102 protein-coding genes, 7 tRNA genes, 1 riboswitch and 3 other annotated features (1 of these 113 running past the window's edge) are annotated in these 115343 nt (G+C 43.0%); of the genes, 101 read left to right on the top strand and 8 right to left on the bottom strand.

All coding sequences use genetic code 11. The features are described 5' to 3' along the window. Positions 1–329: 329 nt before the first annotated feature. The gene (locus OCV65_RS00005; protein ID WP_262580460.1) at positions 330–815 is read right to left on the bottom strand and encodes a transposase; all 486 of its coding nucleotides are present in this window, start codon (positions 813–815) and stop codon (positions 330–332) included. A 57-nt stretch (positions 816–872) separates the two neighbouring features. Between OCV65_RS00005 and OCV65_RS00010 the strand changes: the two genes are divergently transcribed. The 19 genes from OCV65_RS00010 (at position 873) to OCV65_RS00100 (ending at position 17596) form a co-directional block, all read left to right on the top strand. Continuing rightward, entirely contained in the window at positions 873–2315 is a 1443-nt protein-coding gene (locus OCV65_RS00010; protein WP_262580461.1) for an ISLre2 family transposase, read from the top strand. 352 nt (positions 2316–2667) lie between these two features. Next, the gene (locus OCV65_RS00015) at positions 2668–3414 is read left to right on the top strand and encodes a DeoR/GlpR family DNA-binding transcription regulator (protein ID WP_262580462.1); all 747 of its coding nucleotides are present in this window, start codon (positions 2668–2670) and stop codon (positions 3412–3414) included. Positions 3415–3483: 69 nt separating this feature from the next. Continuing rightward, a tRNA-Gly gene (locus OCV65_RS00020) sits at positions 3484–3556 on the top strand. Positions 3557–3595: 39 nt separating this feature from the next. Then, a tRNA-Gly gene (locus OCV65_RS00025) sits at positions 3596–3668 on the top strand. Positions 3669–3746: 78 nt separating this feature from the next. Further along, on the top strand, positions 3747–4469 hold the full coding sequence (locus OCV65_RS00030) for an MBL fold metallo-hydrolase (RefSeq protein ID WP_262580463.1): 723 nt from the start codon (positions 3747–3749) through the stop codon (positions 4467–4469). A gap of 30 nt (positions 4470–4499) precedes the next feature. After that, complete coding sequence (locus tag OCV65_RS00035) at positions 4500–5777, top strand: homoserine dehydrogenase (RefSeq protein ID WP_262580464.1); 1278 nt, start codon at positions 4500–4502, stop codon at positions 5775–5777. Beyond that, complete coding sequence (locus tag OCV65_RS00040) at positions 5758–7143, top strand: MATE family efflux transporter (RefSeq protein WP_262580465.1); 1386 nt, start codon at positions 5758–5760, stop codon at positions 7141–7143. The genes OCV65_RS00035 and OCV65_RS00040 overlap by 20 nt, the downstream gene beginning before the upstream one ends. Positions 7144–7170: 27 nt before the next feature. Beyond that, a riboswitch (THF riboswitch) is annotated at positions 7171–7274 on the top strand. A gap of 64 nt (positions 7275–7338) precedes the next feature. Next, the gene (locus OCV65_RS00045) at positions 7339–7899 is read left to right on the top strand and encodes a folate family ECF transporter S component (RefSeq protein WP_118451734.1); all 561 of its coding nucleotides are present in this window, start codon (positions 7339–7341) and stop codon (positions 7897–7899) included. A 123-nt stretch (positions 7900–8022) separates the two neighbouring features. Continuing rightward, on the top strand, positions 8023–8454 hold the full coding sequence (locus OCV65_RS00050; RefSeq protein WP_118383333.1) for a MarR family winged helix-turn-helix transcriptional regulator: 432 nt from the start codon (positions 8023–8025) through the stop codon (positions 8452–8454). A 212-nt stretch (positions 8455–8666) separates the two neighbouring features. Continuing rightward, a complete protein-coding gene (locus OCV65_RS00055; protein WP_118383334.1) occupies positions 8667–8954 on the top strand; it encodes a DUF2325 domain-containing protein in 288 nt (95 codons plus the stop codon). A 176-nt stretch (positions 8955–9130) separates the two neighbouring features. Beyond that, positions 9131–9979: a thymidylate synthase gene (gene thyA, locus OCV65_RS00060; RefSeq protein WP_262580466.1), complete on the top strand. Its 849-nt coding sequence runs from the start codon at positions 9131–9133 to the stop codon at positions 9977–9979. A gap of 37 nt (positions 9980–10016) precedes the next feature. After that, positions 10017–10505 (top strand): dihydrofolate reductase, encoded by a 489-nt coding sequence (locus tag OCV65_RS00065; RefSeq protein ID WP_262580467.1) that lies wholly within the window; start codon positions 10017–10019, stop codon positions 10503–10505. A gap of 5 nt (positions 10506–10510) precedes the next feature. After that, positions 10511–11716, top strand: coding sequence for a glycosyltransferase family 4 protein (locus OCV65_RS00070; protein ID WP_262580468.1), 1206 nt, complete (start codon positions 10511–10513; stop codon positions 11714–11716). An 84-nt stretch (positions 11717–11800) separates the two neighbouring features. Next, positions 11801–12070: a binding site (T-box leader), on the top strand. A 78-nt stretch (positions 12071–12148) separates the two neighbouring features. Next, on the top strand, positions 12149–13870 hold the full coding sequence (gene ilvB / locus OCV65_RS00075; protein ID WP_118383339.1) for a biosynthetic-type acetolactate synthase large subunit: 1722 nt from the start codon (positions 12149–12151) through the stop codon (positions 13868–13870). A 40-nt stretch (positions 13871–13910) separates the two neighbouring features. Beyond that, positions 13911–14423 (top strand): acetolactate synthase small subunit, encoded by a 513-nt coding sequence (gene ilvN / locus OCV65_RS00080; RefSeq protein ID WP_118383340.1) that lies wholly within the window; start codon positions 13911–13913, stop codon positions 14421–14423. 130 nt (positions 14424–14553) lie between these two features. Next, positions 14554–15579, top strand: coding sequence for a branched-chain amino acid aminotransferase (locus tag OCV65_RS00085; RefSeq protein WP_118383341.1), 1026 nt, complete (start codon positions 14554–14556; stop codon positions 15577–15579). A gap of 138 nt (positions 15580–15717) precedes the next feature. Beyond that, positions 15718–16095: a GntR family transcriptional regulator gene (locus OCV65_RS00090; protein WP_262580469.1), complete on the top strand. Its 378-nt coding sequence runs from the start codon at positions 15718–15720 to the stop codon at positions 16093–16095. Then, positions 16095–16937, top strand: a complete 843-nt coding sequence (locus OCV65_RS00095; RefSeq protein WP_262580470.1) for an ABC transporter ATP-binding protein — start codon at positions 16095–16097, stop codon at positions 16935–16937. Before OCV65_RS00090 ends, OCV65_RS00095 begins: the two co-directional genes overlap by 1 nt. A 2-nt stretch (positions 16938–16939) precedes the next feature. Next, positions 16940–17596, top strand: coding sequence for an ABC-2 transporter permease (locus OCV65_RS00100; RefSeq protein WP_262580472.1), 657 nt, complete (start codon positions 16940–16942; stop codon positions 17594–17596). A 41-nt stretch (positions 17597–17637) separates the two neighbouring features. Here OCV65_RS00100 and OCV65_RS00105 read toward each other — a convergent pair whose 3' ends face one another. Continuing rightward, positions 17638–18258 (bottom strand): TetR/AcrR family transcriptional regulator, encoded by a 621-nt coding sequence (locus OCV65_RS00105; RefSeq protein ID WP_262580474.1) that lies wholly within the window; start codon positions 18256–18258, stop codon positions 17638–17640. A 179-nt stretch (positions 18259–18437) separates the two neighbouring features. Here OCV65_RS00105 and OCV65_RS00110 point away from each other — a divergent pair, with 179 nt between their 5' ends. The 14 genes from OCV65_RS00110 to OCV65_RS00175 all read left to right on the top strand — a co-directional run bounded on the left by OCV65_RS00110 (position 18438) and on the right by OCV65_RS00175 (position 37005). Then, positions 18438–20579, top strand: a complete 2142-nt coding sequence (locus tag OCV65_RS00110; protein ID WP_262580476.1) for an efflux RND transporter permease subunit — start codon at positions 18438–18440, stop codon at positions 20577–20579. Between the two features lie 15 nt (positions 20580–20594). Then, positions 20595–22907 carry a YhgE/Pip domain-containing protein gene (locus OCV65_RS00115; RefSeq protein ID WP_262580477.1) on the top strand — a complete coding sequence of 771 codons (2313 nt, stop codon included), beginning with the start codon at positions 20595–20597 and terminating at the stop codon, positions 22905–22907. A 187-nt stretch (positions 22908–23094) separates the two neighbouring features. Beyond that, positions 23095–23424 carry a cupin domain-containing protein gene (locus OCV65_RS00120; protein WP_118451742.1) on the top strand — a complete coding sequence of 110 codons (330 nt, stop codon included), beginning with the start codon at positions 23095–23097 and terminating at the stop codon, positions 23422–23424. A gap of 59 nt (positions 23425–23483) precedes the next feature. Then, positions 23484–24251, top strand: coding sequence for a class I SAM-dependent DNA methyltransferase (locus OCV65_RS00125; protein WP_262580478.1), 768 nt, complete (start codon positions 23484–23486; stop codon positions 24249–24251). A gap of 61 nt (positions 24252–24312) precedes the next feature. After that, entirely contained in the window at positions 24313–25197 is an 885-nt protein-coding gene (gene hslO, locus OCV65_RS00130; protein ID WP_118383350.1) for an Hsp33 family molecular chaperone HslO, read from the top strand. 56 nt (positions 25198–25253) lie between these two features. Next, positions 25254–27170 carry an NAD(+) synthase gene (locus OCV65_RS00135; protein ID WP_262580479.1) on the top strand — a complete coding sequence of 639 codons (1917 nt, stop codon included), beginning with the start codon at positions 25254–25256 and terminating at the stop codon, positions 27168–27170. An 820-nt stretch (positions 27171–27990) separates the two neighbouring features. Then, complete coding sequence (locus OCV65_RS00140) at positions 27991–29589, top strand: type I restriction-modification system subunit M (protein WP_262580480.1); 1599 nt, start codon at positions 27991–27993, stop codon at positions 29587–29589. Between the two features lie 5 nt (positions 29590–29594). After that, the gene (locus OCV65_RS00145; RefSeq protein ID WP_262580481.1) at positions 29595–30776 is read left to right on the top strand and encodes a restriction endonuclease subunit S; all 1182 of its coding nucleotides are present in this window, start codon (positions 29595–29597) and stop codon (positions 30774–30776) included. 169 nt (positions 30777–30945) lie between these two features. After that, entirely contained in the window at positions 30946–31428 is a 483-nt protein-coding gene (locus OCV65_RS00150; RefSeq protein WP_262580482.1) for a DUF3990 domain-containing protein, read from the top strand. After that, the gene (locus tag OCV65_RS00155) at positions 31409–31858 is read left to right on the top strand and encodes a hypothetical protein (RefSeq protein ID WP_262580483.1); all 450 of its coding nucleotides are present in this window, start codon (positions 31409–31411) and stop codon (positions 31856–31858) included. The genes OCV65_RS00150 and OCV65_RS00155 overlap by 20 nt, the downstream gene beginning before the upstream one ends. A gap of 38 nt (positions 31859–31896) precedes the next feature. Further along, complete coding sequence (locus OCV65_RS00160; RefSeq protein ID WP_262580484.1) at positions 31897–32418, top strand: restriction endonuclease subunit S; 522 nt, start codon at positions 31897–31899, stop codon at positions 32416–32418. A gap of 45 nt (positions 32419–32463) precedes the next feature. Then, complete coding sequence (locus OCV65_RS00165; protein ID WP_262580485.1) at positions 32464–33051, top strand: restriction endonuclease subunit S; 588 nt, start codon at positions 32464–32466, stop codon at positions 33049–33051. Then, on the top strand, positions 33039–36011 hold the full coding sequence (locus OCV65_RS00170) for a type I restriction endonuclease subunit R (RefSeq protein WP_262580486.1): 2973 nt from the start codon (positions 33039–33041) through the stop codon (positions 36009–36011). Before OCV65_RS00165 ends, OCV65_RS00170 begins: the two co-directional genes overlap by 13 nt. Positions 36012–36078: 67 nt before the next feature. Continuing rightward, on the top strand, positions 36079–37005 hold the full coding sequence (locus OCV65_RS00175; protein WP_262580487.1) for a site-specific integrase: 927 nt from the start codon (positions 36079–36081) through the stop codon (positions 37003–37005). 269 nt (positions 37006–37274) lie between these two features. Here OCV65_RS00175 and OCV65_RS00180 read toward each other — a convergent pair whose 3' ends face one another. Beyond that, a complete protein-coding gene (locus OCV65_RS00180; RefSeq protein ID WP_262580488.1) occupies positions 37275–37964 on the bottom strand; it encodes a S1 RNA-binding domain-containing protein in 690 nt (229 codons plus the stop codon). 176 nt (positions 37965–38140) lie between these two features. On the opposite strand from OCV65_RS00180, the gene OCV65_RS00185 reads away from it, so the two are divergent. Further along, positions 38141–39790 (top strand): putative manganese-dependent inorganic diphosphatase, encoded by a 1650-nt coding sequence (locus tag OCV65_RS00185; protein WP_262580489.1) that lies wholly within the window; start codon positions 38141–38143, stop codon positions 39788–39790. Positions 39791–39810: 20 nt separating this feature from the next. Next, a complete protein-coding gene (locus OCV65_RS00190; RefSeq protein WP_118384059.1) occupies positions 39811–40410 on the top strand; it encodes a flavin reductase family protein in 600 nt (199 codons plus the stop codon). Positions 40411–40464: 54 nt separating this feature from the next. Here the strand turns inward: OCV65_RS00190 and OCV65_RS00195 are convergent, their stop codons facing one another. Beyond that, entirely contained in the window at positions 40465–41832 is a 1368-nt protein-coding gene (locus tag OCV65_RS00195) for an MATE family efflux transporter (protein WP_262580490.1), read from the bottom strand. Positions 41833–42120: 288 nt separating this feature from the next. Here OCV65_RS00195 and OCV65_RS00200 point away from each other — a divergent pair, with 288 nt between their 5' ends. From OCV65_RS00200 to OCV65_RS00285, 18 genes are all read left to right on the top strand, one after another. Next, on the top strand, positions 42121–42732 hold the full coding sequence (locus OCV65_RS00200; RefSeq protein ID WP_262580766.1) for a polysaccharide deacetylase family protein: 612 nt from the start codon (positions 42121–42123) through the stop codon (positions 42730–42732). 51 nt (positions 42733–42783) lie between these two features. Further along, a complete protein-coding gene (locus OCV65_RS00205; protein ID WP_262580491.1) occupies positions 42784–44100 on the top strand; it encodes a replication-associated recombination protein A in 1317 nt (438 codons plus the stop codon). A gap of 98 nt (positions 44101–44198) precedes the next feature. Beyond that, entirely contained in the window at positions 44199–45242 is a 1044-nt protein-coding gene (gene hrcA, locus OCV65_RS00210) for a heat-inducible transcriptional repressor HrcA (protein ID WP_262580492.1), read from the top strand. Between the two features lie 68 nt (positions 45243–45310). Beyond that, a complete protein-coding gene (gene grpE, locus OCV65_RS00215; protein ID WP_262580768.1) occupies positions 45311–45925 on the top strand; it encodes a nucleotide exchange factor GrpE in 615 nt (204 codons plus the stop codon). A 13-nt stretch (positions 45926–45938) separates the two neighbouring features. Beyond that, the gene (gene dnaK / locus OCV65_RS00220) at positions 45939–47816 is read left to right on the top strand and encodes a molecular chaperone DnaK (RefSeq protein WP_262580493.1); all 1878 of its coding nucleotides are present in this window, start codon (positions 45939–45941) and stop codon (positions 47814–47816) included. Between the two features lie 336 nt (positions 47817–48152). Next, positions 48153–49331 carry a molecular chaperone DnaJ gene (gene dnaJ, locus OCV65_RS00225; protein WP_262580494.1) on the top strand — a complete coding sequence of 393 codons (1179 nt, stop codon included), beginning with the start codon at positions 48153–48155 and terminating at the stop codon, positions 49329–49331. 23 nt (positions 49332–49354) lie between these two features. Next, on the top strand, positions 49355–50311 hold the full coding sequence (locus OCV65_RS00230; RefSeq protein WP_262580496.1) for an ornithine cyclodeaminase family protein: 957 nt from the start codon (positions 49355–49357) through the stop codon (positions 50309–50311). Further along, complete coding sequence (locus OCV65_RS00235; protein ID WP_118451751.1) at positions 50308–50685, top strand: Rid family detoxifying hydrolase; 378 nt, start codon at positions 50308–50310, stop codon at positions 50683–50685. Before OCV65_RS00230 ends, OCV65_RS00235 begins: the two co-directional genes overlap by 4 nt. 11 nt (positions 50686–50696) lie before the next feature. Then, entirely contained in the window at positions 50697–51527 is an 831-nt protein-coding gene (locus OCV65_RS00240; protein WP_262580497.1) for an Mrp/NBP35 family ATP-binding protein, read from the top strand. A gap of 210 nt (positions 51528–51737) precedes the next feature. After that, the gene (yedE, locus tag OCV65_RS00245) at positions 51738–52847 is read left to right on the top strand and encodes a YedE family putative selenium transporter (RefSeq protein ID WP_262580498.1); all 1110 of its coding nucleotides are present in this window, start codon (positions 51738–51740) and stop codon (positions 52845–52847) included. Between the two features lie 43 nt (positions 52848–52890). Further along, entirely contained in the window at positions 52891–53094 is a 204-nt protein-coding gene (locus tag OCV65_RS00250; RefSeq protein WP_262580499.1) for a sulfurtransferase TusA family protein, read from the top strand. A gap of 145 nt (positions 53095–53239) precedes the next feature. Next, positions 53240–53929, top strand: coding sequence for a response regulator transcription factor (locus OCV65_RS00255; protein ID WP_262580500.1), 690 nt, complete (start codon positions 53240–53242; stop codon positions 53927–53929). Continuing rightward, the gene (locus OCV65_RS00260; RefSeq protein ID WP_262580501.1) at positions 53929–54936 is read left to right on the top strand and encodes a sensor histidine kinase; all 1008 of its coding nucleotides are present in this window, start codon (positions 53929–53931) and stop codon (positions 54934–54936) included. The genes OCV65_RS00255 and OCV65_RS00260 overlap by 1 nt, the downstream gene beginning before the upstream one ends. 118 nt (positions 54937–55054) lie before the next feature. Next, positions 55055–55816 carry an ABC transporter ATP-binding protein gene (locus tag OCV65_RS00265; protein WP_262580502.1) on the top strand — a complete coding sequence of 254 codons (762 nt, stop codon included), beginning with the start codon at positions 55055–55057 and terminating at the stop codon, positions 55814–55816. Then, entirely contained in the window at positions 55816–57807 is a 1992-nt protein-coding gene (locus OCV65_RS00270) for an ABC transporter permease (RefSeq protein WP_262580503.1), read from the top strand. The genes OCV65_RS00265 and OCV65_RS00270 overlap by 1 nt, the downstream gene beginning before the upstream one ends. A gap of 137 nt (positions 57808–57944) precedes the next feature. Beyond that, positions 57945–59273 carry a putative DNA modification/repair radical SAM protein gene (locus tag OCV65_RS00275; RefSeq protein ID WP_262580504.1) on the top strand — a complete coding sequence of 443 codons (1329 nt, stop codon included), beginning with the start codon at positions 57945–57947 and terminating at the stop codon, positions 59271–59273. Then, entirely contained in the window at positions 59251–60021 is a 771-nt protein-coding gene (locus tag OCV65_RS00280) for a TIGR03915 family putative DNA repair protein (RefSeq protein WP_262580505.1), read from the top strand. The genes OCV65_RS00275 and OCV65_RS00280 overlap by 23 nt, the downstream gene beginning before the upstream one ends. Before the next feature lie 55 nt (positions 60022–60076). Next, on the top strand, positions 60077–62470 hold the full coding sequence (locus tag OCV65_RS00285) for an ATP-dependent DNA helicase (RefSeq protein ID WP_262580506.1): 2394 nt from the start codon (positions 60077–60079) through the stop codon (positions 62468–62470). Here OCV65_RS00285 and OCV65_RS00290 read toward each other — a convergent pair. Further along, positions 62437–63333, bottom strand: a complete 897-nt coding sequence (locus OCV65_RS00290) for a LysR family transcriptional regulator (protein WP_118451758.1) — start codon at positions 63331–63333, stop codon at positions 62437–62439. The two genes, OCV65_RS00285 and OCV65_RS00290, sit on opposite strands and share 34 nt — an antisense overlap. A 78-nt stretch (positions 63334–63411) precedes the next feature. On the opposite strand from OCV65_RS00290, the gene OCV65_RS00295 reads away from it, so the two are divergent. The 15 genes from OCV65_RS00295 to OCV65_RS00365 all read left to right on the top strand — a co-directional run bounded on the left by OCV65_RS00295 (position 63412) and on the right by OCV65_RS00365 (position 79851). Beyond that, positions 63412–64113, top strand: a complete 702-nt coding sequence (locus OCV65_RS00295) for a TIGR01906 family membrane protein (RefSeq protein ID WP_262580507.1) — start codon at positions 63412–63414, stop codon at positions 64111–64113. A gap of 140 nt (positions 64114–64253) precedes the next feature. Continuing rightward, positions 64254–68066 (top strand): phosphoribosylformylglycinamidine synthase, encoded by a 3813-nt coding sequence (locus tag OCV65_RS00300; RefSeq protein WP_262580508.1) that lies wholly within the window; start codon positions 64254–64256, stop codon positions 68064–68066. 293 nt (positions 68067–68359) lie between these two features. After that, positions 68360–69694, top strand: coding sequence for an NADP-specific glutamate dehydrogenase (gene gdhA, locus OCV65_RS00305; protein ID WP_262580509.1), 1335 nt, complete (start codon positions 68360–68362; stop codon positions 69692–69694). Between the two features lie 142 nt (positions 69695–69836). After that, positions 69837–71018 carry an acetate/propionate family kinase gene (locus tag OCV65_RS00310; protein WP_262580510.1) on the top strand — a complete coding sequence of 394 codons (1182 nt, stop codon included), beginning with the start codon at positions 69837–69839 and terminating at the stop codon, positions 71016–71018. 125 nt (positions 71019–71143) lie between these two features. Then, positions 71144–71216: transfer RNA gene (locus OCV65_RS00315), tRNA-Val, on the top strand. A 49-nt stretch (positions 71217–71265) separates the two neighbouring features. Beyond that, a tRNA-Met gene (locus OCV65_RS00320) sits at positions 71266–71339 on the top strand. A 164-nt stretch (positions 71340–71503) separates the two neighbouring features. Continuing rightward, positions 71504–72055 carry a 2-C-methyl-D-erythritol 2,4-cyclodiphosphate synthase gene (gene ispF / locus OCV65_RS00325; protein WP_262580511.1) on the top strand — a complete coding sequence of 184 codons (552 nt, stop codon included), beginning with the start codon at positions 71504–71506 and terminating at the stop codon, positions 72053–72055. Then, a complete protein-coding gene (locus tag OCV65_RS00330) occupies positions 72056–73078 on the top strand; it encodes a GNAT family N-acetyltransferase (protein WP_262580512.1) in 1023 nt (340 codons plus the stop codon). A gap of 116 nt (positions 73079–73194) precedes the next feature. Then, positions 73195–73908, top strand: coding sequence for a response regulator transcription factor (locus OCV65_RS00335; RefSeq protein WP_262580513.1), 714 nt, complete (start codon positions 73195–73197; stop codon positions 73906–73908). Beyond that, a complete protein-coding gene (locus OCV65_RS00340) occupies positions 73880–75424 on the top strand; it encodes a sensor histidine kinase (RefSeq protein ID WP_262580515.1) in 1545 nt (514 codons plus the stop codon). Before OCV65_RS00335 ends, OCV65_RS00340 begins: the two co-directional genes overlap by 29 nt. Before the next feature lie 15 nt (positions 75425–75439). Further along, positions 75440–75702: a binding site (T-box leader), on the top strand. Between the two features lie 200 nt (positions 75703–75902). Further along, positions 75903–76601 carry a serine O-acetyltransferase EpsC gene (gene epsC, locus OCV65_RS00345; protein ID WP_262580516.1) on the top strand — a complete coding sequence of 233 codons (699 nt, stop codon included), beginning with the start codon at positions 75903–75905 and terminating at the stop codon, positions 76599–76601. Beyond that, complete coding sequence (cysS, locus tag OCV65_RS00350; protein WP_262580518.1) at positions 76588–77994, top strand: cysteine--tRNA ligase; 1407 nt, start codon at positions 76588–76590, stop codon at positions 77992–77994. Before epsC ends, cysS begins: the two co-directional genes overlap by 14 nt. Continuing rightward, positions 77979–78434, top strand: coding sequence for a Mini-ribonuclease 3 (locus OCV65_RS00355; protein WP_118384083.1), 456 nt, complete (start codon positions 77979–77981; stop codon positions 78432–78434). The genes cysS and OCV65_RS00355 overlap by 16 nt, the downstream gene beginning before the upstream one ends. Continuing rightward, a complete protein-coding gene (gene rlmB / locus OCV65_RS00360; RefSeq protein WP_118451767.1) occupies positions 78431–79195 on the top strand; it encodes a 23S rRNA (guanosine(2251)-2'-O)-methyltransferase RlmB in 765 nt (254 codons plus the stop codon). Before OCV65_RS00355 ends, rlmB begins: the two co-directional genes overlap by 4 nt. Positions 79196–79239: 44 nt before the next feature. Continuing rightward, on the top strand, positions 79240–79851 hold the full coding sequence (locus tag OCV65_RS00365; RefSeq protein WP_262580519.1) for a sigma-70 family RNA polymerase sigma factor: 612 nt from the start codon (positions 79240–79242) through the stop codon (positions 79849–79851). Between the two features lie 25 nt (positions 79852–79876). Here OCV65_RS00365 and OCV65_RS00370 read toward each other — a convergent pair. Beyond that, positions 79877–79949, bottom strand: a tRNA-Thr gene (locus OCV65_RS00370). A 151-nt stretch (positions 79950–80100) separates the two neighbouring features. Between OCV65_RS00370 and OCV65_RS00375 the strand changes: the two genes are divergently transcribed. Together OCV65_RS00375 and pdxR are read left to right on the top strand one after the other, a co-directional pair. Then, the gene (locus OCV65_RS00375) at positions 80101–81771 is read left to right on the top strand and encodes a glutamine--tRNA ligase/YqeY domain fusion protein (protein WP_118384086.1); all 1671 of its coding nucleotides are present in this window, start codon (positions 80101–80103) and stop codon (positions 81769–81771) included. Positions 81772–81783: 12 nt separating this feature from the next. Next, on the top strand, positions 81784–83199 hold the full coding sequence (pdxR, locus tag OCV65_RS00380; protein ID WP_262580520.1) for a MocR-like pyridoxine biosynthesis transcription factor PdxR: 1416 nt from the start codon (positions 81784–81786) through the stop codon (positions 83197–83199). A 56-nt stretch (positions 83200–83255) separates the two neighbouring features. On the opposite strand, the gene OCV65_RS00385 is transcribed toward pdxR, so the two are convergent. Beyond that, a complete protein-coding gene (locus OCV65_RS00385) occupies positions 83256–83573 on the bottom strand; it encodes a hypothetical protein (RefSeq protein WP_262580521.1) in 318 nt (105 codons plus the stop codon). A 220-nt stretch (positions 83574–83793) separates the two neighbouring features. On the opposite strand from OCV65_RS00385, the gene cls reads away from it, so the two are divergent. The 29 genes from cls to OCV65_RS00530 all read left to right on the top strand — a co-directional run bounded on the left by cls (position 83794) and on the right by OCV65_RS00530 (position 112147). Next, positions 83794–85353, top strand: coding sequence for a cardiolipin synthase (gene cls / locus OCV65_RS00390; protein WP_262580522.1), 1560 nt, complete (start codon positions 83794–83796; stop codon positions 85351–85353). Positions 85354–85459: 106 nt separating this feature from the next. Beyond that, entirely contained in the window at positions 85460–86743 is a 1284-nt protein-coding gene (locus OCV65_RS00395; RefSeq protein ID WP_118451779.1) for an adenylosuccinate synthase, read from the top strand. Positions 86744–86805: 62 nt separating this feature from the next. Next, entirely contained in the window at positions 86806–87117 is a 312-nt protein-coding gene (locus OCV65_RS00400; RefSeq protein WP_262580523.1) for a DUF1540 domain-containing protein, read from the top strand. Between the two features lie 110 nt (positions 87118–87227). Continuing rightward, positions 87228–88598: an AI-2E family transporter gene (locus tag OCV65_RS00405; protein ID WP_262580525.1), complete on the top strand. Its 1371-nt coding sequence runs from the start codon at positions 87228–87230 to the stop codon at positions 88596–88598. A gap of 2 nt (positions 88599–88600) precedes the next feature. Beyond that, a complete protein-coding gene (metA, locus tag OCV65_RS00410) occupies positions 88601–89521 on the top strand; it encodes a homoserine O-acetyltransferase MetA (RefSeq protein WP_262580527.1) in 921 nt (306 codons plus the stop codon). A gap of 291 nt (positions 89522–89812) precedes the next feature. Continuing rightward, positions 89813–91084 carry a hypothetical protein gene (locus tag OCV65_RS13300; protein ID WP_317258733.1) on the top strand — a complete coding sequence of 424 codons (1272 nt, stop codon included), beginning with the start codon at positions 89813–89815 and terminating at the stop codon, positions 91082–91084. Positions 91085–91118: 34 nt separating this feature from the next. Further along, complete coding sequence (locus OCV65_RS00420) at positions 91119–92300, top strand: NADH:flavin oxidoreductase (RefSeq protein ID WP_262580528.1); 1182 nt, start codon at positions 91119–91121, stop codon at positions 92298–92300. Then, entirely contained in the window at positions 92297–93103 is an 807-nt protein-coding gene (locus tag OCV65_RS00425; protein ID WP_262580529.1) for an SDR family NAD(P)-dependent oxidoreductase, read from the top strand. The genes OCV65_RS00420 and OCV65_RS00425 overlap by 4 nt, the downstream gene beginning before the upstream one ends. Positions 93104–93212: 109 nt before the next feature. After that, positions 93213–93460: a binding site (T-box leader), on the top strand. A gap of 96 nt (positions 93461–93556) precedes the next feature. Further along, positions 93557–94579: an ABC transporter substrate-binding protein gene (locus tag OCV65_RS00430; RefSeq protein WP_262580530.1), complete on the top strand. Its 1023-nt coding sequence runs from the start codon at positions 93557–93559 to the stop codon at positions 94577–94579. A gap of 19 nt (positions 94580–94598) precedes the next feature. Beyond that, a complete protein-coding gene (locus OCV65_RS00435; RefSeq protein ID WP_262580531.1) occupies positions 94599–95486 on the top strand; it encodes an ABC transporter permease in 888 nt (295 codons plus the stop codon). Continuing rightward, positions 95473–96246 carry an ABC transporter ATP-binding protein gene (locus OCV65_RS00440; protein ID WP_262580532.1) on the top strand — a complete coding sequence of 258 codons (774 nt, stop codon included), beginning with the start codon at positions 95473–95475 and terminating at the stop codon, positions 96244–96246. The genes OCV65_RS00435 and OCV65_RS00440 overlap by 14 nt, the downstream gene beginning before the upstream one ends. A gap of 15 nt (positions 96247–96261) precedes the next feature. Continuing rightward, positions 96262–96780, top strand: coding sequence for a dUTP diphosphatase (locus tag OCV65_RS00445; protein ID WP_262580534.1), 519 nt, complete (start codon positions 96262–96264; stop codon positions 96778–96780). Positions 96781–96911: 131 nt separating this feature from the next. After that, positions 96912–98273 (top strand): spore germination protein, encoded by a 1362-nt coding sequence (locus tag OCV65_RS00450; RefSeq protein ID WP_262580535.1) that lies wholly within the window; start codon positions 96912–96914, stop codon positions 98271–98273. Between the two features lie 111 nt (positions 98274–98384). Further along, positions 98385–99248, top strand: coding sequence for a DegV family protein (locus tag OCV65_RS00455; protein ID WP_262580536.1), 864 nt, complete (start codon positions 98385–98387; stop codon positions 99246–99248). Positions 99249–99512: 264 nt separating this feature from the next. Continuing rightward, positions 99513–100007 (top strand): translation initiation factor IF-3, encoded by a 495-nt coding sequence (infC, locus tag OCV65_RS00460; protein ID WP_118451802.1) that lies wholly within the window; start codon positions 99513–99515, stop codon positions 100005–100007. A gap of 31 nt (positions 100008–100038) precedes the next feature. Continuing rightward, entirely contained in the window at positions 100039–100236 is a 198-nt protein-coding gene (gene rpmI, locus OCV65_RS00465; protein WP_004846382.1) for a 50S ribosomal protein L35, read from the top strand. Between the two features lie 32 nt (positions 100237–100268). After that, complete coding sequence (gene rplT / locus OCV65_RS00470; protein ID WP_118384226.1) at positions 100269–100625, top strand: 50S ribosomal protein L20; 357 nt, start codon at positions 100269–100271, stop codon at positions 100623–100625. A gap of 94 nt (positions 100626–100719) precedes the next feature. Then, positions 100720–100804 (top strand) — tRNA-Leu (locus OCV65_RS00475). Between the two features lie 113 nt (positions 100805–100917). After that, positions 100918–101002, top strand: a tRNA-Leu gene (locus OCV65_RS00480). A 351-nt stretch (positions 101003–101353) separates the two neighbouring features. Beyond that, entirely contained in the window at positions 101354–102313 is a 960-nt protein-coding gene (locus tag OCV65_RS00485) for a sugar-binding transcriptional regulator (RefSeq protein ID WP_262580537.1), read from the top strand. 1 nt (position 102314) lies between these two features. Then, a complete protein-coding gene (locus OCV65_RS00490) occupies positions 102315–103493 on the top strand; it encodes a sn-glycerol-1-phosphate dehydrogenase (RefSeq protein WP_118384228.1) in 1179 nt (392 codons plus the stop codon). A 10-nt stretch (positions 103494–103503) separates the two neighbouring features. Next, on the top strand, positions 103504–104298 hold the full coding sequence (locus tag OCV65_RS00495; RefSeq protein WP_262580538.1) for an HAD-IIA family hydrolase: 795 nt from the start codon (positions 103504–103506) through the stop codon (positions 104296–104298). Between the two features lie 40 nt (positions 104299–104338). Beyond that, entirely contained in the window at positions 104339–104776 is a 438-nt protein-coding gene (locus tag OCV65_RS00500) for an RpiB/LacA/LacB family sugar-phosphate isomerase (protein ID WP_262580539.1), read from the top strand. A gap of 134 nt (positions 104777–104910) precedes the next feature. Continuing rightward, positions 104911–105918, top strand: coding sequence for a deoxyguanosinetriphosphate triphosphohydrolase (locus OCV65_RS00505; RefSeq protein WP_262580540.1), 1008 nt, complete (start codon positions 104911–104913; stop codon positions 105916–105918). An 87-nt stretch (positions 105919–106005) separates the two neighbouring features. After that, complete coding sequence (gene dnaG, locus OCV65_RS00510) at positions 106006–107781, top strand: DNA primase (RefSeq protein WP_118451806.1); 1776 nt, start codon at positions 106006–106008, stop codon at positions 107779–107781. A 39-nt stretch (positions 107782–107820) separates the two neighbouring features. Continuing rightward, entirely contained in the window at positions 107821–108933 is a 1113-nt protein-coding gene (rpoD, locus tag OCV65_RS00515; RefSeq protein ID WP_118384232.1) for an RNA polymerase sigma factor RpoD, read from the top strand. 13 nt (positions 108934–108946) lie between these two features. Next, complete coding sequence (locus OCV65_RS00520; RefSeq protein WP_262580541.1) at positions 108947–109642, top strand: tRNA (adenine(22)-N(1))-methyltransferase; 696 nt, start codon at positions 108947–108949, stop codon at positions 109640–109642. Positions 109643–109673: 31 nt separating this feature from the next. Next, entirely contained in the window at positions 109674–110462 is a 789-nt protein-coding gene (locus OCV65_RS00525) for a Nif3-like dinuclear metal center hexameric protein (RefSeq protein WP_262580542.1), read from the top strand. A 20-nt stretch (positions 110463–110482) separates the two neighbouring features. Beyond that, on the top strand, positions 110483–112147 hold the full coding sequence (locus OCV65_RS00530) for a nucleoside kinase (protein WP_262580543.1): 1665 nt from the start codon (positions 110483–110485) through the stop codon (positions 112145–112147). 116 nt (positions 112148–112263) lie between these two features. Here the strand turns inward: OCV65_RS00530 and aroC are convergent, their stop codons facing one another. Beyond that, entirely contained in the window at positions 112264–113370 is a 1107-nt protein-coding gene (gene aroC / locus OCV65_RS00535; protein ID WP_262580550.1) for a chorismate synthase, read from the bottom strand. 179 nt (positions 113371–113549) lie between these two features. Between aroC and OCV65_RS00540 the strand changes: the two genes are divergently transcribed. Together OCV65_RS00540 and OCV65_RS00545 are read left to right on the top strand one after the other, a co-directional pair. Continuing rightward, on the top strand, positions 113550–114833 hold the full coding sequence (locus tag OCV65_RS00540; protein WP_262580551.1) for an L-cysteine desulfidase family protein: 1284 nt from the start codon (positions 113550–113552) through the stop codon (positions 114831–114833). 82 nt (positions 114834–114915) lie between these two features. Continuing rightward, positions 114916–115343, top strand: partial view of a L,D-transpeptidase family protein gene (locus tag OCV65_RS00545; RefSeq protein WP_262580552.1) — the beginning only. 1258 nt of this gene lie beyond the right edge of the window; 428 of the gene's 1686 nt are visible here — the first part of the coding sequence; it begins with the start codon at positions 114916–114918; its stop codon lies off the right edge, out of view.

The following is a 115343-nucleotide window of genomic DNA, read 5'->3' on the forward strand; positions in this document are numbered from 1 at the left end:
GAGCCATAAATCAGATAGTTGACGAAGAAAAAGGATTGTTATACACTTGGGAAAAATAAAGCGAATTCTATTCTATCTTAGGGTCTCTCTAATCTTTCCCAACTGACAGTAGGTTTACACCATCAGACTGATTGGTGTAAAGAAATTGTTAGTTGAATAAAGAAAATAAAAATGAGAGTAATCACTTTCTAAGGTATAATGGTTTCGACGAAAAAAACATATATCAAAGGAGGATTACTCTCATGGACATTGTAGCATTATTAGAAGTATTAGTAAAAGAGATTATTGCAGCTGAGGAAAAATTTTTGAAAAATCCAAAAGATTTTGGCTCAATCACAAATTTTGTGGGATTTCCGATTCCTCTCGTAGCTCTGTCGGCTCATATCGAATAGCTTCAGAAAGAAATATTCGTCATCAGGATATCCGTATCCCTGTCTGCGAAGAGTCTTGATTTTGTTGTTGATACCTTCAATCTTTGCAGCTGAGATATCATAAGTTGCGTGGGCGATAATGCCCTCAAAGTGGTTGCTAAGCAGACGCTCAAACCACAGGAAGTGTGGATTGCCCGTTGCCTTGCACATATCCATAATACTGATGATGTCTTCTGCCATAATGGCCTCATCTTTCCGAGAATAAGCCAGGTTAAGCTTTTCCTTGATCAGGTCCAGAGTAAATAGCAGCTGGTTCTCCTGAAGCAGTGCGTCATAGCGTTCCTCGTATCCTTCCTTACGGACAATACTGTCAGTTTTGAACAGACTGNATTGGTGTAAAGAAATTGTTAGTTGAATAAAGAAAATAAAAATGAGAGTAATCACTTTCTAAGGTATAATGGTTTCGACGAAAAAAACATATATCAAAGGAGGATTACTCTCATGGACATTGTAGCATTATTAGAAGTATTAGTAAAAGAGATTATTGCAGCTGAGGAAAAATTTTTGAAAAATCCAAAAGATTTTTATAGCCTGGAAACCTCGGTCAAGGCTTCCACAGAAAATTTTTCTGCCGGTTTTCTAAGTGCTGTTCTTTCCAGCATGAATGAAAGGCTGTGCAATGATGCCTGGCGAAAACTCAAGTACAATATATGCCGTCATGAAAAACGAACCCTAATAACCTCTGTTGGGGATGTGGTCTTTGACAGCACATACTTTCAAAGTCGAAATAGCGAGGGAAAGTATCATTATCTTTTGGAAGAGATGCTCGGTCTTGATGCACATGAGCGCTTCAGTGAAGCTGCAGAGACTGCAATACTGACAGAAGCAATAAAAACCAGTTATGAAGAAGCTTCAAAAGTCATACCTTCAAAATCAAAGATCACGAAAACGACAGTGATGAACAAAGTCCATGGGATTGCAGATGTGATACCTTTTCAGACTCCGGAGACAAAGAAAAAATGTAAATATCTTTTTGTTGAAGCAGATGAAGATCATATTGCCGAACAACACGGACGATGGTCGAAGGAGAATAAGGGGTTTATCAGCCGGCTGGCATATATTTATGAATATAAGCAGGAGAATCCGAAAGTAAAAGGACGAAAAGAACTGGTAAACACCTATTACTTCAGTGGATTGTATGAAGGAAGTAAAGGGGTTCGAGCGTTCTGGGAAGAAGTACAGAGTTACATAGAAGCAACCTATGATTCTGATGAATTACAACGAGTATTCATAAGTGGAGATGGAGCTGCATGGATTGATAGTGCAACAACGTATGTTGATCGTAGCTTGTATTGTGTGGATAAATTTCATATGACAAAATATATTAATGCAGCTGCAAACCAGATGCTGGATGAGGCAGAAGAAGCAAGAGCTAATCTGTACAAATTTATCTATAAAAAGCAGCGATCAAAATTTAAAAAGTATACAGAGGAAATGCTTGCATCAGCAAGCAATCCGGAACCGATATATGAACTGCAAAGTTATGCATTAGGAAACTGGAATGCAGTGATGCGAAGCTATCATAATAAACTGTTGACCGGATGTAGTGCGGAAGGGCATGTGAGTAGTGTTCTTTCTGACCGTCTGAGTTCCAGACCGATGGGATGGAGTCAGATCGGAGCGGATAGAATGAGCAAACTCAGATGCTATGAACGAAACTATGGACGGGAAAAGCTTATAGATCTCATCCGATATAGTCGCGAGCAGAGATCAATGAAGCGTAAGGGGACAGATAACATAGCCGTGGAGAAAGTGTCTATGCGGGAGATTATGACAGATCACTATGATCAGTCCAGATCCTATATTGATCGCCTTCAGGTAACAATCCCTGGATTGACAGCAAAAAAGATGGCAAGCATCAGAACCAATCTCAAACTACTTTGATCAAAAAAATGTGCAAGGCACACAAACAACCTTACCTGCTTGTTTAATCTCAAATCTGCCTTTGACTCTAGGTCAAGGATGCAGAGCACATGTCTTGTCCTTGACCTAGAGTCAAGGGCAGATAGAATAAAAACAGCAGTAAGGTTTAATAAGTGAGCCATAAATCAGATAGTTGACGAAGAAAAAGGATTGTTATACACTTGGGAAAAATAAAGCGAATTCTATTCTATCTTAGGGTCTCTCTAATCTTTCCCAACTGACAGTAGGTTTACACCATCCTAAGACTGATGTACTCTTGACTGGCAAATGTGAATGCGGTATGCTAATTACAGGACATGTAAGGAGAACGCGTATGCTTACAGAACAGAGATATGAACTGATATTACGGTTATTAGAAGATAAAAAAAGTATAACAGTAGCTGAGGTCCGGGATCTTCTCCGGACCTCAGAGTCTACCGTGCGAAGAGATATTACGGCACTGGATAAGGCTGGCAAGCTGACCAAGGTGTTCGGCGGAGCAGTGGCAAAGAATTATCAGACATTTACTCCGGCAGAGCCTACAGTGGCTCAGAAGCAGGATGTGAATCTGGAAGAGAAAAGACGGGTTGCCAAGTACGCAGCGTCTTTGATCGAACCGGGTGATTTTGTATATCTGGATGCCGGAACAACAACGGCGATGATGTTAGATTATCTGCTGGATGACAGTGTGACATACGTGACAGATGGTGTGGCGCATGCCCAGCGTCTGGTAAAGAAAGGCATGAAAGTTATCCTGCTCGGTGGTGAATTAAAAGCCAGCACCGAGGCAGTGATTGGAACGCAGGCAGTTCAGATGCTGATGAATTACCATTTTACGAAAGGCTTTTTCGGAACGAACGGCATTACCAAGAAGACGGGATTTACCACTCCGGATATCAATGAGGCGGCAGTGAAGAGTATGGCGATGGAGCAGTGCAAGGAATGTTACATCGTGACAGATGCATCTAAGTTTGATCTGATCAGTCCGGTAAGCTTCTCAACATTCTATGGTGGAACGATTCTGACTGACCAAATTGTAAGCGGCTATGAAGGCATGCAGCATATTGTAAAAGTTCCTTAAAAAAGTTGTTGACAAATCGCAAATGCCGTAGTAGAATAATTATTGTTCTGATGCGGAACAATTCAATATGCGACAGTGGCTCAGTTGGTAGAGTACAACCTTGCCAAGGTTGGGGTCGCGGGTTCGAACCCCGTCTGTCGCTCTTATAAAAGCAATTGTTTCCATCAGAACAACTGAATATGCGACAGTGGCTCAGTTGGTAGAGTACAACCTTGCCAAGGTTGGGGTCGCGGGTTCGAACCCCGTCTGTCGCTCTTGATAAAGAGATTTTCGATTTGCTTCGGAGATCTCTTATTTTTTGTACTGCAACAATTCAAGGAGAGGAGAACTGCATGGAGCTTCAGATTTATCATTCGGTAAATGAAGGTTTATACCTGTGGAATGGGACGAGTGGGCTGTTGATTGACGGACTGCATCGGGGAAGGAAAACAGGATTTTCTGATACATCGGAGCAGTATATTTGTATGATGCGTCAGGGAAGGAGCTTTTTTGCCAAACCTAATGACCTGCTTTTTACCCATATTCATGAGGATCATTATGATCAGGCGCTGGTGGATGAGTTTCAGCAAAGGTATCCGGGACGTATTGTCTATGCTCCGGGACTTGACAAAGATAATATTCAGCCAGTAGTATTAGAACATGGCATTGCCAGAATGCAGATTGAAGAATATGAGGTTTATGCATTTACTACGGTACATGACGGGAAGATTTATGAAGACGAACCGCATTGTTCATATCTGATCCGTTGGAAGAACCGCTGGATCTGGGTCAGTGGAGATGCAATCCTTGTACCAGAGCTTGTAGACGGAATACGAACATATACGGGGCAGGACAATGTCTGGAAAGCGTTTGTAATGGTCTATCAGATCAGCAGTGAAAGTGGAAAAGCTTTCCTGAAAAAAATTGCACCGGAACAGATCTGTCTGTACCATCTTCCTTATCCGGAGGATGACAGATATCATTTTTGTAATCTTGCAGAGCAGAAATGCAGGCAGTGCAAAGCAGAAGGGCTTCCGGTGAAGATGATCGCATCGGACAGCTTTATAGATAGTTAATACAGAGGATAAGATAAAAGGAGACAAGATATGAAGACAGTGAAAATTGGACTACTTGGACTTGGAACAGTAGGCGGAGGTGTCTACAAATTGATCGAGAGACAAAAGAGTGAGATGGTCAGCAAGACCGGAGCAGATGTGGAGATTGCTAAGATTCTGGTTCACAACCGGAATAAAAAGCGTGAAGGCATTGATGAAAGTTTGCTGACGGATCAGTGGAAAGACATTATAGAAGATAAAGAGATTGACATTGTAGTTGAAGTAATGGGCGGTATTGAACCCGCAAAGACGATCATCACAGAAGCGCTGAAAGCCGGCAAGAATGTAGTAACTGCTAATAAGGATCTGCTGGCAGTATGTGGTGAAGATCTGCTGGAGATTGCAGCAGCACATCATGTGGATCTGATGTTTGAGGCAGCAGTGGCTGGCGGAATCCCGATTATGCGTCCGCTTCGTCAGTGTCTGGCTGGTAATGAGATTACAGAGGTTACCGGTATTGTCAATGGTACGACGAACTATATTCTGACAAAAATGTTTGAGCTGGGGATGAGTTTTGAGGAAGCCCTTGCCAAAGCAACGGAGCTTGGTTATGCGGAAGCGGATCCGACAGCGGATATTGAAGGTCTGGATGCCGGACGTAAAGTGGCAATTATGGCTACTTCCGCATTTCACAGCAAGGTCGTATTTGATGATGTGCATATCGAGGGTATTACTAAAATTACAGCACAGGATATCAAGTATGCAAAAGAATTTGACAGTGTGATCAAGTTGATCGGTATTGCCCGTAATACGGAGAGTGGTATTGAGGCATGCGTATATCCGATGTTGCTTTCATCTGAGCATCCATTAGCATCTGTGCGCAATTCCTTTAATGCGGTATTTGTACATGGTGATGCAGTGGACGATGTTATGTTCTACGGTCGAGGTGCGGGAGAATTTCCGACAGCCAGTGCTGTGATGGGAGATATTATCGATGTGATCCGTGATATGGTAAATGGATGTACCGGACGTATCAGTAATACTTGCTACAGAGAACTCCCGGTGAAAAAGTGCAGAGATATCAGAAGCAAATTCTTCCTTCGTATGCAGGTGGAGAACCGTCCTGGCGTACTGGCTTCGATTGCAAGTGTATTTGGGGAGCATAAGGTCAGCATAAACAAGGTGGTCCAGAAGATTATTACAGATGGTATGGCAGAGGTCGTAATCGTTACGGATGCTGTTAAGGAATATCATATGCAGGATGCGCAGGAAGAACTCCTTCGCATGCCTATAGTGAAGGAGATCAGCAGTGTCATCAGAGAATATTAAACAGGGGAATCCTCTTGCGGAGGAAAAAATCGGGCGTCTGATCGCCCGGTTTGCTGTGCCGGCGATCATCAGTATGCTGGTCAGTTCGCTATATAATATTGTAGACCAGATCTTTATCGGACAGGGTGTAGGAATACTTGGCAATGCGGCGACCAATATTGCATTTCCGGTATCTATTATATGTACAGCTACGGCACTTCTGCTGGGAATCGGAAGTGCATCGAATTATAACCTGGAAGCAGGGGCGGGGAGAAATGAGCGTGCGGCAGAGATTGCAGGCAATGGACTTGCAATGCTGGTAATCTGTGGCGTGTCAATTGGTGCGATCGTACTGATTTTCTTGAATCCATTGCTACATCTGTTTGGTGTGACGAAAGAGATTTTGCCATATGCGCAGGATTATACAGGAATTACGGCAATTGGTATTCCGTTTCTGATTCTCACTACCGGAGGTAATCATCTGATCCGTGCGGACAGAAGTCCGACGTATTCTATGACCTGTATGTTAACAGGAGCAATCCTGAATACGATACTGGATCCGTTATTTATCTTTGTGTGTCACTGGGGCATCAAAGGTGCAGCGGCGGCGACAGTGATCGGTCAGGTGGTATCCGGATTGATGGTGATCTATTATTTTGCAAGAAAACGGAAGATGGAATTGAAGCGGAGTATGTTTTTACCCAAAGCGGGGTATCTGAAGATGATCGTATCGCTTGGTATGGCGTCCTGTATCAATCAGATTGCCATGGCGATTGTGCAGATTACCATGAATAATACTTTGCGGTATTATGGAGCGCAGTCCATGTATGGATCAGAGATTCCGCTTGCCTGCGTGGGCGTTATTTCCAAGGTGAATATGGTCTTTATGGCAATCGCAATCGGCATTTCCCAGGGGTGTCAGCCAATCTGGGGATTTAATTACGGAGCCCATAATTATGACAGGGTAAGGGAAGCTTATAAGAAGGCATTTGCCATCTGTATTGTGCTTGGCGTAGTGTTCTTTGGATGTTTTCAGTTGTTTCCAAGACAGATTGTCAGTATTTTCGGTTCGGGGAGCGAAGCGTATTTCCATTTTGCGGAACGGTATTTCCGAATTTTTATGTTTGTTACGTTCATGAATGGCATTCAACCGATGTCTTCAGGATTCTTTACATCCATCGGAAAATCGAAGCTTGGTATCGTAGTATCCCTGACCAGGCAGATCATTTTCCTGCTGCCATTGATTCTGATTTTTCCGTTATTCATGGGAATCGATGGAGTAATGTATGCGGGACCGATTGCGGACGGCGCAGCAGCTCTTGTAGCAATTATATTTGCAGAACGAGAAATGAAGGCTTTACAGCAGGGTAACGTTGTGCTAGAATGATACCCGAAACAAAATAAAATTAAGAAACGCAGAGTAGGAATATGCGCGTCAAGTGCCAGCCGGACGGGGAGTTGTCGGTAGGACGAAAAGTGAAAGAATCACTTGCGGTGCACATTCCGCATCCCGCTGCTACACATAACGGTAAATACCTGCTATGAGTAGTTTTACGGGCTACTGCAAAGGAGGTATTTTTTTATGAGCAATTTGACCAAATCATTTCGAGACTCCTTTCATGAGCTGAAAGACGTAAAGGCGTTGGCAACGACAGCAATGCTTCTTGCAATTGCTGTCGTGTTAGGGTTCTACACCCTTCAGGTGACGGATTTCATTAAGATTGGTTTTGCATTTATTGCAGATGAGATGACCGGCATGATGTTTGGACCTGTAGTCGGTGGACTGATGGGAGCCGCAGCGGATATCGTGAAATATCTGGTACGTCCGACGGGAGCATTTTTCCCTGGCTTTACCATCAGCGGAGCACTGAGTGGTGTGATCTACGGAGTGATTCTGTACAAGAAACCACTTAGCATTAAGCGAATCGCATTGGCGAATGGACTGGTAATGATCTTTGTAAATATCTGCCTGAATACATACTGGCTGACATTATTATACGGTCAGGCATTTATGGCAATTCTTCCGGCGCGCGTGATTAAGCAGATTGTATTATTCCCAATCTATGTGGCATTATTCTATGGTGTAAGTAAGATTATGGGAAAAGCGCATCTCTTTACTATGGTAAAAGGAGAACGTGCATAAAGTTTTTACAGATGCATAAAATTGCAGGTGTGAAGAATTCTGAAAGATGTTCTTGATTTTCAGAAAAAAATATAGCATACTATCTATAGGGTGTATAATTTTTAATTAAGAAAGGGTGATAGTATGCAGGAGAGATTACCTGTAGGCTTCCTTTTCAAGCAGATTAATACCGTATACGAGAAAGATATCAATAACCAGCTTAAGGGAATTGGAATTACATCTTCTCAGTGTGAGGTATTGGATTATCTGTTCCATTGTGATAAGGAAGAAGTGAATCAAAGAGACATTGAGAAAGCGTTGAACCTGAAGAATCCTACCGTGACCGGACTCTTACAGAGGCTGGATGAGAAGGGGTATGTACTGATCGTACCGAATGCTAAGGATAAGAGAAAGAAGAACGTGTATCTCACAGAAAAGGCATATGATATTCAGCGAAGAATGGAAGCAGACCGGAGACGGATCGATAAGAACCTGACACTGGGAATGACCAGAAGAGAAGTACAGGCACTTCAGAAGATGCTGAATCGCGTATTATATAATGTAAGTGATGTGTAATGACAAGAGGTTTTGTCCAAGAGGGCGAAGCCTCTTTTTTATGATGCCAGAGTCAAAAGGTCTAAATCCACATGAGCTTGCAAATTAATCAGGTTAAAGTACAGAAGTGAGAAAACACTATCATTAATCATATTGCAATACATGCATTCCTATGATAAACTTTTAAATGTAAATGAGAATCGATTTCAAAATAAAAGAATAGAGGTTGATATATGAGCGTTGTAATTATTGGTGGAAATGAATGTATGGAAAGACAGTATAAGAAGATCTGCGAAAAGCACAAATGTAAGGCAAAAGTATTTACCAGAATGAAAGGTAATCTGAAGACGCAGATTGGACAGCCGGATCTTGTGATACTGTTCACAGCAACCGCGGCGCACAAAATGGTAAAATGCGCGATCAAAGAAGCACAGCGTTCCGGATCAAGAATTGAGAGAATCCACAGCAGCAGTGCAAGTGCACTGGAAGGTGTGCTGGCAGAATGTGTAGCAGCTAATTAATTACTCCTTTGTGATAAATCATTATGAAAAGGACATATCCGCTTTTGGATGTGTTCTTTTTATGTTACAATAATTAAAATGTCAGTGGAAGTGTGCAGCACAAAGCGATCCGCAGGCATCATAGTTGGGGCTTTTGCCTCAAACGTTATATTAATATTCAAGGAGGACATAGATACATGAGTTATGCTGATAGAGTGTTTATAGATATGTGCCGTGACATTATTGACAACGGCACCAGTACGGAAGGTGAAAAGGTGCGTCCGGTGTGGGAGGATGGCACCAGTGCTTATACGGTTAAAAAGTTTGGAGTGGTGAACCGTTATGATCTGTCTAAGGAATTTCCGGCGCTGACACTTCGAAGAACTGCGATTAAGAGCTGTACGGATGAGATGCTCTGGATCTGGCAGCAGAAGTCGAACAATATCCATGATCTGCATTCGCATGTCTGGGACAGCTGGGCAGATGAGAATGGTTCTATTGGCAAAGCGTACGGATATCAGCTTGGTGTGAAGCATCAGTACAAGGAAGGTATGATGGATCAGGTTGACCGTGTAATCTATGATCTGAAGAATAATCCATACAGCCGTCGTATTATGACCAATATGTATGTACATCAGGATCTGCATGAGATGGCGCTCTATCCATGCGCTTACAGTATGACATTTAATGTAACCAAGGATAAAGACAGCGATAAGCTGACGCTGAATGCGGTGCTAAACCAGCGCTCCAGTGACGTGCTGACTGCCAATAACTGGAATGTATGCCAGTATGCGGTATTGGTGCATATGCTGGCGCAGGTATGTGATATGAAGGCTGGCGAACTGGTGCACATGATTGCTGATGCGCATATTTATGACAGACACATTCCGATGGTTGAGGAACTAATCAACAGAGAGCCGCTGCCGGCACCGAAGTTTTGGCTGAACCCGGAGATTAAAGACTTTTATCAGTTTACAAGGGATGATGTGGCATTGATCGATTATGAGACGCATGAACAGATCAAGAATATTCCGGTAGCAGTATAAGATGCAATATAGAATAGATAAGAAAGGATGACGAGAAATGAATTTGATCGTTGCAGTAGATAAGAACTGGGCAATTGGATATGGTAACAAGCTGTTGGTAAGCATTCCGCAGGACATGAAGTTTTTCCGTGAGACCACAAGCGGTAAAGTGGTTGTAATGGGAAGAAAGACTCTGGAAAGTTTCCCGGGAGGACAGCCGCTTAAGAAACGCACCAATATTGTAATGACTGGGAATTCAAATTATGAGGTGAAAGATGCAGTGGTAGTGCATGATATTGATTCCCTTCTGGAGGAATTAAAGCAGTATCCGGCAGAAGATGTTTACGTGATCGGCGGCGAGAGTGTGTATCGGGCCTTGCTTCCATATTGCGATAAGGCATATGTGACAAGGATCGATCATGCATATCTTGCAGATACTTATTTTCCAAATCTGGATGAAGATCCGGAATGGAAAATGACTAAAGTAAGCGATGAGCAGACCTATTTTGATCTGGAATATGTATTTACAATTTACGAACGGGTATAGAGAATATGAAGATTTTGACGATTACGGCACAGAAACCACATAGCACGGGTAGCGGTTTTTACCTTACAGAAATGGTAAAAGGTTTTGCAACTCTCGGACATGAGCAGGCGGTACTGGCAGGCGTATACAGGGAGGATACGGTGGATTTTCCGACCGGAACAGTGTTTTATCCGGTATATTTTAAAACAGAAGAACTCCCATTTCCTATTGCGGGAATGTCGGATGAGATGCCTTATGAAAGCACCATATATGGTCAGATGAACGAAGATATGTTGGAACGGTTCAAAGCTTCTTTTGCATCTTCAATTCGAAAGGCGGCAGAGGAGTTCCGACCGGATCTGGTGATTTGTCATCACCTGTATCTGGTAACATCCATTGCCAGAGAGGTGTTGCCGGAATGCCGGGTATGTGGATTCTGCCATAATACGGATCTCAGACAGATGAAAAAGATTCCACTGGAACGGGAATATATCCGAACACAGATTCCGAAACTGGATGCGGTCTATGCACTGCATGAGGAGCAGAAGAAAGAGATCATGGAGATATATCCGGTAGAGGAAACGAAGATTACAGTTGTGGGCAGTGGGTATAATGCATCCGTATTTCATAGGCTCAGTCAGCCAGAGGTTTCGGAAGAAAAGAACGACAAGCATTCATATCGCATTATTTATGTTGGTAAGATCGCAGAAAAGAAAGGCGTGGAAAGTCTGGTGCGAAGTCTTCAGTATTTGCATATGAATACAGACGAACTGGAAGTAGATCTGGTGGGAGGCACCGGCAATCATGAAGAGTATCAACGGATATTGAGGCTCGCGGAGGAATCCAGGTATCCTGTGCATTTGCTGGGAAGACTTTCGCAGGCTGATCTGGTAGCGTCTTATAATCGAAGTGATCTGTTTGTACTGGCATCCTACAGCGAAGGACTGCCGCTTACTATAATAGAAGCAATGGCGTGTGGCTGTAAGGTGATCGTAACGGATCTTCCGGGCATCCGTCCCTGGGTAAGTGCAAATGTGGAGAATGCTCCGATATTATATTTGGAGCCGCCGGAGATGGTGAATACCGATGATCCGGTTTCGGACAGCCTGGAAAAGTTTGAAAAACGACTGGCGCAGTTGATTGAAGAGAGCAGAAAGATGCCATATCAGGGAGTTCCGGATCTGAGTCGGATTTCATGGGAGAATATTTGTCGCAAGGTGCTGTGTTATTAATAAAACGAAGGTTGACAATACAGAGGGCATCGAGATATAATTATTTCAATAACAGTTCGGAGCGATTAAGGTTCTGAATCATTGATAAATGCTATGACAGGGAGGAGTACATAAGTAGCCAGAAGCCAAGAGAGAAGATGGGTGGTGCGAATCTTCAAGATGGACTTATGGAAGTAGCCCTTGAGCAGTGGATTGAACGCTGTCATAATTATAATAAGACGGTTAGTAGGTTTCAACGCAGTTCCAGCGTTATGGGGAGCGGTATCGGATGCCGGGGGCATTCTGTACTGACAGAGAGCAGAGATGATATCTCTGAAATTAGGTGGTAACACGGATAGTATATTCGCCCTAAGCGTTAGCTTAGGGCGTTTCTTTTTCGTAATATTTACCGGTTATGAGAGGCAGGATACAGAGACAAGGAGGTATACATATATGAGAAAAATCAGTGGAAATAAGCTGCTTGTAAAGGCACTGAGAGAAGAGGGTGTGGATACATTATTTGGATATCCGGGAGCCTGTACCATTGATATCAGTGATGAATTATATAAGCAGGATTACACGAAAGTGATTCTTCCAAGACAGGAGGTAGCACTGGTTCATGAGGCAGATGCTTATGCAAGATCGACAGGAAAGGTGGGCGTGTGTCTGGTGACCAGCGGACCGGGGGCAACGAATCTGGTGACAGGACTTGCTACCGCTTATTATGACAGTGTACCGTTGGTATGTTTTACCGGACAGGTATCAAGACCTTTGATCGGTAATGATGCATTTCAGGAAGTAGATATTGTTGGTATAACCAGAAGTATTACCAAGTATGGAGTCATGGTTAAGAATCGTGATGATCTGGGACGGATTATCAAAGAGGCATTTTACATTGCGAGATCCGGAAGACCTGGACCGGTTGTTATTGATCTTCCGAAGGATGTAATGGCTGAACTTGGTGATCCGGAATATCCGTCAGAAGTTAATATTCGCGGTTATAAGCCGAATACGATGGCGCATGTGGGACAGTTAAAACGTGCGATGAAGATGTTGAATAAAGCGAAACGCCCATTATTCCTGGTAGGTGGCGGTGTGAAGATTTCACATGCTTCCGAAGAATTTACGGAATTGGTGAATATTACCAATGTTCCGGTTGTTACAACGGTCATGGGAAGAGGTGCGATTCCGACAAATCATCCATTATATATAGGAAATCTTGGTATGCACGGTGCGTATGCCTGTAACATGGCGGTCAGTGAATGTGATCTGTTGTTTTCAATCGGAACCAGATTCAATGACCGAATTACCGGTAAGCTGCATTCTTTTGCGCCGAAAGCGCAGATCATTCATATTGATATTGACACAGCAGCAATTTCTAAGAACGTAAAAGTCGATGTACCGATCGTTGCAGATGCGAGAGATGCACTGACCAGAATGCTGGAATATGTAGAACCTTGTGAGACAAAACAGTGGATAGAGCAGATTGGGGCATGGAAGGAAGAACATCCGCTGGCTGCAAAAGAGAAGCCGATCATGACTCCGAAGGATATTATCGAGACTATTAACCGGGTATTTGATGAGCTGATTCTGGTAACGGATGTGGGACAGCATCAGATGTTTACAGCACAGTTTGCGGAGATTACAGAAAAGAAACAGCTCTTGATGTCCGGTGGACTTGGAACTATGGGATACGGTCTCCCAGGTGCTATTGGAGCAAAAATCGGTAATCCGGATACTCCGGTCGTATCCATTTCCGGAGACGGTGGTATGCAGATGAATATCCAGGAGTTAGCAACAGCTGTACTGGAAGAATTACCGATTATTTCCTGCATTTTCAATAATAATAATCTGGGCATGGTACGCCAGTGGCAGAAGTTATTCTATGGAAAGAGATATTCCATGACCTGTCTTCATTCCGGAGCAGCCTGCCGCGGTAAGTGCGGAGAGGTGGAATGCCCACCGTATACACCTGATTTTATCAGGCTGGCGGAGAGCTATGGTGCAAAGGGAATCCGTGTAACGAAGAAAGAGGATATTGAACCGGCGTTCCGCGAAGCAATGAAGAGTAAAAAGACACCATATATTATCGAATTTGAGATTGATCCGGAAGATCTGGTGTATCCGATGGTAGAGCCGGGCGGTACACTTCGCGACCTGATTATGGATTGCTAATGTATGACGGTAAATCAGTAGTGGAAGGGAGATAAACGGTATGACACATAATACAATGAAGAAAAGATGGATATCCCTGTTCGTAGAGAATCAGGCAGGTGTACTTTCCAAGATTTCCGGACTGTTTTCAGGTAAAGCCTATAACCTGGACAGTCTGACTGTAGGTACAACGGAAGACCCTACGGTATCGCGTATGACCATCGTGACCATTGCAGACGATGAGACTTATGAACAGATTAAAAAACAGCTCAATCGTATGATCGAAGTAATCAAGGTGATTGATTTTACAGACACATTCGTATGGATGAAAGAGATCATGTACGTCAAGGTGCGCAGATGTGACACTGCCGATAAGGCAGAATTGTTTCAGATCGCTGAGACTTTCAAGGGCAGAGTGGTAGACTATGGAAAAGACAGTGTATTGCTGGAATTTGTTCAGAGCTTTACGAAGAATGATGCAGTAGTGAATCTGATGAAAGAAGAGTTTAATAGTATCGAAGTCGTACGCGGTGGAAGTGTCGGAATCGAGTCTATCAGTATGATGGAGAAATAGTGTGGTGGCAGCTCTGAATAGCTGACCTGTTATAAATAAAACCGAGCGCACTCTTGAATTTTGCTATTAATGGTATTATAATGACTTTATTAAATGAAATGACTAGTTACAGAACGGAGGAATGATAATCATGGAAAAGAAGAATATTGACTGGTCTAATATTGGTTTTGGTTATGTGCAGACAGATAAGAGATATGTTGCAAATTATAAAGATGGAGCATGGGACAAAGGTGCTCTTACAGATGATCCTAACATTGTAATGAATGAATGTGCCGGTGTACTTCAGTACGCACAGACATGTTTTGAAGGTCTGAAGGCATATACGACAGAGGATGGACACATTGTTACATTCCGTCCGGATCTGAATGCTGAACGTCTGATGGATTCAGCAGCACGTCTTGAGATGCCGCAGCTTCCAAAAGAGCAGTTTATTGACGCTGTTGATCAGGTGGTTAAGGCTAATGCAGGATATGTACCACCGTATGGATCAGGAGCTACATTGTATATTCGTCCATATATGTTTGGTATTAACCCTGTTATCGGTGTGAAGCCGGCAGATGAGTATCAGTTCCGTATGTTCTGTACTCCGGTAGGTCCATACTTCAAGGGTGGCGCTAAGCCGATCACAATCAGAGTAAGTGATTTTGACCGTGCAGCACCGCATGGTACCGGACATGTTAAGGCCGGGCTTAACTATGCAATGAGCCTTCATGCTATCGTAGATGCACATCAGCAGGGATATGATGAGAATGTATACCTGGATGCTGCTACAAGAACTAAGATTGAAGAGACGGGAGGAGCTAATATTATCTTCGTAACAAAAGATAATAAAGTAGTTACACCGAAGTCTGATTCTATTCTTCCATCCATTACGAGACGTTCTCTGATGTATGTCGCAGAGCACTATCTTGGTTTGGAAGTAGAGCAGAGAGAAGTATATCTGGATGAAGTAAAAGACTTCGCAGAATGCGGACTGTGTGGTACAGCAGCAGTTATCTCACCGGTAGGCAAGATCGTAGATCACGGTAAAGAGATCTGTTTCCCAAGCGGTATGGAAGAGATGGGACCTGTTACCAAGAAGCTGTATGAGACACTGACAGGTATCCAGATGGGCAGAATCGAAGCTCCGGAAGGATGGATTCACAGAATTCTGTAAGATATATGAGTTGATTGCTAATAAGAAGAAAGTACAGAAATGTATTTTCTTCTTATTTTTTTCCTGAAAATAAACAGTATATAACAGTTGACAACAGTTGGTTACTGTTATATACTGTTTGTACAAGGAGGCGATACAGTGAAGTTGATTATAAATAATTCCTCCATGCAGCCTATTTATGAACAGATCGTTTCGCAGATCAAGGCAGAGATCATGAAGGGAGCACTGAAGGAAGATACAGCACTTCCATCAGTCCGTGCATTGGCGAGAGAACTGAAAGTCAGTGCGTTGACGGTGAAGAAAGCGTATGATGAACTGGAAGCAGAAGGCTTTGTCGTTACTGTTCATGGGAAAGGAAGCTATGTGTCCTGCGCAGGGCAGGAGATTATGCTGGAGGAACGACGCAAAGAAGTGGAGAGTGATCTGGAACAGGCAATTCGCAAGGGAAGAAGCTGTGGCATGAGTAACCGGGAGATTACGGAAGTATTTCAGATTATATTGGAGGATCAGGGATAATGATAGAGATTAGACAGTTGCAGAAGAATTATCAGGATTTTCACCTGGATTGCTCGTTGCGGGTGGAAGATGGCATGATCACCGGATTAGCAGGGAAAAATGGTGCAGGGAAGAGTACGACATTTAAAGCAATACTGGGATTAATCCGTGCAGATGGCGGTGAAGTAGAAGTGTTTGGAAAGAAAGCAGCGGATCTCAGAACGGAGGACCGGGAACAGATGGGCGTTGTCCTTTCGGATTCTGGAATCAGTGAATATCTGGCAGTGGAAGATTTGATACCGGTTATGAAGAATTTGTATACAAAGTTTGACGAGAAATCATTTCGTGAACGATGTGAGCGTTTTGATCTTCCATATCATAAAAAGATTAAGGAATTTTCGACCGGAATGAAGCGGAAGCTGCAGATTAATCTGGCACTTTCCCATGAAGCAAAATTATTGATTCTGGATGAACCGACAGCTGGGTTGGATGTGAGTGCCAGGGAAGAACTTCTGGATATGCTGCGCGAATATATGGAGCCAGGAGACCGTTCGATTCTGATCAGTTCTCATATTGCAACAGATCTGGAAGGATTCTGTGATGATATTTACCTGATCAATGATGGCAAGATTGTACTTCATGAAGACACGGATGTATTACTTGGTAAATATGGGGTATTGAAAGTGACGGAAGAACAATATTGGAAAATCGACCGGAAATATATCATTGCGGTCAGAAAGGAAGAATACGGATATCGATGCCTCACCAATGAAAAACAGTTTTATCTTGAGAATTATCCGGACATTGTTGTAGAAAAAAGTGGTATTGATGAATTGATTCTTATGGAAAAGAAGGAGAAATAGATATGAAAGCGATGCTGATTAAAGATTGGAAGTTAATGAAAGGGCAGAAGCAGTTTGTATTTATCTTATGTATATTTCTGGCTGTGTTTGGAGCAACCAGTAATAATCTCGGATTTCTGATTTCTTATATGACATTGATGGCTACGATATTTAGTATATCAACAATCAGCTATGATGAATATAATAATGGAATGGTATATTTATTAGCACTTCCGATCAGCCGCAGGAAATATGTAGAGGAGAAATACTTATTTTGTTTACTGACATCTTTGATAGTGTCAGCGGTGTCCCTGATTGTTACTCTGGGCATTGGAATTGTCCGGTCGACCAATGCAACACCAGAAGATCTGGTGCTCAGTGCGGCAGTAGCCCTGGGAATGGGTGCTTTGATATGTGGCTTTATGCTTCCAATACAACTCAAATTTGGACCGGAGAAAAGTCGAATCGCTATGGCAGTAATGGGAGCTGCAATTTTTGCAATCGCATATGTCATGGCGTGGATTGGTAAAAGAATGGGTACAGATATGGAAAATGTTCTTCAGAACTTTAACAATCTGTCAGAAGGGGTGGTAGCGGTCGGTGCAGTCGTGATATGTCTGGCAGTATTGCTGATATCAATATTTATCTCTGTTCATGTGATGGAAAAACGAGAATTTTAGATATGTTTGATCTAACAATGTACAACGAAAGAGGAAGCTGGTCAGGATACAGCTTCCTCTTTTGTTGTTATTCTGTGACTTTCAATAATCAATCGCACAGTTCGATAAAGGAAAGTCTTATATTCTTCAATTGGCAATGGTTCCTGATACAGAATAGAGTTGTATCCGGCAGAACCGGCAAGCTCAACAATGGTAAAGAGCATAACATCTACGTTGTCATAACTGTAATCATCCTCTTCCACCAGTTCTATAAATTCGTCATAAATCTCGCTGTTATCTGACTCTCCGGTGAGGAGGGTATTACGCAGAGCACCCATAACCAGATTCTTAGATATGAAGTTCATAAGTGGCAGATCCTTTACCAATGTATTGATAATGTGATCAATGATAAAGATCAGCTGATTCTCCAGACCATTTACCTGAGCTTCTCGCATGGATCTGCCTGCCTTTTGGAATAAATCGCTGGTCTTATGTGCTACTAATTTGTTCTTGATATCGTATTTGTCTTTAAAATACAGATAAAATGTACCCTTTGCCACGCCAGCCTGTCTGACGATATCAGAGATAGCAGTTGCATTGGTGCCCTTTGTGGTAAAGAGCTCATATGCCGTGTTCAAAAGGGCTTCTCTTTTTTGTTTTTTGTTCTCATCCACTTTTCCCATAACAAATTACCTCTTAACGATAATTATAACCAATCAGATTCGGATTGCAAGTGGTTTTGAATAAAAAATGACCAAAAGTCACATTTTTTCAAAGAAAGTATTGACTGATGGTCATTTTTGAGATATAGTGCTACTTGAATAAATGACTGATGGTCATAAAACGAAAGGAAGTCAGAGAAATGGTTAAAGTTGGGAAGAAAATTGTTAAGTACAGAGTCGTCATTCTGATTCTGTCTGTTCTCCTGCTTATCCCATCTGCAATGGGATATTTTGGAACAAGAATTAATTACGATGTACTTACCTATCTGCCTGAGAATATTGAGACGATGAAAGGGCAGGACATTATGGTTAATGACTTTGGAACAGGTGCCTTTTCCATGTTGATCGTGGATGGCATGGAAGATAAGGATGTTGCAAAGTTAAAAGAGAAGGTTGAGGATGTCGACCATGTAACAAAAGTATTGTGGTACGATTCCGTATCGGATATATCAATCCCAGAGAGCATGCTGCCAGATAAGTTCTATAAGGCATTTAATTCCGAGACAGGTACGATGATGGCAGTGTTCTTTGATGAATCCACATCAGCGGACAGTACGATGGATGCCATTACACAGATCCGCAAGATTGCGGGTAAGCAGTGCTTTATCAGTGGTATGTCAGCAATCGTTACAGATACCAGAGACTTAGCTGAGAAAGAGACACCGCTGTATGTATTGATTGCGGTTGTTCTGTCAATTATTGTCCTCAGTATTACAATGGATTCTTTTGTAATCCCGGTGTTATTCCTTTTGAGTATCGGAATGGCGATTGTGTATAACCTGGGAAGTAACTATTTCTTTGGAGAAATATCATATATTACAAAGGCACTTGCAGCGGTTTTGCAGTTGGGTGTTACGATGGATTATTCCATCTTCCTGATGCACAGTTATCAGGAACAGCAGGTGAGATATAATGGCGATAAAGAGCGTGCAATGGCACATGCTATTTCACAGACATTTTCATCTGTAATCGGTAGTTCCGTTACCACTATTGCAGGATTTTTCGCATTATGCTTTATGAGCTTTACTTTGGGAAAAGATATTGGTATTGTAATGGCAAAAGGCGTTGTACTTGGAGTGCTTGCATGTGTAACGATTCTTCCATCTATGATCCTGTGCTGTGACAAACTGATCGAGAAGACCAGCCATAAGCCGCTGATCCCGAACATTAACCGGCTGTCAGATAAGGTGACAAAGCACTATAAAGTATATGTATTATTATTCCTCATATTGTTATTCCCTGCTATTTATGGCAATAACCACACGGGCGTATACTACAATCTGGATGAGACACTGCCTAAGAATCTGCCGAGTATCGTTGCTAATGAGAAATTGAAAGACGACTACGATATGAACTCTACCCATATCCTTCTGGTAGACAGTTCTGTAGATTCAACAAGTGTTAATAAGATGCTGAAAGAGATTGATAAAGTTGACGGTGTAAAGTGGAGTCTCGGACTTGACAACATCGTTGGACCTGGTATCCCATCAGATATGATTCCAAGCAAACTGACCAGTATGCTGAAGACGGATAAATATCAGATGATCATGATCAACTCTGTATATAAGACAGCATCAGATGAAGTTAATAACCAGGTAGATGAGATCAATAAGATCGTAAAGAAATACGATAAGGGAGCACTGTTGGTAGGTGAGGCACCTTTGACGAAGGATCTGATCGATATTACAGATACAGACTTTAAGATGGTAAGTGCAGTATCTATTGGTGTGATTTTTGTGATTATCCTGTTGCTGTTTAAGTCCATCAGCCTTCCGATCATTCTGGTGGGTGTTATCGAATTCGCAATATTTGTAAATATGGGTATTCCTTATTACACAGGCACACAGCTTCCATTTGTAGCTTCTATTGTAATCGGTACCATTCAGCTGGGAGCAACCGTTGATTACGCGATTCTGATGACGACCAGATATCGCCGAGAGCGAAGCCGCGGCGCAAGCAAACATGATGCGATCACTACAGCACATAAGGTATCAGCACAGTCTATTATCGTCAGTGCGTTGAGTTTCTTCGCAGCAACATTTGGTGTAGGTATGTACTCTAACATTGATATGATCAGTTCATTGTGTGTATTGATGGCACGAGGCGCAATCATCAGTATGATCGTAGTAGTATTCATCTTGCCATCTATGTTCATGGTATTTGATAAAGTCATCGTAAAGACCAGTAAGGGATTTCTTCCACAGTCTGGCGATGATAATAAGAAGAATCAGAATAATAATGATAACAGTAATGATGCTCTTACAGATGGAGCACAGGCATAACAGGAGGTTACGGATATGAACAAGAAGAAAAATATGAGAAGAATGGCTGGAGCCATGGCAGTTGTAGTAGCTGCCGGTGCAGCTGGAACTTGTGGATATCAGAGAAGTGCGATTACTGCAAAGGCAGCTGAGGTAGATACTGAAAAGCTGGAAGAGGTAGCAGAAAACGCACTGTCCACCAAGAGTGATGATGCAGAAGAAACAGGAACAACAAAGGAAGAATCTGTATATGTAAAAGCCGATCCATCCGGTAAAGTAAAGAAGACAACCGTAACCGAATGGCTGAAGAATACAGGAAATGGTGAATTGTCAGATACTTCTGATCTGAGTGATATCAAGAATATCAAAGGTGATGAGGAATACAAAGAGTCTGGCGACGAACTGAGCTGGGAAGCAGTCGGCGATGACATTTACTATCAGGGAACTACAGACAAGGAACTCCCGGTAGGTGTAAAGATCAGCTACAAGCTGGATGGAAAAGACATCAGCGCCGAGGATCTGCAGGGCAAAGATGGTAAGGTAGAGATCCATATCAAGTACTCTAACACATCCAAGTCTACACAGGATGTAAATGGAGCAAGTGAGGAAGTATTTACACCATTTACCATGATCACAGCAATGTTGCTGCCAGCAGATCAGTACGAGAATGTACAGATCGACAATGGTAAAGTCATCTCTGATGCAGAACGTCAGATTGTAGTAGGATTGGGATTCCCGGGACTGAATGATAACCTGAAACTGGAAGACAGTGATCTGGAGCTTCCGGAAGAAGTAACGATTACAGCAGATGTTAAGAATGCAACGGTAGAGCCATCTATCACAGTCGCTACTACAGACTTCTTACAGGATCTGGATACAGATAATATTGATGATTTCAGCGACCTGAGCAATTCTATCGATGAGCTGAATGATGCAACGAATCAGCTGGTAGATGGATCGAAAGAAGCTGCAGATGGTGCAAGCCAGCTGGCAGACGGAGCCGGAACACTGAAGAGCGGTACAGCAGCACTTGCAACAGGTGCTAATACATTGGTAGCAAAAGTCCCAACACTGGTACAGGGCGTGACAGCATTGGATAATGGTGCAAGCGATATCCAGGGAGGTCTGAAGACATTACAGGCATCTGTAGATCATAAGAAAGATGTAACCAATCCGAAAGATCAGTCTGGACTGGTAGAAGGTGCAGCAGATTTGAGCACAGGTGTGAATGATTATACGAATAATGTAGCAGCGCTGAAAGCTGGAATGGAAGCAACTAGCGAGAAACAGCCGAAGTCATTGATGCAGGGTGGAAGTGAACTGGCAGCAGGCGCTTCAGGACTGGCTTCCGGTGTTCAGACATTAAGCAAAACATTGGAGACATTGGTTGATTATGCAGATAAGGCTAATACGAATGCTCAGGCAGCGGCAACAGATTCGAAGACACTTGCACAAACTGTAGCAGGACTTACTGCAACAGCAAATGTGGCAGATGTTAATCTTACCAAGACAGCAACGTTCGATGAAAGTGCATTGAGAACAGCATTGAGCGCTGCAGGAGTTCCAGATGAGAATCTTGACGCAGCAGTGAACGCTGTAAAGAATGCAGGAGCAACAGTTACTGTTACAAAAGATGATCTGAATGGAAAGGTTTCAGCATCTGTGAATGGACTTTCAGATGTAACTGAATTAGCAGGAACAGTTGCGACAGAAGCCGGAACAGCTGCAGGATATGCATCAGGAGCAGATCAGTATGCACAGGGTGTTCAGAAATCTGTAAATGTGGGAGATGGAACAGCGGAGAACCCAGGACTTATAAATGTTTCAAAAGCAGTGGCAGATGGAGCAGCAACAGTTAATGGAGGACTTCAGAGTGTAAATACGAATCTGGGATTATTAACATCTAATAATACAAAGCTTCAGACCGGAGCAGCAGCATTATCTGTAGGATCACAGAAAGTATCCGCGGGTGTTGCTGAGTTAGCAGCTGGTTCTGATGAGCTGAAAGCCGGAACAAGTACTCTTGCAGCCGGAGCAAGCGTTCTTGCAAGCGGAGCTACACAGCTTGGTTCAGGAGCAACAGCACTGGATGAGGGAGCAGGCACATTGAAGACTGGTGCAGACGCACTTGCAGCTGGTAATGAGACATTGGCAGAAGGTATGGCTGAGTACAAGGCAGAGGCGATTGATAAGCTGACATCACTTTTTGATGGAGATATTGCAAATGTGACAACCAGACTGAAAGCTATTACAGATGCAGGTAAGGATTACAAGTCATTCGCAGGAATTAAGTCTGATATGAGTGGACGCACAAAGTTCATCATCGAGACAGAGGGTATTGACGACTAATATCATCGAAAATATATGGCACATGGAGATGTCGGGAAATCAGCAATGGTTTCCCGATGTTTTTGTTATAGTTGGGGCTTTTGTTCCCAACATCATATTTCTTAACTAATAGAGTTGATATATGAATTTATTCTGTGTTAAGATAAAAAACACGTGGAATAATCAATATTAGGAGGAAATTATAATTATGGTTGGATATAAGAATATTGATAAAAAAGCGAAATTAGAATTAAGAGATCAGCTGACTTATCAGCAGGGACAGGTAGTCAGCAAGACTCTGGTACAAAATGATGCAGTCAGCGTGACATTATTTGCATTTGAGAAGGATGAAGAGATCAGCACACATGAGTCTGGTGGAGATGCGATGGTAACTGTTCTGGAGGGAACGGGAAGATTCACGATTGAAGGAGATGTATTTATCCTTCATGAGGGTGAGACAATCATCATGCCTGCAAAGAAACCACATGCAGTATACGGAGAAGAGCGCTTTAAGATGCTTCTTACAGTTGTATTCTAGCAGATTGATTACGAATGACAGAACAGATAGTATAGATATTATACGAGTGAGGAATTAATATGGAAGCATATACAAGCTTTGCGGAAGTTTATGATACTTTCATGGATAATGTACCTTATGAAGAGTGGGCAGAATACCTGGCAGAACTGCTTCGGGAATATGATATTGAAGATGGACTGGTATTGGATCTTGGATGTGGAACCGGAAGTCTTACTGAGATCCTGGCTACAAAAGGGTATGACATGATTGGCGCGGATGGATCAGCAGAGATGTTGGAAATTGCCATGGAGAAGAAAGCACAGAGCGGTCATGATATCTTGTATTTGTTGCAGGATATGCGAGAATTCGAACTTTATGGTACGGTACGCGCTGTGGTAAGTGTCTGTGATTGTGTGAATTATATTACAGATGAGAAAGAACTGGAACAGGTATTCCGTCTGGTGAATAATTATCTGGATCCGGAAGGTATATTTATTTTTGATTTTAATACAGAGTACAAATACAAAGAGATCCTGGGTGAACAAACCATTGCGGAAGATCGTGAAGATTGTAGTTTTATCTGGGATAATTATTATTATGAAGATGAAAGCATGAATGAGTACGAACTGACACTCTTTATTAAGGAACAGGACAGCAATCTGTACCGCAAATACCAGGAAATGCATTATCAAAAAGCATATACATTGGATGCAATGCGGGAGCTTGTAGAGTGGTCAGGTCTGGAATTTGTGACTGCTTATGATGCCTATACGAGAAAGGCGCCGACAGAGACCAGTGAACGTATCTGTGTGGTAGCAAGAGAACATGGTAAGGGTGTTCCGAATTAGATGTGCAGGTATAATTTAAAGATAGATTAGATCAAGGACAGAAGAGAAAGGAGTTTTTTATATGACAGATTATATTGTCAGAGCGACAGCGGCAGATGGACAGATCCGTGCATTTGCAGCTTATACAAAAGATGTAGTAGAGGAAGCGAGAAGGCGTCATAATACCAGTCCTACTGCGACGGTAGCATTGGGACAGTTGCTGACAGCTGGTACGATGATGGGAGCTATGATGAAGAATGATACCGATATTCTTACATTGCAGATTCGCTGCGACGGACCATTAGGAGGTCTTACCGTAACAGCTGATAATCAGGGTAATGTCAAAGGATATGCAGTTCATCCGGATGTGGATGTACCGGTAAAAAATGGACAGATCAATGTGGCTGATGCATTGGATCTTGGTGTGCTGAATGTTATCAAAGATATGGGACTGAAAGAGCCATACGTAGGACAGACTATTCTGGAGACCAGTGAGATCGCAAAGGATCTGACATATTATTACATGAATTCAGAGCAGGTTCCATCTTCCGTAGGACTTGGCGTGTTGATGAACAAAGATAACACAGTAAAATGTGCAGGTGGATTTATCATTCAGCTGATGCCATTTGCAGAAGATGCAACGATTGATAAGCTGGAAGAGAACCTGAAGAATGTAACATCTGTTACAGAGCTGCTGGATCATGGATGTACACCGGAAGGACTGTTGGAAGCACTTCTTGGCAATCTTGGAATTGAAGTTCTGGATACACTTCCGACACAGTTCCACTGCAACTGTTCAAAAGAGCGTGTGGAAAAGGCGGTTGCCAGTGTTGGACGTGAGGATCTCCAGGCAATGATCGATGATGGTGAAGATATTGAAGTGAAGTGCGATTTCTGTAACAGCACTTACAAATATACAGTGGATGAGCTGAAAGAGATTCTGAAAGAGAGCAACGAAGAAGAGTAAATTGAATAAGACTTGCATGAGAGATTGCTGCAAAAGCAATAGACAAGGAGAAAGGCATGAAACAGGGATTTGTAAAGGTTGCAGCAGTGACACCGGATATCCGTGTTGCTGATGTGGAGTTTAACAAGGAACAGATCTGCAGGAAAATGGATGAAGCGGCAGCGTCTGGAGCGAAGATTATCGTATTTCCGGAGCTCTGCGTGACAGGCTATACATGTAGTGATCTGTTTACACAGGATGTACTTTTGGATCATGCAAGAGAGGTTTTAACAGAGATTGCAGCGCATACCAGAGATATGGATGCGCTGGTATTTGTGGGCGCACCGCTGGCAGTAGATGGGGAACTGTATAATGTGGCTGCGGCTATGAATCATGGGAAGATTCTTGGACTGACAACGAAGACATTTTTGCCAAATTACGGGGAATTCTATGAGATGCGTCAGTTCAGAGAAGGACCGGAAAAGGCCAGAGAGATTGAATTTGATGGGGAAATGGTGCCGTTTGGACCAAATATCCTGTTTACTGCAAAGCAGATGGAACATCTGATTGTGGCAGCTGAGATCTGTGAAGATGTATGGTCGCCGGTGCCGCCAAGCATCGAAGCAGTACGAGAAGGTGCAACAGTGATCGTGAACTGTTCCGCCAGTGATGAGACAATCGGAAAGGCAACATATCGTGAAAGCCTGATTGAGGGTCAGTCAGCAAGACTGATCGCAGGATATATTTACTCCAATGCAGGAGAAGGGGAATCCACTACGGATCTGGTATTTGGCGGACACAATCTGATTGCGGAGAATGGCACAATTTTGGCGGAAAGCAAACGGTTTGAGAATGGAATCATCTATTCGGAGATTGATGTGAACCGTCTGATGAGCGAGCGGAGAAAGAATACGACATTTAAGACAGCAAAGGAACGTACGCTGACGCGTGTGCCGTTTGATATCGAGATTACAGAGACAGAGCTGACCCGTGTATTTCCGTCGCGTCCATTTGTGCCGAGTGAGAACAGAGAACGTGCAAAGCGTTGTGAAGAGATTTTGACCATTCAGGCAATGGGACTAAAAAAAAGACTGGAGCATACCCATGCAAAATGTGCAGTGGTTGGTATTTCCGGAGGACTGGATTCCACACTGGCTCTGCTTGTGACGGCGAAAGCATTTGATGCGCTTGGATTAGACAGAAAGCATATTATTTCTGTGACTATGCCATGTTTTGGAACCACAGACCGTACCTATAACAATGCGTGCAAGATGTCATTATCACTGGGCGCGGAGCTTCGTGAAGTACCGATTGCAGCAGCGGTTATGCAGCATTTCAAAGATATCGGTCATGATCCGGAAGATCACAGCGTGACTTATGAGAACAGTCAGGCGAGAGAGCGTACTCAGGTGATCATGGACATCGCCAATGCCAATGGCGGTATGGTCATCGGTACCGGAGATATGTCAGAGCTGGCACTTGGCTGGGCAACTTATAATGGCGATCATATGTCGATGTATGGTGTAAACGCATCGGTGCCAAAGACACTGGTACGCCATCTGGTGCAGTATTATGCGGATACGACAGATGATAAGGAACTGCAGGAAGTTCTTTACGATGTGTTAGACACACCGGTAAGCCCGGAACTATTGCCGCCAAAAGATGGCAAGATCGCACAGAAGACGGAAGACCTTGTAGGACCATACGAACTGCATGACTTCTTCCTGTATTATTTTCTGCGTTTTGGATATACACCGTCCAAAATCTATCGGATTGCAAAGTATTCATTCGCAGGAGAATACGATGACGAGACCATATATAAATGGCTCAGAACCTTCTGCTGGCGATTCTTTGCGCAACAGTTTAAGCGTTCCTGTCTGCCGGATGGACCGAAGGTCGGAACCGTAGCACTGTCTCCGAGAGGAGACTGGCGTATGCCGAGTGACGCATGCGTGGCAAGCTGGATGCGGGATCTGGAGCAGGTTGCTAGATAATCTTTGGTTTAAATATGTCTATTCAGGTTGCTTTTTTTTGAGTAAATTGAGTATGATATAATCAAGAACAGAAATGTTCTCGATGTAAGAGCATCGTTAAAAGTTGGGCTGCAGATGGAGCAGGATAAATATCCATCTCGTTAGATGTCTTAACTGGACATCGAGCCTGGCAACTTGGATAAAGCTGTAGTCCACGTGGGGGACTTAATGATTTCTACGTCGTTAATGGTATCTTAACTGGATACCGAGGCTGACAACCAGCAGAAAACTCTTTAATTAAAAATCTTGGAGGAGTGTGGTTAAGCATCACACTCCTCTTTGTACATATGAGGTGTAAATGGCGACCAAGACAGATAAGAAAAATAGAATACGTCAAGGAATTATAGAATCGGCAGCAGTATACAGTCAGAATCTGGCTGGTAAGGTGTTTTTGTATGTATATGGTAATGAGTATTTTGAGGTGTTATTAGTAAATTTTTCTTGCCGATGTCTTTGAGGGTGAGAGATTCATCTGTTGAAAAAAGTAATGATGGTGAAGTGGTGGATTTTATCTTTTCCAAAGATGCGTGTAAATCTAAATATGATAGCTTGTTGGTTGAAGATAAAAATAAAATGATACCAGATTGCGTGATACCTTTGATAAGTGATAAGTTTTGTGTCGATGTCAATGAATAACTACATAAAAAGGTGAAAATGCGTGAAATTTGGAGATAAAATTAGTCATCAGATTTCACGCTTTTTGCGATATGCGGATAAATATGGTATACTCATTACCATAAATACATTCAATCTTATGGACAAATTTACGGAGGGGAATAAGATGGCTGTGGAAGAAAATAGTAAAGATCTGATTAGCGTATTATGGAGCGGAGCGGATATCCTTCGCTCGAAAATGGATGCAAATGAATATAAAGATTATTTGCTGGGAATCGTGTTTTACAAGTATCTGTCGGATTCATTTTTGATAAAAGTGTATGATATGATCTGTGATGATAAGCCGGAGACATTGCAGGATGCATTGAACACGTATATAGAAGAATTAAAAGGGGAAGATGCGGAAGAATTAGTGGCTGAGATGAAAAGAGAATGCCATTATGTTATTGAACCAGAGTTGACGTATACCCGTTTTGCTGATGATGCGAGGAATAATGTATTCAGTCGTGAACAGTTACAAAAAGCGTTTAATAATATTGAGCAGAGTGATCCACTTTTTGCAGACTTGTTTACGGATATTGACCTATATTCAAATCGTCTGGGAACGGGAGATCAGAAACAGAGCGATACAGTTGCGAGTCTGATTCGGGAAATTGATAAAGCAGATTTGTTGAATTCTGATTCAGATGTGCTTGGAAATGCATATGAATATTTGATTGGACAGTTCGCTTCTGAGACGGGAAAGAAAGCAGGAGAATTCTATACACCACAGGCTGTATCTAAGATTTTGACGAAAATTGCAATTGCTGGACAGGAGACAAAGAAGGGATTGTCAGTGTATGATCCATGTATGGGTTCAGGTTCATTGTTGTTGAATGCAAAGAGATATTCGAAAGAACCAGGTTATATCAGATATTATGGTCAGGAACTTATGACTTCTACGTATAATCTTGCAAGAATGAATATGTTCCTGCATGGGATTGTGCCTGAGAATCAGAAACTCCGCAATGGTGATACGCTGGATGGAGACTGGCCGACAGGAGAAGAGACCGATTTCAACATGGTACTTATGAATCCTCCATACTCTGCAAAATGGAGCGCGGCAGCAGGATTTTTACAGGACGAAAGATTCAGCGATTACGGTGTGCTGGCTCCAAAATCTAAAGCAGACTATGCATTTCTGCTTCATGGATTATATCATCTGAAGAGTAAAGGTACTATGGCAATTGTATTACCGCATGGCGTGTTATTCCGAGGCGCAGCGGAAGGAAAGATAAGAGAGAAATTACTGCGTTCAGGAAATATCTATGCAGTTATCGGTCTGCCGGCGAATCTGTTTTATAATACATCTATTCCAACGTGTATTATCGTATTGAAGAAGCATAGAGACGGGAGAGATGTATTATTCATTGATGCTTCTAAGAAATTTGAAAAAGGAAAGAAACAGAATACGATGACGGATGAACATATCGATTCAGTTATCAATCTTTACATGAAGCGAGAAACGGTAGATAAGGAGTCATATCTTGCCGAGTTTGAAGACATAGAAAAGAATGACTTTAATCTTAATATTCCAAGATATGTAGATACCTTTGAAAAAGAAGAAGAGGTGGATCTGAATACACTCTTGGCAGATATGAAAAAGACGGAAGAAGAAATCGAAAAGGTACAGAGTGAGTTTATAGACATGCTGAAAGAATTGACTTCCACAGATAAGGATGTTATGGCATCACTAAACAGCTTAATTGAAATGATTGAGGGGTGATGAAAATGAATAGTCCAAAGATTAGGTTTAAAGGGTATACAGAAGATTGGGAACAGCGTAAGTTGGGAGAAATCATAACTGAATATAAAGAGACTGTTGATTCGGAGTGTACATTGCCAATTCTTACTTCATCTAAAACAGAAGGTGTAATATTGCAAGAAGAGCATTTTGGAAGAAAGCAACAACATGATATTACGGGGTACAATATACTACCAAGAAATTACTGTACTTATCGAAACAGAAGTGACGGAGTAGATTTTACGTTTAATATCAACAAATGCTGTGATAAAGGGATTATTAGTAAATTTTATCCTGTTTTTAGTGGCAAGAATAGTGATGTTTTCTTCCTCTCGCTAGTATTGAATAATAGCGATGGAGTTGTACGTGAAATAGCGTATACATGTACAGGAACGGGACAGAAGGTTCTCTCATTTCTTGATTTGCAAAAGATGAAGGTTAGGGTACCAAGTTATGATGAGCAAAAAGAAATTGCAGCATATTTTGAAAATCTCGACCACCTCATCACTCTTCACCAGCGAAAGTGCGAACAGACAAAAACATTGAAAAAATATATGCTTCAAAAAATGTTTCCACAAGAAGGTCAAAAAGTTCCAGAAATTCGATTTGAAGGATTTACTGGCGATTGGGAACAGCGTAAGTTGGGGGAACTTGGGACAGTCCAGACATGCAAACGAATTTTTAAAGAACAAACATCGGAAAAGGGGGACATTCCTTTTTTTAAGAATGGAACTATTGGATTAGAACCTGATTCATATATCTCGAGAGAAATGTATGAAGAATTTCGTAGATTATATCCTTATCCAGAAGTAGGAGATACACTGATTTCAGTAGTTGGAAGCATTGGAAGAACTGCTGAATATACAGGGAAAGATGAGTATTTTCAGGATTCAAATGTTGTATGGCTTAAGACAGATGGAAGCATTAATAAAAAGTTTCTCAAGATATCTTATCAAGTAATAAAGTGGTTGATAGAAGGGTCTACAGTCAAGCATTTATATAATGATAATATATTGCGAAGTGAGATTGTTATGCCGGTTTCGCAGATTGAACAAGCAAAAATAGCAGAGTTTTTTGAAGAACTTGATCACCTCATCACTCTTCACCAGCGAGAGTATGAAAAATTGCAGGAACTTAAAAAATTTATGTTACAGAATATGTTTGTGTAGAGAAAATTACAAATTCATAGATAAAAATTGAATGGAAGAAAAATGCTTAAAAAAAACTGATTATACATGGTTGGAAAGGGTGACTTACGATGAAGTTTATCGATGCGATATTTTTGAAATGAATTATGTAAAAAAGGCTTGAAGTCGTGAGATGTATGGAGGAACAGATATGAGTAATAAGCTGGAACTATATCACGGAAGTGGACAGATAGTTGAGTTCCCAGAAATAAGAAAAACACGATATACTAAAGATTTCTCATGGGGATTTTATTGTACAAATAGTTATCAACAGGCACATCGTTGGGCAGAACGTAAACATGAAAATGGAATTGTTAATGTATATTCTTATACGGAAAATAATCAGCTGAATATTAAAAAGTTCGAAAAAATGACTAATGAATGGCTAGATTTTATAGCTGAATGTCGTGCGGGAAAAGTTCACGCGTATGACATCGTGGAAGGACCGATGGCTGATGATACGATTTGGAATTTTGTAAATGATTATTTAAACAAAAATATTAGCAGAGAGGTTTTCTGGGAATATGCGAAATTTAAACATCCATCGCATCAGATCAGTTTTCATAGTATCAGAGCTTTGGAATGTCTGAAATATGAAAGGAGTGAGGTTATTAATGACAGTACAGTGGAATAAAGATGATTTGTTTTATGTGTGCTCTATGATTGAGTTTGTGGCCAGGGAAACCCATAACAAATGTAAGGATGTAGTATCAAAATTATCGGATAAAGCATTGAAACATCAGTTGAAAGCAGCGGGTGTAAACCACTGCCTTTCGTTTGAACAGGTATGTGACGAGTGGATCGAAGAATATGGAATAGCAGATGGAACATTTGATAATATCACGACATGCAAATATGAAGTGCCAAGCGTAACTTCTATAGGACGAGTATATCAAACGCTGATAGTAGATGTAATGGGATTGTACGAAAACATTATTGAAGCAATCAAAAAAGTGTACAGTTCATTTATTAGTGATGAAATATCAAATTTTAATTCAAGTGTATATTATAGCAATCCAGATTATATAAGATGTTCTTATGAAGCGGGGATGTTATTAGATTAGAAAGTATCACTTTTTTACAGCGTAAGTGTAAAGTGAGGGTGAAATTTAATCGAAATACTTGGGAACAGCGTAAGTTGGGGGAATTGGTAGGCATTTATGATGGAGTTCACCAAACTCCTGACTATCAAGACTCTGGGATAATGTTTTTATCAGTAGAAAATATTGCAACACTTAAATCAGAAAAATATATATCTGAAGAAGCCTTTGAAAGAGACTATAAAGTATATCCTGAAAAAGATGATATTCTGATGACTAGGATTGGAGATGTTGGTACTACGAATGTGGTAGAAACAGCAGAAAAAGTGGCATTTTATGTGAGTTTGGCTTTGCTCAAACCAAACGGAATTGATTCATATTTCTTAAGTAATGCAATGAAAACTAATGCTTTTCAGAAAGGTTTAAGAGAACGTACATTAGTAACTGCGATACCACAGAAAATCAATAAGGATGAGATTGGTAAGATTGATATTTTCATTACCAATAATGACGAAGAACAAAAGAAAATCGGAGCCTATTTTTCCAACCTCGACCACCTCATCACTCTTCACCAGTGTAAGTGAGCATGGTTGACAGAAGAGAACTAAAACGCTTGGGAACAGCGTAAGTTGGATGATGTAACTGTTAAAATTGGTAGTGGAAAGACCCCTTCGGGAGGGGAAAATGCTTATGTTGATGCAGGAATTCCACTTATCAGATCGCAGAATGTGAATGATAATAAAGTCGATTTTGAGGATATAGTTTACATTGATGAATCAACAGATAAACTGATGATGAACTCTCGTGTTTTTGCTAATGATGTTTTGCTGAATATAACAGGGGCTTCAATTGGAAGAAGTGCGGTATATAAAGGTCTAGATGAAGCAAATGTTAATCAGCATGTATGCATTATTAGGCCAATCGAAGGATATCATCCGGATTTTATACAATTGAATTTAGCTTCGGATAGGGGGCAGAAACAAATAAAGTCGAGTCAAGCTGGTGGAGGAAGAGAAGGACTTAATTTTCAACAAATAGGTAAGATGGAGTTCGTTTTTCCAACTTTAGATGAACAAAAGCAAATAGGAAATTATTTTAATAACATTGATCACCTCATCACTCTTCACCAGCGTAGACACCTCTATATGAAATATACATCTAAATGTATGATAAATATAACAATAATAGTAAAGGAGACTACACTATGCCAGAATTAGAGTCTATGATAGAGAACAAATTAATTGAACAGTTGGTTTATGGGGATTCTCAATGGACATATAGGAAAGATCTGAAGACGGAAGCCGATCTATGGGCGAATTTCAGATATATCCTTGAGCAGAATAACAAGGACAGGCTGAATGGAAAAGCATTGTCTGATTCTGAGTTTGAACAGGTGAAGAACCAACTGCAGTTTTCATCATTCTATAAGGCTGGCGAATGGTTAGTCGGTGAGAATGGAAAAGTGCAGGTTCATGTTCAAAGAGACACGGAGCGTCTGCATCTGCTGGTGATGAATCATGAGCATATTGCTGGTGGCAGCAGTGTATATGAAGTAATTAATCAGTATAGTGCATTGAAAACGGATGATGAGAATGTTCCGACAAGAGACAGACGATTTGATGTGACTTTGATGATTAATGGACTTCCGCTGATTCATATAGAATTAAAAAATAAACAGCATTCATATATGGACGGATTCAGACAGATTAAGAAATATATAGGTGAGAGTAAATTTACAGGAATATTCTCGACGGTTCAGATGTTTGTTATTAGCAATGGCGTGAACACTAAATATTTTTCGGCAGCCAGTGATACGGAGCTGAATGAAAAGTTTGTCAGTGGATGGCTTGACAAAGAGAATAATCCGGTACCGGATTTGTTTGAGTTCACAAAATGTGTTCTGCGTATTCCAGAGGCTCATGAGATGATAGCGCGTTATACGGTGCTGGATGAAGATGCGAAAAGATTGATTTTGCTCCGCCCATATCAGATACATGCGATTGAGGCTATCAGAGAGGCATCCAAGACAGGAAAATCCGGTTATGTATGGCATACTACTGGTTCTGGCAAGACGCTGACTTCATATAAAGCAACACGAAATCTTCTGATGGATATTCCATCTATTGATAAAACGATTTTTTTGATTGACCGAAAAGATCTGGATACACAGACTACAATGGCATTTCAGGCATATGCAAATAATGATCTGATCGATGTAGATGAAACAGATAATGTAAATGATTTGAAGAAAAAGCTGCAATCAGAATCCAGACAAGTGATCGTTACTACAATTCAAAAATTACAACGTTTGATTACGAAACGCCTGGAAGAGGGAACTCCAGAGTACAATAAGATTAAAAATCTTAAAATAGCATTTGTAGTGGATGAATGTCATAGAGCAGTAACACCAGGTACGAAAAGAGAATTGGAACGTTTCTTTAGCAGATCTCTGTGGTATGGGTTCACTGGAACACCAAGATTTGCGGAAAATCCATATCCACAGATGGGTGATCTTCCGCGTACGACGGAAGAATTGTATGGAGAACGTTTGCACAAATATACGATTCAAAATGCAATACATGATAATGCAGTGCTGGGATTTCAAGTGGAGCATAATGGACCTAAAAATATATCCGATGAAACAGACAGCAACAGTTATGATAACGAAACACATATGTTAAAAGTGCTGGATATTATTCTGAACAAATCTTATCACAAATTAGGTTTTCAAAATGGGAAAGGTCAGACTTATGAAGGTCTTCTTACCACGAGCTCTATTCAACAGGCTCAGAAATATTATGAACTGCTCAGCAGGGTAAAGAATGGAGAAACGACACTTCAGATTGATGAAAAGATAAAGCAGGTTCTTCCAGATTTCCCTAAATTTGCGATTACATATTCTGTGTCTGAAAATGCAGATGGTTCACAGGTTAATCAGGAAAAAATGCAGCAATCTATTGCTGACTATAACCAGATGTTTGGAACAAAATATGAGTTATCTCAGATTCAAGGATATAATGGCAATTTGAATAAACGTCTTGCGAGAAAAGATGCAAAATATAAGAGCAGAAATGAACAGCTGGATTTGGTAATTGTGGTAGACCGACTGCTCACAGGATTTGACGCTCCATGTATGTCTACAATTTTTATTGACAGACAACCAATGGGACCGCATGATCTGATACAGGCATTTTCAAGAACGAATCGGATTTTTGATAAGAATAAAGTGTATGGGCAGATTGTTACATTTCAGGCTCCGGTTCTTTTTAAAGAATGCGTTGATAATGCAGTGAAGCTGTATTCTGCCGGTGGAACCAAAGAGGCACTGGTGGCAGAGTGGGAAGAAGTTGAACCGGCATTTAGAAAAGCACTTTCTGCACTTCGGGTTTCGGCATCATCACCAGCTGATATTCCGAGTATGTCATTAAAAGAAAAAGAAGTTTTTGCTAAAATATTCCAGAATTTTGATAGATTATTTGCACAGCTAAAATCATTTACTAATTATAATGATGATATGCTGGATGAGTATGGGATTACAGAAGAGGAATATGTTGATTATGCTGGACATTATCAAAATGTGATGGAAGAGCTGAAAGCAAATCGACCGGGAGGTGGCGGAGAAGGTTCGGATATACCGGAAGCGGATCCAGATTATGAATTGATGGCTTACAGCAATACAAAAATTGATTATGAGTATATTATTAATCTGATTCAGAATATTGTGACACCAAGCAGTGATGCAGATAATGTGACACCAGAAGAACGACAGAAAAAGATTGATGAAGTGAAGCAGTATGTTGAGGAACTTCGTAAAGAAAATCCGAAGATTGCAGAGATCATGTCTAATTTGATTTATGAAATCGAACTGGATGAAGAGAAGTATAGAGGACAGTCAATCTTAAATATTGTTGAGAATATGAAAGAGGAGTGTATTGAAAAAGTTATTGCGGAGTTCTGCTTGGAATGGTATGCAGCAAAAGAAGATGTGATGTATGCAGCAATGCATTATCGAAATGGTGAAATTCCAAACGAAAGCGCTATTAAAGCGACTGTGGATTATACGAGTTATAAGAAAAATCAGGAAAATGCGGTACCTAAATTCAAATATTATGCGCGATTAATGTCAGAATTAAAAAAGACACTGGATGAAGAAATAAAACCGCTGGTTAATCATTAATCGGTTGTGTATTGGGGGATTTTTAGTGCTTATATCAGCGTAGGTGATTTCTGAAATGGAGGTACTTATGCTAAATGATATAAATCAATCTTCGTTGTTTTGCGATTATTATAAACAATGGGTGGAAGTATACAAAAAGGGTGCAATACGAGATGCTACGATGTCGAAATATCTGATGACTCATAAATGGGTGGAAAGGCTTGCACCACAATTGCGGGTTTCGGAATTGACACGTACAGCATATCAACAGTTGTTGAATGATTATGCATCAGAACATGAAAGACAGACAACATTGGATTTTCATCATCAGCTTAAAGGCGCGATTCTCGATGCGGTAGATGAAGGCTATATTGAAAGAGATCCTACGAGAAAAGCTATTATAAAAGGGAAGACACCGCGTGCAAAGAAAATTAAATATCTGAATCAGTTTGAACTTCATACATTGATTGCAGATCTTGACTTGGGAGAAGAGGCTAATTGGGACTGGTTCATCCTGCTTGTTGCCAAGACTGGAATGAGATTTTCGGAAGCATTAGCGATTACGCCTGCGGACTTTAATTTTGCAAGACAGACATTGTCTATCAGTAAGACCTGGGATTATAAAGGAGATGGAGGATTTCTTCCGACAAAAAACAGTTCATCGGTCAGAAAAATACAAATTGACTGGCAGATAGTCGTTAAATTTGCTGAATTGATAAAAGGACTTCCGGAAAATGAGCCGATTTTTGTCAGTGGTTCAAAAATATATAATTCCACAGTGAATAGCGTTCTTACGAGGCATTGCAAGGCATGCGGCATATCTGAAATTTCTATACATGGACTGCGTCATACGCACGCATCGCTGCTACTATTTGCGGGAGTATCTATTGCAAGTGTTGCACGCAGATTAGGACATGCCAGTATGACTACAACACAAAAGACATATCTGCATATTATACAAGAACTAGAAAATAAAGATGTGGATCTGGTAATGAGAACTTTGTCAGGATTATAAAAATATTTTTATCAGAGATGCTTACGCTGATGTTATAACAGTAAAAAAAGACGATATCATTGTAAAATGAAATATGAGGTGTTCATGAGAGTGACTGATGATGGAAGATATATCCATGGCATTGTCTACACGAGAGATGAGTTGGAAATAAAAATATCAGTGTTTGTAGATCGAAAATAAAAGTAAAGGACAGAGCTCTGAAAATCTCTCTCAGGTTCTGTCCTTAATCATTAATGACATGTTTTATATGCACAAAAATTGAAACAGTCTTACAGCTTGATATTCTTGAACAGTGATCCAAGGCTTGTTCCAATCTCTTCTGCTTTCGGGATCTCTACCTTTTCTACAATCTCTTCTTCCTCCGGTTTTTCTTCCAGTGCTTTCATGCTGAGACTGATCTTGCCATCTTTGACGCCGATGACTTTAACCTGAACCTCGTCACCTTTCTTCAGCACGTCGCCGACAGATTTGACGCGTTTGCTGCTGATCTGGGAGATGTGTACCAGACCGGACAGACCATTTTCCAGACGGATGAATGCACCGTAGTTCTGAATGCTTTCTACGACACCTGACAAAACGCTTCCTGCCTGAATAGCAGCAATCTGCGCTTCACGCTCTTTCTGTTCTTCTTCCTTCAGAATCTCGCGGGCTGAGAGTACCAGACGGTTCTCTGCTTCATTTACGTCAATAACGATGACATCTAATTCTTTCAGAAGATAATCTTCCAGATTCTCAATGTAAGAGAGGGACATTCTGGAAGCAGGGATGAATCCGCGCAGCCCTTCGACCATGGCAATTGCACCGCCATTTACAATACCTTCGATCTTAATATGAAGGCGGGTCTTGTTGTCCATATAACCTTTGACTACGTTCCATGGATTGGCATCGTCAAAGTGTGCTTCATAGTCAGCCATACTTTCGGCCTGTGTTGCTTCGTTCTGCATAATTTCTTCGCTCATAATGTTCTGTCCTTTCCTCACTGCGTAGCAGCTTTCTCAATCAATTAGTAATATTATATCATAGAGATAACTACAGTTCAAAAGAAAATACGAAGATATGTGAAAATGCGGTTGACGAAAGCTAAAAAAAATGGCAATCTAGATAATAGAGGAATATATTCCAGGGAGATGTATGTATGAATAACAAAACAAAACAAACATATGTAATTGGACATAAGAATCCGGACACAGATTCTATATGTTCAGCAATTGCTTATGCACATCTGAAGAAAGAGATTACCGGAGAGAGGTATTCTGCCAGAAGAGCAGGACAGATTAATGAGGAGACACAGTATGTACTGAAGCGTTTTCAGATGCGGGCACCTAAGCTTTTACCAGACGTTAAGCTACAGTTGCAGGATGCAGAGATCAATAAGATTGAGGGTTGTGGACCGAATGTATCAATTAAGCGTGCATGGGAACTGCTGAAGAAGCAGAAGATGAAGACACTGCCGATTTTAGAGAACGATGAGCTGCTTGGTATTATCACAGCAGGAGATATCGCAAGCTCTTATATGGATATTTATGATAATACGATCCTGGCAGGGGCTAAGACACAGTATAGTAATATCATTGACACCTTGGACGGAACACTGATCACGGGAGATCCGGAAAAGTATTTTACAAAAGGTAAGGTATCCATCGGAGCTTCCAGTCCGGATCTGATGACAGAATTTATCGCACCGGACGATTTGGTAATCTTGGGGAACCGTTACGAATCACATTCCTGTGCGATTGATATTAATGTCAATTGTATCATCGTGTGCCAGAATGCAGTGGTATCAGAGGTATTGGTACGGAGAGCAGAGTCACAGGGAATTGTGATCATCCAGACACCGTATGACACATTCAATGTAGCGAGATTGATCAATCAGAGTATTCCGGTGAAGCATTTTATGACACCGAAGGATCAACTGTGTAAGTTCTACATAGATGATTATATTGATGATATTCGTGAAGTAATCACGAAGCGTACATTCCGAGAGTTCCCAATTCTGAATAAGCAGGGCAAGCTGCAAGGATTCGTATCCAGACGTCGTGTCATGAATGTAAGTAAGAAGCAGGTGATCCTCGTAGATCATAATGAGAGATCGCAGGCAGTAGATGGACTGGAAGAAGCAGAGATTATGGAGATCATCGATCACCACAGATTGGGGAATATTGAGACTGCAGGTCCAGTATATTTCCGGAATCAGCCAGTAGGATGCACGGCTACGATTGTTTATCAGATGTATCAGGAGCATGGAGTAGAGATTACACCACAGTATGCAGGTATTCTGTGTTCGGCGATTATTTCTGATACATTGATGTTCCGTTCTCCGACTTGTACAGCAATCGATATCTCTACCGCAGAGCATCTGGCTCAGATCGCAGATGTTAATATGGAAGAACTGTCGGCAGCGATGTTTAAGGCAGGAAGCAATCTGGAAGGAAAGACTCCGAAAGAACTCTTCTACAGAGATTTCAAACAGTTCCGTGTAGGAGATATGCAGTTTGGCGTTGGTCAGATTAATTCTATGGATGCAGAAGAGATTAAGAAGATGAAGGAGATGCTGAAGGATTATCTGCAGAAAGCATTGAGAGACAATCGTGTAGATATGATATTCTTTATGCTGACTAATATTATGACAGAATCTTCTGAGATTCTGTGCTGTGGACAGAATGCAAAGCAGATAGTGATCGAAGCTTTTGACCTTCCGGAGGATTCAGAAGAGATCATACTTAAGAAAGTGGTGTCCAGAAAGAAGCAGGTCGTACCGCTTTTGATGTCTACATTGCAGCATTAAGACAACATTGGGAGAGCAGGATGACGAAAGAAACATGGAAAGCAGGTAACATGATTTACCCTTTGCCGGCCGTTATGGTTAGTGCGGCAGACAAAGAAGGCAATCAGAATATTATTACGATAGCATGGACCGGAACTGTGTGCACGAATCCGGCGATGTTATATATTTCCGTCAGACCGGAACGATACACCTATCATATGATCAAAGAGACGGGTGAATTTGTGGTGAACCTTACGACGAAGGATCTGGTCTATGCGACAGACTGGTGCGGCGTGAAGTCCGGCAGGGATGTAGATAAGTGGAAAGAGATGAAACTGACACCGGAGAAAGCAGAGAAGCTTGCATATGCACCGATGATTAAGGAGAGTCCGGTGAATATCGAGTGTAAGGTGACAGAGATCAAAGAACTTGGAAGTCATCATATGTTTCTGGCGGAAGTGCAGGCAGTGCATGTGGATCAGGCATATATGACAGAGACTGGCAAGTTTGAACTGAATAAGACAGGACTGGTTGCATATTCTCATGGTACTTATCTGGAGACCGGGAAACCAATCGGCACATTTGGTTACAGCGTGCATAAAAATAAAAAGAATACTAAGAATAAAAAGAAGAAAAAATAATAAAAGACGTTTGCGTGACTATCGTTCATGCAAACGTCTTTTTATCTTGTATTATCAGTTCTCTAAAGGCTTTACTTTTATTCGGTAGATTCGCTTTAACAGCAGTGCAGACAGGATTACGGAAACGATCTCTGCAATCGGGATAGCCCACCATACCATATGTAATCCGAACAGCTTGGCAAAGATAAATGCGACCGGAAGGATGACGAATAACTGTCTGGCAGCAGATACGAGCAAGCTGTAGACGCCATTTCCCAGTGCCTGGAATACAGATCCGGCTACAATACAGAATCCAGCGAAGAGGAAACTGAGCGAAATAATCCGCAGTGCCGGTTCTCCGATGGACAGCATATGTTCGGAAGCATTGAACAGCGCTTTCATCAGGAAGCCTGGAATGGTCTGGAAGATGATCAGACCGATTATCATGATCCCAATCGCGATCAGGATACTCATGCGGATTGTGTCGGTAATACGTTTTTTATGTCCGGCACCGTAATTGTATGCGATGATCGGGATCATTCCATTGTTCATACCGAATACCGGCATGAAGATAAAGCTCTGCAGTTTGAAATATACACCATATACGGTTGCGGCAGTAGAAGAGAACATCAGCAGGATCTTATTCATACCAAATGTGGTGATAGATCCGATCGACTGCATGATGATTGATGGTACGCCGACGCGGTAAATGGCTGATATGGTCTGCTTACAAGGACGGAAGCTTCTCATGTTAATGCTGATTTCACGGTTCTTCTTTATATTGAAGTAGAAAGAGAGAAGAACAGCGATGACCTGACCGATTACAGTGGCAATTGCAGCTCCGGCAACTTCCAGTCTGGGCAGACCGAACAGTCCGAAGATCAGAATTGGATCCAGAATAATATTAATGATCGCGCCGAGTCCCTGAGTGATCATGTTGTAAATGGTCTTGCCTGTGGACTGCAGCAGTCTCTCAAATGTAATCTGCATGAAGATACCGACAGACATGACGCAGATGATTGTCATGTACTGTGTACCGTATTTGACGATCAGCGGGTCACTGGTCTGCGCTGAGAAGAATGCATGCGAACAGGTAATGCCGATCACAGCGAATACGATACAGCTTATGATGCCGAGAAAGATACCGTTGCGGGCAGCGCGGTTGGCGCCCTTGAAATTCTTCTCGCCTAAGTTCCTTGACAGCAATGCATTGATACCGACTCCGGTTCCGGATGCCACTGAGATCATCAAGGTCTGGATTGGAAATGCCAGTGATACAGCTGTAAGAGCTTCTTCACATAGCTTGGCAACGAACATGCTGTCTACAATGTTATACAGAGCCTGCACGAGCATGGAGATCATCATCGGCAGGGACATAGAAATAAGTAGTTTGGGAATAGGCATGATGCCCATTTTGTTTTCTGTTTGTACTGTTTGACTCACGAGTACTCTTCCTTTCTTAACTATAAAAATATGTGAATATTTTACCGGGGTTATCCGGTCTGTAACAAAGCATACAGCGGCAATTATAACATTTTCATATATATAATGCAATGTGCAACATACCCTATTTAGCATTTTCATATGATAAATAAGGAAAATGTGTGAGGTATGGAATGGATTATGAGAATGAATGGAAAAAAAGATGGTGTACTGATGGCGTGTTACGCCTGTTTACTGGTGATTGGCGGATTATTAACATGGTTGAAATATGACTATAATACAGTAAAAATGGAGGATGTGCGAGAAGCATGTGGCTATGTCAGCGCATCAGCGACGCCTGTTGAAGCACCAAAGATTGCGCTTACATTTGACGATGGTCCAAGCGCTGTGTGGACACCGGCTCTGTTGGATGGGCTGAAAGAGAGGGGCGTGAAGGCAACCTTCTTTTTAATAGGAGAAAATGCAGATAAAAATCCGGAGATCGTGAAACGCATGGCCGAGGAGGGACATCTGATCGGCAATCATACCTATCATCATGTGGAACTCATAAAGGTATCGGAAAATGAAGCACGGTTGGAACTTGCAGATACCAGTGCTGTGATTGTCAGGATTACAGGAAAAGAGCCGGAGTATATGCGTCCGCCGTTTGGCACATGGCAGCGAAAACTAGAACAGGATATCCAGATGCTTCCTGTGCTTTGGACCATTGATCCACTGGACTGGACGACGGAGAATCAAGATGAGATCGTAAATAAAGTAGTGACGGAGGCAGAAGAAAATGATATTATTCTATTGCATGACTGTTATAAAAGTTCGGTAGAAGCCGGCCTCCGGATTGTAGATATTCTTCAGGAGGAAGGCTTTGTGTTTGTAACGGTAGATGAATTACTATTGAACTGATGAAATGAAAATGTTAAGAATACAAAAGAGAGTTGAAAGGACAGATCTAAGATGGATTTATTTGAATATGTAAGAGAAAAGAATCTGGAGAAGGAAGCACCGCTGGCGTCACGGCTTCGTCCTACGACGTTGGAAGAGGTGGTAGGACAGCAGCATATTATAGGAAAGGATAAGCTTTTATATCGAGCTATTAAGGCGGACAAGCTGAGCTCCATTATCTTCTATGGACCGCCGGGAACTGGTAAGACGACGCTTGCTAAAGTGATCGCACATACGACCAGCGCGGATTTTAAACAGATCAATGCTACAGTTGCAGGCAAAAAGGATATGGAGGATGTAATAAAGAAAGCGCAGGATCTGAAAGGAATGTATCAGAAGAAGACGATCCTTTTTGTAGATGAGATTCACCGCTTTAACAAAGGACAACAGGATTATCTGCTTCCGTTTGTGGAGGACGGTACGATCATACTGATCGGAGCAACGACTGAGAATCCGTATTTTGAGGTGAACAGTGCGTTGATTTCCAGATCCAGTATTTTTGAACTGAAACCGCTGAGTAAGGAAGATATTAAAAAGCTTTTGGAACGTGCGGTATATGATGTCGAAAAAGGTATGGGAAGCTACTGTGCAGTGATCGATGAAGAGGCACTTGATTTTCTGGCAGATGTGGCAGGCGGTGATGCGAGAAGTGCACTGAATGCGGTAGAGCTTGGCATCCTTACTACGGAACGGAGCACCGATGACAAGATCCATATTACGATCGATGTGGCTGCTGAATGTATCCAGAAACGAGTCATGAATTATGATAAAACCGGAGACAATCATTACGATACCATTTCCGCATTTATCAAAAGCATGCGTGGCTCGGATCCGGATGCGGCAGTTTATTATCTTGCTAAGATGCTTTATGCCGGCGAGGATATTAAGTTTATTGCCAGACGTATTATGATCTGCGCGGCAGAAGATGTGGGTAATGCAGATCCGATGGCGCTCACTGTGGCAGTCTCGGCATCACAGGCAATTGAGCGGATCGGTATGCCTGAGGCACAGATCATTCTGTCTCAGGCAGCAACTTACGTGGCAACTGCACCAAAGAGCAATTCTGCGGTTAATGCGATTTTTGAGGCAATGGATAATGTCAGGAAAATGAAGACCACAGTGCCGTCATATCTCCAGGACGCCCATTACGGCGGTGCAGCTAATATGGGACGAGGCATCGGTTATAAATACGCACATGATTATCCGAATCATTATGTGGAACAGCAATATCTTCCGGATGAGATCAAGGATGAGAGATTTTACCATCCAAGTGATAACGGACATGAGAAAGATATCAAAGAATGGATGAATTTTCTAAAAAATGTATAAACGGTGTTGACAAATGAAACACCTGGTGATAGATTAATAACTGTAAAGATTAGCACTCGAAAGAAGCGAGTGCTAATAAGCTGAAAGGAGGAAGCCAGATGCAGGCAAGAGAAGAGTTAAGCGAAAGAAAGCTTACGATATTGCATGCGATTATCCAGACATATCTGGAGACAGGTGAGCCGGTAGGTTCCAGAACGATTTCCAAGTATTCGGATCTGAATCTGAGCTCAGCGACCATTCGTAATGAGATGGCCGACCTGGAAGAACTGGGTTACATCCTGCAGCCACACACATCTGCCGGAAGGATTCCATCAGATAAAGGATACCGCTTATATGTGGATATGCTGATGGAAGAGAAAGAGCAGGAGCTCAATGATATGCAGGAGCAGATGCTTGAGAAAGCCGACAAGATGGATCAGTTATTGAGTCAGGCAGCAAAGGTTCTGGCGAATAACACGAATTATGCGACGATGGTTTCCACACCAGTGAATAATGCAAATAAGATTAAGTTCATTCAGTTATCCAACGTGGATGAAGAACAGTTGCTTGCAGTTATTGTGCTGGGAGGTAACGTGATCAAGAACAAGATCATTACCATGGATGAGCAGCTTAGTAATGAGAACCTGCTGAAGCTTAACATGCTTCTTAATACGAGTCTGAATGGCATGTCTATTGAAGAGATTAATCTTGGACTGATTGCCAGACTGAAGGAGCAGGCAGGTATTCACAGTGCAGTAGTCAGTGATGTGTTGGACGCAGTTGCAGATGCCATCCAGGTAGATGACGGTATGCATATTTATACCAGCGGCGCGACCAACATTTTCCGTTATCCGGAGTTATCCGATAAGCAGAGTGCGCAGGAGATCATCAGTGCTTTTGAAGAGAAGCAGCAGTTATCCGAACTGGTGACACAGACACTGGCACAGGAAGACAACACAGGTATTCAGGTATACATCGGTGATGAGACACCTGTACAGACCATGAAGGATTGCAGTGTTGTGACAGCTACATACGAGTTGGGAGAAGGAATGAAAGGTACGATTGGTATCATCGGACCAAAGCGTATGGATTATGAACATGTATTAAAATCGCTGAAGAAGCTACAGAGCGAACTGGATGCGATTTTCCATAAATCAGAATAGAAGAGAAAGGTGGTATACCATTGGAGAAAGAAAAAGATATTCATCATACAGAAAAGACTCAGGAAGAGATGGTAAAAGAAGCTGTAGAAGAAGCTAAAAAAGCGGCTTCAGAAGCAGAAGCTGAGAAGCCTGAGGCTGAAGCCGAAGAACAGAAAAGTTCAGAGGAAGCAGCGGAACAGGCAGAAGCCGATAAAGAAGAAGCTTCAGAAGGAAAGAAGGGAAAGCTTTTCGGTAAGAAGAAAAAAGACAAAAAGGACGAGAAGATTGAAGAGCTGACAGACAGACTCACTCGTCAGATGGCAGAGTTTGATAACTTCCGCAAGCGTACAGAAAAGGAAAAGTCCCAGATGTACGAGATTGGTGCGAAAGATATCATAGAGAAGATCCTCCCGGTTGTTGATAACTTCGAAAGAGGTCTTGCAGCAGTGGCAGAGGACGACAAAGAAGATCCATTTGTTCAGGGAATGGATAAGATTTACAAACAGTTGATGACCACCCTGGATGGTATCGGTGTGAAACCGATCGAAGCAGTTGGTCAGGAATTTAACCCGGATTTCCACAATGCAGTGATGCATGAGGAGAATGAAGAAGCCGGTGAGAATACGATCACCGAAGAATTCCAGAAGGGTTATATGTATCGTGACTCCGTAGTGAGACACAGTATGGTAAAGGTTGCAAATTAAGGAGGAAATAGACATGGGAAAAATTATTGGTATTGATTTAGGTACAACAAACAGTTGTGTAGCTGTTATGGAAGGTGGTCAGCCGACCGTTATTGCTAATACAGAAGGAGCAAGAACAACACCATCTGTTGTAGCATTTACAAAGACAGGCGAGCGTCTGGTAGGTGAGCCTGCAAAGCGTCAGGCAGTAACTAATGCAGAGAAGACAATCTCTTCTATCAAGAGAGAGATGGGTACAGATTATAAAGTAACGATTGATGGTAAGAAATATTCTCCACAGGAGATCTCAGCAATGATCCTTCAGAAGCTGAAAGCTGATGCAGAAGGATACCTCGGTGAAAAGGTTACAGAGGCAGTTATCACTGTTCCTGCTTATTTCAATGATGCTCAGCGTCAGGCTACCAAGGATGCAGGTAAGATCGCAGGACTTGATGTAAAACGTATTATCAATGAGCCTACAGCAGCAGCACTTGCTTATGGTCTTGATAATGAGAAAGAGCAGAAGATTATGGTATACGACCTTGGTGGTGGTACATTCGATGTATCCGTAATCGAGATCGGTGATGGCGTTATCGAAGTACTTTCTACAGCTGGTAATAACAGACTTGGTGGAGATGACTTCGACCAGAAGATTACAGATTATATGCTTTCTGAGTTCAAGAAACAGGAAGGCGTAGATCTTTCTACAGATAAGATGGCACTGCAGAGACTGAAAGAAGCAGCTGAGAAAGCTAAGAAAGAACTTTCTTCTGCAACAACAACTAATATCAACCTTCCATTCATCACTGCAACAAGTGAAGGACCGAAGCATTTTGATATGAACCTTACAAGAGCTAAATTCGATGAATTAACTCACGATCTGGTAGAGAAGACAGCTGAGCCTGTAACAAGAGCTCTGGCAGATGCTGGTATTACAGCTTCTGAACTTGGTCAGGTACTGCTGGTAGGTGGATCTACACGTATCCCGGCTGTACAGGACAAAGTAAGACAGATGACAGGCAAAGAGCCTAGCAAATCTCTGAATCCTGATGAGTGTGTAGCACTTGGTGCTTCCGTACAGGGTGGTAAGCTTGCAGGAGATGCCGGCGCAGGTGATATCCTTCTTCTTGATGTTACTCCACTTTCACTGTCTATTGAGACAATGGGCGGTGTGGCTACAAGACTGATCGAGAGAAATACTACAATTCCTACTAAGAAGAGTCAGATCTTCTCTACAGCAGCTGATAATCAGACAGCTGTAGATATCAACGTAGTACAGGGCGAGAGACAGTTCGCAAGAGATAACAAATCCCTTGGACAGTTCCGTCTGGATGGTATTCCGCCGGCAAGACGTGGTGTACCACAGATCGAAGTTACATTTGATATCGATGCCAACGGTATTGTAAATGTATCCGCTAAGGATCTTGGAACAGGTAAGGAACAGCATATTACAATCACAGCTGGTTCTAATATGTCTGATGATGAGATCGATAAGGCTGTAAAGGAAGCAGCAGAGTTCGAAGCTCAGGACAAGAAACGTAAAGAAGCAATCGATGCTAAGAATGATGCAGATGCTATGGTATTCCAGACAGAGAAAGCTATGGATGAAGTTGGCGACAAGATTGATGCTGCAGACAAGGCTGCTGTTGAGGCAGATTGCAAAGCACTGAAAGAGCTTCTTGAGAAAGTAAATATGGATGATATCTCCGATGCACAGGTTGCAGAAATCAACGCTGGCAAAGAGAAACTGATGCAGAGTGCACAGAAGCTGTTTGCTAAGGTATATGAGCAGTCACAGGGTGCACAGGGCGCAGGTCCTAACCCAGGAGCAGGCGCAGGTCCGAATCCGGGACCGGCTCCGGAAGGATTTGACGGAGATGACGTTGTAGACGGAGATTATAAAGAGGTATAATCCTTGAGTGACCAGAAACTGGTACTAAGGTGGTTCTGCTGGGCCGGTGGAGGTGACGAAACCGGTCTGGCAGATTTCTTTGTATAAAAATATTTATGATGCCAGGGTCAAAAGGTCTAAATCCACATGAGCTCGCTCATAAGTGGATGAAAGACCTTGGAACCCGCCCCAATATGAGCCTAAAAGTGGGATGCTAATCCCACGATATGCGAATAATTGGGAGGATTGTGGGAGTGCATAGCACGGAACAATCCGCAGGCATCATAGTTGGGGGCTTTTGACCCCAACATCATATTTATGTAAAAACTGCATGTTTTGAATTAAGGAGAAGTGGTTATGGCGGAGAAACGCGACTATTATGAGGTGCTTGGAGTCAGCAAGGATGTTGATGATGCAACTCTGAAGAAAGCATACAGAAAGGTTGCTAAGAAATACCATCCGGATATGAATCCGGGAGACAAGGAAGCTGAGAAGAAGTTCAAAGAAGCTTCGGAGGCATATGCTGTACTTAGTGACCCGGAGAAGAGAAGACAGTATGATCAGTTCGGTCATGCGGCATTTGAAGGCGGTGCAGGTGGTGCCGGCGGATATGGTGGATTTGATTTTAATGGTGCTGATTTTAGCGATATATTCGGAGATATATTTGGAGATTTGTTTGGCGGCAGCCGCAGAGGCGGCGGTCGTGCAAATCAGGGGCCAATGAAAGGTATGAACATTCGTAAAGCAGTGCGCATCACCTTTGAAGAGGCTGTGTTTGGATGTGAAAAAGAGATTGATGTAGTATTGAAAGATCCTTGTACCAAGTGTAATGGTACCGGAGCTAAGCCGGGTACTTCACCGGAGACCTGTAGCAAATGTGGCGGCAAAGGTCAGGTTGTCTATACACAGCAGTCATTGTTTGGTATGGTACAGAATGTACAGACTTGTCCGGACTGTGGCGGAACCGGTAAGATTATCCGTGAGAAGTGTCCGGATTGTGGAGGTACGGGATATACATCCAGCAGAAAGAAGATTTCGGTATCGATTCCTGCAGGTATTGATAATGGTCAGAGTGTACGTATTCGCGAAAAGGGTGAACCAGGTGTAAATGGTGGACCGAGAGGAGATCTGCTGGTAGAGGTGGCTGTATCCAGACATCCAATCTTCCAGAGACAGGATATGCATATCTTCTCTACCGTACCGATTTCCTTTGCACAGGCAGCACTTGGCGGTGATGTGAAGATTAAGACGGTAGACGGGGATGTTATTTATACGGTTAAGCCAGGCACAAAAACGGATACGAAGATTCGATTAAAAGGCAAAGGTGTACCGTCTGTACGTAATTCTCAGATCCGTGGAGATCACTACGTAACGCTGGTAATCCAGACACCGGAGAAGCTGAGTGCAGAGGCGAAAGAGGCATTGCGCAGGTTTGATGAACTGTCCGGTAATTCACTGAATCAGAATCTGGATGACAAGAAGCACAAAGCGAAGAAAAGTTTCAAAGAAAAAGTAAAAGAAGCGTTTGAAGATTAACGGATTTGTGCATAGGGGGATATATGATCTTACTCAGTAAAGAAGAAATAGAAAAGCTGATTGATCCAAATGAAATGATGGATCAGATTGAAGAGGCATATCGCTTGTATGGAGAGAATCAATTCTTCATGCCGCCTCGTCCGGTGATTGAACATGATAATAAGTCGTTGATTTATATGCCATGCTATACGGATGAGGTGATTGGCACCAAGATTCTGACGATATTTCCGGAGAATTCAAAGCTTGGACTTCCGTCTATTGATGGCGTAATCCTGCTGAATAATGCTGTGACAGGTGCTCCGGAAGCATTGCTTGACGGACAGTCTGTGACTGCTTGGAGGACAGGTGCAGTTGGCGGTGTGGGTATCCGTCATCTGTCACGTAAGGATTGCCATACAGTAGGCGTCATAGGAGCAGGAGTGCAGGGATTCCATCTGGCATTATATGCATGCGCAGCCAGAGATATCCATACCGTATACATTTACAATCACAGTGACAGAGATCTTACAGATTTTATTGCAAGATTGGAGAAAGCGATTGATAATCCGAATACAAAAGTGGTATGGTGTAAGAAGACAGAAGAACTGGTGAAACACAGTGATATTATCTGTACCGCTACACCATCCGCCGTTCCGGTACTTCCGAACGATAAGGAACTGCTGCGTGGCAAATGTATTATCGCAATCGGATCATACACACCGGAGATGCGTGAGATACCGGATGCCATCTGGGATCTGACGGATAAGGTATATATCGAGCTTCCGTATGCATGTGAGGAGGCGGGTGATCTCAGTCAGCCGATTGCAGAGGGAAGATTGAAAAAAGAGCAGGCGGTTCTTATGAGTGATTTCCTGAAATCCGATGCAGATGAAGACCAGATTGCGGCGGGTACAACATATTTCAAATCCGTAGGAATGGCACTCTTCGATATATGTGTGGCACAGAAATTATTAGCAAAGTCAAAGGAGAAACAGCAATGAAAGTAGTAGCAACAGAAAAAGCACCAAAAGCATTAGGACCATATTCGCAGGGATACGTACACGCCGGTGTACTGTACACGGCAGGACAGATTGCAATTGATCCGGCAGTGAACGATGTAACTGCAACTACGATTGAAGAACAGACAGAGCAGGTATGCAAGAACCTGGGTGAAGTTCTGAAAGAAGCAGGAACAGATTTTGCACATGTACTTAAGACCACATGTTTCCTGGCTGATATGGGAGACTTTGGTGCATTTAATGAAGTATATGGTAAGTACTTTACATCCAAACCAGCAAGAAGCTGTGTTGCAGTAAAGACTCTTCCAAAGGGAGTTTTGTGTGAAGTAGAACTGATTGCTGCAGTAGAAGAGTAGGAGGAATCATCATGGCAGAACAGCAGAATGGATGCACACCATCCGATTGTGCCAGCTGTGCGCAGGGGGCTACATGTGGAAAGAAACCGGTAGATTTGCATGAACCGGCGAATCCATATTCTCATGTTAATAAAGTGATTGCCGTAGTTAGCGGCAAGGGTGGTGTCGGCAAGTCTATGGTAACCGCATCACTTGCACGTATGATGCGTGAACAGGGATTTTCTGTAGGTATTATGGATGCGGACATTACAGGACCGTCGATTCCGAAGATGTATGGTATTCACGAGTCTGCAAAGGGCAGTGATGCCGGAATGTTCCCTTGCGAAGCAAAGGATGGCACTCGTATTATGTCGGTGAATCTTTTGCTGGAGCATGAGGAAGATCCGGTTATTTGGCGTGGACCTGTGATCGCAGGCGTAGTAAAACAGTTTTGGACTGACGTTATGTGGGGCGAGCTAGATTATCTCTTTATTGATATGCCGCCTGGAACCGGTGATGTACCGCTGACAGTATTTCAGTCGCTTCCGGTGGATGGAGTAGTAATCGTAACATCTCCGCAGGATCTGGTCAGAATGATCGTGAAGAAGGCTTACAATATGGCAGAAGCTATGCATATTCCAGTACTTGGTATTGTAGAAAACTATAGTTATCTGAAGTGTCCGGATTGTGGTAAAAAGATTTCTGTATTTGGTGAAAGCCATATTGATGAGATTGCAGAAGAGCTTGGCGTTCCGGTACTCGGTAAGATGCCGATCGATCCGGCACTTGCGGAGGCAGTGGAGTCGGAGAAATTCTACGAGAGTGACAACCAGTATCTTTCGGGTGCAGTGAACAAATTGTAATCTCTGGATTTGCAGATTTTATAATTACAGATTTGGAATGATAGAAGCAGTGTGTATAGGATGTACATGCTGCTTTCTTTATATCTATGCTTATAGATTAAAACTATAAGTAGGTTCGTTTATACACATTATCAATTAGACAGTCACGAGGATATGTAGGATAATTAAGATGTTATATATAAGTCAATTTAGGAAAGAGAGGGTACGAAAATGACTTTATGTGATTCAAAGAAAAAACTTGCGCTGGCAGGCGCAGGCTGTGGCGTTGTAGCTGCAGTTCTTGCATTCCTCGGCAACCCGGCAAATATGGCATTCTGTATTGCTTGCTTTGTCCGTGATATGGCTGGTTCGTTGGGAATGCATCAGGCGGAAGTAGTACAGTATGCGAGACCAGAGATCATTGGACTGGTACTGGGTTCCTTTATTATCTCTGTTGCAACGAAAGAGTATCGTTCGACAGCAGGGTCATCACCGATGATTCGTTTTATCCTTGGTATGATCATTATGATTGGTTCTCTTGTATTCTTAGGATGCCCATTGCGTATGGTGATCCGTATGTCAGCAGGAGATCTGAATGCATGGGTAGCATTGATCGGATTTATCCTTGGTGTAGGTACCGGTACGATCATGCTGAAGAAAGGAAGTACACTGGGACGTGCACATGAGACTAATCAGGCAAGTGGTACGGTGCTTCCAATCCTTATGATTGGGGTCCTGATCCTTGCACTTTTCACAAGCCTTCTGAAAAGCAGCACAGCGGGACCGGGAAGTATGCATGCACCAATCATCGCTTCATTAATCGGAGGTCTTGTGTTTGGAGCATTTGCTCAGAAATCAAGAATGTGTTTTGCTGGCGGTATTCGTGACGTGATTCTTATGAAGAATTTTGATCTTTTGACAATTATCGGAAGTCTGTTTGTTGTAATGCTGATCTTCAACATCGCAACAGGAAGATTTGTACTTGGATTCAATACACCTGGTATTATTGCTCATTCCGAGCATCTGTGGAATATCCTTGGTATGTATGTAGTTGGTTTTGCTGCAGTACTTGCTGGTGGATGTCCGCTTCGTCAGCTGATTCTTGCAGGACAGGGATCTTCTGATTCGGCAGTGACTGTGCTTGGAATGTTCATAGGTGCTGCACTGTGCCATAACCTTGGACTGGCTTCCAGTGGTACAGCAATTAATCCTGAAACTAAGAAAGTTGTTGCCGGAGCTGTAACAGCTAATGGTAAGGTAGCGGTAATTATTTGTATTATCGCATGCTTTGTGATTGCATTTACTAATAAACGCAAAATTGCAGCAATCACAAACAAATAAGTATCAATAGAATAAAAAATCCGAATGAAAGGAAGGCACCATTATGGTAGAAGTAGATGCAAGAGGATTATCCTGCCCAGAGCCAATCATGCTGACAGCAGAGGCACTGGCAAGTGCAAACGGACCGGTTAAGGTACTCGTAAGCGAGCCACATCAGAAGACGAATGTTGAGAAGCTCGCCAGGGATCGTGGCAAGAAGACATCGGTTACAGAAGATGGTACAGATTTTGTGATCATAATTGAATAAGATATAATGAAATGGAGCAGTTCTGGGAAAAACGGGGCTGCTTCTTTCTTATCTATGTGACCTTACATTTATCTTACATTTGCGGTTTTGGGAGGAATTGTATGGTAACCTGTGGTAAAATATGCGGATAAGGAGGAATGTGGAAATGTATCGAATCCTGATTATAGAAGATGATTTTACGATGGCAGAAGCCATGAAAAAACAGATTGAATCATGGGGCAATGAAGTGCGTCTGGTATTGGATTTTCAGAATGTGATTCATGAATTTATAGAATATGATCCACACATGGTGCTGATTGATATTATGCTTCCGTTTTTTAACGGTTATCACTGGTGTAGCGAGATACGGAAGATTTCCGATATTCCGGTAATTTTCATTTCTTCAGCATCTGATAATATGAATATTATTATGGCAATGAATATGGGGGCAGATGATTTTATTCCGAAGCCGGTGGATCTGAATGTGATGATCGCAAAGATCCAGGCGGTACTCCGAAGAACCTATGACAGAAGTAATCAGGTGCCGGTGCTGGAATGCGGAGGAGCAGTATTGAATCTGAATGATACGACGTTGAACTGGAATGATCAGAAGATTGAACTGACGCGGAACGAATTTCGTATTTTGAAGACCTTGATGGAGAATCGAGGCAAGATTGTCAGCAGAGATACGCTTATGACAAGGCTTTGGGAAGATGACTGTTATGTAGAAGAGAATACTTTGACTGTAAATGTAACCAGACTTCGTAAGAAATTAGAACAGGCGGGTCTGAAAGATTTTATCACGACCAGAGTGGGACACGGATATCTGATTGAACTGCCGGAGGAACATGAGTGATGAAAAAGGAACGGATAGGAGAACTGCTGAGATGGTATATGCGCGAGCATAAGCGGTGGATCTGGTTGGTTATATTACTGGGTGTGATCTATGGAAGCGTGTTTTATCTGTATAATGTTCCGGTAGAAGCGGCGGCGTATGGAACGGTACTTGGTGTGACCTTTCTTCTGGTTATGAATGTGTTATGGTTCTGGAAGTTCTGCAGAAAGCACCGGAAGAGAATGGAATTGATACCAGGAATTGAGTATGCATACCGAGATATGCCGGAGGCAGATACATTGGCAGAAAAAGATTACCAGCAGATGGTTATGGATCTTGGAAAGAGTTGCTATGAACACCTTGTGGAACTGGAGAATCAGGAGCAGGAGAGCAAAGAGTATTATACAATCTGGGTACATCAGATTAAGACGCCGATCGCTGTGATGCGGATGATTCTGCAGGAGGAAGATACCAGACAGAACAGAGAGCTTTTGGCAGAGCTGTTTCGGATTGAACAATATGCGGAAATGGCACTGTCCTACATTCGTCTGGAAAGCCGTGAGTCGGATTTTGTAATAAAAGAATATAATCTGGACGATATCATACGACAGGCAATCCACAGGTATGCACCACAGTTTATTCGGAGAAAATTGCGTCTGGTGTACGAGCCGACAGAAGTAAAAGTATTGACGGATGAAAAGTGGCTGTTATTTATTTTAGAGCAGATTATTTCCAATGCGGTGAAATATACGCCATCGGGAACCGTTACGATCCGGGTGACGGAAGATAAAAAATTGTCGGTGGAGGATACCGGGATTGGCATTGCGCCAGAGGATCTGCCGAGAATATTTGAAAAAGGTTTTACCGGATATAATGGTAGAAATGATAAAAAGGCGACAGGACTTGGGCTAAATCTTTGCCGAAAAGCGGCCGAACATCTGAACGTCGGGATCGCAGTTGAATCAAAGCCGGGAGTTGGCAGCTGTTTTACACTGGATCTGAAGGAACGTCAGTTTAATATTGAATGATTGGATAGCGTCTTTCAAAAATGTCACATGAGATGGTCATATTGTCACCGGAATCGATGTCTGACAGAGCAGGGCAGGTCTATACTGATAGCAGAACAGAAAAAGGAGGTTATAGATAATGATTATTTTAGAAGTATCATGTCTGAAAAAAGTATATACGACTCGTCTGGGTGGCAATCAGGTACAGGCTCTGGCGGATGTGTCATTTTCGGTAGAAGAAGGAGAATACGTGGCAATCATGGGAGAGTCCGGATCCGGTAAGAGTACGCTGCTGAATATTCTGGCAGCACTGGATCGCCCGACAGGAGGAAGAGTGAAACTGGATGGAAAAGATATAGGGCTGATCCGAGACAAGGAGATTACAAAGTTCCGCAGAGAAAACCTTGGATTTGTATTTCAGGATTTTAATCTGCTCGATACGTTCAGCCTGAGGGATAACATTTTTCTTCCGTTGGTATTATCCAGAAAAAGCGTGAAGGAGATGAACAGCCGCCTGCTTCCGATCGCGCATAAGCTTGGTATCCGAGATCTGTTGGATAAGTATCCATACGAAGTGTCAGGTGGACAGAAACAGCGTGTGGCTGTAGCGCGGGCGCTGATCACGGATCCAAAACTGATCCTTGCAGATGAACCCACCGGAGCTCTGGATTCCAGATCAGCAGATGATCTTCTGCGTCTGTTTGGAGAAGTGAATGAAGAAGGTCAGACGATCCTTATGGTGACACATTCCGCAAGAGCAGCCAGCAGAGCAGGAAGAGTATTGTTTATTAAGGATGGAAGAGTTTTTCATCAGATCTACCGTGGTGACAGTACAGATGAGCAGATGTATCAGAAGATTTCGAATACACTGACATTGCTCGCGACAGGCGGTGAGATGTGATGAAAAAAGGATTTTATGTGAGACTGGCTGCAAATAACATCCGAAAAAATGGTAAACTTTATATTCCGTATCTATTTACCTGTGTGCTGTCGGTGGTTATGTTCTATGTGATGATGTCTTTAAGCCTGGATCCTGCGGTGAAAAAGATGTTTGCAGGGGGAACGCTGAGCCTGATCATGAGGTATGGAACCGTGATCGTAGGTATCTTTGTATTTGCGTTTTTAATGTATTCTAATGCTTTCTTGATGAAACGGAGACAGCGGGAATTTGGAATATTTAATATCCTTGGAATGGAAAAACAGCATCTGGGACATGTGCTTTTTCTGGAAACTATGATGGTGGCAGCGGGAAGTGTAGTGCTTGGTATTCTTTTTGGTATTCTTTTCAGTAAGACCATGTTTTTGATGCTCTGTAAAATAATCGGACAGAAAAATGTATTTGGCTTTTTCATTTCAAGTAAAGCAATACTTGTTACCGCATTTTTATTTGCGGTGATACATTTCTTAATCTATCTGAAAAGCAGAAGGAAGATTCGTGTTTCTCAGCCGATTGAATTGCTACGTGGCAGCAGCGTGGGAGAACGGGAGCCCAAAAGTAAATGGATTCTGGCAATTTTGGGAGCTGTAGCATTAATTGAAGGATATTATCTGGCCTTGTCTGCGAAAGGAACCATAGATTCTATAAAGGTATTTTTTGTAGCAGTTATTCTGGTTATTCTTGCGACCTATCTGCTATTTATAGCAGGCAGTATTGTGATCCTTAAGATGCTCAGAAAAAACCGCAGATTCTATTATAAACCGGAGCATTTCATCAGCGTTTCGGGAATGATGTACCGGATGAAGCAGAATGCAGCGGGTCTTGCGAGCATTTGTATCCTGTCTACGATGGTATTAGTTATGTTGTCGTCTACCGGAAGTCTGATGATTGGAATGGAAGATATGGTACAGGCGCGTCATCCGAATGATTTTGGAATATATATGGATACATCTGATATGGAAAAGAATCAGGAAGTTCTTGATAAGATTAAAATACATTGCGAAGAATATCAGATCGCGGAAAAGGATACGACGGATTATCGATATTATACAGTGACTGGATGTCTGCAGAAGGATCATGTGTTGTTTGATCAGACAAAGTTTGATTATTTAAATGATAATGGCAATCTCAGGATTATGATGGTAATGCCATTGTCCGGGTATTGCGCAATGACAGGGGAAAAAGTAGAATTGTCCGGACAGGAGATGCTTCTGGGAACAGGACGTAATTCATATAAATATTCGAATATGAAACTGATGGATCAGGTGTATAAGGTCAAAGGGAAGGTTCGGCATTTCGAAGGAAATGGTCAGGTGAATTCGAATATTCTGGATTCCTTTACGGTGGTGCTTGCAGATGATACATTTGATGCATTGTACCAGCAGATTAAGGATGCATATAGATATGATATGAAAATATATGAATATTATGGGTTTAATGTATCGCTGAACAAAGATGCACAACTTAAGCTAAAGGATTATATGTGGCAGGCGGTGCAGGATCAGGGCGCAGACAGTATAGATATCGAATGCAGAGAAACGTCCAGAAATGATTTTATTGGAATTTATGGAGGCATGTTTATGCTTGGCATGTTCCTTGGAACCCTTTTTATTATGGCAATGGTGCTGATCATTTATTATAAGCAGGTCTCAGAAGGCTATGAAGACCGGAGACAGTTTGAGATTATGCAGAAGGTAGGTATGTCTCAGCAGGAAATGAAGAAAGTCATCCGTTCCCAGATTCTGATGGTGTTCTTCCTGCCATTAGTGGCAGCGGGTGTGCATATGGCAGTTGCATTTCCAATGATCGGAAATCTTTTGAAAGCATTCAATATGAAGAAAACAGAGTTGTACCGGAATTGTACAATTGGTGTATATCTAGGATTTGCAGTTCTTTATATTCTGATCTACAGTCTGACGGCGAAAGCATATTACAGGATTGTAAAGAAGGCATAAGTATTTTGAAATCCAGAAAAATGAGAATCGTGTATTGACGAAACGAACGTGTGTTTGTATAATAATATCAAACATACGTTCGTTTTTTGTACAGATGAAACAAGGGTACAGAAAGAAGAAAAAGAGGAGGAGCGAAGATGCAGATTTCAGAGAATATGTCTGTGATGGAGAAGCTGCGGATATTGACGGATGCCGCCAAGTATGATGTGGCATGTACTTCTAGCGGTACATCCAGGGGGAATGACGGTACAGGGCTCGGAAGCTGTGTGCAGATGGGGATTTGCCACAGTTTTGCGGCAGACGGCAGATGTATCTCTCTGCTTAAGATCCTTTTTACCAATGAATGTATTTTTGATTGTAAGTATTGTATTAACCGGAGGAGTAATGATGTGCCGAGGGCATCTTTTACTCCGGATGAGATTTGTGAGCTCACGATAGAATTTTATCGGAGAAATTATATTGAGGGATTATTTTTAAGTTCCGGGATACTGAGGAGCCCGGACTATACGATGGAACTGATCTGTGCGGCACTTGAGAAGCTGAGAAAAGTATATCGCTTCCAGGGCTATATCCATGTGAAGGCGATTCCCGGAGCCAGTGAGGAACTGATACAGCGGGCGGGATTTCTGGCAGACAGGATGAGTGTGAATTTGGAACTTGCTACGGCAGAAGGATTAAGAACGCTGGCGCCGCATAAGACCAGAGATAAGATTCTTAAGCCTATGCGGCTGGTGCAGAATGGCAGAAGCCAGAATGCTTATGAATTAAAAGTATACCATCATGCACCGTCTTTTGTGCCGGCAGGACAGAGCACACAGATGATCGTAGGAGCGACACCGGAGACGGATTATCAGATGCTCCATGTGGCAGAGACGTTATATCAGCGGTTTGATCTGAAGCGGGTGTTTTATTCAGCATTTGTGTCAGTGAATGTGGATAAGGCGCTTCCGGCTAAAACAGATCAGGGACCACCGCTTCTCAGAGAGCATCGCCTGTATCAGGCAGACTGGCTTCTTAGGTATTATAAGTTTGAGGCAAAAGAACTGCTGACAGAGGAGGAACCTAATTTCAATCCGTTGTTTGATCCGAAGTGTAACTGGGCGCTCAGACATCTGGAGTATTTTCCGGTGGAAGTGAACCGCGCACCTTATGAGATGCTTCTGCGGGTGCCGGGACTTGGGTACCGGTCGGCAGGACGGATCGTCCGGGCCAGAAGGCTTGGCACATTGGATTTTCAGGATCTGAAGAAGATAGGAGTAGTATTGAAGCGGGCAATGTATTTTCTAACCTGTAATGGGCGTATGATGTATCCGGTGAAGCTGGAACAGGATTATATTGCGAGGAATCTGCTGGATGCAGGAGAAAGGCTGCCACAGGAAGTGCGTGGCATGACGTATCAGCAGTTATCGTTGTTTGATGATGTGAGATTTGGCGGTGGTGTGAATGAAAAGAATTTATGTGTGTGAGAATGAAGTGACAGGACTTTTTTCTGCGCTTTACGATGCGTGGAAGTACCTTGTGCCGGACCATGGAGCAGAGTGTGGAATCCGTTTCCGCGGTCACCTGGAGCAGGAGTTGTTCTGTGAATATACAGAAGTTGAATCGAATGAGAAGAAGGCACTATCGGTGGAACGCATGATTTTATCCCATATGGGGTGGTATGCGTATAAGCTGATCTATCAGGCAGCTCTTTCCGATGATCCGGACAGGGGAGATGTGATCCTTGGGACGATGCTTGCTGCCAGAGAGATCCCGGACAGCAGAAGAATCATGGATCACCTGGGGAATGCGCAGGTGGAACAGACTTTTGAACTTAGCAGAACGGTGAATAATGAGACGACCAGATGGATTGAACTGATACGTTTCCGGGAACTGGAACAGGGAATCCTATATGCCAGATTTGAACCTAAGTGCAGAGTGCTTTCCTGTGTGGCACCACATTTTGCAGAACGGTTGTCGGTTGAAAACTGGATGATACATGATGCGGTTCATGAAGAATATGCGGTGCATGAGGCTGGCAGACAGTGGATATTGGTATCCGGTGAGCATGTGGATGAAGACAGGTTCAGCTCATACTCAGCGAAGGAAGAGACGTTCAGTGAATTGTGGAAAGAATTTACAGAGGCGATCGCGATTAAGGAGAGAAAGAATCCACGATGTCAGATGGGACATCTACCGTTATGGTGCAGAAAGAATCTGGTGGAATTTGAATAACGATCCGATATAGTGTACAATGGTTCATAACAAATCGGAAAGAAAGATGGAAGTTATGGACAGACAAAAAGTAAAGATCTCAGTCCGTAATCTGGTGGAATTCATCCTTAGGAGCGGAGATATTGACAATCGAATAGCAGCGCAGGACAAGGATGCTATGCAGATGGGAGCAAAGCTTCACCGCAAGATTCAGAAACGGATGGGGGCCTCTTATCATCCGGAGGTTACGCTGCGCCGGGTGGTGGAATTTGATACATTCGACATACAGGTAGAAGGTCGGGCAGATGGAATTATTGAGGAAGAACGGATATGTATCGATGAGATTAAAGGTGTGTTCAAGGATCTGGAGCGGATGGAAGAGCCGGTTCCGGTACATCTGGCACAGGCGAAGTGTTATGCCTGTATTTATGCAAGAGAAAAGGAATTGGCTGAGATTGATGTGCAGATGACTTACTGTAATATGGAGACAGAGGATATTCGCAGGTTCCGTGAGTCATATAAGGCAGACGAGCTGGAAGAATGGTTTATGGATCTGATGCATCGGTATGAGAAGTGGGCAAGATTCCAGATTGAATGGCGGGAAGAACGCAATGCATCTGTGAAGCAGGTGGAGTTTCCTTATGATTACCGAAAGGGACAGCGAGAACTGGTATCGTCAGTATATCGAACGATCCTGCGAAAGAAGAAATTATTTATTCAGGCACCTACAGGTACGGGGAAGACTCTGGCAACCGTGTTTCCTGCGGTGAAGGCAGTGGGTGAAGGGCTTGGAGAAAAGATCTTTTATCTGACAGCAAAGACGATTACCAGAACGGCAGCCGCAGGTGCATTTAATACTCTGAAAGAACAGGGATTGAAGTATAAAGTGATTACGCTGACTGCAAAAGAGAAGATCTGTTTTTGCGATAAAGCGGAGTGCAATCCTGAGTACTGTTCTTATGCAAAGGGACATTTTGACCGGGTGAATGATGCAGTTTATGAATTGATCACAGGACAGGATGCAGTCACCAGAAGCGTGTTGGAAGAACAGGCGGAGAAATGGCAGGTATGTCCATTTGAACTGGGGCTTGATACTGCAATCTGGATGGATGCCGTAATCTGTGATTATAATTATGTGTTTGATCCTAACGCTCATCTGAAGCGTTTTTTTGGAGAGGGCGTAAAAGGAGAATATCTGTTTTTGATCGATGAGGCGCATAATCTTGTAGAACGCGGCAGAGAAATGTACAGTGCCAGTCTGTGCAAAGAAGAAATCTTACGGGTGAAGCGACAGGTAAAGCATATTGATGTGAGACTGACAAAGCGCTTGGAAGAGTGCAATCGACAATTGTTGGAACTAAAGAGAAACTGTGATGGTGTGACGGTGCTTGACAGCGTGATGCATATTTATCTGAAATTGTTATCACTGATGGCGGAGATGGAACGGTTCCTGGAGGATTATAAGCAGTTTGCAGAGCGCGAGGATGTACTGAAGTTATATTTTGAAGTACGTATGTTTATTACGGTGTATGAGAAGCTGGATGAAAATTATCTGATCTATGCAGAACTTGCAAAGGATGGAGAGTTTTTCCTCCGCCTGTTTTGTGTGAATCCTGCGGTGAATCTCAAAGAATATATTGAGAAAGGGAATAGTACGATATTGTTTTCGGCTACATTACTGCCGATACAGTATTATAAAGAACTGCTCAGCACAGAGAAGGATGATTATGCAGTGTATGCGGAAACGGTATTTGAAGAAAGCCAGAGCAGATTATTGCTGGGAACGGATGTGAGTACCAGATATACCATGCGAGGCGAGACGATGTACCGACGGTATGCAGAATATCTTTATGAGATGGCATCTGCCAAAGAAGGCAATTACATGTCTTTCTTTCCGTCTTATCATTTTTTGGAACAGGTATATGACGCTTTTGTAGAATTAGCAGACAGGAAACAGAGCGCATCAGAAGGAAGAGAAGAGTATAATGTCGGACAGATTGAGTGTCTGGTACAGGCACCTTATATGTCGGAAGAAGCACGGGAAATCTTTCTGGAAGGGTTTGAAGAGGAACGTGAGGGAAGTCTGATGGGCTTCTGTGTTATGGGCGGAGTTTTCTCGGAAGGGATTGATCTTGCAAAAGAGCGTCTGATCGGAGCTGTGATCGTGGGAACAGGACTTCCGCAGGTCTGCCTGGAGCGGGAGCTTTTGAAGAATTATTTTGACGCCAGAGGTCAGAATGGTTTTGATTATGCTTATGTATATCCTGGAATGAACAAAGTACAGCAATCGGCAGGAAGAGTAATCCGGACGGAAGAAGACAGAGGTGTGATTCTTTTGCTGGATGAACGTTTTCGGGAAGCCAGATATAGAAATACCTTTCCACGAGAGTGGAAAGGCATCCAGTATTGCAATATTCATAATGTGAGAGATCAGATTCAAAGTTTCTGGTCCGGCAGTTCAGTAAAGTAAGTTAAGAACTCTGTCACAGCCGGAGATACCGGAAGTTTATCGTTGTAGACAACAGCAAGTTCTCTCTGTGGCAGGGATTCTCTGGTTTCTACAATAAAGAGTTCATCGGAATCATCAGGTACACAGTAGTCAGGAACAAAGGCAACGCCTAATCCGATACGTGCAAGGTCGATCAGCAGGTCGTTACTGCTGAGTTCTGCTTCCGGAACCAGTTCCAGCTGGTGCTGTTGAAAGAGACTGTGCAAGAATTCGCTTGTGGTACTTTGCTTGTCCAGCATCAGAAGCGGATACTCAGAGAGTTCTGCAAGTGAAAGCTTTCGATCTTTTAACTGCGAGAAAGACTGGTTAGCTACAAATACATCCCGAAACTGTTTGATCCGTTTGATAGACCAGAGATTGTTCAGGTAAGCATTTGGATAGTTTACGACGATAAAGTCTGCCTGCCCGTTTTTCAGGATATCGACACAGCGGATAGAAGTTGCATTGATGACTTTGATATGCAGATTCGGGAATGCCTGATGAAACCGTTCAATATATGGCACCAGAAAATACCGACATATTGTGTCACTGGCGGCAATTCGGATCTGTCCACCGGTAGTGATGGATTCCAGAAGCTGTGATTCGCCGCGGCGGATCAGGCTGATCGCCGGTTCGATGTGACGGAGCAGAATCTCGCCTTCCGGAGTCAGGCGTACCTTCTTAGTGCTGCGGATGAAGAGAGTCTGAGACAATTTTCCTTCCAGCGCTTTGATAGACTGGCTGACTGCCGATTGAGATATGTAGAGCTTTTTAGAAGCTTCTGAAAAGCTTAAAGTAGTTGCTACATAGTAAAATACTTTATATAATTCATAATTAATATCCATTGCAAATTCCTCCCATTAGGAAATATTATAAGGGAAAAAGGATGGAATGACAATAAAGAATAGACAAGGAGAAATAAAATGAAGCAAACACAGAAGATTTCTGCAGTGATTATGATGTTTTTACTGATAGGTGTACTTTTGCTGACCAGTTTTCAAGTGGCAATCTATGGTGATAGTCAGTACAGATTCTATGAAAGAGAATATAAGAAGTATCAGGTGGCAGACAGTCTGAATATGACGATGGATAATATTATGGATGTGACAGACCAGATGATGGCATATCTGATCGGAAAGAAGGCAGAACTTTCAGTAATTACAGATGTAGATGGTGAAACACAGGATTTCTTCAATGAACAGGACAGGTTTCATATGGGAGAAGTAAAGGATCTGTTTCTTGGAGGACTTAAGATACGTAATATTATGCTGGTGGCAGTACTGCTGATCTTGATACTGCTGGCGGCACGGAAAGCAGATCTGATAAAGCTGCTTCCAAGGGCGTATTTTGTGACACTTGGCATTACTGGTGTGATAACAATAGTGTTAGGAGTACTGTTTGCTTCAGATTTTGATAAATATTTTCGCATTTTTCATGAGATATTTTTTGATAATGATCAATGGATGTTTGATCCGGCGACAGACTATATGATCCGTATGCTTCCGGAGGGATTTTTTTATGATTTCGTATTTCGGATCGGAGGATTTTTTGTAGGAAGTCTGGCAGTATTAGGGGTTGTATCTGCAGTTTGCATCTTCATCGAGAAACGTAAAAAGAAAAATTAAGTGATTAGATAGACTTATAAAAGAGTTAAGTTATATTAATTTCATTAATAACATCAGGCGTGGTATGATAAGACATAGATAAGAAGGCGTCCGGCCTTACAGCAGCATTTAGTAGAGAAGAACCATATGGAGGAAGTTTTATGAGTAATGTAAAACGGGTGTTTGTTGAGAAAAAGGGAGAATACGCAGTTCAGGCAAAGGGTCTGTTACATGAGATTAAGGGCTATCTTGGAATTAAGGATGTAGAAAGTGTAAGAGTCCTGATTCGCTATGACGTAGAGAACCTGTCTGATGAGACGTTTGAGAAGGCATGCAGAGGTATTTTTGCTGAGATGCCGGTAGATATTTTATGGAAAGAGAGCGTTCCGGTCATGCAGGGAGACAGTGTGTTTTCTGTAGAGTTCCTTCCGGGACAGTTTGACCAGAGAGCTGATTCGGCAGAGCAGTGTGTGCAGTTTATTAAGGAGGATGAGAAGCCGGTTATCCGTACAGCTACGACTTATATTATTCATGGAAAAGGCGATAACTGTATTTCAGCAGAAGAGTTAGAGGCAATCAAGAATCATTGCATTAATCCGGTAGATTCCAGAGAAGCAGAAGAAGAAAAGCCGGAGACGTTGATCACAAAGTTTGATGAGCCGGAGGATGTAAAGGTATTTGATGGATTCCAGACGATGGATGAAGAACATCTGAAAGCATTATATGATTCGCTGGGACTAGCAATGACATTCCGTGACTTCTGCCATATTCAGAATTATTTTGCAGGAGAAGAACACAGAGATCCGACTATGACAGAGATCCGGGTACTGGATACATACTGGTCAGATCACTGTCGTCATACAACATTCTCTACAGAATTGAAGGATGTAACTTTTGGTGATGGTGATTACAGAGAGCCGATTGAAGGTGCATATAAGCAGTATCTTGCTGATCACAGCGAGATCTTTAAGGGAAGAGAAGATAAGTTTGTCTGCCTGATGGATCTTGCACTGATGGCGATGAGAAAGTTGAAAAAAGAAGGTAAGTTACAGGATCAGGAAGAGTCTGACGAGATCAATGCCTGCAGCATTGTAGTACCTGTAACTGTTGATGGTGTAGAAGAAGAGTGGCTGGTGAATTTCAAGAATGAGACGCACAACCATCCGACAGAGATCGAGCCATTTGGTGGTGCTGCTACCTGTCTGGGAGGTGCGATCCGTGATCCATTGTCAGGACGTACCTATGTATATCAGGCTATGCGTGTGACTGGTGCAGCAGATCCGACAGTATCTGTAAAAGAGACAATTAAGGGTAAGCTTCCGCAGAAGAAACTGGTACGTGAAGCAGCTCATGGATATAGCTCATACGGTAACCAGATCGGACTGGCAACCGGAGCAGTAAAAGAGATTTATCATCCGAATTATGTGGCTAAACGTATGGAAATCGGAGCAGTTATGGGAGCAGCACCGAGACGTGCGGTTATCCGTGAGACTTCAGATCCGGGAGATATCATCATTCTTCTTGGTGGACGTACCGGGCGTGACGGCTGTGGTGGAGCTACCGGTTCTTCTAAGGTACACACAGAAGAGTCTATCGAGACCTGCGGTGCTGAGGTACAGAAAGGTAATGCACCTACAGAGCGTAAGATTCAGAGACTGTTCCGCAGAGAAGAGGTCAGCAGTCTGATTAAAAAATGTAATGACTTTGGAGCAGGCGGTGTGTCTGTAGCAATCGGTGAACTTGCAGACGGTCTGCAGATTGATCTGGACAAGGTGCCTAAGAAATACGCAGGACTTGATGGTACTGAAATTGCAATTTCCGAATCTCAGGAGCGTATGGCAGTTGTCGTAGATCCAAAAGATGTAGATGAATTTATGGGATATGCCAGCGAAGAGAATCTGGAAGCTACTAAGGTGGCGGTTGTAACAGAAGATCCAAGACTGGTGCTTAATTGGAGAGGCAAGGATATCGTGAATCTGTCCCGTGCATTTCTGGATACCAACGGAGCACATCAGGAGACTACAGTAGCAGTCGATATTCCGAACCGTGCAGATACGATTCTCACAGATGAAGTGGAAGTGACAGATGTAAAGGAGAAATGGCTGGAGACATTAAAAGACCTAAACGTATGTTCACAGAAGGGTCTGGTAGAGATGTTCGACGGTTCCATTGGTTCTGGTTCTGTATTCATGCCTCATGGCGGCAAATATCAGCTGACAGAGACACAGGCAATGGTCGCGAAGCTTCCAGTATTGAAGGGCGACTGTGATACTGTAACGATGATGAGCTATGGATTTGATCCATATCTGTCAAGCTGGAGCCCATTCCATGGTGCGATCTATGCAGTGACAGAGTCTGTAGCTAAGATCGTGGCAGCAGGTGGAGATTATAAGAAGATTCGTTTTACTTTCCAGGAGTACTTCCGTCGTATGACAGAAGACCCGCATAGATGGAGTCAGCCGTTTGCAGCACTGCTTGGCGCATATGATGCACAGCTTGGATTTGGACTTCCGTCTATCGGTGGTAAGGACAGTATGTCAGGTACATTTGAAGATATTGATGTACCGCCGACCCTGGTATCATTTGCAGTAGATGTGGCAAAAGAAAAAGATATTATCACTCCGGAACTTAAGAAAGCAGGAAGCAAGCTGATCTGGATCAAGACTCCAAAGGCAGAGTATGATCTTCCGGATTATGAGAAACTGATGGCAGTTTATGAGAAGTTCTCAGAGGCAGTGCATACAGGTAAGGTATTATCTGCATATGTATTGGATTGTCACGGTGTAGTTCCGGCAGTTAGCAAGATGGCATTTGGTAATAGCATGGGTGTGAAGCTGTCTGACGAGATTCCGGCAGGTCAGTTATTTGCACCGGCATTTACAGATATCGTGGCTGAGGTGGAAGCTGATAAGATTGATGAACTTGGATTTGAATATGTTGAGATCGGTGAAGTGACTGCAGAACCGAACTTTGTATATGGTAATACCGTAATCACAATTAAAGAAGCAGTAGACGCATGGAAAGAGACTCTGGAAAGAGTATTTAAGACCGTATCCGGAGAAGAGACAGGAAGTGCAGTTCCGGAAGTGGGAGAAGAGAAGTCTGCTGATGGCAAACTTGGAGAAGATGGGCTGTTCCGTGCATCTAAGGTATATGTATGCGAGCATAAGATCGCACAGCCGACAGTATTCATCCCGGTATTCCCTGGAACCAACTGCGAATATGACAGTGCCAAGGCATTTGAGCGTGCCGGAGCAAAGGTGATCACCAAGGTATTCCGCAATATGGATGCGTCAGATATCCGTGATTCGGTAGAAGTATTTGAAAAAGCAATCAGTCAGTCGCAGATCATCATGTTCCCGGGCGGATTCAGTGCAGGTGATGAGCCAGATGGATCAGCCAAATTCTTTGCAACTGCATTCCAGAACGCAAAGCTGAAAGAGGCAGTGCAGAAGCTTTTGAATGAGAGAGATGGTTTGGCACTTGGTATCTGTAATGGATTCCAGGCACTGATCAAGCTTGGTCTTGTACCAAACGGAGATATCGTAGGACAGGATGAGAATGCACCGACACTGACATACAATACAATTGGACGCCATATTTCCAAGATGATATATACCAAAGTGGTTACCAACAAATCTCCATGGCTTCAGAAAGCAGAACTTGGCGGAGTATATACCAATCCTGCATCTCATGGAGAGGGACGTTTTGTCGCTAACAAGGAATGGCTTGCAAAACTCTTTGCAAATGGACAGGTAGCAACCCAGTATTGTGACCCGGAGGGCAATATTACCATGGATGAAGAGTGGAATGTCAATGGATCTTACTGCGCGATCGAGGGAATCACAAGCCCGGACGGAAGAGTGCTTGGTAAGATGGCACATTCCGAGAGACGAGGACGTTCTGTAGCAATTAATATCTATGGTGAGCAGGATATGAAAGTATTTGAATCAGGTGTAGAGTATTTTAAATAAGTTGATCGAAACGTGTGGCAGCCCTCCGGGAAGTATATCCCGGAGGGCTGTCTGTGCGTTGATGCAAAAAATGTGGCAGATTCGAAAATAAAGCATTTATAGTTTATAGATGGTATGCGAGAATAAAAAGTATAAAATAGGGACAAAAGAATTGATTATTTTTGTCTTTTTTGCAGGAAAACGGAGATTGGATTGCAAAAAAAACAAAAAACAGCAAAAAAACCTCTTGTTTTTTGATGGTTCGTAATATAATATGATATGAGAAAAATATATGCAATTAGGAGGACAAAAGAATGTCATACGTTGATGAGGTTATTGCAAAAGTTGTTGAAAAGAACCCGGCACAGCCAGAGTTCCATCAGGCAGTAAAAGAAGTGTTGGAGTCACTGAAACCAATCGTTGATGCTAACGAAGAGAAATATCGTAAAGAGGCTCTTCTCGAAAGACTTGTTGAGCCAGAGAGACAGATTCTGTTCCGTGTACCTTGGGTAGATGATAACGGACAGGTTCAGGTCAACAAGGGATTCCGTGTACAGTTTAACAGTGCAATTGGTCCATACAAGGGAGGAATCAGACTTCATCCATCAGTAAACATCGGCATTATCAAGTTCCTTGGATTCGAGCAGATTTTCAAGAACTCCCTGACAGGACTTCCAATCGGCGGAGGTAAAGGTGGTTCGGATTTCGATCCTAAGGGCAAATCTGACAGAGAGATTATGGCATTCTGCCAGAGCTTCATGACAGAGCTTTGCAAGCATATTGGAGCTGATACAGACGTACCTGCAGGAGATATCGGAACAGGTGCAAGAGAGATCGGATATATGTTCGGACAGTACAAGAGAATCCGTAACGTATACGAAGGAGTTCTGACAGGAAAAGGACTTACATACGGTGGTTCACTTGCAAGAACAGAAGCTACAGGATACGGACTTCTGTATCTGACAGAAGAACTTCTGAAAGTTAATGGTGATGATATTGCAGGCAAGACGGTTGTTGTATCTGGTGCTGGTAATGTAGCTACATACGCTATTGAAAAGGCACAGCAGCTTGGTGCTAAGGTTGTTACATGTAGCGATTCTACAGGTTGGGTATATGATCCGGACGGAATTGATGTGGCAGCACTGAAAGAGATCAAAGAAGTAAAACGTGCAAGACTGACAGAATATAAGAATTACCGTCCGAATTCAGAATATCATGAAGGACGTGGTGTATGGTCTGTTAAGTGTGATGTCGCACTCCCATGTGCTACACAGAACGAACTTCACATTGAAGATGCTAAACAGCTTGTTGCTAACGGATGCAAGATGGTTGCAGAAGGTGCTAACATGCCTACTACAATGGAAGCTACAGAGTACCTGCAGGAGAACGGAGTTATTTTCGCACCTGGTAAAGCAGCTAATGCCGGCGGTGTCGCAACATCTGCACTGGAAATGTCTCAGAACAGCGAGCGTTTGAGCTGGACATTCGAAGAAGTAGATGCTAAGCTTCAGGGAATCATGGTAAATATCTGCCACAACATGGTAGATGCTGCTGAGAGATACGGACACAAGGGCAACTACGTAGTAGGTGCTAACATTGCCGGATTTGAGAAAGTAGCAAATGCAATGCTGGCTCAGGGAATCTGCTAATTTCGACTTAGAATCACAGATTGCAATCTGATATAGAATGATGGGATGCCATAACATATAATGTGTTGTGGCATCCTTTTTCATTTTATGCTATAGTTAATTCAAGATTTTAGGATACATGAATGAGTAAAAGGAGGCTTTTATGAAGGTATTAGTATGTAATGCGGGAAGTACCTCGCTGAAGTTTAAATTATTTGATATGCCGGAAGAGCGTGTGCTTGCAACAGGCAAGATTGAACGTGTGGGAAGTGAGGATAATGCAATCTTCCATTATCAGGACGCGGAAGAATATGCGGTGAAGTTAGAAAAGCAGTGCATTCCTACGTATACAGACGGCATTCAGAAGTTCCTGGACTGTCTGTTGGATCCGGAGCACAGAGTATTAAATTCTCTGGACGAGCTGGAGAGAGTAGGATTTAAGACGGTGCTGTCGAAGGATCATTATGGCGTGCATGAGCTTACGCCAGACGTGCTGCAGGGCATGGAGGATTATATGGTGATTGCTCCGGCACATAATACACCTTATCTGAGCGCAATCCGTCAGTTTCAGAAGCTGACACCGGATGCGAAGCTTGTTGGCGTGTTTGAGACGGCATTTCACAGAACCATTCCGGCAGAACGTTATATGTATGGTATTCCTTATGAGTGGTATGAGAAATACGGTATTCGCAGACTCGGCTATCACGGGGCATCCCATGAATATATCTCTGATACAGTGGCAGAAAAATACGGCTCTACAGGAAAAACCATTTCCTGTCATTTGGGTGGAAGCTGTTCTTTGTGTGCGATTGATGATGGCAGGAGTGTAGACACCAGCTTTGGAATCTCGCTGCAGGTAGGAATCAATAATTCTAACCGTTGCGGAGACATCGATCCATTTATTATTCCATTCTTACAGAAAGAAGGCATGGATCTGGATGATGTATTATACGGATTAACCAAGAACGGAGGACTGCAGGGTATCTCCGGTGTGAGCAACGATCTGCGTCTGGTAGAAGAGGCTGCGGCAGAAGGCAATGATAGGGCAAAGCTTGCTGTTGATATATTCTGTAACGATATTGTGCGTTATATTGGCATGTACTATGCAGAGCTTGGCGGACTGGATCACCTGGTGTTTACAGCAGGTATCGGCGAGCATAATGCAACTATCCGATCTAAGGTGTGTGGCAAGCTTGCACACATGGGGATCTGGATTGATGAAGAGAAGAATCAGGCGGTCGGTAACGAGGCGGCATGTATTTCTAAAGATGATTCTCCGGTGACAATAGAAGTGATTCCGGCTAATGAAGAACTGGGCGTGGCACGGAAAACATATGCCTTATAATTGCGTGAAAAGTATATAAAAAATATTTTTTTAAAAAAATTCAAAAAAGGTGTTGACATTTGCCTTAAAATAATTGTATAATAGCGAAGCAGGTTGAGGGAAACAACTTAACCTGCTGAACGAAAGGGATCTTAGCTCAGCTGGGAGAGCATCTGCCTTACAAGCAGAGGGTCACAGGTTCGAGCCCTGTAGGTCCCATTACAGCAACAAGCTGTAAGCAGTTCGATAAGAACTGAATATAGAGTATGGCGGGATAGCTCAGTTGGCTAGAGCACACGGTTCATACCCGTGGTGTCGCTGGTTCAAATCCAGTTCCCGCTACTGAAAAGAAGTTCACGAATGTGAGCTTCTTTTTTTGTGCAATAAGCCTCCGTGTAGAAAACTTTTTTTGAAAAAGCAGAATACATATGCTATCCTTTAGAAGAACCTTGCCTGCGTATACAGCAGACAGAAACTACGAAAAATATCCAGGGAGGATGATATATATGAGAATAGGTATGGGATATGATGTCCATAAATTAGTAGAAGGAAGAGACCTGATCCTTGGCGGCGTAAAGATACCGTATGAAAAAGGACTTCTTGGTCATTCAGATGCCGATGTGCTGATCCATGCGATTATGGATGCGCTGCTTGGAGCGGCGGCACTGGGGGATATCGGGAAGCATTTCCCGGATACAGACCCGGCATATAAAGGAATCTCCAGCGTGAAGCTGTTACAGCATGTAAGAGGGCTTCTGGAAGAGCATCTCTACGTAATCGGCAATATTGATGCTACGATCATTGCACAGCGCCCGAAGATGGCACCGCATATTGAGGCAATGCGGAAAAATATTGCAGAAGCACTTGGAATTGAAGTAGACCAGATCAATATTAAGGCAACAACCGAAGAAGGGCTCGGTTTCACCGGAACTGGGGAAGGGATATCCTCCCAGGCGATTGCAGCACTGGAAAACATCCGAGATTACAGCTATGCGGTAGGTACTGGTGCAGAAAGCGGATGCCAGGGATGTGGCGGATGCCCGAAAGGAGCAAAATAGATGAAAGTTAGACATTTGGAGCAGACAGAGCATGGACTTACCAGACCGTTGTATGAAGAAGTGTTCAGTGAGGACAGTAAGCGCTTCGTAGATTATTATTATACCGAGAAAACGAAAGATAATCAGATTTATGTGGCAGAAGAGGATGGAGGAATCCAGGCAATGCTGCATCTGAATCCGTATGAACTGAATGTAAATGGCATGAAAAAGAAGGCAAATTATATCGTGGCGGTTGCGACCAGAGAGTCATATCGGGGACGTGGCTTTATGAAAGCACTGCTAGAGACGGCGTTGAAGGATATGTATCGGGAAGGTGAGAGTTTTACCTATCTGATGCCGGCAGCAGAGGCAATCTACACGCCGCACGGATTTCGCACAGTGTATACACAGCAGTTAGAATACTGCCCGATCGGCGAAGCGGGGGATGTGACACTGGAAAATGGAATTACCTGTCAGGTGCGTCCGGTGGCAAATCAGGATATTCCGATGCTTGTGAATGCGGAAAATGCAGCGTTGGAAGCAGAAGGCTATCAGGTATATACGCTGAAAAGCGAAATGTATTACGAGCGGCTGATGAAAGAATATGCCAGTGAGGGCGCGAAGCTGATGCTGTATTATCTGAATGGGCATCTGGTCGGAAACTGTCCGTATGTCCCGGAGCAGGAAGAGGAAGAAGCACCGAAGATTATGATCCGTATTACGGATACAAAACGGATGTTAGCATCTGTAAGCTTGCGGGAGCTTACTGCAGTGTGCTTTCAGATTACGGATCCGATCATTGAAGAGAATAACCGTACGGTGGTAGTGACCGGTACGGAACATTCTGGCGTAATGCTGATGGACGGTAAAGAAGAGAACAGCGAGGGTACAGTGACGGTGGAAGCGCTGGGTGAATTATTGTTTGGAGTAAAGACAGTAAAAGAAATATGTCTGGAAGAAGGAGTCTCCATGTCAGATCGGATGAAGGAAGAAATGAAGAAGATTATACCATTGTCTAAGATTCGTCTGGACGAAGAGGTGTAGCAGAAAACAGAAGCGTGCGGAAATATTCTTTAGAAAATCTTTGGAAATTCCGAACGCTTCTTTTAAGAATGAATCCCTATACTAAAGGCGTAGATGAAACAGGAGGCTGAATTGGAATGAGTGGAACATATAATCATGTATTGATTGTGGAGGATGACAAGGAAATACGGGAAGGAATTAAGATATATCTAAAGAGCCAGGGTTATCAGGTATATCAGGCGACGGACGGCGTGGAAGGACTGGAAGTGATTGACCAGGAAGAGATTCATCTGGCGATCGTAGATATCATGATGCCGAGGATGGATGGAATCACCATGACAGCAAAGCTGCGGGAAAAATATGACTTTCCGGTTATCTTTCTTTCTGCCAAGTCAGAAGAAGTAGATAAGATTCTGGGACTGAACATGGGAGCCGATGACTATGTGACGAAGCCATTTACCCCAATGGAACTGCTCGCCAGGGTGAACTCTCAGCTCCGCAGGTACAGCAGATTTATGGAACGACTCGGTGCAAAAGAACAGCAGGAGCATGTGTATACGGTAGGAGGTCTGGAACTCAATGAGGACACCGTGGAAGTAACAGTGGATGGCGAATCGGTGAAAATGACTCCCATTGAGTATAAGATTTTGCTGCTGTTGATGAAGAATCCGGGAAGAGTGTTTTCAGCAGACGAGATCTATGAGCGAGTCTGGAATGAAAGAGCGATCAATACGGATACAATCATGGTCCATGTCCGCAATATCCGGGAGAAGATTGAGATCAATCCAAGAGAGCCTAAATATTTAAAGGTGGTGTGGGGAGTTGGATACAAAATTGAAAAACAGGCATAAATTATTTGTGGTAGTATGGGTGCTTTTTGCACTTTGTTTCGCTGCTAATCTCAATAACATGTATATGACTACGTCAGAAGCGGCAAACGAGGTGGCGGCAGAAATGGTAGCAATGGCAGTGGCTGCATGGATATTTCCGATGTTCCGATTTTTTGAGACGGGCAATGAAAAAATATTTTATGCGCCTCTTGAACTGGTAATCCTTGTTGGATCCATTGCTGTGGGAACCAGCGTGTTCGGAGGACTTCCATGGCTGATGTCAATGCGGGAGGATGGAACTGGAAAAATGCTGTGGGGCATGGCTGTTATCGCAGCCGCTTACTGGTGTTCTGGCTGTGTGCGCCAGGTCTATGTGATGGGAGTTTCGGCTTATGTGAAAGAACGGGTGCTTCTGGTGCGCTATGGGAAACAGATTCCGGGATGGTGCAGCAAGACGATAAAAAAAGCACAGAAAGGGATAGAGAAAGTATATCATTCCTTTGATAATATTGATTTCACCGACCGGAATAATAAAACAATACTGAAAATCGTGCTGATCAATGCGCTGATTCTGACGGTAATTACCGTATTGTGGTTCTATGGAATCGTAGCAGTTGTGATTTATTCAATCATATTATTCTTCATTTTGCGTAAGTATTTTAACGATCTGAAGGATAAATATGCATTGCTGTTAAATGCGACCAATCAGATGGCAGAAGGTAACCTGAATGTAGAAGTGACCGATGATCTGGGTGTGTTTAATCCATTTAAGAAAGAACTGGAGAAAATTCAAGATGGTTACCAGAAAGCGGTAGACAAAGAGGTGAAAAGCCAGAAGATGAAGACGGAACTGATCACGAATATGTCGCATGATCTCAAGACTCCGCTGACCGCGATTATTACCTATGTGGATCTTCTGAAACTGGAAAAGGATGAGGAGAAGCGGAAAGAGTATATCCAGATACTGGAAAAGAAATCTCTGCGCCTGAAGGTGCTGATCGAGGATCTGTTCGAGATCAGTAAAGCAACCAGCCAGACGGTAATTCTCAACAAGATGGATGTGGACGTGGTAAATCTGTTTAAACAGGTAAAGCTGGAGTTGGACAGCAGATTTGAAGAAGCAAAACTGAGCTTTCGCTGTACCTGGCCGGAGGAAAAGCTGATCTGTGAACTGGACAGTCAGAAGACGTACCGCATCTTTGAAAATCTGCTGGTGAATATTTCCAAATATGCCATGCACGGAACCAGAGTATATACGAAGGTATGCCGGGAAGACAATGAAGCTGTGATTCAGCTTCTCAATGTGTCTGCGGCAGAGATAACGGTAAAGGCAGAAGATCTGACAGAGCGTTTTGTGCGGGGGGATGTATCCCGCAATACAGAAGGCTCCGGACTTGGACTTGCGATTGCCAGAAGCTTCACCGAATTACAGCAGGGAACCTTCCATTTGACGATAGAAGGAGATATGTTTAAAGTGGAAGTCAGATTTCCACTTAAAGCGGTTAAAAATGTTGACAATTCGCCGGAATTCGCATAAGATATAATCTATATGAGAAAGACGCAGAACGAAGAGAGTAAGAAATGGCGGAACTGGCAGAGAGGGATTGTCACCGGCTGTAAGCAGTCCTGAGGGAAGTGTTTCTGAAGTGCATTCGGGAGTCGGTCTGGTGAACCATTGTCTGTGAGTCAATTATTAGCCGGGCACGTAAGACGCACGTTACGCGTACAGGAGTGGAGAATCAGACAGATACGAAAAGTGTCAGAGGTCGGGTTCTCTATAAGAGTGGAACCGCGGAGTTAAGCTTCGTCTCTTTATATAAGAGACGGAGCTTTTATTTGTATCGCGACGAGTCAAAGTCCTAGCTTGCTAAGGACCTTGACGACCGCGTACAATCTCGGAATGTGCCTTTTGGTACTTCCGATGATTTACGTTCAGAACAGCATTTTGGAAGTGGCTCTGAACAGATATAATAACATGCGGACTGCTTTAGTGTGAATGAAAAGGAGAGGTTTGTATGGGAGCGTTATCCTATATACAGGAAGAGATAAATGTGATCAGGGAGAGAGATCCCGCGATCAAGTCCAATATGGAAGTATTTCTTTATCCAAGTTTCAAAGTGATATTGAGTTACAGGATCGCACATAAGCTGTATCTCGGTAAGCATTATTTTCTGGCAAGATGGATTTCCCAGAGAGCTACCAGAAAGACGGGTATTGAAATCCATCCGGGAGCAACTATCGGCAAGGGGTTATTTATTGACCACGGAAGTGGTGTGATCATCGGAGAGACAGCAGAACTTGGTGATAATGTAACATTGTATCAGGGGGTAACTCTTGGCGGTACCGGCAAGGAACAGGGCAAGCGTCATCCTACCCTGAAGGATAATGTCATGGTCAGTGCCGGAGCAAAGGTGCTTGGATCATTTACCATAGGAGAGAATTCGAAGATCGGAGCAGGATCTGTGGTGTTGAATGAAGTGCCGCCAAATTGTACTGTGGTTGGTGTTCCGGGACGTATCGTGAAGATGGGTAATCTGAAGATCCCGAGAGCGGATATGGATCAGATACATCTTCCGGATCCGGTTACCAGCGATATCAGCCAGCTGCAGCGGGACAATATTATGCTAAAAGAACGAGTCAGTGAACTGGAAAAAGAACTGAGAAAGAATAATAAAGATAAAGCAAAAAAGGAGAAGAAGAATGAGACTGTATAATACTATGAGCAAAAGAAAAGAAGAATTTGTACCGGTCGAAGAAGGTAAAGTAAGGATGTATGTCTGCGGACCAACCGTATACAACTTTATTCATATCGGTAATGCAAGACCAATGATCGTGTTCGACACTGTGCGCAGATACTTTGAATACAAAGGATATGATGTGAACTATGTATCCAACTTCACAGATGTAGATGATAAGATCATCAAGAAAGCGATCGAAGAAGGTGTTCCGGCAGAGGAGATTTCTCAGCGTTATATCGCGGAGTGCAAGAAAGATATGGATGGCATGAATATTGAGCCTGCTACTACTAATCCGCTGGCTACACAGGAAATTGACGGAATGATCGATATGATCAGCACTCTGATTGAGAAAGGCTATGCATATGAGAAGAACGGAACCGTATACTTCCGTACCAGACAGTTCAAAGATTATGGCAAATTATCTCATAAGAATCTGGATGATCTGCGTTCCGGTAATCGCGCCCTGCTGGTAAGCGGTGAGGACGAGAAGGAAGATCCGTTGGATTTCGTACTCTGGAAACCAAAGAAAGAAGGCGAGCCTGCATGGGAGTCGCCATGGAGTGATGGACGTCCGGGATGGCATATCGAATGCTCTGTAATGTCAAAAAAATATCTGGGCGAGCAGATCGACATTCACGCTGGTGGTGAAGACCTGGTATTTCCACATCATGAGAATGAAATCGCACAGAGCGAGGCTTGCAACGGCAAAGAATTTGCCAAATACTGGATGCACAATGCATTTCTGAACATTGATAACCACAAGATGAGTAAATCTCTCGGCAACTTCCGTACAGTCCGTGAGATCAGCGAGCAGTATGATCTGCAAATACTTCGCTTCTTTATGTTGAGTGCACATTACAGAAGTCCGCTGAACTTCAGTGCAGAACTGATGGAGGCATCTAAGAATGGGCTGGAGCGTATCCAGAATGCGGCTGATAACCTCCGCTATATGATGGAACAGGCAAAAGAAGAATCCATGACGGATGCTGAAAAAGATAATCTGGCTAAGACAAAAGAATTCGTAACTGCATTTGAAACTGCAATGGAAGATGATTTCAACACAGCAGATGCAATCGCAGCAATCTTTGATCTTGTTAAATATGCTAATACAACAGCCACAGCAGAAGGCTCAAGGGAATATGCAAAAGCACTTTATGACCTGCTTGTAAAACTTACTGATGTACTGGGACTTATTGTTGACAAGAAGGAAGAAATACTGGATGATGAGATTGAAGCACTGATCGCAGAGCGTCAGGCAGCAAGAAAAGAGAAGAACTTTGCAAGAGCCGATGAGATCCGTGATGAACTGGCGGCAAAAGGAATTGTACTTCTGGATACCAGAGAAGGAGTAAAATGGAAAAAAGCATAAAGTGGGATTTTGATACTTGTATGCAGGAGATGTTTCAGATGCAGGAGGTGGAGGCGGAGACCTATTCACCTCTTGCATTGGCATATATCGGGGACTGCATATTTGATTTAGTGATTAAGAACCTGGTACTGAACCGGGGCAATAAACAGGTGAAAAAGCTCCACAAGGAGACCAGTCAGATCGTACAGGCATCCAGTCAGTCGAAAATGATGCGTGTGCTGCAGGACGAACTGACGGAAGAGGAGCATCAGATCTATAAGCGCGGACGTAATTCCAAGACGATCAGTCCGGCAAAGAATCAGTCTGTGACAGATTACAGACGCGCCACCGGATTTGAAGCACTTATGGGATATCTCTATCTGCAGCGCAGATATGAGAGGATGCTGGAACTGATTAAAATGGGACTGGACAGTCTGGATAACAATGAGGAGCAGTCATGAAAGAAATGAATGAGAATTATGAAGAGAGTAAGAGTCTCGTAATAGAAGGAAGAAATGCAGTGTTGGAAGCACTGCGTTCCGGCAAGCCGATGGATAAGCTGTATGTACTGGATGGATGCCAGGACGGTCCGATCCGTACAATCGTGCGTGAGGCGAAGAAGCATGATGTGATCCTGCAGTTTGTTACAAAGGAACGCCTGAATCAGCTTTCAGAGACCGGAAAGCATCAGGGCGTGATTGCACATGCGGCAGCTTATGAGTATGCGCAGGTAGAAGATATGTTGGAACTTGCAAAGAGTCGTGGCGAAGATCCGTTCATTTTCCTGTTGGATAATATTGAAGATCCTCATAATCTGGGCGCAATCATTCGTACAGCTAATCTGGCGGGAGCACATGGAGTGATCATTCCGAAACGCAGAGCGGTAGGACTTACTGCGACAGTAGCGAGAACATCAGCGGGAGCACTGAATTATACGCCGGTTGCCCGTGTGACCAATCTGAAGAAGACGGTAGAAGATCTGAAGAAGCAGGGACTGTGGTTCGTATGTGCGGATATGGATGGTACGGTGATGTACGACCTGGATCTGAAAGGACCGATCGGTCTTGTAATCGGCAATGAAGGCGAAGGTGTCAGCCGTTTGATGAAAGAAAATTGTGATTTTGTTGCAGGTATACCGATGAAAGGTGATATTGATTCTCTGAATGCATCGGTGGCGGCAGGCGTGCTGGCTTATGAGATTGTCAGACAGAGATTGGGATAGAGATTCAGAATGAGACTTAAATTTTAATAAGAACAGGAGCAGTTATGGGCACGTCAAACTATGAGCAACTGACAGATGAGCAGCTGATTCGCAATCTTCGAGATGGTGATAAGAAGATTATGGATTATATCATGGAAAAGTATAAAAACGTAGTGCGCAAAGAAGCGAAAGCAATGTATCTGATTGGCGGAGAGAATGATGATCTGATCCAGGAAGGGATGATCGGTCTGTTTAAAGCGGTACGTGATTATGATACGGAGCAGGAAGTGCCCTTTGGAAGTTTTGCCAGACTGTGCATCCGAAGACAGATGTACAGCGCGGCAAAAGCTTCCGGTCGGAAGAAGCATATACCGCTTAATTCCTATGTGTCTTTTTACGAAGAAGCGGAACAGGGAGGCAGAGAGTATGTGCTGGATACTATTGAAGCGGGTGTGGAGAGCAATCCGGAGCATGCGATGATCATGCAGGAATCCATGAACCGCATCGGAGAGGAACTGGAAGAGAGTTTGAGTGATCTGGAAAGCAGAGTGCTGTATCTGCATCTTCTTGGAACGGATTATAAGACGATCGCAGGGCTTCTCAAGAAGAGCCCCAAAACCATAGATAATGCATTACAGAGAATCAAAAACAAAGCCGGGAAGATTCTGAATAAGTAAGAATCTTCCCGGCTTCTTTTCTCTAAGCTGTTGAGCGGAATCGAACCGCCGACCTCCGCCTTACCAAGGCGACGCTCTACCGACTGAGCCACAACAGCACGCATAAGATATATTTCATATGCAACGTGATTAATATACAATATAAGAGCGTAGTTTGTCAATGGTAAATTTGAAAATATTGTATTGTGGGTTAACTGGAATTATGATAAGATAAAACACATGATGAGAAAGACAATGAGGAGGAAACCCATGGGAGAAGAAGTAGTTTCAAAGAATTTTATTGAACAGGAGATAGATAAGGATCTGGCTGAAGGCAGATATACAGAGGTCTGCACCAGATTTCCGCCGGAGCCGAATGGTTATCTGCATATCGGACATGCCAAGTCTATCCTGCTTAATTCAGGGCTGGCTAAGAAGTATCATGGAACATTCCATCTTCGATTTGATGATACGAATCCAACAAAAGAAGATACTGAGTATGTAGAGTCTATTAAGACAGATGTAGAGTGGCTGGGTGCTGACTTTAAGGATCATCTGTATTTTGCGTCTGATTATTTTGATCAGATGTATGAATGTGCGGTGAAGCTGATCAAGAAGGGCAAGGCTTATGTCTGTGATCTTAGTGCTGATGAGATCCGTGAGTACCGCGGTACACTGACAGAGCCTGGTAAGAACAGCCCGTACAGAGACCGCAGTATCGAAGAGAATCTGAAGTTGTTTGAAGAAATGAAGAACGGCGCATATAAGGATGGAGAGAAGGTACTTCGTGCGAAGATCGATATGGCTTCACCGAATATCAACATGCGTGACCCTGTTATCTATCGTGTGGCACATATGCATCATCACAACACCGGTGATAAGTGGTGCATTTATCCGATGTATGACTTTGCTCACCCAATTGAGGATGCGATTGAGAAGATTACACACTCGATCTGTACACTGGAGTTTGAAGATCACAGACCGCTGTATGACTGGGTAGTAAGAGAGTGCGAGTTTGACCCGGCACCGCGTCAGATTGAGTTTGCCAAGTTATATCTGACTAATGTAGTAACCGGCAAGCGTTATATCAAGAAGCTGGTACAGGATGGCGTGGTAGACGGATGGGATGATCCAAGACTGGTATCTATTGCAGCACTGAGAAGAAGAGGATTCACACCGGAGTCACTGAAGATGTTCGTAGATCTGTGTGGCGTATCCAAGTCTCAGGGATCTGTAGATTATGCAATGCTTGAGTACTGTATCCGTGAAGATCTGAAGATGAAGCGCTCTCGTATGATGGCAGTGCTTGATCCGATCAAGCTGGTTATTGATAATTATCCGGAAGGAGAAGTAGAGTGGCTGGAAGCCGAGAACAATCTGGAGAATCCAGAGCTTGGCAAGAGAAAGATTCCATTCTGCAAGGAACTGTATATTGAGCGTGATGACTTCATGATTGAGCCACCGAAAAAATATTTCCGTCTGTTCCCGGGTAATGAAGTACGTCTGATGCAGGCATATTTTGTAAAGTGTGTAAGCTATGAGACAGATGAGAATGGCAATGTGACAGTTGTACACTGTACTTACGATCCGGAGACTAAGAGCGGAAGCGGATTTACAGGACGTAAAGTCAAAGGTACGATCCACTGGGTGGCAGCACCGTATGCAAAACAGGCAGAGGTACGTCTGTATGAGAACCTGATCGATGAAGAGAAGGGTGTGTATAATGAAGAAGACGGATCTATGAACATTAATCCGAATTCTCTGGAAGTGAGAAAGAATTGTTTTGTAGAGCCGAACTTCGGCGATGCAAAAGCATATGACAGCTTCCAGTTTGTGAGAAACGGATATTTCTGTATTGATGCAAAGGATTCTACACCGGATGCACTGGTATTTAACCGTATTGTATCTCTGAAGAGTTCTTTCAGACTGCCTAAGAAATAAGAGAATAAACAGATGAATGAACTGACTATGACATTGGCGTCCCGTAATGGGACGCCTTTGTACGAACAGATATATTTATATATTAAAGAAAATATTGTAAGCGGCAAATTCGTATACCACGAGAAGCTTCCGTCTACCAGAGCGCTGGCAAAGCATCTTGAGGTGAGTCGGAGTACAGTAGATCTGGCTTATGAACAGCTTTTATCGGAAGGATATATTGAATCAGAACCTTATCGGGGTTACTATGTAGCGCAGATTGAGGGGCTGTATCAGATCAGAGAAGTGAAGAAGCGACAGATACCGGAAGTACGGGAGAAGGAAGAGACCTGTCGTTATGATTTTACGCCAAATGGTGTAGATTTGAAGAGCTTTCCTCATAATGCCTGGAGGAAACTCTCCAAGGAGATCCTGCTGGATGACGAGGTGGAGTTATTTCGCCTGGGTGATCCTCAGGGAGAATTAAGTTTTCGAAAAGTAATCTGTGATTATCTTTATCAGGCGCGTGGGGTGAAATGTGATCCCCATCAGATTATAGTAGGAGCAGGAAATGATTATCTTCTGATGATGCTGTGCTCTGTAATCGGAAGAAATCATGTGATTGCAGTAGAGAATCCGGCATATAAGCAGGCGTATCGTCTGTTTTCCAGCCAGTCATATCCAGTAGAGCCAATAGAGATGGACCGTTATGGTATGCGGGTGGATATGCTTCGGGAATCTGTAGCGGATATTGCATATGTGACGCCGTCCCATCAGTATCCTACCGGTATCGTGATGCCAATGAAGCGTAGGATTGAACTGCTCGGATGGGCGAATGAATCAGAGAAGCGCTATATCATCGAGGATGATTATGACAGCGAGTTCCGATATAAGGGCAAGCCGATCCCGGCACTTCAAGGAAGCGATGCGAACGGTAAAGTGATCTATCTTGGTACATTTTCCAAATCCATTGCCCCGGCGATCCGCATGAGCTATATGGTGCTGCCGGAAGAGTTGGCGACAGTTTATCATGAAAAATGTGGATTTATCAGTTCGACGGTTTCCAAAGTAGACCAGCTTATCGTGCAGCATTTTATTGAAGAAGGATATTATGAGAGACATCTGAATAAGACGCGTGCCCTGTATAAGGGAAGACATGATGTGCTGATCCGGGCGTTGCAGGAGATGAATTTTGACTGTAAGATTGCCGGAGAGTATGCGGGTGTGCATCTGTTGATGTCATTTGCAGATCATGTGTCTGAAAGTGAACTGGTCCGCAGGGCTGAGAATGCAGAAGTGAAAGTATATGGTCTGTCAGATTACTGCATTGGAGAAAATCATAGAAGTGCGACGATACTTCTGGGGTATGCCAATCTGTCGGAAGAAGAGATCAGGGAGGCAACAGCGATATTAAAAGGAGTCTGGACGGATATACCGGGTGTGAAAAAATAAAAAAGATGCTGTCAGGGATTAATATGATATCCCCGGCAGCATTTTTGTGTTTGGAATTATTCCGCTTTTTCTTCCGCTGCTTCAGCTTCAGCAGTCTCTTCAGTATCCTCGGCATTTTCTTCCTCGGAAGGTGTTACAGTTTCCTCTGTTTTATCTTCTTTCGTTTTATTTTCTTCAGCTTCAGCCTTAGGAGCAGTGTTCAGCGGAACATATTCACGTTCAGAAGAATCGGAATCTTCGGTGGCAAAATCGTCATCGAATTCATCCAGAAAATCATCAGAGTTATCTTCCTTTTTAAGATAATAAGCTACTCCGGCAGCAACTGCACCACCAACAGCAGCAAGACCTAATGCACGTTTGAAAAATTTTGACATGGGTATGACTCCTTTCTAGTCTTTTCTGACATTTACGTCATATACAAATGTATTGTAATACTTTTTGACAGAAAAAGAAAGGCGTGCGATATAAAATTTTACTAAAATACCAGAGCTTTCCTGCTCTGGGAAAGATTTCTTGTGAAGCATATGGAAATGTGCTACACTGAGTATCGGACTTAAGGGATAGATATACATTTGTGAGGAGAATATTAGAAATATGGAGAAGAAGAAGCTGAGAAAAGTCCAAAGCGGTTTATTTCGAATTATATTCAGTCGTACCGGACTTGTTTTGGTTATGATTTTACTGCAGATTGGTCTTTTTGTGGTGTCCATGAGCAGACTGCAGCAGTATTCACATGTGATCAATGGTTTCTTTCGAATACTAGGTATTATCGTGCTGATTTATATTATTAATTCAGAGGATAATCCTGCATTTAAGATGACCTGGATGCTGTGTGTCATGGCATTTCCGGCAATCGGATCTTTGTTTTATGTATATGTGAAGAGCAAAGTTGGAACCAGATGGGTAAGAGGACGACTGCGGAATCTGAAGTTAGAAGAGCGCCCTTATATGCAGCAGGACAGGAGGGTACTGCAGGAACTGAAGGAAGAAGGTCCTGGCAAGGCGAATCTTGCGGCGTATCTTTCTAGTCAGATGCATTTTCCGGTATATAAGAATACAGAGATCACGTATTTCCCATTAGGAGAAGATAAGATGCAGGCACTTTACCGGGAACTTGAGAAGGCGGAGCATTATATTTTTTTGGAGTATTTTATTGTAGCAGAAGGACATGTGTGGGATACGGTACTGGATATTCTGAAGCGTAAAGCAGATGAAGGGGTAGAAGTTCGCTTTATGTATGATGGCATGTGTGCAATTTCAAATTTCCCATATTATTATTACAAAAAAATTCGCAAAATGGGCATCCAGTGCCGGGTGTCTAATCCGATCATCCCATTCCTGTCTACGGTGCAGAATAGCAGAGATCACCGTAAGATATGTGTAATTGACGGCAAGGTTGCGTTTACCGGCGGAGTCAACCTGGCAGATGAGTATGCCAATGAAATTACACGTTTTGGTCACTGGAAGGATACGGCGATCATGCTGAAGGGTGATGCAGTACAGAGTTTCACTATGTTGTTTTTGGAAATGTGGGCAGTCAATCAGATGGAACCTGCGGACTGCCAGAACTATCTGACACCGAAGCATGTAGTGCCGGATCCACCGCATGGTTATGTGATTCCGTATGGAGATCATCCGTATGATAATGAAAATGTAGGCGAAGAAGTGTATTTCCATATTCTGAATCATTCCAAGAAGTATGTGCATATCATGACGCCGTATCTGATCCTGGATAGTGAGATGATTACAACGCTTACCAGAGCAGCGAAAAGCGGTATAGAGGTGATTATTATTATGCCGCATATTCCGGATAAATGGTATGCTTTTGTACTGGCACATACTTATTATAAAGAATTGATTCAGGCGGGGGTAAGCATCTATGAATATACGCCGGGATTTGTACATGCCAAGGTGTTTGTATCAGATGATGATACTGCAACTGTAGGAACAATTAATCTGGATTACCGCAGCCTGTATCTGCATTTTGAATGTGGTGCATATATCTATGATCATCCGGTCGTTGCGGATATTGAGCAGGATTTTCAGGAAACACTTAAAAAGTGTCAGAAAATCAGCCTGACAGAAGTGGAGAACAGACCAGTTACATATAAGGTGATGGGGCAGATTTTACGATTAATTGCACCTTTGATGTAAATAACAATGTACAAAAAAATTTTTTTATAGTATAATATCAGATGGCTGTTATAAGAATAGCTTCACAATAGTCATCAGCAAGATGAATAACACAGGAGGAATTGTTATGGTTAGAGCAGTAGTTGGCGCGAACTGGGGAGACGAAGGAAAAGGTAAGATTACAGATATGCTTGGCGAAAAAGCCGATATCATTGTTCGTTTTCAGGGAGGTGCCAATGCGGGACATACAATAATTAATAATTACGGTAAATTTGCACTTCACACATTACCATCAGGTGTGTTTTACGGACATACTACAAGCATTATCGGTAACGGTGTCGCACTGGATGTTCCGGTGCTGTGCAATGAGATCCAGTCTATCGTAGACAGAGGTGTGCCGAAGCCGAGAATTCTGGTTTCCGACCGAGCACAGATGGTAATGTCATATCACAAGAAGTTTGATGCATATGAAGAAGAACGTCTGGGCGGCAAATCATTTGGTTCTACCAAGTCAGGTATCGCACCATTCTACTCAGATAAATATGCAAAGATTGGTTTTCAGGTAAGCGAGTTATTTGATGATGAGCTTCTGAAAGAAAAAGTTGTACGTGTTGCAGAGCAGAAGAACGTATTGCTTGAGCACCTGTATCACAAACCGGCAATTGATCCTGATGAGCTGTATAATGAATTACAGGAATATAAAGAGTTAATCGAGCCATATGTATGCGATACATCTCTATATCTTTACAATGCGATCAAAGAAGGTAAAGAGATCTTGCTGGAGGGTCAGCTTGGCTCACTGAAAGATCCGGATCATGGTATTTATCCAATGGTCACATCTTCATCTACATTGGCCGGATACGGAGCAATCGGAGCAGGTATTCCTCCATACGAGATCAAGCAGATTGTTACTGTATGTAAGGCATACTCAAGCGCAGTTGGAGCAGGAGCTTTCGTAAGCGAGATCTTTGGTGATGAGGCTGACGAACTGAGACGCCGTGGCGGCGATGGTGGAGAGTTCGGTGCAACAACCGGACGTCCAAGACGTATGGGATGGTTCGACTGTGTAGCATCTAAGTACGGATGCAGAATGCAGGGAGCGACAGATGTAGCATTTACAGTACTGGATGTACTGGGATATCTGGATGAAATTCCAGTATGTGTAGGATATGAAATTAACGGAGAAGTGACAACAGACTTCCCAACTACACATCTGCTTGAAAAAGCAAAACCAGTATTCAAGACACTTCCGGGATGGAAATCTGATATTCGCGGTATCAAGAAGTATGAAGATCTTCCGGAGAACTGCCGTAAGTACGTAGAATTCATCGAGGAACAGATCGGATATCCGATTACAATGGTTTCTAACGGACCGGGTCGTGAAGATATTATTTACCGTCAGGCAAAATAAATGTATAAATATTTCTGAATTACAGATAATAACTCTGAACTATGAAAAGGAGGGAATCTGTAATGCCAGAATTGAAATGTACAGTACAGACTTGTGTGCATAATAAGCAGTATTTCTGCGATCTGGATCATATCCAGGTAGGAGGAGAACATGCAAAGCGGGCGGATGAGACCTGCTGTGACAGCTTCGAGGAGCGCACAGGTGACACATACAGCAATGTAACTGGTCAGGCTTCAGCTACCAGTAATATTCGATGTGAGGCAACAGAGTGCCGTTACAATCAGTCGTGCAAGTGCCATGCCGGTAAGATCAGTGTGGAGGGCGGAGACGCCTGTCAGTGTAAGGAGACAGAATGCGCAACGTTCTGTTGTTAATGCCTGAAAAGGAATGAAAATAAGAAGACAGGGTTACAGTGAATGATTTGCTGTAGCCCTGTTTTTGTGTTATACTAAGCAAATAGCATAATATGTCAGGAGCATAAGAAATGGAAGATAAGAAAAAAGAGTCAGAGACTCCGAAGGGTTACTATAGTAACGCACCGAGGATTGGAAATAACGGGCCATCCAGACTGAGACGCGAGATCAGCAAAGGAATGACTTTTTTTGTAGTGATTGCAGCGAGTATTGCATTTTACTTTGCACTGTTGAGGCTGACCAATATATCTGGTGTATTCAGCAAAGTATTGGACGTGCTGAAGCCGATTCTGTACGGATTATTAATTGCATTTTTGCTGAATCCGATCGTGAAGCAGACGGATAAGATACTGATTCCGATATTGAAAAGGAAAATGAAGAATGAGGCGAGGGCAGAGAAACTGTCCCGTACAGCAGGAATATTGCTGGCGTTGATTATTATGGTATTGCTCATCAGCGGATTAATCAATATGCTGATCCCGGAATTATACAAGAGTATTCGTGATCTGGTGTTTACTCTGCCACGTCAGATTAATCTTTTAGTTAATCAGATCGGAGATATTCAGGCAGATGAATCCAATACCGGAGTCATGATGCGGACATTTATCAAGCAGGCGACCAGTACATTTCAGGACTGGTTAAGCAATAATCTGTTTACACGAATGAACGAGGTTATGGGAAGATTGACTAATGGAGTGATTGATTTTGTTAGTGAGATATTCAACGCATTGATTGGTGTGATTGTATCAATCTATGTATTATACAGTAAGGAGACTTTCGGAAGACAGTGCAAGAAGATGACTTATGCATTGCTCAGCCCATCTCATGCCAATGTGGTACTGCATATTACACAGAAGGCCAATGATATATTCGGTGGATTCCTGATTGGTAAGATTATTGATTCTGCGATTATCGGAGTGCTTTGCTTTATTGGACTGTCATTTTTGAATATGCCATATACAATGTTGGTCAGCGTAATTGTAGGAGTGACTAATGTAATACCGTTCTTTGGACCATATATCGGTGCAATTCCGAGCACATTGCTGATTCTGTTAGCAAATCCGATTAAAGGCATCTATTTTTTGATTTTTATTCTGCTGTTACAGCAGTTGGACGGTAACTTTATCGGGCCGAAGATTCTTGGTAATTCTACAGGACTCAGCTCATTCTGGGTAATCTTTTCAATCCTGCTTGGAGGTGGATTATTTGGATTTTTGGGAATGCTTCTTGGTGTGCCGACATTTGCAGTCATTTATTATATCATTGAACTTATCATTGATGGAAGACTGCACAGGAAGAATCTTCCGGAAAGTTCGGATTACTACGATGAATACAGTTTTGTAGATGATACTGGTAAGTATGTGATATCCAGAGAGACTATGGAGAAAAAACATAAAGAAAAATGTGAAAAAGAAAAAAGCATGAAAGAAAAAGGGGAATAACTATGCCGATTCGTGTACAGAATGATCTCCCGGTTAAGGAGATATTGGAAAGTGAAAACATATTTGTGATGGATGAGCACCGTGCGACGCACCAGGACATCCGTCCGATTCAGATAGGACTTCTGAATCTGATGCCATTAAAAGAAGATACCGAGCTTCAGATCCTGCGGTCTTTATCCAACACACCGCTGCAGGTGGATGTGACATTTGTGAGAGTATCCAGCCATGTATCTAAGAATACATCAACCAGCCATATTAACAAGTTCTATCAGTCTTTTGATGAGATTAAGAATCGCCGTTTTGACGGATTTATCATTACCGGGGCACCGGTAGAGCAGATGCCGTTTGAAGAAGTGGATTATTGGGATGAACTGATGAAGATCATGGATTGGACCAAGACGAACGTAACTTCGACATTGCATCTGTGTTGGGGAGCTCAGGCGGGTATTTATTATCATTTTGGTATTGATAAAGTACAGGTGGATCATAAGCTGTTTGGTGTGTTCAAGCATAAGGTGCTGAACCGCAGGATTCCGCTTGTAAGAGGATTTGATGATGTGTTCTATGCACCGCATTCCCGTCATACGGATGTGCCGATAGAGAAGTTACGTGCGGATGACCGCATTACAATTCTTGCAGAGTCAGACGAAGTGGGACTGTTTCTAGCTATGGCACAGGAAGGACGACAGATCTATGTGATGGGTCATCCGGAATATGACAGAGTGACGCTGGATGGAGAGTATAAGCGTGACCTTTCCAAGGGGCTTCCAATTGATATGCCGAAGAATTATTATCCGGATGATGATCCGAATAATAAACCGGTATTGACATGGAGAGCAGCAGCCAATAACCTGTATACAAACTGGCTCAATTATTACGTCTATCAGGCGACCCCGTATGACCTGGAGGGAACACCGTTCTAAGCCCAGTAAAATCAACGGATTCCGCTATTTTAAAGCATTCTGGCTGCTATGTTAAAATCACTCGATTTTGATGTAAATTAATATAAATTTTTTCCAATATGAAAAAGGCAGTAAATACACTTATCTATCTAACGATGGAGAGGAGTCATTTATTGCCTTTTTTTGTGTTATACTGTTAGTAAGATATGCACTGTGAAATAAGTCTGTTTTTAAAACAAATGGATTGGAGTGGAGATGTTTGAGAAAGAAAAAGTTAGCTTAGGAATTTAAGATTAATAAAAGGAGTTTGATGTGAGGGATAAAAAAGCACGGATTAAAACAATATTAGCTTTTGGAACGGTATTGATAGTGGTTATGGTGGCGTGGCTTCTAAATCAATTCGATCGCTCCAGGGATGTACTTCCTAATGAGAATACTACGATAAATCTTTATGGAGAGATGCATGGTTATAAAGAATTTTATGACATTGAATTTCAAGAGTGGAAGAAATTCTATGATGAAGGATGTCGCAATCTGTTTATAGAATTGCCATATTTTAGCGCAGAGTTTTTGAATGAGTGGATGAAAGAAGACTCGGATGAACTAATTGATAAGTTTTTTGAAGAGATTAAAGGCTCGGCAGGAGATAATGAATATTTTTATGAGTTTTTTCATGAGATAAAAGAATATTGTCCGGAGACGATATTCTATGGAACCGATGTGGGGCATCTGTACAATACTACCGGGTTGAGATATCTTAGATATCTGGAAGAAAACGGGCTTACTGATTCTGAGAAGTATTCGTTAGCTAATGAAAATATACAGCAGGGAATTGCATATTATGAATCCAATGATTCTGCCCGGAGAGAATCGTATATGGTATCCAATTTTATAAATGCTTATGAACGATGTGGTGGTGGAAAAATCATGGGAATCTATGGAAGCTATCATACAGATTTTCACAATTCTGACGTAATGGTGGTAAAGCTTAAGGAAAAATATGGTGATAGAATGAGTGCAGTCAGAGTAAAGATAATTGCCTTTGAGCAAATGGACGAGCCGTATGATTTCGGATTTTGTATTACTGGTGTCGTATTCCTGCTGATGTTATTTGTTCCCAATATCATGTGGACGCGTAAAGGGAAAACAATCGGATATGTTGAAAGTGCAAAAAAAGAAAATAAAGTATTGCTGATATTTGAGCGTGTTGGACAGGTCGCAGTAAGCACAGCACTTGTGTTTTTTTCCGCACTTAATCCCAAAGTAATGGTACTTGTTGACGGATTGTACTTTGAATGGAAAATTATAATTTGGATGATGGCATTAACTTTGATGATTTTATATGAATGCTATTGGATGAAATATTTCAAGAGCTCCAAGACGATGAAAGATTATTATAGTTCTTTTGTGGGATTTCCATTGGCAGGGGCGACGCTTCCGGTCATGGCGGTATTGCTATTAGGAATTTATTCAGAAAATGTAATTGTAATTTGCTCAGCAATTATTCTTGGGATTGGTCATATCGGAATACATTACATGCATAAGAAAGAGATTAAGCGGAATATGGACAAGTTTATGATTTAAGGATAGAATGATTTGCAAGAGGAGTGCTAGAATCATGAATAAGAAATACCCCATGCTCTTGTCACCGGGCAGCATTGGAAAAGTAGAATTGAAAAACAGAATCGTCATGAGTGCTATGGGGATGAATCAGGCGGACAATGGATTTGTCAATGACGCAGTGATTGAACATTATGCTGCCAGAGCCAGAGGTGGCGTCGGACTTATTATTGTGGAAGTAACTTGTGTCGATGCACCACTGGGGAAAAATACAGGAAATCCGCTCATTCTTGATGGTGACAAATACATTCCCGGGATGCAGAGGCTGACGGATGCGATTCATGCAGAGGGAGCAAAATGTTTCCTGCAGATCAGCCATGCCGGGCGTGGAGCATTTCGCAGGATAACGGGCATGCAGCCGGTTGCACCGAGTGCAGTGGCGATGCCGTATTCTACGATGATGGAGTTGTCGAATGAGACACCGAGAGAGCTTACTGTTGAAGAGATTCATAACATTGAAGAAAAGTATGCGCAGGCAGCACTTCGGGTGAAAAAGTCAGGATTTGATGGCGTGGAAATTCACAGCACAGGATATTATCTTGGACAGCAGTTTTTGTCTTCCGTGGCAAATGTGCGGACGGATGAGTATGGTGGCAGCAGAGAGAACCGAATCCGATTTCACCTGAATATCATCCGGCGGATTCGTGAACTGTGTGGAAATGATTTCCCGATTGTGGTGAAGTTCAGTGCTACAGAAAGCGGAAAAGATGCCGGAATCACCGTGAAGGATGGCATTTATTATGCGAAAAGACTGCAGGATGCGGGCGTGGATGCGCTTGAAGTTCTTGCAGGCGTGTGGAGCAGTGAGAAAGAGAATACCGTGAAGGGTTCAGAAACAGAATGCCAGACAGCAGGTCTGTGCCGGATTCTGAAGCAGGGGATTCGTAAAATGACGGGGAAGGATCCTGTGATAAAAACGATCGGCGGCGGACAGGTGCAGCATCCGCAGGAAGCAGAGCAGGCACTTGAATCGCATCAGTGCGAGTTCATTTTTGTGGGAAGAGAATTACTGGTACAGCCGGATTTTGTAAAACTGATTGAAGAAGAAAGAGAAGATGAGATTAAGCATTGCATTGGATGCGGAATCTGTTCGCGTGTGCAGCTTCAGAAGAATGAGGCATGCAGGTGTGTGTTGAATCCTCAGGTTGGACGAAAAATAAAGGAGAACAGAGTATTATGAAATGTGAAGGGAAAATAGCATTGGTTACAGGTTGTACTAGCGGCATCGGTAAAGCAACGATGTACAAACTGCTGGAAGAGGGTGCAGATGTCTATATGTTAGTTCGTAATCTGAAACGAGGGAAAAAACTTGCGGAAGCGACAGAAGAAAAATATCCGGGAAAGGTAAGCGGAGTCCTTTATTTTGAATGTGATAAGTTGGAAACTATAGAATCTTCAATCAAGGAAGCATATGAGGATGCCGGCAGAATCGACATTTTTATTAATAATGCGATTGGTGGAGCCTCTGCGGCAAAGGATAATCTTACGGTGACTGAGACCAGTCATGAGACTTGTATGGGATTGATGGAATCTATCCTGGGCGTCAGTGCAGAGTGCGCCAGAGTGGTAATTCCGCTGATGATCGCGGGAGGCGGAGGCTCGATCGTTAATGTATCGTCATCCACAGGAGTTCAGCCGGATGTGTCTCGTACCTACTATGGAGTCGCAAAAGCGGCGGTAAATATGCTGACGCAGCAGATTGCGGTTCAGTACGGAAGACAGGGAATTCGGTGCAATGCAGTTCTGCCGGGATTTACCGTGTCGAAAGCGACCGAGAAAGCCATGCCGAAAGAATTTAAGGAAGCGTGGCTGAAGCATACACTGATCAGACGGCTTGGCACACCACAGGATCAGGCGAATGCAATCGTATTTCTGGCATCGGATGAAGCATCCTGGATCACCGGACATCTGATGGAAGTGTGTGGCGGTTATGGACTGGCAGCGAATATGTATGGTGATGTTGTGGAGCCTCCGAAGGTGTAATATTGGAAAAATATGGGAGAATCGATACATTTGTCTGTAAAATTTAAAAAAATCAAAAGATTTTCTTGACATACTCTGTTACACTGTCGTACAATAGCACTTGTAAATAGTAAAACCGTTGAGAAAGAGGAGTAAGTTATCAGCGTGAAGTTAAAGAGAGTGGCAGGTGGTGAGATTGCCATACGGAACGGATAGCTGAATGGACTTTCGAGGGCAGCCGGAAATCGAAAGAAATTATGGCCTGTCGGGAACCGAACCCGTTATCAATCAGGGATGTATGTTAGTACATGAGAAGAGTGGACGCTAGTCAAGTTGAGTGGTACCGCGATAATGATGATAATTATTACCGCCTCAAACATTTTGTTTGGGGCGGTTTTCTTTATTATTTGGACGAAGTTCACTGATTATCTCTCCTAACATGAAACTTATAGCAAAGAAAAGGAGAATAGTATTATGAAAAAGAAAACAATCGCAATTATGATGACAGCAGCAATGGTGATGGCTATGGCAGCAGGATGTGGCAGCAAGGAGTCCTCATCTTCAGACGGAGACAACAAGGAAGCAAACTACAAGATTGGTATTCAGCAGTTTGCAGAGCACGGATCACTGGATAACTGCCGGGAAGGTTTCCTGGAAGGACTGGAAGAGGAAGGCATCAAGGAAGGAGATAATCTGAAGGTAGAAGTTAAGAATGCGATGGCAGATACTGCTACCAATGCTCAGATCGCGGATTCTTTTGTATCTGATAATATGGATTTGATCTGTGCAATTGCAACACCGAGTGCACAGAGCGCATATAATGCAGCAATGGATAAAGATATTCCGGTTGTGTATACAGCAGTTACTGATCCGGTTGCAGCAGAGCTTGCGGACAAGGATGGTAATCCGGTAGGTAATGTAACAGGAACTTCTGATACACTCCCGGTTGAGGAACAGCTGAAAATGATCCGGGAAATGATGCCGGATGCTAAGACAATCGGTATCCTGTATACAACCAGCGAAGCAAACTCCGTATCAGCCATTGCAACATATGAATCATTAGTAGATCAATATGGATTTACATTGGAGACAAAGGGAATCAGCCAGACATCAGAGATCGCACTTGCAACAGACGATCTGCTGACCAAAGTTGACTGCATTACCAATCTTACAGACAACACTGTAGTAGCATCTCTTCCTACTATTCTGGAAAAGGCGAATGAAAAAGGTATTCCGGTATTCGGAAGTGAGATTGAACAGGTGAAGATCGGTTGCCTGGCCGCAGAGGGTATTGATTATATCCAGCTTGGCAAACAGACAGGTAAGATCGCTGCACAGATTCTGAAGGGCGAGAAAAAAGCATCAGAGATTCCTTATGAGATTATTTCTGAGCCAGGTTTCTATGTAAATACAAAAGTAGCAGAGAATCTTGGAATCGAAGTTCCATCTGACCTTGCTGATTCAGCAGTAGAAAGCTTCGATACCATTTCTGAATAAGTTAACGGAGGCATTTTTCATGGATTTTGTAATATCAATTTTAGAGCAGGGGTTGATCTACGGGATACTGGCTCTTGGAGTATATATCACCTATAAGATTCTGGATTTTCCGGATTTGACCGTAGATGGAAGCTTTCCGCTGGGCGGTGCGATCACAGCGCATTTTCTGACAGGAGGGATGAACCCTTACCTGACACTTCTGCTGGCATTTGCGGCAGGAGCAGTAGCTGGTATCTGTACTGGACTGATCCATGTGAAATGCCGTGTCCGCGATCTGTTATCTGGTATTATTATGATGACAGCGCTGTGGACGATTAATTTGTATGTGGCAGGAACGGCGAATGTTCCGTTATTCTCACAGCAGACAATATTTAAAAATGATACATTGAGCAATATAATCCCGGAAGGTGTTCAGGCATACACTACATTGATCATTGTAATCGTTCTGGTAGTGATCAGCAAAATTCTGCTGGATCTGTATCTGGAGACCAAATCCGGTTATCTGCTTCGCGCAGTCGGTGATAATCCGACGCTGGTTACATCTCTTGCAAAGGATCAGGGGAATGTAAAGATTGTGGGACTTGCAATTGCAAACGGTCTGGTGTCACTGGCAGGCAGCGTGTTCTGCCAGGAAGAGCGCGTATTTGAAATCTCAATGGGCACCGGTGCTATCGTTATCGGACTTGCGAGCGTTATCATTGGCACCAGCCTGTTTAAGAAGCTTACCTTATTAAAGGCAACCTCGGCAGTGCTGATCGGTTCTGTGGTATATAAGGCATGTGTGGCAATCGCACTCCGCAATTTCGAACCACAGGCAATGAAACTGATTACGGCAGTATTATTCCTGGCAATCCTGGTGCTTGGTATGGAACGCAGAAAGAAGGTGAAGACGGATGCTGGAGCTTAAGCATATCCACAAATATTACAATCCGGGCACAGTCAATGAGATGTGTCTGTTTCAGGATTTTAACCTGACAATCGAAGATGGAGAATTTGTTTCTGTAGTAGGAAGTAACGGTTCCGGTAAGACGTCTATGCTCAATATTATCTGTGGAAGTATTCCGGCAGAAGGTGGACAGATCTGCATTGGTGGAAAGGATATTTCCAAAGAAAAGGAATATCAGAGAAACCGTCGTATTGGTCGTGTGTATCAGAATCCGGCAGTGGGAACCTGTCCGTCGATGACCATTCTGGAAAATATGTCTCTTGCAGATAATAAGGGTAAGAGCTATGGATTTGGCAGAGGAACGAATAAAGCAAGGATCAATTACTACAGAGAACAGCTCAGCCAGCTTGGACTCGGGCTGGAAGATAAGATGGATGTGAAAGTAGGCGTGCTGTCGGGCGGGCAGCGTCAGGCAATGGCACTGCTCATGTCCACAATGACTCCGATCGAATTTTTGATCCTGGATGAGCATACGGCAGCGCTTGATCCGAAGACTGCAGAACTGATCATGCAGCTTACCGATAAGATCGTAAAAGAAAAGAAACTGACGACCATCATGGTTACACACAATCTCCGTTATGCAATGGAATACGGCAATCGTTTGCTGATGATGCATCAGGGAGAGGCTATCCTTGACAAGAAGGGCGAGGAAAAGTATAGTATGTCTGTGGATGACGTTCTCAAATTATTCAATGAGATCAGCATCGAATGCGGAAATTAAAGGGGAATGTGACAGATGGCAAAGAGAATTGCAAAGTTTGAAAAGGTGAGTTTCGCACAGTTCGAAGCAGCCTGGAAAGATACATTTGACGAGAGTAGTACAGAGAAGATTCAGAAAATCTATGACGGAATCGAACTCCCAAAGCGTGCAACCAGCGGATCTGCCGGGTATGATTTCTATGCCCCGGTTGATTTTACCATTGCACCGGGAGAGACGGTAAAGATTCCGACCGGTATACGGGTGCATATGGAAGAAGAGTGGGTGCTGAAGTGTTATCCGAGAAGTGGACTTGGATTCAAATATCGTCTGCAGCTTAACAATACGGTCGGTATCATCGACAGTGACTATTATTATTCTGACAATGAAGGACATATATTTGCCAAGATTACCAATGATTCGAATGAAGGCAAAACGGTAGAACTGAAAGCCGGTAATGGATTCATGCAGGGAATCTTTGTGGAATATGGCATCACGGTGGATGACGATGTGCAGACAGTGCGCAACGGCGGATTTGGCAGCACGACCAAGGCATAGATGTCGGATCAGAAAGCGTAATAAGAATGAGATAAGAACGGATATGCAGGGCAGAGGCTCTGCATATTTTTTTTGCACGTGGGCATGCTATTTCTGATATATGTCTGAATGACAGAAATGGAGGAGTGGATATGCCTGAATACAGAAATGCCACTGCGTCGCTGAAGGAAAATACAGCCTATGTGAATGAGATCCTTCCGGTGCAGGAGAGCTTTGATATCGTTCAGAGAAATATGATGATCGGAGGCCGGGAGGCAGCATTTTTCTTTGTGGATGGATTTACGAAAGATGAATCAATGTTGAAGATTATGGATTCTATGATGTCAATTACGGAAGAAGATATGCCAAAGAGTGCAACGGCATTTTCAAAAAGTCATATCCCATATGTGGAAGTGGATATTCTGGTGGGGTTTGACCAGATATTTCATAATATTTTATCCGGAACAACAGCGTTGTTTATTGATGGATATGAAGGCTGTTTTATCATAGATTGCCGTACGTATCCGGCAAGGAGCGTGGATGAGCCGGATAAGGACAAAGCACTTCGCGGATCCAGAGACGGATTTGTAGAGACGATTGTGTTCAATACTGCACTTATGAGGCGTAGAATCCGGGATCCACATCTGATCATGAAAATGATGCAGGTGGGAGAAAGTACGGGGACAGATGTGGCAGTCTGTTATATGGAGGATCGAGTAGATCCGGAACTGTTGAAGAAATTATTGCGTAAAATCAGTCAGATACGGATTGATGCTCTGAGAATGAATCAGCAGAGTCTCGCAGAATGTCTGATGAAACGTAAGTGGTATAATCCATTTCCTAAGTTTAAATATACAGAACGTCCGGATACAGCAGCGGTATGTCTGCTAGAGGGAAAGATTGTAATTATGGTGGATAATTCTCCATCGGCAATGATTCTTCCAACATCAATCTTCGATATTGTGGAGGAGGCAAATGATTATTATTTTCCGACTTTAACAGGCGTGTATCTTAAGATTTCCAGAGGTTTAATTGCGTTTATGACGGTATTCCTGACGCCGCTATATCTGCTTTTTATGCAGAATCCGCAGTGGCTGCCGGAGAAATTTGAATTTGTTGCGGTGCGGGATATGGTGAATGTACCGCTCATCTGGCAACTTTTGATTCTGGAACTGGCTATCGACGGCCTGCGGTTGGCTGCAATGAATACGCCGAATATGCTAAGTACGCCGTTGAGTGTAATCGCAGGTCTCGTATTGGGAGAATTTTCAGTATCGTCTGGGTGGTTTAACAGCGAGATTATGCTCGCAATGGCATTTGTCTCTGTAGCAAATTATACACAGCCAAATTTTGAACTTGGTTATGCACTGAAATTTATGCGTTTGCAGCTATTGATTTTGACTGCAATTTTGAACTGGGCAGGATTCGTACTTGGTGTGCTGGTGGTGGTCGGAAGCATTTGCTTTAATAAGACGCTGACCGGACACAGTTATCTGCATATTAGCCGAAATTAGTAAAAAAATGATGTAAAATTTTGGCGTGGGAATCTCTTGAATTTGTGGACAGATGGAGTAAAATCTTATATGATTAGGTCATGAATGACAGAGGGGACGAGGAGGTAGACCATGCGAGATTATATCATTACAGTAAACAGTACCGTTGATACGGGAAAGGAATGGCTGGAAGAACGCAATGTGCCGGTGATTCCACTGAAATATACAATAGATGGACAGGAGTATACAGATATGTATGGACTGTCAGACAAAGAATTTTTCCAGAAGCTGAGAGAGGGTAAGATGTCAGTGACCTCTCAGATCAATCCGGAGGAAGCAAAAGAAATGCTGGAGCCATATGTAAAAGAAGGAAAGGATGTGTTACATCTGGCATTTTCATCAGCACTCAGTGGCACCTGTAACAGTATGAAGATTGCTGCGGAAGAATTGCAAGAAGAGTATCCAGAGGCAAAGGTTATAGTAGTGGATACGCTGTGTGCATGTATGGGAGAGGCGATGCTTCTATATTATGCGTTAAAGCAGAAAGAAGCAGGCAAGACAATTGAAGAAGTGGCACAGTGGGCAGAAGAGAATAAACTGCATGTTTGTCATAATGTAACGGTGGATGATCTGTTCCATCTGCACAGAGGAGGGCGCGTATCCAAGACAGCGGCAGTGCTTGGAACCATGGTAAAAGTAAAACCGATCATTCATATGGATGATAATGGTGCACTGCAGGTAATCGGTAAAGAGCGCGGTCGTAAGAAATCTCTGCATAAGATTGTCGACATGGCAGTGGAGCGTTCTAAGGGATGGGACAATGAGATCATTATGATTACCCACGGCGATTGCCTGGAAGATGCAGAGTATGTGGCGAAGCTGGTTCGTGAGAAAATGGGCGTTGAGAATGTATTTATCCATAATATTGGAACGGTTATCGGCAGTCATACTGGTCCGGGTGTAGTAGCTACATTCTGTATGGGAAATAAACGATAAAAAAGTATTGACACAAGAGTAGAAAAGTGGTATATTAACTTTTGTGTGAAGAAAAGAAAGTAGAGTATCCGCTCTCACCATAGCACAATCGGGTGACTATTGGTTTAATATATTGCATAACATCATTCTTTTGTTTAAAAAGATTTTTATGTGGATAGATGAGTGGATAGTCAGTGACTGTTCACTCATTTTGTATTAACAGATAACAGATGCAGAGATGTATCAGACAATCTATGATGGAGGTGTACGACAATTAGCGATTTAATGATTAACGAGCAGATCAGGGACAGAGAGGTACGTGTAGTAAGCGCAGATGGAGAGCAGCTTGGAGTGATGTCTTCAAGAGATGCTATGAAGCTTGCAAGAGAGGCAGAGCTGGATTTGGTTAAGATTGCTCCTAAGGCACAGCCGCCGGTATGTAAGATTATCGACTACGGCAAGTACAAATACGAACAGAGCCGCAGAGAGAAAGAGGCCAAGAAGAAGCAGAAGACGGTGGAAGTTAAGGAAGTACGCATGTCACCGAACATCGATGCTAACGATCTGAATACAAAGGTAAATAATGCCAAGAAGTTCATTCTGAAAGGCAATAAGGTTAAGGTAACTTTGCGTTTCCGCGGAAGAGAGATGGCTCATGTTCAGCAGAGCAAGCACATTTTGGATGATTTTGCAGATATGCTGAAGGATGTTGCACAGGTTGAGAAGCCGGCCAAACTCGAAGGACGTAATATGAGCATGGTTTTAACCGTAAAACGTTAAAAATAAAAAATACATTAAGGAGGATTTTATCATGCCAAAAATTAAAACAAATAGAGCCGCTGCTAAGCGATTCAAAAAGACAGGTACAGGAAAATTAAAAAGAAATAAAGCTTACAAGAGCCATATCTTAACCAAGAAGTCTACAAAGAGAAAAAGAAATCTCAGACAGTCTACAATTACTGATGCAACAAATGTAAAGAACATGAAGAAAGTATTACCATATCTCTAAGATCTGGTAATTGTTGAAGGAGGATATAAGACATGGCAAGAATTAAAGGCGGATTGAACGCTAAGAAGAAACATAATAGAACCCTGAAACTGGCAAAGGGATACAGAGGAGCACGTTCTAAGCAGTACAGAGTCGCTAAGCAGTCTGTAATGAGAGCACTTACTTCTTCATATGCAGGAAGAAAGCAGCGCAAACGTCAGATGCGTCAGCTGTGGATCGCTCGTATCAATGCAGCAGCAAGAATGAATGGTCTGTCATACAGCAAGTTCATGTATGGACTGAAGCTGGCTAATGTTGACATGAACAGAAAGATGCTTGCAGAGATGGCTGTTAATGATCCGGCTGGATTCGCTGCAGTAGCAGAAGTTGCAAAGAGCAAATTAGCTTAATTGTAATAAATAATTTAAACTTTTTAAAAAGTTTTAAAAACATTGACAACCGTTCGGGGATGTGCTATTATAATCTTCGGACGGAATAAGTCATGCGGAAGTGTCGGAACTGGCAGACGAGCAAGACTAAGGATCTTGTGATCAATGCGATCGTGTGGGTTCAAGTCCCATCTTCCGCATAGGGCAATCTGAGTAATCAGGTTGCCTTTTGTTATATTTACAAGACGAAACAAGATTTATTCATTTAGGTATTGACATTTATCTATTCATTCGATATAATATTTAATGTTCAGCGGAAGTGTCGGAACTGGCAGACGAGCAAGACTAAGGATCTTGTGATCAATGCGATCGTGTGGGTTCAAGTCCCATCTTCCGCATAAAGGCAATCTGAGTAATCAGGTTGCCTTTTTTTGTATTCCGACGAGTCAAAGTCCTAGCTTGCTGAGGACCTTGACGACCGCATACAATCTCGAAATGTGCCTTTTGGCACTTCCGACGATTTGTGCATAAGCCGCAATGCAGAAATCAAGTTTGTGCGCCACGTACCGGATGAGTGATTTTGCCGTATAAACAATGTTCTTATACATAACACTTTTACAAACTAAAAAATAAAATTAATAAATATGGATTTGAAACGGTAAAATATTGATATAAAATTTAAAATGTAAAAATATAATGTTGACACATGATGATTCTGTTACTATAATGTGATTGTAGGAGATAGAGACATGAGAAAAAAAGTAGATGATCCACGTCTGATGATCAAGGTATGTGATCTGTATTATAATCAGAATGCCAGCAGACAGGAGATCGGGCAGGAACTGGGACTTTCCAGACCGACGATTGCAAGGCTTTTGGATTCGGCAAGAGAACAGGGACTTGTCCGCATTGAAATTCCGGATCTGGATACCATAGCTTACTGGGAACTGGAGAAAAAACTGGAAGAAAAGTACGGCCTTAGACAAGTACTGGTGGTAGATGGCAGTGATGACAAAGATACACTGGAGAGTGCGCTTGGAAGTTCGGCAGCCAGATATCTGCAGTATGTGATCAAGGATGACAGTATTGTAGGTGTATCGATGGGATCCACCCTTCACCACATGGTATCGGCATTACAGAAGGCTCCGGCAGAGCGGGTAACTTACGTGCCATTAGTAGGCGGCATGGGAAGACTTCGGATGGAACTTCATGCCAACAGTCTGGCGGAGAAGATGTCAAGGTTGGGAGATGGAACATTTATCCCATTGCACGCACCGGCGAGAGTATCCAGTACACTGGTGCGGGATGAGCTGATGAAGGAAGAGAGCGTGCAGGATGCAGTGAAGCTGATGAACCGGATTGATGTGGCACTGGTGGGAATCGGTTATCCGAATGAACATTCTGCGATTAAGGCGACAGGTTATTATAAGGAAAATGAGATAGAGTCGCTAGTGTCGAGAAAGGCTGCCGGAGAGCTGTGTATGCAGTTCTATGATATCGAAGGCTATACTGAGCCGTATGCATCGGATAATGCTGTGATCGGCATGGATATTCACCGGCTATGTAAAGTGCCCTGTTCCGTTGGTATTGCCGGAGGAAAAGAGAAGTTGTCGGCAATTCAGGGTGCGATCAATGGAAAATATATCAATGTGTTAATAACAGATACGGAGTGCGCCAGAGCACTGTTATCTGATGAGGAGGAAGAATAAGATGAATGAGATTCTGAACATGACGATCAATGAGATGCCGCAGACAGAGTTTGACTGTTCCTGTGGACGCCATCATAATTTCAGTGTCCACGATATGTCTATCCGCAAGGGAGCAATCGAGGATCTTCCAAAGATGGCGGAACCATTTAAGGATGGCAAGATTCTGGTAGTGTATGATAATCATACATATGAAGTGGCAGGAAGAAAGGCAGTACAGCTTCTGAAAGACAATGGTTTCAACATCAAAGAGCTGATGTTTGATACCGGAGACGATATTCTGATCCCGGATGAGAAGACGCTTGGACGTATTCTGCAGGAGCAGGATCTGGATACAAAGCTGATGATTGCAGTAGGATCCGGTGTTATCAATGATTCGGTCAAATTTGTGACATCCCGTACCGGACTTCCTTATATTATTGTGGCAACAGCGCCATCTATGGACGGATACGTGGCAGACGGAGCACCAATCGTATCTCATGGATATAAGTATTCCCCGGTTGCACATTTGACTTATGGATTGATCGGAGATACAGACATTCTTCAGACTGCACCACAGGATCTGATCCAGGCTGGTTATGGTGATGTGGTTGGTAAGATTACGGCAATCACAGACTGGGATCTGTCTGTAAAGGCAAATGGAGATTACCGTTGCGATACCTGCGTGACATTGGTGAAAAGAGCATTAGATAAGTGTTTTGACAAAGCAGAAGGCTTAAAGAGCAGAGATGCAGAATCACTTGGAGCACTTTTGGAAGCACTGACACTGACCGGAGTGGCAATGGCACTGGTTAATATTTCACGTCCGGCATCCGGAGCAGAGCATATGCTGTCACACTTCTGGGAAATGGATTATATTGCGAGAGGTTTGAACCCGAACCATCATGGTATCCAGGTTGGCGTGGCAACTCCTGTAATCGCAAGATTTTACGAAGAACTGGCAGATATTCTTCCGGAAGGAACCGGAGAACTGTGTCCGCCCCATGAAGAGATTGAGGCATTGCTTGCCAAAGGAGGAGCACCGATCAGCCCGAAGGAGATCGGCATCAGCAGAGAGTTATTCCACGAAAGTCTGATGAAGGGATATACAGTCAGACCGAGATATTCCGTACTGCAGTTTGCAAAGGATAAGGGAAGACTGGAACAGATTGCAGACAAGATTACAGAAGAGATCTATGGTTAAGAGGTGTGGTATGCTGAGTAAAGAAGAAGCCTTAAAAGGTGTGAAATTATTTGTACTGGATATGGACGGAACCGTCTATCTGGGAGATCAGCTGATCGAGGGATCGCTGGATTTTATCCGTCAGGTAGAAGCGTCCGATGATATGGACTTTGTGTTTTTTACCAATAATGCATCTAAGGTGCCATCCGTATATGTCGAGAAGCTTCATAAGATGGGATTGGATGTGGATGAAAACAAGGTCATCACAGCAGGTGATGTGTGTGCAGAGTTCCTGAAAGTAAATTATCCGGGAGCAAGAGTGTATCTGAATGGTACACCGGTTCTGGAAGAGAACTGGAAAGAAAAGGGAATCCAGTTAGTGGAAGAAGATCCGGACGTGGCTGTACAGAGTTTTGATACGACACTGACTTACCACAAACTGGACAGAATTTGTCACTATGTAAGAAATGGTGTGCCATTTATTGCAACACATATGGATACAAACTGCCCGACCGAGTATGGATTTATGCCGGATTGTGGCGCAATGTGCAGTCTGATCACAGATTCTACCGGAGTGAAGCCGAGATTTCTTGGCAAGCCTTGGAAAGAAACGGTCGATATGGTAGCCGAGATTACCGGATATCAGCCATCTGAGATGGCATTTGTTGGTGACAGACTTTACACAGATGTGGCAACCGGTGTTAATAATGGAGCGAAAGGCTTCCTGGTACTGACCGGAGAGGCAGATATGCAGACGGTGGCAGAATCGGATGTAGAACCGACCTGCATTTACGAATCACTGGAAGAAATGAAAACATATTTATAATGCCAGAGTAAGGTAATGACATATAAGGAGGACGAAACTTATGAAAATCGCATTTGGATGTGACCCTAACGCAACAGAATTTAAACTTCAGTTAATGGACTATGTAAAAGGACTGGGACATGAAGTGGCAGATTTCGGAAGTGATGATCCGATTTATGCGAACACAGCTATTGAAGTTGCACAGGCAGTTGCCGGTGGTAAATACGACAGAGGTATCGTAGTATGTGGAACCGGAATCGGAGTATCAATTGCAGCTAACAAAGTAAAAGGTGCTTACGCAGCATGTATTCATGATGTGTATCAGGCACAGCGTGCGGAGCTTTCTAACCATGCCAATATTATCACTATGGGATCACAAGTTATTGGAATCCAGCTTGCAAAAGAACTGGTAAAAGAGTATCTGTCTGTAGAATGGGATCCAAACTGCAGATCTGTGGACAAGGTTCAGAGAATCATTGATTTTGAAAATGAACAGTAAAAATATATAATAGGAGAGTCAGGGATTTTAAAGTCTCTGACTCTTTTTTGACATTTTTCATAAAGATATGTAATATGATATTAATAAGATTCCAAAGCGGAAATGCGTGCAGAGAAATGAAGGAGGTAACCGGTATGATGATTCGTGAACAGCTTGAATTGCGTGAAACAGAGATATTAAGTCCCTATGCGAGTTTCAGCAGAGAGTCAAGAGGACGGGAACGTGAGGAAGAAGAATGTGATATCCGTCCGGTGTTTCAACGGGATCGTGACCGGATCCTTCACAGCAAGGCATTTCGCAGGCTGAGGCAGAAGACACAGGTGTTTTTACAGCCTATGGGAGATCATTATCGGACGAGACTTACCCATACGCTGGAGGTGTCACAGAATGCAAGAACGATTGCCAAGGCACTCAGATTGAATGAAGATCTGGTAGAAGCGATTGCACTTGGACATGATCTTGGTCATACGCCGTTTGGACATGCCGGAGAGCGGGCTTTGAATGAAGTATGTGAATTGGGGTTCAAGCATAATGAGCAGAGTGTACGCGTAGTCGAAGTGTTGGAAAAACAGGGGAAGGGGCTGAATCTCACCTGGGAAGTGAGGGATGGAATCCGTAATCACAAATCTAGCGGATGTCCGGCAACATTGGAAGGGAAACTGGTGCAGTTATCGGACAAGATTGCCTATATCAATCATGATATTGATGATGCTGTACGAGGTGGCATTTTAAAAGAGGAGGATCTGCCTTCAGAATATACCGACATATTGGGACATTCCAGCAAAGCCAGGCTGAATCGCATGGTGCATGATGTGATTACGCAGAGTATGGATCGCCCGGAGATCCATATGTCGGATGAGGTGTGGAAAGCCATGCGTGGGCTGAGACAGTATCTGTTTGAACATGTATACCTGAATCCGGTGGCAAAGGGAGAAGAGGCGAAGGTGATGCATATGATTACGAATCTTTATCATATTTATATGGAAAAACCGGAACTCATGCCGGAGCAGTTTTTGAATATGCTGGAAAATGGCGCCGCGTCAAGAGAACAGATAGCGTGTGATTATATCGCAGGTATGACAGATTCCTACGCAGTTCATACATTTGAGGAATATTTTATTCCGAAATGTTGGAAAAATTAAAGGAAATCAGAAAGTTCTGTCGAATTTATATAAATAGGGAGTATTTTGAGTATTCCCAAAGACTAGAAAAGAGGATGCAGCAGATTTATGTATTATCCCGAAGAATTAATAGAGGAAGTACGACAGAAGAATGATATCGTGGATGTGCTGTCCGGCTATGTGAAGCTTCAGAAAAAGGGAAGTTCTTATTTTGGACTATGTCCATTTCATAATGAGAAGTCCCCGTCTTTTTCGGTTAGCAGACAGAAGCAGATGTACTACTGTTTCGGGTGTGGAGCCGGAGGAAATGTATTTACATTTCTGATGGAATATGAGAATTATTCATTTCCGGAAGCAGTAAAGGTACTGGCAGACCGGGCAGGAGTAGACCTGCCGGAGATCGAGTATTCTAAGGAGGCCAGAGAACGGGCTGACCTGAAGAGTACATTACTTGAGATCAATAAGTTAGCAGCCAAGTATTTTTACGCGCAGCTTAAGACAGAACAGGGCAGAACGGCATATACATATCTGAAGAAGCGGGAACTGAGTGATGAGACGATTGTGGCATTTGGACTGGGCTATTCTAACAAATACAGTGACGATCTGTATCGGTATCTGAAAACCAAGGGCTATACGGATGAGGTACTGATGCAGGCAGGACTCATTTCCATGGACGAGCGTCACGGACCGTATGACAAGTTCTGGAATCGTGTTATGTTTCCGATCATGGATGCCAACAATCGAGTGATTGGATTTGGCGGACGTGTGATGGGAGATGGTAAGCCTAAATATCTGAATTCACCGGAGACACCGATTTTTGATAAGAGTCGGAATCTCTATGGACTTCACCGGGCAAGAAGTTCCAGAAAACCGTATTTCATACTATGTGAGGGTTATATGGATGTGATTGCCCTGCATCAGGCAGGCTTTACCAATGCAGTCGCATCACTGGGAACGGCACTTACGCCGGGACATGCATCACTGATCAAGCGGTATGTGAATGAAGTATATCTGACTTATGACAGTGATGAAGCAGGAACAAAGGCAGCTCTGAGAGCAATGCCGATTTTGCGGAATGTGGGGATTACGGCAAAAGTAATCCGCATGGATCCATACAAGGATCCGGATGAATTTATCAAGAATCTGGGGACGGAAGCATTTGAGGAACGGATTCAGAAAGCACGCAATGCATTTATGTTTGGACTGGAGATGCTGGAGCGGGATTATGATCTGAATACACCGGAAGGAAAGACCGGATTTATGCACGAGGCGGCGAAGAGACTGGCGGTATTCGATGAAGAGATCGAACGCAGTAATTATATAGAAGCAGTTGCAAAGGCATACCGGGTTAATGTGGACGAGTTAAGGAAGTTGGTGGTGCGGACGGCAGTACAGACAGGACTTGCAAAGCCTGTGGAGAAGCCGAGAACCACGAGAAACCGTGAAAAAGAGGCGGACGACGGTATTTTGAAGTCACAGAGAATCCTTCTGACATGGATGATCGATGATGCGAATGTCTTACAGCAGATCCGGAGAGTGATCCGGTCAGATGATTTTACCGAGCCACTTTATCGGACGGTAGCAGAACTTCTGTATCAGCAGATGGACGAAGGCTTAGTGAATCCGGCACAGATCATGAATCATTTTTCAGATGAAGAGGAACACCGCAAAGTGGCAGAATTGTTCCATACAAAGATTAGAGAATTAACCACTAGGGAAGAGCAGGAAAAAGCATTGAATGAGACCGTGCGTCGTGTTAAGCAGAACAGTCTGGATGAGATGGCGAGGAGACTGGAGCCGACAGACATTGCGGGACTCCAGAAACTCATGGAGGATAAGCGGGCACTTCAGGATGCAAAGGGACTGCATATTTCCATAATTTAAGGATAAAATATAAACAAGCAGTGAGAGGATGGACATTACATGGAAGAGAACATTGTAAAATTTGAGGAAAAGCTGAAAGAACTGGTAGCTCTTGGAAAAAAGAAAAAGAGTGTCCTTGAGATTCAGGAGATCAATGACTTTTTCTCAGATATGGAGCTTAGCCCAGAACAGATGGAGCAGGTATTTGAATATCTGGAAGCGAAGGGGATTGATGTGCTCCGAATCAATTCGGATACAGATGACGATGACGATATGGAAGTTATATTGTCAGATGAAGACGAAGTAGATATGGAAAAGATCGACCTGTCTGTTCCGGATGGAATCAGTATCGAAGATCCGGTACGTATGTATCTGAAAGAGATTGGTAAAGTGCCACTTTTGTCTGCGGAGGAAGAGGTTGAGCTGGCAAAGCGTATGGCAGAAGGCGATGAAGAAGCTAAGAAGCGTCTGGCTGAGGCGAATCTTCGTCTGGTAGTCAGCATTGCAAAGCGTTATGTGGGACGAGGTATGCTGTTTCTGGATCTGATCCAGGAAGGTAACCTGGGACTGATTAAGGCGGTTGAAAAATTTGATTATCAGAAGGGATTCAAGTTCAGTACTTATGCAACATGGTGGATTCGTCAGGCCATTACAAGAGCAATTGCGGATCAGGCAAGAACGATTCGTATTCCGGTGCATATGGTTGAGACAATTAACAAATTGATTCGTGTATCCAGACAGTTACTTCAGGAATTAGGACGTGAACCTACCCCGGAAGAGATTGCAGAAGAGTTGGACATGCCGGTAGAACGTGTACGTGAGATTCTGAAGATTTCACAGGAACCGGTGTCTCTGGAGACACCGATCGGTGAAGAGGAAGACAGCCACCTGGGTGATTTTATTCAGGATGACAATGTTCCGGTACCGGCAGAGGCAGCAGCAGCGACATTGCTGAAAGAGCAGTTGGATGAAGTGTTGGATACTCTGACAGAGAGAGAACAGAAGGTGCTCCGTCTTCGTTTCGGTATGAATGATGGTCGTGCACGAACTCTGGAAGAAGTTGGTAAGGAGTTTGACGTTACCAGAGAGCGTATTCGTCAGATTGAGGCGAAGGCACTTCGTAAGCTTCGTCATCCGAGCCGTAGCAGAAAACTGAGAGATTATCTTGAATAAGAAAGAGGCGCCTATGGAACTATCAAAAAGACTGAAAGCTGTTGCCGGTCTTGTGACAGAGGGCGCCTCTGTTGCTGATATCGGAACAGATCATGGTTACGTACCAATTTGGCTGATCCAGTCCGGACGAGCAGCAAAGGTGATCGCAATGGATGTAAATGAAGGTCCGCTGGAGAGAGCCAGAGGGCATATCCGGTCAAAGAGACTGGAGAATGTGATATTTACCAGAAAATCAGATGGACTGCAGGCATTGCATGTGGGAGAAGCAGACACGATGATTGCAGCCGGAATGGGGGGCGGTCTGGTGATAAGGATTCTGGAGAATTCATCGGAGATTACAGCAGATCTGAAAGAATTTATCCTGCAGCCACAATCAGAGATTCACAAGGTCAGAGAATATCTGAATCGGCATGGTTACCGGAGCGTGGAAGAGGATATGGTAGAAGAGGATGGCAAATACTATCCGATGATGAAACTGGTGCATGGAGAAGAAGCGCCATATTCACAGGAGGAGTTGTATTATGGGCGCTTACTCCTGAAGAAAAAGAATCCAGTATTATATCAGTTCCTTCAGAGAGAACATAGCTTAAAAAAGGGGATCGCTGATAGATTGGGAGATCAGACCGGAAAAGGAGCAGAGAGCAGACAGAAAGAGCTTCAAGACGAACTGGAACGGATTGAACATGCAATTGCTTCTTATGAAATGTAGAGAAATAAAGTAGCAAAACGAGGTGATACAGATGTTGTGTCAGAAAATTATAGAAACACTGGAGGCGCGTTATCCTGGAAGCTGTGCGATGGACTGGGATAATGTGGGACTCCTTGTGGGAAGAAGGAAAAAAGAAGTACATCGCATTTATGTGGCAGTGGATGCAACGGATGAAGTGATCGAGGAAGCGATCGAAGCACAGGCAGATATGCTTGTGACGCATCATCCGATGATATTTTCCGGAATGAAACAAATAACAGAAGATGATTTTATCGGCAGAAGAGTATTGCGCCTGATTCAGAATGATATAGCATATTATGCGATGCATACCAATTATGATGTGATGGGAATGGCAGAGCTTTCGGGTGAAGTACTGGGACTTAAAAATGCAGAAGTACTGGATGTGACCTGCCAGAGTCCGTTAGACGGCAGCCCGCAGGGGATCGGCCGTGTAGCAGATTTGGAAGATCCGATCTGTCTGCAGGAATGTTGCGAACTGGTGAAAGCGAAATATGAACTGGAAGCAGTAAAAGTATTCGGAGATCCGTCTGCAGAGATCCGTCGTGTGGCAATCTCTCCGGGAGCCGGCAAGAGTATGGTATCGGCAGCATTTGCGGCGCATGCAGATGTACTGATTACAGGAGATATTGACCATCACACCGGAATTGATGCGGTTGCACAGGGGCTTATGATCATAGATGGTGGTCACTATGGGATTGAGAAAATATTTGTACCGGATGTGGCAGCGTTTCTCCGGGAGAAATGTCAGGCGATCGATGTAGTGGAAGCACCTGTATGTAATCCATTTCAGATCGTATAAGGCAGAAAGGAGCGATGGATATGGCACAGGAAATGGTCAGTGTTCAGATTGGTGAAGAGATATATCAGTACGAGAAAGGTACAACGTATCGTGAGATTGCGTTAGCTCATCAGCAGGATTATGAAAATGACATTGTGTTGGTATTTGTTAATAAGAAGCTTCAGGAATTGAGAAAAACATTGAAGACAGATTGCGAGATGCAATTTGTCACAACAGGGGATCAGATTGGATATGCAACTTATAAGCGCAGTATGAATCTGTTACTGGTAAAAGCAATCTATGATGTGTGTGATCACGCTCCTGAGACGAAAGTGAGGATACATTTCTCAGTCAGTGATGGGCTGTACTGTACAGTGGAAGGCGCCATGGTAAATACTGAGTTCTTAGAGAAAGTTAAAGTACGTATGCAGGAAATGATCCGGCGGGATATTCCAATCAACAAACGGACGGTCGATACCGATGATGCAGTTGCATTGTTCCGCCAATATGGTATGGAAGATAAAGAGAGACTGTTTGCGTATCGGAGAGTATCAAAAGTAAATCTTTATAGTATCAATGAGTTTGAAGATTACTTTTACGGATATATGGTGCCGAGTGCCGGATATCTAAAATGGTTTGAATTGTATCCATATGAGGCGGGATTTGTTATTCAGATGCCGACAAAACAGGCACCAAAAGTGGTGCGTCCATTCCGCCCGGCCGAGAAGCTGTTCCATGTTCAGAAAGAATCTGTACACTGGGGAGATATGCAGAATATTGAGACGGTTGGTGCATTGAACGATGTGATCGTAAAAGATGGACCGGGAGAAATGATCTTGGTGCAGGAAGCGTTACAGGAAAAGAAGATTGCGGATATTGCGGCACAGATTGCGGCCGATCCGAAGGTCAAATTTATTCTGATTGCAGGACCGTCATCTTCCGGTAAGACGACATTTTCCCATCGTTTGTCCGTACAGCTTAAGGTAAATGGCATGGTACCGCATCCGATTTCTGTAGATAATTTCTTTGTAGAACGAGAAGATACACCGATAGATGCGGATGGAAAGTATGATTTTGAGAGTCTTCAGACGGTAGATGTCAAGCTGTTCCATGACTGTATGCTCCGTCTGCTGAATGGAGAAGAAGTAGTGCTTCCGACCTTCAATTTTAAGACAGGACACAAGGAATACATCTCTAAGCCAAAGAAGATGGGGGTAAATGATGTGCTGGTAATTGAAGGCATTCACTGTCTGAATCCCAAAATGACGGCAGGACTGCCGGATGAGAATAAATTCAAGATTTATATCAGTGCGTTGACACAGCTGAATATTGATGAGCATAATCGAATTCCGACTACTGACGGCAGACTGATTCGCCGGATCGTACGGGATGCCAGAACCAGAGGCACATCGGCGAAGAATACGATCGCTATGTGGCAGTCAGTACGCCGGGGTGAAGAGAATAATATTTTCCCATATCAGGAAGAAGCAGATGTAATGTTTAACTCATCGCTGATCTATGAACTGGCGGTATTGAAAGAATATGTAGAACCTCTGCTGTTTGGAATCGAGCATGACTGCCCGGAATATCCGGAAGTGAAGCGATTGCTGAAATTTCTGGATTATTTTGTGGGAATTGGCAGTGAAAGAGTGCCGGCCAATTCGCTGTTAAGGGAATTCGTAGGTGGAGGATGCTTCCAGTTGTAAAAATACAGAATATACCAATGTATATGCCATTATAAAAAGGACAGAATGCAAAGGATAAAGCCTGCTGGCAGATATGTTTGCATACTGTCCTTTATTTTGCATATGAATTAAGCAAATTATCGAGTCTTACTATAAAATTCCGCGATCTTATCCATTCTTGCTGCCATATTCTGGAATAGCATATCAACTAATGTAATTGCGGTCATGGACTCTACGACAACTACGGCACGCGGTACGATGACCGGGTCGTGGCGTCCGTGGATCGTGAGTGACAGAGGCTTACCATCCTTGTCTACGGTATCCTGTGGTTGTGAAATGGATGGTGTAGGCTTAATGGCTGCACGGAGAACAATTGTACTGCCATCGCTCATACCGCCCAACACACCGCCGGAATGATTGGTTTCTTTATATATGCCATCTGAATTAGAAGAAAATGCATCGTTATTCTGACTTCCGGAAGCTTTGGCAGCCTGGAACCCATCTCCGATTTCGAAGCCCTTGACGGCACCGATAGACATTATGGCTTTGGCAAGGTTGGCATCCAGTTTTTCAAAAACTGTCTCACCGATTCCTGCTGGCATATGGTCTACCCGGCATTCGATGATACCGCCGGAGGAATCCTGTGATCGGATGCATTCCTCAAGATAAGCAGAAGCTTTTTCGGCGTACTGATTATTTGGCATATATAACGTATTATCTGTGATTACACTATAGTCATAGTCCTGTTCCGGAATGCTGACCGGTCCGATGGACTTGGTGTAAGCCATAACCTGGATGCCAAGAGATTCCAGAATCTTACATGCAACAGCACCGGCAGCTACACGACCGATGGTCTCGCGCCCGGAAGAACGTCCGCCGCCACGGTAATCACGAAAGCCATATTTGGCATCGAAGGTGTAATCGGCATGTCCCGGACGGTAAGTGTTCATGATATTACTGTAGTCGCGGGATTTCTGATCCTGATTGCGTACAAGAATGGAGATCGGAGTTCCGGTAGTGCGTCCTTCAAAGACACCGGATAAGATCTCCGCCTGATCACTTTCTTTGCGCTGGGTAGTGAATTTACTCTGTCCCGGCTTACGTCTGTTTAAATATTTCTGAATATCTTCTTCTGACAGAGGAAGACCTGCCGGGCAGCCGTCGATCACAACGCCGACGCCTGCACCATGAGATTCTCCCCATGTTGTAATTCGAAAGATTGTTCCATATGATGAACCTGCCATAGTGTGTATAATCTCCTTTATGAAAACGTGTTTTCTGCTATTATAGCGCAGGAATATAAAAAAGGCAATTTGTGGAACGAAAAGTAGAATGAAAAGGGGTGCGGGAGTGTTGCGGATGAATAGAAATGTGGTAAAATAAAGAAAATTATCTGCTGGTGCAGGAGTAAAGGGAGGGTAATATGAAGAAAACAGATACAAAATACCAGGCGTTTATCCAGATTCTTCGAGAGGAATTGATTCCGGCTATGGGATGTACGGAGCCGATTGCACTTGCATATGCTGCGGCGATTGCAAGAGATACTCTTGAAGCAATTCCAGAACGAATCGAAGTGGAAGCGAGTGGAAGTCTGATTAAAAATGTGAAGTCGGTGATCGTGCCTAATACTCAGCAGTTAAAGGGAATTCCGGCAGCTGTGACAGCAGGTATTATTGCAGGAAATGCAGAAAAAGAACTTGAAGTAATTGCTGAGGTGTCAGAAGAGCAGATTCAGGAAATGAAACGATATCTGGAACAGACGCCGATTACGGTAAAGCCACTGAACAGCGGGATTACATTTGATCTGATCATTAAGGTATATAAAGGGACATCGTACAGTAAGATCCGGATTGCGAATTATCATACAAATGTTGTGTTAGTGGAGAAAGATCATAATATACTGGAACAGAAAGAAATTAATGAAGAGACAGAAGAAGGACTGACGGACCGGTCATTATTATCTATGGAAGATATATGGGATTTTTCTCAGACTGTAGATATTGAAGACGTGAGAGCAATCATTCATCCACAGATTGTCTGTAATATGGAGATTGCAGAAGAAGGAATCCGTGGTGATTATGGTGCAAATATCGGTTCAGTATTGCTTGGCATGGGAGAAAATAATGTACAGACTCGTGCAAAGGCTATGGCAGCGGCAGCTTCCGATGCAAGAATGAACGGATGTGAATTGCCGGTTGTGATTAATTCTGGAAGTGGTAATCAGGGAATAACAACATCTGTTCCGGTTATTGTATATGCAAGAGACTTGAAGGTAAGTGAAGAGCAGATGTATCGTGCATTAGTATTAGCAAATCTGACTACGATACATCAGAAGACACCGATTGGAAGATTATCTGCTTATTGTGGGGCTGTCAGTGCTGGTGTAGGCGCAGGAGCAGGAATTGCGTATTTGTGTGGCGGAGGATATAGAGAGATTATTCATACGGTAGTAAATGCTGTGGCAATCGTATCTGGAATGGTATGTGATGGAGCAAAAGCGTCGTGCGCTGCCAAAATAGCTTCTTCTGTGGACGCAGGGATCCTTGGATATTATATGTATAAAAACGGACAGCAATTCTATGGAGGTGACGGACTGGTCACAAAAGGCGTGGAAGCAACATTGAAAAATATTGGTCGTCTGGGGAAAGAAGGAATGAAAGAAACAAACCGGGAAATCATTCGTATTATGACGGAAGAACCATGCTAAAAATGGTAAATTCTACTGTACTTTTGGAAATTACCGTATTATAATTGGGATTGTATTTATAATTGTGAGGAGTATATGATACATGCGAGATAAGAAAAAGAAGAATAAAAAGAACAACTTTTCTTCTATCGCCGGGGATGATATCGAGATTATCGATGATGAAGAACTGTTGTCAGGATCTCTGAATGATGAAGGAGTAGATGATTCTGATGTTGAAGAGGAGTACGAAGAGTCGGAAGTAGAACCGGATGATGATCAGGCAGATGCAGATCAGGACGATGATCTGGATTATGATGAAATAGACGATTTGGATGACGATCTTCCGGATGAAGAGGATGATAAGATCATTGAGGGTGATGAACTTATTGAAAAGCATCGTAAAAAGAAGCGAAGAAGACGCATTATTTTAATTGTGTTCTTGGTATTGATAGCGTTATATGGTGCGGTGTCAGTTTATTTTAGTTTCCATTTTTTCCCAAATACGAAGGTAAACGGAGTAGGGTTTTCACT

Source organism: Dorea ammoniilytica (assembly GCF_025567415.1).
Taxonomy (GTDB): Bacteria; Bacillota; Clostridia; order Lachnospirales; family Lachnospiraceae; genus Claveliimonas; species Claveliimonas ammoniilytica.

What these genes read in the sequence shown, in the direction of transcription:
- OCV65_RS00010 (WP_262580461.1), top strand. Translation starts at nt 873, where the DNA reads ATGGACATTGTAGCATTATTAGAAGTATTAGTAAAAGAGATTATTGCA.
- OCV65_RS00015 (WP_262580462.1), top strand. Translation starts at nt 2,668, where the DNA reads ATGCTTACAGAACAGAGATATGAACTGATATTACGGTTATTAGAAGAT.
- OCV65_RS00030 (WP_262580463.1), top strand. Translation starts at nt 3,747, where the DNA reads ATGGAGCTTCAGATTTATCATTCGGTAAATGAAGGTTTATACCTGTGG.
- OCV65_RS00035 (WP_262580464.1), top strand. Translation starts at nt 4,500, where the DNA reads ATGAAGACAGTGAAAATTGGACTACTTGGACTTGGAACAGTAGGCGGA.
- OCV65_RS00045 (WP_118451734.1), top strand. Translation starts at nt 7,339, where the DNA reads ATGAGCAATTTGACCAAATCATTTCGAGACTCCTTTCATGAGCTGAAA.
- OCV65_RS00050 (WP_118383333.1), top strand. Translation starts at nt 8,023, where the DNA reads ATGCAGGAGAGATTACCTGTAGGCTTCCTTTTCAAGCAGATTAATACC.
- OCV65_RS00055 (WP_118383334.1), top strand. Translation starts at nt 8,667, where the DNA reads ATGAGCGTTGTAATTATTGGTGGAAATGAATGTATGGAAAGACAGTAT.
- thyA (WP_262580466.1), top strand. Translation starts at nt 9,131, where the DNA reads ATGAGTTATGCTGATAGAGTGTTTATAGATATGTGCCGTGACATTATT.
- OCV65_RS00065 (WP_262580467.1), top strand. Translation starts at nt 10,017, where the DNA reads ATGAATTTGATCGTTGCAGTAGATAAGAACTGGGCAATTGGATATGGT.
- OCV65_RS00070 (WP_262580468.1), top strand. Translation starts at nt 10,511, where the DNA reads ATGAAGATTTTGACGATTACGGCACAGAAACCACATAGCACGGGTAGC.
- ilvB (WP_118383339.1), top strand. Translation starts at nt 12,149, where the DNA reads ATGAGAAAAATCAGTGGAAATAAGCTGCTTGTAAAGGCACTGAGAGAA.
- ilvN (WP_118383340.1), top strand. Translation starts at nt 13,911, where the DNA reads ATGACACATAATACAATGAAGAAAAGATGGATATCCCTGTTCGTAGAG.
- OCV65_RS00085 (WP_118383341.1), top strand. Translation starts at nt 14,554, where the DNA reads ATGGAAAAGAAGAATATTGACTGGTCTAATATTGGTTTTGGTTATGTG.
- OCV65_RS00095 (WP_262580470.1), top strand. Translation starts at nt 16,095, where the DNA reads ATGATAGAGATTAGACAGTTGCAGAAGAATTATCAGGATTTTCACCTG.
- OCV65_RS00100 (WP_262580472.1), top strand. Translation starts at nt 16,940, where the DNA reads ATGAAAGCGATGCTGATTAAAGATTGGAAGTTAATGAAAGGGCAGAAG.
- OCV65_RS00105 (WP_262580474.1), bottom strand. Translation starts at nt 18,258, where the DNA reads ATGGGAAAAGTGGATGAGAACAAAAAACAAAAAAGAGAAGCCCTTTTG.
- OCV65_RS00110 (WP_262580476.1), top strand. Translation starts at nt 18,438, where the DNA reads ATGGTTAAAGTTGGGAAGAAAATTGTTAAGTACAGAGTCGTCATTCTG.
- OCV65_RS00115 (WP_262580477.1), top strand. Translation starts at nt 20,595, where the DNA reads ATGAACAAGAAGAAAAATATGAGAAGAATGGCTGGAGCCATGGCAGTT.
- OCV65_RS00120 (WP_118451742.1), top strand. Translation starts at nt 23,095, where the DNA reads ATGGTTGGATATAAGAATATTGATAAAAAAGCGAAATTAGAATTAAGA.
- OCV65_RS00125 (WP_262580478.1), top strand. Translation starts at nt 23,484, where the DNA reads ATGGAAGCATATACAAGCTTTGCGGAAGTTTATGATACTTTCATGGAT.
- hslO (WP_118383350.1), top strand. Translation starts at nt 24,313, where the DNA reads ATGACAGATTATATTGTCAGAGCGACAGCGGCAGATGGACAGATCCGT.
- OCV65_RS00135 (WP_262580479.1), top strand. Translation starts at nt 25,254, where the DNA reads ATGAAACAGGGATTTGTAAAGGTTGCAGCAGTGACACCGGATATCCGT.
- OCV65_RS00140 (WP_262580480.1), top strand. Translation starts at nt 27,991, where the DNA reads ATGGCTGTGGAAGAAAATAGTAAAGATCTGATTAGCGTATTATGGAGC.
- OCV65_RS00145 (WP_262580481.1), top strand. Translation starts at nt 29,595, where the DNA reads ATGAATAGTCCAAAGATTAGGTTTAAAGGGTATACAGAAGATTGGGAA.
- OCV65_RS00150 (WP_262580482.1), top strand. Translation starts at nt 30,946, where the DNA reads ATGAGTAATAAGCTGGAACTATATCACGGAAGTGGACAGATAGTTGAG.
- OCV65_RS00155 (WP_262580483.1), top strand. Translation starts at nt 31,409, where the DNA reads ATGACAGTACAGTGGAATAAAGATGATTTGTTTTATGTGTGCTCTATG.
- OCV65_RS00170 (WP_262580486.1), top strand. Translation starts at nt 33,039, where the DNA reads ATGCCAGAATTAGAGTCTATGATAGAGAACAAATTAATTGAACAGTTG.
- OCV65_RS00175 (WP_262580487.1), top strand. Translation starts at nt 36,079, where the DNA reads ATGCTAAATGATATAAATCAATCTTCGTTGTTTTGCGATTATTATAAA.
- OCV65_RS00180 (WP_262580488.1), bottom strand. Translation starts at nt 37,964, where the DNA reads ATGAGCGAAGAAATTATGCAGAACGAAGCAACACAGGCCGAAAGTATG.
- OCV65_RS00185 (WP_262580489.1), top strand. Translation starts at nt 38,141, where the DNA reads ATGAATAACAAAACAAAACAAACATATGTAATTGGACATAAGAATCCG.
- OCV65_RS00190 (WP_118384059.1), top strand. Translation starts at nt 39,811, where the DNA reads ATGACGAAAGAAACATGGAAAGCAGGTAACATGATTTACCCTTTGCCG.
- OCV65_RS00200 (WP_262580766.1), top strand. Translation starts at nt 42,121, where the DNA reads ATGGAGGATGTGCGAGAAGCATGTGGCTATGTCAGCGCATCAGCGACG.
- OCV65_RS00205 (WP_262580491.1), top strand. Translation starts at nt 42,784, where the DNA reads ATGGATTTATTTGAATATGTAAGAGAAAAGAATCTGGAGAAGGAAGCA.
- hrcA (WP_262580492.1), top strand. Translation starts at nt 44,199, where the DNA reads ATGCAGGCAAGAGAAGAGTTAAGCGAAAGAAAGCTTACGATATTGCAT.
- grpE (WP_262580768.1), top strand. Translation starts at nt 45,311, where the DNA reads ATGGTAAAAGAAGCTGTAGAAGAAGCTAAAAAAGCGGCTTCAGAAGCA.
- dnaK (WP_262580493.1), top strand. Translation starts at nt 45,939, where the DNA reads ATGGGAAAAATTATTGGTATTGATTTAGGTACAACAAACAGTTGTGTA.
- dnaJ (WP_262580494.1), top strand. Translation starts at nt 48,153, where the DNA reads ATGGCGGAGAAACGCGACTATTATGAGGTGCTTGGAGTCAGCAAGGAT.
- OCV65_RS00230 (WP_262580496.1), top strand. Translation starts at nt 49,355, where the DNA reads ATGATCTTACTCAGTAAAGAAGAAATAGAAAAGCTGATTGATCCAAAT.
- OCV65_RS00235 (WP_118451751.1), top strand. Translation starts at nt 50,308, where the DNA reads ATGAAAGTAGTAGCAACAGAAAAAGCACCAAAAGCATTAGGACCATAT.
- OCV65_RS00240 (WP_262580497.1), top strand. Translation starts at nt 50,697, where the DNA reads ATGGCAGAACAGCAGAATGGATGCACACCATCCGATTGTGCCAGCTGT.
- yedE (WP_262580498.1), top strand. Translation starts at nt 51,738, where the DNA reads ATGACTTTATGTGATTCAAAGAAAAAACTTGCGCTGGCAGGCGCAGGC.
- OCV65_RS00250 (WP_262580499.1), top strand. Translation starts at nt 52,891, where the DNA reads ATGGTAGAAGTAGATGCAAGAGGATTATCCTGCCCAGAGCCAATCATG.
- OCV65_RS00255 (WP_262580500.1), top strand. Translation starts at nt 53,240, where the DNA reads ATGTATCGAATCCTGATTATAGAAGATGATTTTACGATGGCAGAAGCC.
- OCV65_RS00260 (WP_262580501.1), top strand. Translation starts at nt 53,929, where the DNA reads ATGAAAAAGGAACGGATAGGAGAACTGCTGAGATGGTATATGCGCGAG.
- OCV65_RS00265 (WP_262580502.1), top strand. Translation starts at nt 55,055, where the DNA reads ATGATTATTTTAGAAGTATCATGTCTGAAAAAAGTATATACGACTCGT.
- OCV65_RS00270 (WP_262580503.1), top strand. Translation starts at nt 55,816, where the DNA reads ATGAAAAAAGGATTTTATGTGAGACTGGCTGCAAATAACATCCGAAAA.
- OCV65_RS00275 (WP_262580504.1), top strand. Translation starts at nt 57,945, where the DNA reads ATGCAGATTTCAGAGAATATGTCTGTGATGGAGAAGCTGCGGATATTG.
- OCV65_RS00280 (WP_262580505.1), top strand. Translation starts at nt 59,251, where the DNA reads ATGAAAAGAATTTATGTGTGTGAGAATGAAGTGACAGGACTTTTTTCT.
- OCV65_RS00285 (WP_262580506.1), top strand. Translation starts at nt 60,077, where the DNA reads ATGGACAGACAAAAAGTAAAGATCTCAGTCCGTAATCTGGTGGAATTC.
- OCV65_RS00290 (WP_118451758.1), bottom strand. Translation starts at nt 63,333, where the DNA reads ATGGATATTAATTATGAATTATATAAAGTATTTTACTATGTAGCAACT.
- OCV65_RS00295 (WP_262580507.1), top strand. Translation starts at nt 63,412, where the DNA reads ATGAAGCAAACACAGAAGATTTCTGCAGTGATTATGATGTTTTTACTG.
- OCV65_RS00300 (WP_262580508.1), top strand. Translation starts at nt 64,254, where the DNA reads ATGAGTAATGTAAAACGGGTGTTTGTTGAGAAAAAGGGAGAATACGCA.
- gdhA (WP_262580509.1), top strand. Translation starts at nt 68,360, where the DNA reads ATGTCATACGTTGATGAGGTTATTGCAAAAGTTGTTGAAAAGAACCCG.
- OCV65_RS00310 (WP_262580510.1), top strand. Translation starts at nt 69,837, where the DNA reads ATGAAGGTATTAGTATGTAATGCGGGAAGTACCTCGCTGAAGTTTAAA.
- ispF (WP_262580511.1), top strand. Translation starts at nt 71,504, where the DNA reads ATGAGAATAGGTATGGGATATGATGTCCATAAATTAGTAGAAGGAAGA.
- OCV65_RS00330 (WP_262580512.1), top strand. Translation starts at nt 72,056, where the DNA reads ATGAAAGTTAGACATTTGGAGCAGACAGAGCATGGACTTACCAGACCG.
- OCV65_RS00335 (WP_262580513.1), top strand. Translation starts at nt 73,195, where the DNA reads ATGAGTGGAACATATAATCATGTATTGATTGTGGAGGATGACAAGGAA.
- epsC (WP_262580516.1), top strand. Translation starts at nt 75,903, where the DNA reads ATGGGAGCGTTATCCTATATACAGGAAGAGATAAATGTGATCAGGGAG.
- cysS (WP_262580518.1), top strand. Translation starts at nt 76,588, where the DNA reads ATGAGACTGTATAATACTATGAGCAAAAGAAAAGAAGAATTTGTACCG.
- OCV65_RS00355 (WP_118384083.1), top strand. Translation starts at nt 77,979, where the DNA reads ATGGAAAAAAGCATAAAGTGGGATTTTGATACTTGTATGCAGGAGATG.
- rlmB (WP_118451767.1), top strand. Translation starts at nt 78,431, where the DNA reads ATGAAAGAAATGAATGAGAATTATGAAGAGAGTAAGAGTCTCGTAATA.
- OCV65_RS00365 (WP_262580519.1), top strand. Translation starts at nt 79,240, where the DNA reads ATGGGCACGTCAAACTATGAGCAACTGACAGATGAGCAGCTGATTCGC.
- OCV65_RS00375 (WP_118384086.1), top strand. Translation starts at nt 80,101, where the DNA reads ATGGGAGAAGAAGTAGTTTCAAAGAATTTTATTGAACAGGAGATAGAT.
- pdxR (WP_262580520.1), top strand. Translation starts at nt 81,784, where the DNA reads ATGAATGAACTGACTATGACATTGGCGTCCCGTAATGGGACGCCTTTG.
- OCV65_RS00385 (WP_262580521.1), bottom strand. Translation starts at nt 83,573, where the DNA reads ATGTCAAAATTTTTCAAACGTGCATTAGGTCTTGCTGCTGTTGGTGGT.
- cls (WP_262580522.1), top strand. Translation starts at nt 83,794, where the DNA reads ATGGAGAAGAAGAAGCTGAGAAAAGTCCAAAGCGGTTTATTTCGAATT.
- OCV65_RS00395 (WP_118451779.1), top strand. Translation starts at nt 85,460, where the DNA reads ATGGTTAGAGCAGTAGTTGGCGCGAACTGGGGAGACGAAGGAAAAGGT.
- OCV65_RS00400 (WP_262580523.1), top strand. Translation starts at nt 86,806, where the DNA reads ATGCCAGAATTGAAATGTACAGTACAGACTTGTGTGCATAATAAGCAG.
- OCV65_RS00405 (WP_262580525.1), top strand. Translation starts at nt 87,228, where the DNA reads ATGGAAGATAAGAAAAAAGAGTCAGAGACTCCGAAGGGTTACTATAGT.
- metA (WP_262580527.1), top strand. Translation starts at nt 88,601, where the DNA reads ATGCCGATTCGTGTACAGAATGATCTCCCGGTTAAGGAGATATTGGAA.
- OCV65_RS00420 (WP_262580528.1), top strand. Translation starts at nt 91,119, where the DNA reads ATGAATAAGAAATACCCCATGCTCTTGTCACCGGGCAGCATTGGAAAA.
- OCV65_RS00425 (WP_262580529.1), top strand. Translation starts at nt 92,297, where the DNA reads ATGAAATGTGAAGGGAAAATAGCATTGGTTACAGGTTGTACTAGCGGC.
- OCV65_RS00430 (WP_262580530.1), top strand. Translation starts at nt 93,557, where the DNA reads ATGAAAAAGAAAACAATCGCAATTATGATGACAGCAGCAATGGTGATG.
- OCV65_RS00435 (WP_262580531.1), top strand. Translation starts at nt 94,599, where the DNA reads ATGGATTTTGTAATATCAATTTTAGAGCAGGGGTTGATCTACGGGATA.
- OCV65_RS00440 (WP_262580532.1), top strand. Translation starts at nt 95,473, where the DNA reads ATGCTGGAGCTTAAGCATATCCACAAATATTACAATCCGGGCACAGTC.
- OCV65_RS00445 (WP_262580534.1), top strand. Translation starts at nt 96,262, where the DNA reads ATGGCAAAGAGAATTGCAAAGTTTGAAAAGGTGAGTTTCGCACAGTTC.
- OCV65_RS00450 (WP_262580535.1), top strand. Translation starts at nt 96,912, where the DNA reads ATGCCTGAATACAGAAATGCCACTGCGTCGCTGAAGGAAAATACAGCC.
- OCV65_RS00455 (WP_262580536.1), top strand. Translation starts at nt 98,385, where the DNA reads ATGCGAGATTATATCATTACAGTAAACAGTACCGTTGATACGGGAAAG.
- infC (WP_118451802.1), top strand. Translation starts at nt 99,513, where the DNA reads ATGATTAACGAGCAGATCAGGGACAGAGAGGTACGTGTAGTAAGCGCA.
- rpmI (WP_004846382.1), top strand. Translation starts at nt 100,039, where the DNA reads ATGCCAAAAATTAAAACAAATAGAGCCGCTGCTAAGCGATTCAAAAAG.
- rplT (WP_118384226.1), top strand. Translation starts at nt 100,269, where the DNA reads ATGGCAAGAATTAAAGGCGGATTGAACGCTAAGAAGAAACATAATAGA.
- OCV65_RS00485 (WP_262580537.1), top strand. Translation starts at nt 101,354, where the DNA reads ATGAGAAAAAAAGTAGATGATCCACGTCTGATGATCAAGGTATGTGAT.
- OCV65_RS00490 (WP_118384228.1), top strand. Translation starts at nt 102,315, where the DNA reads ATGAATGAGATTCTGAACATGACGATCAATGAGATGCCGCAGACAGAG.
- OCV65_RS00495 (WP_262580538.1), top strand. Translation starts at nt 103,504, where the DNA reads ATGCTGAGTAAAGAAGAAGCCTTAAAAGGTGTGAAATTATTTGTACTG.
- OCV65_RS00500 (WP_262580539.1), top strand. Translation starts at nt 104,339, where the DNA reads ATGAAAATCGCATTTGGATGTGACCCTAACGCAACAGAATTTAAACTT.
- OCV65_RS00505 (WP_262580540.1), top strand. Translation starts at nt 104,911, where the DNA reads ATGATGATTCGTGAACAGCTTGAATTGCGTGAAACAGAGATATTAAGT.
- dnaG (WP_118451806.1), top strand. Translation starts at nt 106,006, where the DNA reads ATGTATTATCCCGAAGAATTAATAGAGGAAGTACGACAGAAGAATGAT.
- rpoD (WP_118384232.1), top strand. Translation starts at nt 107,821, where the DNA reads ATGGAAGAGAACATTGTAAAATTTGAGGAAAAGCTGAAAGAACTGGTA.
- OCV65_RS00520 (WP_262580541.1), top strand. Translation starts at nt 108,947, where the DNA reads ATGGAACTATCAAAAAGACTGAAAGCTGTTGCCGGTCTTGTGACAGAG.
- OCV65_RS00525 (WP_262580542.1), top strand. Translation starts at nt 109,674, where the DNA reads ATGTTGTGTCAGAAAATTATAGAAACACTGGAGGCGCGTTATCCTGGA.
- OCV65_RS00530 (WP_262580543.1), top strand. Translation starts at nt 110,483, where the DNA reads ATGGCACAGGAAATGGTCAGTGTTCAGATTGGTGAAGAGATATATCAG.
- aroC (WP_262580550.1), bottom strand. Translation starts at nt 113,370, where the DNA reads ATGGCAGGTTCATCATATGGAACAATCTTTCGAATTACAACATGGGGA.
- OCV65_RS00540 (WP_262580551.1), top strand. Translation starts at nt 113,550, where the DNA reads ATGAAGAAAACAGATACAAAATACCAGGCGTTTATCCAGATTCTTCGA.